Below are 115,343 nucleotides of genomic sequence, written 5' to 3'. Positions count from 1 at the left end.
TGGGGTCGATGCCGTTAAGATCGGGATGCTTCATTCGCCCGAAGTTATTGTGCAGGTGGCTAAAACGTTAACCGAATTCGGGGTAACGACTATCGTGCTTGATCCAGTTATGGTGGCCAAAAGCGGGGATAAACTCTTGCAGGACGAAGCTATCGACGCACTCAAGTCCTATTTACTACCTCTGTCCTCCGTCATTACACCTAACCTACCCGAGGCAAGTGTATTGCTGGGTCGATCTGTTGAAACACTGGCCGATATGGAACCAGCAGCGGAAGAGTTAGCCAAACTGTGCCCAGGGGCCATTCTGATAAAAGGTGGTCATTTAACGACGGATGAAAGTACAGACCTACTCTATGTTTCTGCCAGCGAGTCTCACTTATTTCCGACGATCCGAATACAAACCGGTAACTCGCACGGAACGGGTTGTACGTTATCGTCGGCTATTGCCTGTGGACTCGCCAAAGGTTTATCAGTTTTTGACGCCGTGTCCTCAGCTAAAGCGTACCTGACCGGGGCGCTTCAGGCGGGGGCACTCTACAAGCTAGGGCATGGTCATGGCCCGGTCCATCATTTTTTCAATGTTTGGCAATAAGTTCTTTATGAAATTCACTGAGCAACTCTGGCAAGACATCAGTCCAGTCTATTCCTCCATCCTGACGCATGGTTTTGTTGATGAACTAACAACGGGCAATCTTCCAACGGCTACGTTCCAGTACTACATTCAGCAAGATGCGTTATATCTGGCCGATTTCAGCCGCGCCCTGAATCAGTTGGCAGCACGGGCCACCAATCCCAACGACATGCTGCAATTCACGCAGTTTGCGCAGAACGCCATCCTTGTTGAACGAGCTTTGCACCAAACCTATTTTTCGCTCTATAACATCCAGCCCGAAACGGCTAAAATGCCCGCCTGCTTTGCATATACGAACTATCTGCTCGCCACAACTTCGCTCCAATCAGTGGCTATAGGATCAGCGGCTGTTTTGCCCTGCTTCTGGATTTACCGACAAGTGGGCAAGTACATTTATGAGCGAGCCATTCAGGAAAACCCTTATCGCACCTGGATCGACACCTACGCAGGCGATGCGTTCGATCAGTCTGTCAATCAGATGCTTGCATTAACGGATGCCTATGCCGAAACTGCCGGACCACTTGAGTTGGACCAAATGCAGGAAGCTTTCCGTATATCAAGCCGACTGGAATGGTATTTCTGGAACGATGCCTATACGCAAAATCGCTGGCTTGTGTAAGTAATCTGGCACGTTCAAAGCTGGCCGACCAAAAAATGGCTCATTTACGCAACTGGCTATCTAGTGATATGGGCGATTGACTGACGACTTCCACATCAGCAAAAGAAGCATGTTGGGGGTGCAATAACAGATTGTAAGATATCTCTAAGATGACCGACGGCACCGCTATAGCCAAGCAAAAAGGCGCTTGCAACCAGTCGGTTAGTATCGTTTGGGTTTCGCCTAAGGTGCCCCTCTTCCAATAAGCGGGTAGCTTTGTAGGATCAAGCCAAAAGATGTTATCGGCTTTGTCAGGTAAACGCAGGGTAGTTAACCACAGTTGAGGGAGTTCAGCTAAGGTTAAGGGAGGCAGATGAACCAACGTTTCCAGCAAGGCCAGTTCTGGTGTACGACTGGAGTAAAGGATACCAATACCTTTTGGATTCCAACGGCCACCATGTCGGTGGCTTCCTACCACGGATAAAGGCTCCCGATGATAGGGCTCTTTATGGATACGATATACGTCCATTCACTTACCCGGCTATACCCCATTCAATGCGGCCCAATACATCTTCAGCCAGTGAGAAACCCGATACCGTATCCAATACAGCTAAGGGTGATTGGGCTACTACGGAGAGTTCATCATTCAACAAAGTAGGGGTCGTTGCTTTAGAAACTGGCTGAACTGGTTGAGTAAAGCTACCCATATCTCGAAGAGAGCCAGGGGTGATTTCCTGAAGGCTTAGGTCCGTCTCTGGCCGGTAAGCCAATTCAGCCAGTGGCGTGCGTAGCCAACGTGCCAACAGCTCAACTCGCCCGTCAAAAACGGCAAGCCCTCGTTGAACGAGTCGCTCCAGCAACAGCAGTCGTTCGCTAGCGGCCAGACTCAATCGTGCCGCGTTGGCTTTCCCATGCAGTCCCCTGATGGACATATTCAGGATACGGGCCATTTCTTTATCGGTGAGACCTACCAAGCGAGCGACTTCATCGACGCGTCGGCGCAAAACCCCTTGTCGGGCTTGACTGATAATGCTAGTAACTGGCAGAACCGCTTGCATAAGCTAGGCATGAATGTACAGTGCAAAATTACAAACTATAAATGGCAAATTTGCACTAAAAGTTTCTCCTCCTGTGCACAAACTAAACATAGTAAGCTATCTGTTTCAATCATCTTCTTTTTACCGTTACAATGTGGGTGTTTGACTACCTAGCGGAAAGCCAGCACAACATAGATTCAGTAGCAAGAGCAAAAGCTATACAGGGAAGGGACTAGTTTTACTACGTTAAAACCGAAGCAGCAGATCGGCATGGTTATGCATCTGGGCATAGCCAAAGCCGTAGTACATCGCTTCCAGCGTTTGCCCATAAATGTGGGGCACTCCAGCCGTATCCCATAAAATCTCAACAGGGGCTGACTTCCCCGCTATTAAACGCTGACGCGTAGTGGGCTGAGCGTTGGTCGTCAACGTCAATAGGAAAAGACAAACAGGTAGTAGCTTCATAAGCAAGTGAACGAATTAGGTAAAGGAAAGTACGATGCAGGGTGTCAGGACGACACACGAAAGATCGAGCCTGTTATTCGCTTTTTAGATAGTGAATCGGATTGGTACGGACGGCTTTTAGGGCCTGTCGAGAGATGGTCAGAGCAGTTATCAGCCCAGTTATCAGGAGCGTTCCTCCTACTAACCAGCCGTTTACCGAAATTCGGTGCGTGTACTGCTGCAACCAACCCGATAATATCCATCCCCCTAACGGTGCCGCCACTAAAAAGCCCAGACCGAGTAGTTTGCCAAATTCCCGGCCAAGCAACCAGAGCAGTTGTTCCGTTCGGGCACCCAATACCCGACGAACCCCAATCTCTTTGGCTTTGGTCTCACTCAGGAACGTAACCAGCCCGTATAGCCCCAGGCAACTCAATCCGATGGCCACCAGCGCAAATGCCTGAGCCAGCCCTGCCACCAATCGCTCTAGTTCGTCAAAGCTTTTCATGATATCCGGTAACGGCTCGGCGCGGTAAACCTCATCGGACAACAGTTCATCCCAAACATGCTGAATGGCCTGACGAGTCTGGGGTAAATTCGTCGGGGTCAGGCGTAACATGGCCATTCGGCTGTGCGGACGATCATGAACCAACGTTACCGGCAAAATGGGCTGGTGTAGGTCCCCACTTCGAAAATCCCGCACAACACCAACAATAACCCGGTCGGCATCTTTTACCCGAATGGGTTTACCGACTACGGCGGATGGGGCGGAGATACCCAGTTGTTTCACCAGCGTTTCATTGACCAGCACTTCGCGACCGGTCGTATCGGTGGATCGAATGTTCCGGCCCGCCACCAGCGATATGTCGAAAACAGAAAGGTAGTGTTCATCAGCCGCCCGCAGCCGGGTATCAAAAGGTTCTGGCTCGTTCATTTTATGGTAACTGAACGGACTTGGCCGGTTGTAGGGAGACGCGGGTGGGTCACTTCCAAAGGCCACCTGCTCAACACCCGGCACCTGCATCCACCGCTCACGCAATGTAGCCAGGGGTACGGCATCCCGTTGCAGCAGGAAAACAACCAGTGTCGATTCGTGGCGAAAACCCCACTCGGCTCGCTGCATGTGATGAAGCTGAGTCGTGATCACCAAGACACTCAGAATAAACAACTGCATCAGTACGAACTGGCCCAGAATAAGTCCCTGTCGCACAGTTAGCCCGCCAATGAGTCGCGTTGTGGGTTTATTCGCGAGTGCTGTTGCAGGCTTGAAACGCGCCAGCACAAACGCAGGATATAAACCCGAGAGGACAATAACGCCAATGATCAAGCTGAGAAACCAACCCACCGCCCGGGGTTGAACCACATCCCGAATGGACAGATCCGGACGTAGCATGTCAACCTGAGCCGCCAGCGTTCGGTTAACTAGCGGTAAACTCAACTGAGTCAGCACTACCGCAACGAGCAAGGCCAGTAGTACCACCAAGGTTGTTTCCAGCATAAACTGGCCAATTAACTGGCCCCGCGTACTACCCATCACTTTGCGCACACCAACTTCTTTGGCCCGTTTAATTGCCTGGGCCGTTGCCAGATTAATAAAGTTGACGCAGCCCGCCATGACCAGCAACACGCCTACCGCAATCAGGGCATAGAGAATTGGCCGCGGGGCCATACCGCTTCGCTGGTGATTGAGTTCGGCCAGGGGCAAGACATGGTACTCAAACTGAGCGGCTTGCCGGGAAGGTAGATACTTACGCCGAATTGCGGGTAAGCTTTGGCCCAGCAGGTCAGGGTCGACGCCTTCCCGCAGCCGCACAAAGCACATGGCCTGGAGCCCCTGCCAGTCAGCTAGCGCCGTTGGCCCTTCCAGTACGGGAATTGTCGCATAGGACACGAAGGCATCGTACCGAAGCTGCGTATTGGCCGGTGGATCTTTAACAATACCCGTAACTGTCAGGTCGGTTCGGTTATCTAAGCGCAGCGTCTTACCCAGGGCAGCTGCCGTATCGAAATACTTGTGGGCGTAGCGCTCGCTTAACACAATTGTGTTGGGAACCGCGAGGGCCGTCTTGGGGTTGCCACTCACCCACTCCACCCCAAACAGGTCGAAGTATTGGGGTTCGGTATAGCAGACGGTACGGGCTTCGGCAAACTTTTTTATCCAGCCACCTTTCCCGTTCGAGACACTCAGGGTACGCCCAAAAAAGGTTTCCAGCCGAACAGCATTCTCCACAAACGCATAGTCGCGCCGGAGTACTTCAGCTAATGGCCGCGGTGCCGCATCGGTCGGCATTGTTGTTTCATGCTTGACGTCAGTTACTAGCCAGTAAGTCCGATCCAGGTGTGGATGGTACCGGTCAAAGCTAAACATGTAATTGACAACCAAAAAGAGGATCAAACCACTTGCGAACCCGACCGATAGTCCTAATAGGCTTATGAGGTTGACAGACCAATTTTGCCACAAGTGGCGCCGGGCCACGCTGAGGTAGTGACTAACCATCAGGAAGAGGATTTAGATTGGAATAGGAAGCCTATCCGGTTAGCAGGAAAGCCGGATTTAAACCATCTGTGGGCGCTTTGGGCTACGAAACCTTCGAACCAGCCACCACTGAACAACGAGTATACCCATTAATCCAGCTGCCCCCCAGGCGGTTTGGAACGCATCAATTGGCACGGCCAGGGGTCTACTGACCACGACTAGAAACCCCATCAGGATCAGGAAAGTAAACACACTGGAGAGTAGCATATACTGAAAGGGTTTGGTTTCCGGACGCCGTTTGTACCGTCGTTTAGTCCGGGAAGACGTGGGCAAAGCTGGCGAAGGCCGATTGCTGAACTCCTGAAGATAGAGTTGTTTCAACTGATCTAATGCTTGTGGATTAGCCTGCTGCAAAACCTGATCAAAAGCGTCAGAAAAAGCCTGCCCCTGGTCCATACGTTGCTCAATCAGAGAGGCAATATGGTCTACCAATTCGGCATGTAATGCCTGATGTGGCTTGTTTTTCTGGATTTGCTGCTCCAGGCGGTTGAGTTGGGTAGGAGATAATTTGTTCATAAACGTGTGAAAGGGCAAAGGAGTAAACAGGAGGCAGTCATAATTTATTGTCCGAAAGCAACATCCGGTGAAGGCCTGATGATCAGCCGCATCAGTTGAATAAAGCGATCAAACTCACCAGCTTTCCGAACTGCCGTTTCACTACCTGTTGGGGTAAGCAGGTAATATTTACGCAGGCGCCCATCAACCTCCTGGCTTTGTGTAATCAGTAAGCCTTCATCTTCGAGTTTGTGGAGCAACGGATAGAGCGCCCCAAAGGTGAGGGTTAGTTCACCACCCGTGCGTTGGTCAACGGCCTGGGTAATTTCGTATCCGTACATTCGCCCCTGTTGAGCCAGCAATTGAAGAACAATCGTCTTCAGTGTGCCTCGTAAGAATTCCTGGTTGGCTGAATCCATTGATCTAGTTAACGGTTAATTTTCAAACAAAAATATATAAGAAAATTATATATACAAGAAAAGTCAAAAATTTCTATACCAGCTACCAGTTGAATAGAAAGCCTTTTACTTGTGCCTGCACTGGCTGGTCTGTAACAAGCAAGCAATAGCTTCCCGGTTCTTCCCGATAAACCACTGATAAGTCAATTGACTCCACCTAGATTCATGTACCGGAAATCCAATGGAAGCCAGTCATGGCAAAAACCAGTGGATAAGTGTCTACAGCAGACAACCTATCAGAATAATTAAAATAAATCTGTGAATCGACTAAGGGATAAACTGAATTTTGCGGACTTAGTAGTAAACACGTTCTGTTTGCCTACGAATGGCCGAAAATCTACCCAACAACCCTACGCCTACCAATCCCTTCCGGAAACCGGATGCTGAACCGATTGTGGTGGATGCCGAATTTCTGATCCGGCAAACGTTCGCGGAGGACGCCCGACGGGGCTATGAATTACTGTTTCGGCGCTATTATCGGACGCTGTGCAGCCAGGCCGTACGTTTTGTGCATTCGCGGACAGTAGCTGAGGACCTGGTTAGTGATGTATTTTTCAGCTTCTGGAAAAATCAGGTGCACCAACAGATTACCAGCTCGTATCAGGCCTATCTATACATGGCCGTACGGAAGCGTGCTTATACGCATATGCGGCTGGAGTTCCAGCAGAACCCATCACCGTTGCAGGCCGAAACAGAACCCATTGAGTTCGACGGTTCGCCAGATCCCGAGCAATTACTTCAGTATACAGAGCTCTATCAGCGGATTGAAGAAACCGTACGCACCCTCCCACCCCAATGCCAGCGGGTGTTTGTGATGAGTCGGTTTGAAGGCAAAAAGCACCGCGAAATTGCCGACGAACTCCAGATCTCCCCAAAAACAATTGAAGCTCATTTAAGTCGGGCGCTCACGCAGCTACGTCAGACGCTTCGAATGGGCTTATTTTTCTGGCTAGCCCTACTTGTTTTTACCAATCCCACTACTCAACCGATCCTCCCAGCATCGGCGAAAACTTCTGCTGCCGAATGAACCAGACCATTACAAAAGGAACCCTGTTCGAGCACTTTGCGGGTCGCTCAACAGCACTGCAACGAGCCATGATTGCCAATTGGCTACAGCAACCGGCTAACCAGTTGCAGTACGTAGCCTGGCTCGATGAATGGGAACGCCAGCACCTTCAGTACGTTGCAGATGATGAAAAAGGCCTCCAAACCGTCCTGAACCGGATTGAGGTCTGGGAACAACAGCAATCTCCACTGGCAGTCGTTCCTGACACGCGTGTACGTCCTTTACCCATTAGCCCGCGCTGGCTAGTTGCGGCCAGTCTTGCGCTGTGTCTGTTAGCCGGACTATATGCCGGTCGGCAACAGCTATTGTACAAAACGCAGGAAACAGCCTACGGTGAAACGCGTCAACTGACGCTGCCCGATGGCTCGCAGGTAACCCTCAATGCACACTCAACGCTTCGGATTCCACGTTTCGGTTTTGGAGCTAAAACACGGGCGGTCTGGTTAACGGGCGAAGCTGCTTTTTCCATCCAGCACACACCCTCCCATCAGCGGTTTGTTGTTCACACCAATCGGGGGGTAGACGTGGTTGTCTTAGGCACCGAATTTAACGTATATGATCGACCGGGGGGCACCAAAGTCGTGCTGAGTAAAGGGGCCATCCAGCTAACGTACGCCAGCCCTACCAAGCCTGTCCGCCAGCTTCGACTGAAACCCGGCGATGCGGTTAGTGTAGATTCATCCGGACAGCTTACGCAAAGTCACACCACACAGCCCGCCATCAGTACAGCCTGGCGCGATCATCGGTTTGTGTTTAAAAGCACGACCGTTCGCGAAATCGCGGAGCTTCTCCGGGACACCTACAACCTGCGTGTCATCCTGAAAAACAAGGAGTTAGGCAACCGTACCGTTACGGGCTCCTTCCAGGCCAACAATGCCGATGAATTCCTGCAGGTGGTGGCCGAGTTACTGGAAATCAACTACAAACAGAAAGACAACACCGTCACTTTTTTCGAATAACCCCTGACTTTCCTACCCTTACCGCAGCTACTTTATGTGTTCACGTTTTACCCCAACTGCGTTGCCCATTCTGCTCGCTGGAACGTTACTCAGCGGTTTCCAGCCTGCCAGCAGCCAAACCATTGCCATGGCACGGCAACAACGTACCAGTGTTGTTGCGCCGGTCGTGGTTACGCACCGACTGGCCGATGTACTGAACGATCTGAAAGTCCGCTACCAGACCGACATTCTGTTTGAAGACCGAACGGTTGCCAATCTGACCGTTCCGGCCGATGCACTGGCCGGAAGCTCGTCGCTGGAGAATGCGTTGAGTCGACTGCTCAAGCCGTTCAACCTGCGTTACAAGCAGGTTAAACCAGGCACCTGGGTTGTGTTAACCCGGAAGCCAACCCCATCAAGCCGCGATGCTCAGCCTCCGGTAAACCCGGCCTCTGAATCAAGTTCGCCGGAAACGAATCAGCTGAATACGGGCCTGTTATCTACAACAACGTCGGTAGCGCCAGCGCCCGAAGATATTCCGGTTAGTGGCACGGTGCGAGCCGCCGACAATGGCCGTACTGGCTCCTCCGGTCCGCTACCGGGCGTGAGTGTGGTGGTGAAAGGGACCAACCGGGGAACCACTACCGATGCCAACGGTCGGTATCAGATCAACATCCCGGAACCGGCTACCGGCCCCACATCACTGACGCTGGTTTTTTCGTACGTGGGTTATGTAGCCCAGGAGGTGGTCGTCAATAAGCAATCGGAGATCAACGTCCAGCTTCAGGAGGATAATCAGTCGCTGAACGAGGTGGTGGTTGTGGGGTACGGTAGCGTCCGTAAAAGTGATCTGACCGGTTCGGTAACGTCGCTCAAAGCGCAGGATTTAACCCGAGGGACCAATATCAACCTACAGCAAACATTAACGGGTAGATCGCCGGGTGTGCAGATTTACCAGAAAAGCGGTGAACCTGGTGCCACCATGAGCGTTCAGATTCGGGGAATTACGTCCATAACCGGTAACAATGACCCGCTGTACGTGGTTGATGGGTTACCCGTAAACGATGGTACAGCTATTGGCTCCGCCAGCGCAGGCGGCACAACCAGTAACCCCAATAATAGAACGCCACTGAATAGCCTGAACCCGGCTGATATTGAGTCGATTGAGATTTTAAAAGATGCATCGGCTTCCGCCATTTATGGATCGCGCGGGGCTAATGGGGTCGTAATTATTACAACCAAAAAAGGAAAAGATGGCAAGCTAAAGGTGGAATACAATGGCACCTACGGCGTTCAGAAAGTAGCCCACACCCAGCGGTTCATGACGGGGGATGAGTACACCAATGTGATCAATTCCATCATTGATCTGGGCAAGTTAACTACCCCCAAAGTAACCGGCCCCAACGCCAACACCGACTGGCAGCAACTGTTGTTCGAGAATGCCCCCATCCAGTCGCACGATCTTTCGTTCAGTGGAGCTGGGGGAAACACCCGCTACTACATATCCGCCGGGTATTTTAATCAGGATGGTATCATGCTCAAATCGGGTACCCGTCGGTACAACGCCCGCGTCAACCTGGAAAATGGTGTTGCCAACAAATACAATGTGGGTATCAGTCTGACTACGTCCTACACACGGGATTACTACAACGCTACAGGTTTGGGCCTGAATGATAACGCCAGCGCCCTGTATATGGCGCAGAACTACGATCCGACTGCCCCACCCTATAATGCCGACGGCTCGTACTATCGCTCCCCCCTGATGGCCCCGATGGATAATCCGCTTGCCGTTATCAATGGGCAGTACGGCATGGGCGATACCTACCGCACCTTCGGGAACATGTACGCCGAGTACTTCCTGATGCCATCCCTGTCGGCCAAGGTTCGGGTGGGAGTCGATTTAAACGATAACCAGCGTTATTTCTGGATCGACCCAACCACCTTAACGGGTTTATCCTATAACGGTTATGCCGATGTGCGCGACGGGAAACGGGGCTATTATCTGGCCGAGGGTACGCTGAACTTTAACAAAACGATCAACGATCACCGGATTTCGGCGGTTGTAGGCTCAACTTACGAACGCTATACATCCAGCGCTTTAATTGCCAGTTCCCGCTCCTTTGCCCTGTCGGACCTCACTTTCGATGCGCTGGGTACCGGCGATAATACCTTGAATGGCGTTGGCAGCGGTCGTCAGGAAAACAAGCTGGTCTCCTTTCTGGGCCGGGTGAACTATGCGTTCAAAGGAAAATACCTGCTTACGGGCGCTTTACGGGCCGATGGGTCTGCGCGGTTCGGGCCAAACAAACGATTCGGTTATTTCCCCTCAGCAGCGCTGGCCTGGCGGATTCATGACGAAGATTTTCTAAAATCCAGCCGATCAGTAAGTGAATTAAAACTGCGGGCCAGCTACGGCGTAACGGGTAACCAGCCAACAACTAACTACCTCTATTTTTCCACCTACTCCGCCGGACGTAATGCCGTTTTCAATGAGAGCAAAGTAAGCTCGCTGCAACCTACCCGCAGTGCCAACCCCGATCTACAATGGGAGTCAGCGGTACAGGCGGATCTGGGGATCGACTTTGGTTTCTTTAGCGGTCGATTAACGGGTAGCGCGGATTATTACAATCGTAAAACCTCCAACCTGTTGTACGACATCCCGCAGCCGTCCAGCACGGGTTTTGGCAGTCGCACCGAGAACGTGGGCAGCATGCGCAATACGGGTTTCGAATTTTCGCTGAAGGGCATTGTTCTGGATAAGAAAGATTTCCGAATCGACGCCGGGTTCAACATCACAACCCTTAAGAACCGGGTGCTGAGTCTGGGCAATGTAACCCAGTCCATCGGCTCGGGTCCGGGGAGTATTGGCCAGGTAAGTATTCTTAAAACCGGCGAGTCCATCGGCTCCTTCTACGGTTACATCGTTGACGGCGTTTGGCAAACGGGCGACGATTTCGGGAAGGCCCAAACCGGTGTTCGACCCGGCGACCTGAAATACCGGGATCTGGATGGCAACAACATCATCAATGCCAGCGACCGCGTTATTCTTGGTAAATCGCTGCCCGACTTTTACTACGGTTTCAACACCAATGTCTCGTTTAAAGGGCTTGCTCTGGACGTGTTCTTTGAAGGATCGCAGGGGGCAAAAATGCTGAACAGCAGCCTGGTCGATGCCTATTACCCTGTTGATTATCGGCGTAATAAACTGGCCACTCCCTACCTGAATCGCTGGACGCCCAACAACCCAACCAACGACTATCCGTCTTTTCTGCCGAATGATGTGCAGGGTCAACGGCAGATTACCAACAAAACGGTTGAAGATGCCTCGTACCTGCGTCTTCAGGCTATCCGATTGTCGTACAAGCTGCCCGTGCCCAAAAATCGCTACATCAGTTCGGCTTCGGTGTTCGTCAACGGCCAGAATCTGTACACGTTCACGAAGTATAGCGGCACCGATCCAGCCGCTAATGCCCTCGGCGACAATATTTTACGAATCGACTACAATACCTATCCGCTCACCCGAACCTTCACAACCGGCCTTAACCTCCAGTTCTGACTTTAGCTTGTATTTCACATGAAAAAGGCATTTATATATCTTTCCTTCAGCGGTTTTCTGCTGGCGCTTTCATCCTGCGAACAGGCACTGGAGGTAACGCCCAAGTCTGAATTTTCGCCCAGCAACGTATTGACGTCCGAAAGTGGGATTAAATCGCTGCTGTTCTCGTCCTACGCCCAGCAACAAACCCAGTCGAACTCGCGCTACGTGATCAATGACTCCGAAGTGTCCACCGACATGGGTTTCAATACGGGTGGTGCCGAAAATGGCCAGTTGATTACCCTCGTCAATTTCACCTGGGACCCGTCCATCGGCACATTCAACGACGATATGTGGACGCCCAATTACCGGACGATCCGTGATGCCAACGGCGTTATTGAGAACATCGCCAATGTTAACACCTCCGACGCCAACAAAAAGCTCTATAAAGCCGAAGCCCGCGTGTTACGAGCCCAGGCCTATGCACTTTTGTATAACTTTTTCGGACCCGTTCCACTCCGTACATCAACCACCCAGGCCGCGGATCTGGCACGGGCCACGGATGCCGAACTGAAGACGTTTATCGAAACAGAGATCACCCAATCGCTGGCTGATTTACCTGATCCGGGGAAAGAAGAAGCGTTTGGGCGCTTGAACAAGGGCAATGCAAACGGGATTCTGGCCAAGTTTTATTTGAATACGAAACAGTGGCAAAAAGCGGCCGATGCCGCCAAGGCCGTGATTGACCTTAACTATTATGCGCTGAACCCAAGTTTTGTGGACCTGTTTCGGGTAGAGAATGAAGGAGGAAATAACCGCGAAATGCTTCTGGTATTACAGTGCCGTACCGAAGACCCCTTTGGGAACTGGTATCAGGCTGGGGCGTTACCGCCTTCGTACAAAAGCAGTCCGCAGTTCCCGAACTACGTGTACAAGTCAACCATGTCTAATTTTGCAACCCAGTACCGGCTGCGCACGGCCTTTACCAGCACCTTTGCGCCAACCGACAAACGGCTGCAATTGATCTGCACCAGCTACGTGAACAGCAGCAACCAGACCGTCGATCTGTCGACCGGCGATAATGCCCGGAGCTTTAAATACTGGGACAACAATACCGTTGGCAACAACAGCGGCACCGACGTTCCGGTTATCCGCTATGCCGACATCCTGCTCACGCGCGCCGAGGCCTTAAACGAACTCAATGGGCCAACCGCCGAAGCGTTCGCACTGATCAATCAGGTTCGGACAAGAGCCGGAATTCCTACCCTTACCGACGCGGATGCCACCACCAAAGAGGCCTTTCGTACGGCTATTTTTAGAGAACGCGGCTGGGAATTTGTATCGGAAGGAAAGCGACGGGAAGACCTGATTCGGCAGGGCACCTTTATTTCACTGGCACAGGCCCGGGGCGTTACCAATGCGAAACCGGAACGGGTGTTATTCCCCATTCCCCAGTCAGAAATTGATGCTAATAAACTTTGCGTTCAAAATCCGGGGTATTGAGGATTTCCTGTTGCCTTGTCTGGTGAGTGATAGAAAGGCGACGGGATTCGCTTTAAGCTAATAAGCACGACTTCTCCGTTTATGAAACAACTAGCCGTATTGTTTTTTAGCCTTGTTTTTAGTCTAAACGCCACTGCGCAGCCGCTAAAACCCAGCAGCACTACCAAAACAAAGCCGAATATCATCCTGATCATGGCCGATGACATGGGCTATTCGGATTTGAGTTGTTATGGCTCCGAAATTCCGACACCTCATCTCGATAAGCTCGCCCGTCAGGGTGTCCGGTTTACGCAGTTTTATAACACCGCTCGCTGCTGCCCCACCCGAGCGTCGTTATTGACGGGGCTGTTTCAGCACCAGGCGGGCATTGGCCACATGACTAAAGAACCAGCCAATCGGGTCGATTATGACTACGGGGTTTATGGCTATCGGGGCGAAATTAACCGCAACTGTGTAACGCTGGCCGAAGTGCTGAAAACCGCCGGTTACCACACCTACATGGCAGGTAAATGGCATTTGGGTCATGCCACGCCGGATGTTCGGCCGCGCCAGCGTGGGTTCGACCGGTTCTATGGATTACTGGCGGGTGCCAGTAGTTATTTCGATCCCATCCAGCCACGCGGCATCTGGCTCGATAACGAACCCGTTGACCGCGTGCCCCAGCCTTTTTATACCACGGATGCGTTCACCGATCAGGCCCTAGCGTTTCTGAAAGACCAGAAAGATCAGCAGCCATTTTTTCTGTATCTGGCCTTTACATCTCCCCACTGGCCCCTGCATGCGTTGCAAAAAGACATCGATCAGTTCAAGGGAAAATACCGGCAGGGTTGGGACGCTCTTCGGGAGCAACGGTACCGAAAGCAGGTGAAGGAGGGCATTGCATCAGAAACGTGGGGACTGTCGGCTCGGCCCGATATTTACCCCGCCTGGGCAGCTCAGGATACAGCCAAACAGCGGGAAATGGATTACCGCATGGCCGTGTATGCGGCTCAGATCAACCGAATGGACCAGAACATTGGCAAGCTGGTCGATTACCTGACCAAAGCGGGCAAATTGGATAATACGCTGCTCGTGTTCCTGTCAGACAACGGGGCCTGTCAGGAAGGGGGTATTTTGGGCGGTGGGGATATGCAGGACATCAATGATCCGGCTAAGTCCGGTGCCATCTCCTATGGGGGTGCCTGGGCCAATGCATCCAATACACCCTTCAAGGGGTTCAAGCATGTGTCTTATGAAGGCGGTATTGCCACGCCATTGATTGTGCATTATCCGGCCGGTATAACCAGTCAGAAAGGCAAGATTTCGACCATGCCCGGCTACTTGATCGACATTATGCCTACGTTTCTCGAAGCCAGTGGTGCCCGCTATCCAACGGAGGCTAAGGGAGCAAAAATTCATCCCATTGAAGGGAAAAGCCTGCTGCCGATAGTGACGCGGGGAGCCCGCCAGCCGCATGAATACATGTACTGGGAACACGAAAATATGCGGGCGATTCGCTTTGGCAACTGGAAAGCCGTTGGTGTGATTGGCGCCCCCTGGGAACTCTATGATCTGGCAATCGACCGCTCCGAACAACATAATCTGGCTGACACGCACCCTGACCTCATTAAAAAACTGGACCAGCAGTGGACCCGGTGGGCCAATACCCATTATGTCTTTCCCAAAGGCACTATGAAACAGGATTTCTCGAAAGAGTGGAATTTTTTTAAAACGACTGAATAACCCCCAATTGATACCTGAATGTTTATGAATCGACTACTCGTAATCGCCCTGTTGCTACTCTCTGCCTCAGGATTGAACGCCCAAAGCACAATCTGGTCTACCGAAAAGGCCAATGCCTGGTATAAAAAACAGGGTTGGGTGAGGGGCTCTAATTTCCAACCCAGCACGGCCATCAACCAGCTCGAAATGTTTCAGGCCGCTACGTTTGATCCAAAAACTATTGACAAGGAGCTAGGTTGGGCCGAAGGGCTAGGGCTGAACGCCATGCGGGTTTATCTGCACCATATGGCCTGGACAACCGATAAAGCGGGGTTCAAAAATCGTCTGGGACAGTACCTCCAGATTGCCAATAAACACGGTATCAAAACCATACTCGTATTTTTTGACGATTGCTGGAATGACGAATACCATCCCGGCAAGCAGCCTGCCCCCAAACCCGGCATTCATAACAGCGGCTGGGTGCGTGACCCCGGCACCATGATCCTGACTCACCCCGACAGTCTGAAGGTGCTGGAAAGCTACGTAAAGGACGTGATGACCACCTTTAAAAACGATGATCGAATCCTACTCTGGGACCTCTATAACGAGCCGGGTAACAATCAGTACTTCGACAAGAGTTTACCGCTGTTGAAGTCCGTATTTGGCTGGGCCAGGGCCGTTAACCCATCGCAACCGATCAGCGCGGGCGTTTGGAACTGGGACGACAAATTTACGGAGCTAAACAAGTTTCAGGAAGAAAACTCGGACGTGATCACCTACCACAATTACCGATACATTGATAATCACCAGCAGCGCATCAAGTCCTTACGCAAATACAACCGGCCCCTCATCTGTACGGAATACATGGCCCGCAGAAACGGTAGCCTCTTCCAGACCATTATGCCCATGTTGAAGCAGGAAAATGTTGGCGCCATCAACTGGGGATTTGTATCGGGCAAAACGAATACGATTTATGCCTGGGGAACACCTATGCCGGATGGCAAAGAACCAGAATTGTGGTTCCACGACATCTACAGAACAGACGGAACGCCCTTCAGTGAAGACGAGATCAGCAAGATTAAGGCATTAACGGGTAAAAAATAAGGAAAAATGGATTGAACACAAAGCCACGGAGAATACAGAGAAGATTAACTATTGAGCTTCCATTAATTTTTCTCCGTGTTCTCTGTGCCTCTGTATTTAATCCATTTTAATAAGTGGAATTTATGAAAAAGGTCTTGTTCGTTGGGTTATTGCCGGTAATGGCCGTCTTATCCATCCTGCTTTTGGGTGGTTTTGAGAAGAAACAAACTGACACAGTACAGCCCAAAGCAGCTCAAAAACCCAACATCATTGTGATCATGGCCGATGATATGGGCTTCTCGGATTTAGGCTGCTACGGTGGCGAAATTCACACACCCAATATCGACTTTCTGGCCGCTAACGGCATTCGCTATACGCAGTTTTACAACACTTCCCGCTGCTGTCCTACGCGGGCATCGTTGCTCACGGGCCTTTATAACCATCAGGCTGGTATTGGCAAGATGACCGATGCGGAAGATGAACCGGGCTACCAGGGGCACATGACCGAAAACACCGTTACGCTGGCCGAAGTACTCAAATCAGCAGGCTACCAAACGGCTATGACCGGTAAGTGGCACGTATCGAACACCAACGTACAAAAAAGCCCCCAGGAGCAACTCGACTGGCTGAATCATAAAAAAGACTACGGCGATTTTGCCCCCATCGACCAATACCCAACCAGCCGGGGCTTCGATAGGTATTTCGGTAACATCTGGGGAGTAGTCGATTTCTTCGATCCCTTTAGCCTTGTCAGCGGAACAAAGCCCATCAGGGAGGTTCCCAAAAACTATTACCATACCGACGCCATCAGCGATACGACCGTAGCCTACATTAAATCCTTTGCAAAAAGATCATCGCCATTTTTTATCTACGTCGCTGAAACCGCCCCGCACTGGCCGCTGATGGCGCTACCCGAAGACATCGCCAGGTACAAGGATACCTATAAATCGGGCTGGGATGCTATACGGAAAGCCCGGTACGAGAAAATGAGCAAACTAGGCCTGATTGACCCAGCTAAAACCAAACTATCTAAACGCTGGCAGGATGATCAGTCGTGGGAAAGCAACCCAGACAAGGAGTGGGATGCTCAGGCAATGGCTGTTCATGCCGCCATGATCGACCGGATGGATCAGGGCATTGGTCGCATGATCAACGCCCTTCGCGAAACGGGCCAACTGGATAATACCCTGATCCTGTTTTTGTCGGATAACGGAGCGAGCCCTGAGAACTGCGCGGCCTATGGCCCCGGTTTCGACCGGCCCAACGAAACCCGCGATGGCCGTAAAATCGTGTACGACCTAAAAAAGCAGATACTGCCCGGTGCCGAAACTTCCTATGCGTCGATTGGTCAACGCTGGGCTAATGTAGCGAATACACCCTACCAATTCTGGAAAGCGGAATCCTATGAAGGGGGTGTCCATACCCCGCTGGTGGCTTTCTGGCCTAAAGGTATCACCGCAAAAAAGGGCTCCTACAGTGCGCAGGTAGGCCACGTGATGGATTTCATGAGCACCTTTACTGAGCTTACTGGTGCTACCTATCCCAAAACGTACAAAGGCCACACCATCACCCCCACAACGGGAGTAAGTCTCATGCCTTCCTTTGCGGGAAAGGTTTCGTCGGGTCACGAGACCTTGTTCAACGAGCATTTTGGTGCCCGTTACGCCCGCCAGGGCAACTGGAAACTGGTTTCGGCTAGCCGCGATACCACCTGGAGCCTGTTTAATCTGGCAACCGATAAATCCGAAACCCAGGACGTAGCGGCTCAATATCCTGATAAAGTTCAGCAATTGGCCAGCTTATGGCGACAGTGGGCTAACTCGCACGAGGTGTTTCCGAAACCGGGCCGGAAAAAGTAAGCCAGGCCATTCAATAAGGAAAGAGCAAATTCATGATTTCGTAAAAGAGAGTTGATTGAACAAAACGTTAGGGGTTGAGTAAGGATGTATCAAATAAACTCAACCGTTATGGATAGTATCAATCAACAGCAGCCCGAAAAGAATCACGAAGATTTGGCAGGTGCCGAAGCTGGCAAAAAAATCAGCGAACTGGTTAGTAAAGGCAGCACCTGTTATTTCTGCACAACGATTACGACCGGAGAGCCGCTACGCACAAGGCCGATGTCGGTACAAAAGGTAGATGACGATGGCAACTTCTGGTTTTTAAGTGCTAACGACAGCCATAAAAATGCAGAAATTCAGACCGACGATCATGTTCAACTCCTGTTCCAGGGCTCGGATTATTCCGATTTTCTAAGTGTATACGGCGTAGCTACGCTATCTACAGACAAGCAACTCATTAAGGAACTTTGGGAACCGATCTTAAAAACGTGGTTTACGGAGGGCGTCGATGATCCGCGTATTACGGCGATAAAAGTGGATACGCAGGAAGGCTATTACTGGGATAATAAACACGGCAATGCCGTGGCGTTTGTTAAGACGATTGCGGGTGCGATTCTGGGCAAAACGCTGGACGACTCGATCGAAGGAAAGCTAAGCGTATAATAATTGTTCATGGGCACGAGCAATTGGTTCGTGCCCATGAACATCAGGCCTACTAGTCCAGCTTATTCACCCGCTTCAGGTTATCGTCGGGCACCCGATCAACGAGGAAGTTGATGGGGTCGATACCGGCTTCAAAGGGTTCTTCCTTCACCACAAAGGTGTATTTCCCCACTTTCTGCTTCATACGCTCACGACGAACAGCTAAGAGCTTACCCTGCTTTTTACCTTCGGCTGGTTTGCCATATACCCCAACGTCGATCAGATCGTTGAGCGTCGTGGGTGTTTCGCGGCCCAGCGAATCGGCGTAGAACTTCTCGGCCTGCACGTCAATCGTTACCTCATACTGACCGTCCGGGCGCTTTTTAGACGAAGCGGCTGTAGCCCGGTTGTTGAACACGGTGATGCGCTCAAACTGATCAGTAATCACTGATTGCAGGGAATCAGGGGTTTGTTGTCGGAACAGGTCCACCAGAGTATAGGAAACCGGGTAAGGTGGTTGCCGGTAAGCATATTGATCAATCAGTGTATGAAGTGCCTTATTCACGGCGCTTTCGCCAATCAATTCTTTCAGGTAATACATCACCGCGCTCCCCTTGTTGTAATGAATATAGCCCTGATTTTCGACTCGTTCCAAGGGCACTTCCTTGAGTGATTCCGTTCCTCGGGCGGAGAGATAGCGATCCATTTCGTATTTCAGGAACCGCTTCATCCGGCCTTTATCGTAGGCTTTTTCCATGACCATCAGCGCCGAATACTGAGCCTGCGTTTCCGAAAGCAGTGTAGCACCCTGCATATAAGCCCCAATAACCTGGTGCGCCCACCACTGGTGCCCCATCTCATGGGCAACCACATACTTCACCATGTCGATGTCTTCTTCGGGATCAATTCGGGAAATGAAGCCAATGCTTTCTGAGTACGGCATGGTACCGGGGAACGCCTGCGCAAAGCTGGCATAGCGCGGGAACTCGATGATCCGCGCCTGCTTATGACGGTACGGTCCAAAATGTTCAGTATAGTACGCCAGCGAACCCTTGATCGACTCCAGCATGTCCCGAACGTTGTAGGGGTGCTTTTTATCGTAATATACTTCAACGTCAATGCCGTTCCATTTCTCGCGAGCTACCTCATAACGGGCAGAAATAAACGAATAGAAGTTAAGCGAGGGATGATCGAGTTTGTAGTGGAAATAGCGCCGGGGTTGCCCATCGGAACCGGTCTGTCGCCATTCTTTCAACAAGGAACCCGGTGCCACAGCGATCTGGTTAGGTGAGGTACTGATGGTTGTTTCGACCATCACCCAATCGGAGTTGTTACTGATGTAATGATCCATACAATCGCCGGTGCAGTTGCGCTCCAGCTTTGGCATGCGGGCTTTTTCGGGCAGGCCGTATTTCTTGCGGTCGTTTTTGTCGGAAATTTCGCCCTGCTCCTGATAGCCGATCTGCGGGGCAATATCGAAATTATCGAAAAACGAACCATTCTGGCTGATCTGCTTCGTGAACTGCACCTCATTCTCGAAACCGGGCGTTCGCTTCCGGGTCGTAAAACGAAGGTGCAGCGAATCGCCGGGAGCCAGGGCGGGACTAAGTTTGTAAATACGATAGTTCAACAGCGAATCGTCCAGTACCTGTTTTGCCCGCTCCAGATCAATCCTGTACTCCAGCCGGTTAGCAAACACCATATGCACCGAATCAATAGGTGCCGTACTCCGATTCACCAGCACATAATCGCCATTTACGACCAGATTTCGCTCTTCGGGATAGACGTCGATGGTGTACTTTACATTCGCGATCCGGGGTTGTGGACGATGTTCGTATCGTTTGTATTTCTGTTCGTAAGCGACCTGTTGCTTTTCGCGCACTTTGCCTGTAACATAGTGGTTCAGGATATTCGTGTTATAAAAAATGAAGCCCCCCACCAGCAATAGTGCTACGGCCAGCCCGCCAAACACCAGCCGATTCGTGCCATTCAGCGCCTGCCTTGCCGACCGCAATCGGCTTTTCCACGACATATCCTTGCCCCGCGCCCAGAACAGAATAGCGACCATTGCCAGCACGGCGGCCCACAGCGACCAATATACCCGGAACCAGGCAAACGATTTAACATACGGCCCCCAGCCATTCATGTCGGAATATTGGTAATTGGGCGAGGCATTGTATTGAATCAGATTGCTCTGCACATCCAGCGGGGTCCAGACATAGGCGTTGGCAATGAGCAAGGCGATGACAATAAAAAACGCGACGTACTTATTGTTCACCAGCGTATGCGTCAGCATCGACAGCATGATGATTGGAGCATACCGCAACAGGTCGATCAGCAGAAACTCAACCGCATACTGACCCAACTCTACATTCGGGTAACTCATCAGGAGTTGTGCGGTTACCCCGGCAAGGATGCACAGCACCTGAATAATGGCCACAATGCCCATCATAGCCAGAAACTTCCCTACAAACACCGACCAATTACGGTGCGGCATGGTATCGTAAATTTGGTCGAGGTCGGCGTCACGCTCCTTCCAGATAATGGCACCGGAGTAGAAAATGATGATAGCAAACAGAAACAAGGAGATTGTACCCCGAATAAGCTGAATGACCTGATAGGTAACGGGATACGAACTCAGGCCATAAAATTTCCCGGCATATTGCAGTGAGAAACCCATGTTGAGCAGCCCCGCGAATAGAATCACAATAAACGCCGTGCCTTTCACCGTTCCCAGGAAATCGGTTCGGAATACGCGCGTCATTTGTACCCACTGCGCCGACCAACCGTAGCTCAGGGTTACGCGCGGCAGCGATTGCAACGGGCCAAAAACTACTTTCCCGGCCGCAGCGGCATCCTCTACCAGTTGTTCGCGCCGTTTTTTACGAACTTTCTTTATTTTCTCTTCAAACGAAAACCGGACGTACGTAATGACCAGCAACACCATCCCAACACCTATCCAGATAACTCTGTTGATGAGTTCCTGCACGTCACCCAGGCCCACCGAGCGTGTATTTTTGTCGCTGACGGTCCAGTATTTCGTAATGAGCTGGAATGGGCCGTAACCGAGGGCATCGAAATAGACTGCGAGGTGTTCGTTCTCCACGTCGCCCAGAAATGTACCCGCAATCAGTTGCGCTACCAGCAGCACAATAGCCCCGATAAAAGCCGTAATCGAGGAGCGCGTCAGAGCCGCCAGCATGAAAATAAACGCTCCGGCCAGAAAGGTATTGGGAATGGCAAAAATCAGGAAGCTGTTCAGGTGCGCTGACCACACAATCGGACCATACCGTTCCGCATCTGTAGCACCCGTTACCTGGCCCACCCAGGTCCCGAAAATAATCCCGATCGAGATACCCAGAAACGGAATGAGTGAGACCAGGAACGAGCCAAAAAATCGCCCGGCCAGGTAATCGACTTTGCGGATAGGCGACGAGAAGACTATCTGGCTGGTTTTGTACGTGAAGTCGCGGACGGCGGCACTCTGCACAAAAGCCGTGGTCATGAGCAGGGCAAAAACGCACCAGATACCATACTGGTTCTGAACAACATAGGGCGCGTTTTTATAAATATTCCCAAATGTTCCGCCAATGGTCAGGTCATCGGAAGCCCCTGCCCAGGTAAACATCAGCACATTGACAAGCAGGAAAACATACACCATTGGCTGCCGAAGCCAATAGCGGATTTCAAACGTAAATATGTGTAGAAACATGGTGGTTAGCTGAGTTGGAGTGTATCGGCCTGAATGGTTGAAAAGAAGACGTCTTCCAGATCAGGCTGGGCAGGTATAAACCCTTCGCCCGGCGTGGACTCGCTGTAGATGTGTATTAGTGGCTTACCGGCTACCAGTTTACTGGAAATAACGTTGTAGTTCTGCTGGTAGGTTAGCAAGTCACTTTTAGCAATCGACTTCTCCCAGATCTTACCGGTCAACCCCGCCACCGAATCCGTTGGCGAACCACTATACAACACGCGGCCCTGATGAATAATGGCCATGTTATTACAGAGCTCCATCACGTCCTGCACAATGTGCGTCGACAGGATCACAATCACATTCTCACCAATTTCCGACAGCAGATTATAAAAGCGGTTGCGTTCGCCGGGGTCCAGGCCCGCCGTTGGTTCATCAACAATAATCAGTTTGGGGTTCCCTATGAGTGCCTGCGCAATACCAAAGCGTTGCTTCATCCCACCCGAATAGCTGCTAACGGCTTTTTTACGATGCTCGTACAGGTTCACCCGGTGTAATAAGGCCTCCACCAGCTCTTTTCGCTCTTTTCCATTGGTAATGCCTTTCAAGACGATGAAGTGATCCAGCAGGTCAGTAGCTGCCACTTTAGGATACACCCCAAACTCCTGCGGCAAATAACCCAGCACCCGCCGAACAGCGTCCTTCTGATTCAGAATATCGAGAGTATCCAGCATTGCCGTGCCCGTGTCAGCGTCCTGCAAGGTAGCGAGTGTCCGCATCAGCGTCGATTTACCGGCTCCATTCTGCCCCAGCAGGCCGTACATGCCCATTGGAATCGTGAGTGATACATCATCTAATGCCTTGACGCCATTAGGATAGGTCTTGGATAAGTGCTGGATAATCAGTTGCATAGCGAAGGGAGTTAACGAGTTTAACCAAATATAAGAACCGGTCTGTAAACCGATGCCTTTTTAGGTTAAATGGTTGTAAACTCATCCAACTGGTTTCGAGGCACGCTATTAAGCCGTATTCGTACAGTTTTCAGTTGAACCCCTTGACCCGTAAATCTTCATCCCGAACGTTGCCGAGAGCCCAACTTTTAGTTACTAAAAAATAAATAAGTTATGTAATTTCTATTTTAGAGGGACAGCCTATAGGCATCAAATCATATCCTACTTGCCTGTATAAGTGTGTAGACTGCTTTCTATGACTACCTCTTATGAATGGCACTTGTATACACCATTAGGGTAAAAAACTTACTATAACACTACTTTTTTTATTATCTTTCAACAGAAATACGCGTTATAGACCCAGTCAGGTCAAGTAATAAAGCATGGGTTAACGCCCATCACATTATTTAATTTTAATCTAATCATCTGTTGTCTATTTTTGCCTGTTTTCTCCTTCCCATCTTTACCAATGGCTACAACAATAACGGAGTTACTAAAAAAGAACAAAGCCCAGTTACTTGACAACTGGCTTCAGAAACAATTAGTGAGTGAAAGTCTTCGGGACGATTTGATGACGAATGACGAATTGCGGGCGCAATCGGAGGAGTTGATCAGTGCACTGGCCAAGGCCATTACAGATGAAAATATAACCCAGGTCGATTCGACAGATTTCGATGAAGTGTTCGAAATTCTGTCGGCCGTTTCAATGTCACGCGCCAGACAGGGGTTTTCTCCCCGCGAAACAGGTCTGTATATCTTCGGTTTAAAAGAGGCCATTATCGACTTGCTCCAGCAGCATATACCCGATAATCCGATGCAGCTATTTACCGAGAGCCAGAAACTAAACAGGCTTCTGGATAATTTCGGCGTCATTACGTTCGAGACGTTTATTAAAGGCCGTGAGGAAGTTATTTTCCGACAGACCGAAGAAATCAGTGATATCTCTACGCCAGTTATTCAGATATGGGAAGGCATTCTGGCACTCCCCATTATTGGCACGCTAGACAGTTCCCGCACACAGGTTGTGATGGAAAACCTGCTGCAGAAGATTGTGGATACCGGGAGTAGTATTGCCATTCTCGATATATCTGGTGTACCCGCCGTCGATTCGCTGGTAGCGCAGCATTTGATCAAGACAGTTAGTGCCACGCGTTTAATGGGAGCCGATTGTATCATCAGTGGCATCCGGCCCGAGATCGCACAAACGGTGGTTCACCTGGGTATCGACCTATCCAACATCATTACCAAAGCGTCGTTGGCCAGCGCCCTCAAGCATGCCTTTAGCATGCACCGGCTGCTGGTTAAGCGGGCAGATACGGATAAGTCTATACGTTAACGCGCGCTACCTATGGAAAAAATACCTATCCTCCGAATGGGTCCCTTTCTGCTGGTCACCATTCAGGTTGATTTATACGACCGGCTGGCGTTAAACCTGGAGACTGATTTGATCGGTATGGTCCACAAAACAGGAGCACGGGGTGTACTGATCGATATTTCGGCCGTATCAATTGTCGACTCGTTCATGGGTCGGATTCTGGGCAATATTGCCAGTATGACTCGGGTGCTGGATGCCGAAACCGTTGTGGTTGGTATGCAGCCAGCCGTGGCTATTACCCTGATCGAATTAGGATTATCACTCAGTGGCGTGTATACCGCACTCGACGTAGAACGAGGGATGAGTCTGTTGCAAACAAAGCTTGGCCCAACTGACGAACTAGCGGATGACGACGATGCTGACGATACTGAATAAAGACAGTATGGCCATTACCCGGGAGCAGGATGTTGTTCCGTGTCGTAATCGCGTAAAAGAAGTAGCCGTAAAAATTGGAATGGGCCTTGTTAACCAAACGAAGCTCATTACAGCCGCCAGTGAGTTAGCCCGAAACATGCTTCGTTACGCCAATGGTGGCGAGGTACTGATTGAAGTGGTTAGCAAAGGGCGCGAGTCGGGCGTACGATTGACCTTCACAGATAAGGGACCCGGTATTGCTGACATTAGCCTGGCCATGCAGGATGGCTATTCTACCGGAAAAAGCCTGGGTTTAGGGTTACCCGGTACCAAACGGCTGGTGAACGAGTTTGACCTTAAAAGTACGCTTGGACAGGGAACAACAATTACCATTTTAAAATGGAAGAATGGATAACTCCGCATACGTACGATTTCAGGCCCCCGACCGGAGTTATTTAGCTCTATTAAAAAAAGGAATCAATCAAATTGCAATACAGGCTGGTTTTCAGCACCAGCGACTTAGTGAAATAGACTTAATTGTGGCCGAAATGGCGTCAAACCTGATCAAACATGGTGGAGGGGGTGATCTGTTTGTGCAACATTTTCAATCCACTACGCAGTCGGGTATTGAACTCATCAGCATAGATAACGGTCCTGGTATGGCCGACGCCACCAAAATGGTCAGGGATGGCGTATCTACCACCAGCACGCTGGGTCATGGATTAGGGTCTATTAATCGCCTGGCCGATCAGGTGCAGATTTATTCAATGAAAGGCTGGGGCACGATCCTTCTGGCTCGTATTTTCCTGAACCCGACTAATGCGCCTATTCCTGAACGGGCTTCCGGGTTTGATTTTCGCTCGTTGCTGGTTGCCAAACCGGGTGAGACGTTGTGTGGCGATGGCTGTTATTTAAAAATGACGCCCAGCCACATCAAGTTGTTTCTGGGCGACGGCTTAGGCCATGGTCCTGAAGCCTATGCGGCCGTACAAACCGCTATTACGGCCTTCCGCCATTGTCCAGATCACCGCCCAGTCGATATTATACGGTATATGCACCGTTCAGTAACTAAAACCCGCGGATTGGTTGGTTCTGTTGTTGTTTACGATGTAGCTAGCCAGCGATGGAATTGGTGTGGTGTCGGCAATATTTCAACCCGGCTCAGTGGGGCAATGGCCTCCAAAAATTTTCTGTCTTATAACGGAATTATTGGTATGAATTTGCCGGCTACCATGAACGACCACACCCTGCCTTTTGAACGGGGTCAGTTGTTAATTATGTGTTCGGATGGGTTGCAATCGCGCTGGGACCACACCCGGTATCCGTTCATTCATCGGTATGATTTAACGATCCTGGCTGCCGCTTTATATAAAGATTATTCCCGACAAACGGACGACACCTCCGTCTTTGTTGGGCGTGCTCATGGAGATCATGGAGGAATTAGTTAGGATTTCGCTCGATAATGAGATGGACCTGATTCTGGCCCACAAACGGGCCATGAAACTGGTGGAACTGGTTGGTTTATCTCTAGCGGCTCAAACTACGTTTGCTACGGCCGTCTCGGAGGTTGCCCGCTATGCCATTGAGCAGGGTACGGGTCCTCTGTTAACCCTATGTACCGACCGATCGCGTGGTCATCAGTACTTAGTGGCCATTATTGAGGACAAGAATCTTCCTGTAGCCAATCCGCTCAACCAGAGCCTGTTATATGCTCAGCGATTGGTGGAGAAGATGGAAATAACCAATACAGGCAAAGGGGGTAAAATCATACTATACTACAGCCTGCCAACGTCACGGAAATTAAGCGGAGAGCAAATTGACCAGTGGCGCGCTCAATTTGATGCCAATCAACCGCTATCCGCTTATGATGAGATTAAGCGAAAAAATGAGCAGTTACAGGAGTTGGCTTTACGCCTACAGGCAAGTGAGCAGCATTACCAGCGGGTAACCAACTCGTTGCCACTACTCATTTTTACGGCTAATCAGGCAGGCCAGTTGCTCTACGCCAATACCTGGCTGACCGACCTTACCGGGCATTCGCTCCAATCCATCAATCAGACCAAATGGGCTAAAATTATTCATCCAGACGACTATGATGACTTCTGGGCATTATGGGCTAAGCAGGCGGCCAACTATTTGCCATTTCAGTATGAATGTAGGCTGCGAGATGCCACGACTCAATCATACCTGTGGCATCTTTTTACAGCCCAGCCCGTAAAAAGTGAGGCCGATAAAGTAGCGGCCTGGACGGGCTTTGTGGTCAATATAGACGCACAGAAGCTTGTGGAGCAAACCATTCGGCACAATGAGGAGTTGGCCCAGGCAAAAGCAAAATTGGAGCAATCGCAACATGAATTAGAATCGACCGTTCGCGAATTGAACCGGAGCAATGAAGACCTAAGCCAGTTTGCCTACATTGCCAGTCATGATTTGCAGGAGCCGCTACGCAAAATTCAGCAGTTTGGCGATCTCCTCCAGAGCCGTGACAGTGATTTATCGGGCGAATCTCGAACCTATTTAAGCCGAATGCAATCGGCCGCCAGCCGTATGTCGGTGCTGATCAAAGATTTATTGAGTTTCTCCCGCCTTTCTACCCGTCGTGAAACGCCTACGTTTGTAACCCTTACAAGTCTGGTGAACAATTGCCTGGAGAACTTATCCTTTGTTATCGAAGAAACACAAGCCCAAATCCAAGTGCATACCCTGCCCACCATTGAGGGAGAAGCGTCACAGCTTGGTCAATTATTTCAAAACTTACTGAGCAATGCCCTAAAGTTCCACCGAGCGGGTATTCCTCCTCACATCTATATTAAGTCAGAGGAAATAACAGCTGATCAGTTGCCACACACGGTAAAACCAGCCCGACAATCGGCGGTCTATCATAAAATTGAAATCAGCGATAATGGAATTGGTTTCGATGAAAAATACCTGGACCGCATTTTTCAGGTTTTCCAGCGATTGCATGGCAAAAATGAGTTTGCAGGAACAGGAGTTGGCCTAGCCATTTGCCAAAAAGTAGCCACGAACCACGGAGGAGCGATTACAGCCATCAGCCAACTCGGCGAAGGAGCCACCTTTCAGGTTTATTTGCCCGTAGCCAGTACTATTAACTAAGGGACTCAGGCAGTATGGCTATCATCAGCCCAGCGTAAACTGGGTCGATGCCCGTTCCGTATTCTCACTTCTGCTTCGTTAAGGCGTATAGCCCTTTATCACCATACTGGCTAACGTCTTTCAGCTTTGTTTCGTAGTCACGGGTCTTTTCGGCGTCCCCTTTTTGGGTGTATAGGTTCACTAACCCATAATAAACATAACCACTCTTCGGAAAGCGCTTTAATAAGCTCTGATACGTATCGGCAGCCTTATCCCAGTTACCAGCTTTCTCATAGGTCCGCGCCAGACTTATCGCTACCGGTCGTGAATAAAGCGGAGGCTCTCCATAGCCTAATTCCAGTTCCTGTTTCTGAGCTTTCTCCAAAAATGGTATCGCCTGATTATATTTTCCCTGATCACGTTTAATACAGCCTTGTAATTCCAGCGATGCCGTGTTCAACGCATTTTGGTAGAATTTATTGAGCGTACTGTCCTTCCCACTCTGATGCTCATTCCGCCATAAAAATGCATCCAGACTGTTCGAATAGGCAATCGCATCCGGGAGCTTGTTCTTGGCCAGTGCATCCATGCCTTTCACAAAAAATAATAGCCCGTTTTTATAATCCATATTCGCAATACTGTACACCGTGTCTTTGTCCTGCACCATTTCTAACTGCGCAGCCGCCCGATCCCAATAGCCAAACGCCATCTCCATTTTGGCGGGTGCCAGAATTCCCTGACTAAAAAATGTGCCATCATAAATCTTTTTACGGCTTTTGGATATGGGCATATTTTTTAGTTTCTCGGCATAATACAGCCCCTCCTTGTGCCGACCATCGTGCGCACAGTTCGCAATCAGGTAATTGATATTGTGGATGTAATTCCAGTTATCGACCTCTTGAATACCTTCCCTTTTCATATAGGCCGAGTCTGTTTTTACAGCGGCTACGAAGGTATCGTGCGCTTTTTTGTAATCGCCAACCCGGTTGTAAATATGGCCCGGCATGTGCACAATATGCCCTGAGGTGGGCGCGAGCGATGTTAGTATGTCGGCACTTTTGAGCGCCTGCTCAGGGCAACAATGCTCCATCAGGTGAATCCAGTAATGATGGAACGCATGATTTTGAGGCTCCGTTCGCTGCACATCCCGCAACAGAAATTCGCTGTAGAGCTGCCCTTCGTTGGGCTTTAACTCTGTATCGAAACCACTCATCTTAGCCAGGGCCAGAAACAGTTTGGCATCAATATCATCGGGAAATTTATGGACGATCAACTCATATTTTTTGATGATTTCCGGGTAGGCTTTTTCCTTAAGCGAATCGCCTAAAATGGCCATTTCGGCGTACAGTTTCTCGTGTTCTGTTGCCTTCTTTACCAGTGTTTTTAGCTTTTTGGCCGCTATCTTTTTGTTGGCGGCATAGATACTATCCTCGTCCGCGCCCGCCGTTTGCAGCAATCCCCAATACGGCATAATAGCGGTTGAGTCCTGGTGAATGGCTTCTTTAAACGCCCGGTAAGCCTCCAGATCCCAGAAATCGTGCAGCAAGGAAAGTCCCTGATTGAAGTATTGCTGGGCTTTTTCGGACTTGGTTTCAATCGTCAGTTTCGATTGCCCAACGCCGGTCATCAGCTTAGGGGGTGGCAGGTTATGAATGTACACATTCTGCGCCCTCGACGCCTGCATATGGGCGAGGTGATTATGATTCGTTTTGGTGTCATCCACGTGATGATCATGCTGGGCATAACTCACAATGGATGTAAATAAACAGAAGAGGAAGGATAGATTCTTCATGTTGGTCTCGGTTTGGTGTAGATCAACTCACTTTTTCGCCATCGCTTTAAACGTTCCCTCCGGAACAACGATATGGAGAACGGTCGGTTTATCGCTGTCCATCTCGAAGCGAAAGCTATAGCCTGTTGCATTTTTGATTCTGAACTCAGGCAATTTGGTTGAATAGAGTTCCCCTTCGGGACGGCCCGGAGCGAAAATTTTCAATACCCCATTGCTGACGAACGTTTTCAGGGTCATGCCCACCCCTGCTATTTCAAATTCTCCCGCATATTTCTGCAACTCGTCGGCGGTGAGTTTGAGGGCTTTCTGTCCTTGTAGTTCGTCTAGTTTCCCCCTCGTTTCTGGATTCTCTTTCAGGGACAAGGCTTTGGTAAAATTAGCGATGGCATTGGCGGTGTCTTTTTTCGCAAGGAAGAAATCGCCGTACGAGTCATAGACATTGTAGCTACCGGGGTAGTTAGCCACATTGAGCTTAAAAAATCGTTCAGCTTTTTTAAAATTCTTATTCGCCAAAGCCCCGTAGCCATGACCATTAATCAAACTTTCAACGGGGCTTACCTTATAACCCAGTTGCTTTGATACGTTGGCAAAATGCCGTTCGTATTTATCGGCCAACGCTGTGGTTGTATCAGTGTAGTCTTTTTGAGTCAGCTTTAAGTTGTAGTAATTGAAAATAAAATGGAGGGCATCGTATTCGGTAATGAGTGGAACCGAGCCGTGGGAATCATCGCCATAGTAGTTACTTTGATAACGTAAGCCGTTCTGTTTGCTGGCTTTTACGTGTTTGTCCAGGTCAAAAATAGACCGGATATGCCGGGTCGCTGCGCTTGTATCTTTTTGCAGTTTTAACAGCGTCATGCCTTCATTCATGGTATTGGCAATACCCAGAAACAAAGAAACTCCTTCGTATTTTTTAGTAGTTAAGGCTTTCTTCGTATCGGCTAAAAACCGTTGTTTATCATACCACATGCTCGGATCAATAGCCACATAGGCATTAAATAAACCAGTGTGCCTGGTTAAGGCCTGCATGACCAACAAACCGCCAAATGAATGTCCAATGAGCATTTTATACGGTTGGGTTGGATACAGGGAATCAATGTGCGGCATCAATTCTTTCTCGATAAACGAAAGGAATTTTTCGCCCCCGCCCGAGTTTTTCGAAAAATCACGATCCATAAACGGTGGGTCACTCTCCACGTGGGTTGGCGTTAAATCCCGCGTTCGGTCGGTGTTGGGAATTGCCACTACAATCATTTCGGGGCAGATCACATTGCCATTTACAGAACTCAATTGTTCGATCATGCCCACCACCGACGAAAAATGGGCATCGCCATCTAACAAATAAACAACTGGATACCGTTGTTTGGCATAAAAACCAGCAGGACCGCTATCTGGAACATGGACCCATATTTTTCGTTTCTCATTCAGTAGTTTCGACTGGATGCTGTCAATCTCCCCAATCACAATCTTGTTGTTTATTTGTGCAGGGGCCACAAAGGCAAAGGCCGAAAAAAGAGTGAGCAGGAGAAATTTCTTCATATAGTTTTGGCTTTAGGAAAAGGACGTACTATTGCTATAACAAACTCATAGCCAGCAGTTTTTTTTGATATAAAAATAAAGAAATCTTTCAACGTTCCTACAGATTTACTGGTCTAAATATTGCTGTAATACCGACCGTCCCGGTCGGGCGAGAAACCAGTTAATCCGCGCCCGACCGGGACGGTCGGTACTACAAAAAATGCCTGACTAAATAGCCAGGCACCTTCCCCAATTTGCGTTACCGTTAGGCTATTGAAGAAAGCCAATATTTGTAACCAGATAGTTGTACGATTTCGTAGACATTAGGGCAGCATTGAACAGGTTAAACTGTTTCTCTTCAGTTATATAGCCATCCGGGTTGATCGTATAGGAATAGTAGTAGGTCAATGGGGCCTGATTGCCATAGTAGTTTTTCTGCGTAATGAGTTTCACCAGGTGTTTGCTGGGTTTACCGAAAATTTTCAGGTAGGAATCGGGCAGAGAAGTCCACTCGGAGTTGAGTTGATTCCGATCCGCTAGAATCGGGTCGCCAACGGGCTGATCATAGGCGAAGGTGATGTCTTTTAAGGAATTCCCATCGATTCCGGTTGAGCTTGCCTTACTCATATCACCGTCGGCATTGAAGGTGTAGGTTGTTTTCACGCCATTGTTTTTGCTCGTTCGTGTTTTCAACTGACCCAGAGCATTGTATTGATAAACCCAGCCTTGCTCAAGTTCAACGGTGCCGAAGCTGTAAAAGACGAATGTTTTCTCCTTTGATTCAAGGCATCGCCCGTTGGCATCCAGGAGGTAATTTTCTTCCAGCACCACCGTGTTCCCCGAATAGGCGGTTGTTTTGATGGACTGAGCCCCGTAGGCGTAAATCACCGAACTGTAGGGATAGGAAATTGGCCCTGGGCCGTAAGCTGCTTTTTGCAACCGACCATCCCCCATATACGTCAAGGTAACCTGTCCGTGTTTGATCAGTGTGTACTTCTTGGGGACACCCACCACAATGAGATCATTGACGGCCTCGGCCGATGTAGCGACCGGCTTTTCAGGAGCCACCAAACTATTCTCCTGACAGGCGCTCAAGGATACGGCTAAACCAACGACTGCAATCAGTCTTTTATACAAAGTGTTCATTAGTAATTTGTTGTTAGGGATTTGCTTTCCGATGCAAAGGTGACAGTAAGACCAACGGCTCTCAACGCTCAACTGGCAGTGAGCTGCTTTGACTAAACAACAAGCGAAACAAGACCGACAACAGGTTAAAACAAGTCGGGATAAAACTCGTTTCTCACAAACAAAAATAGGTAGAAACACGCCCTGCATGCAGAAATGGCGTATTTCTACCTGTTTTTGTTTGTGAAATGGTGTCGGTTTTGAGAAACCTCCCTATGTCAGCTATAAGTAGCTGACACCACACTCTAACTCACTAGACCACTATCACAGCTACTTCTTCTGTTGCGACAGAAACGTAATAAGTGACGCAAATTCTTCGTAGGACAAGGCGTTGGCTAGACCATCGGGCATCATGGATGTTTCCATTTCCTTGCGGGAAAGAATGTCGCTGGCTTTAATCGTGAACACTTCGCCCGTAATCGTTCGCAGAACGACCCTGTTAGCCGATTCTTCGGTAATGAACCCCGTATAGCTCTTATTGCCTTTGGCTGTGATGAGTACGGTAGCAAACCCCTGCGAGATGGACGCATTGGGTTTGAGAATTGACTCGGCAATCTGCTCCCGATTCATGATCGAACCAATCTGTCCCATAAACGGCCCTTTCATGGTTTCGCCTTTTGTGATGCTGTGGCAGGCAATACAGCCTTGCTGGGTAAAGAGGGCTTTCCCTTTTACAGCATCACCGGGTAGCTTCGCCATGGCCAGCATGATGTCTTCGATAGACGATTTTCCGATCTGACCCTTCTGATTTCTGATTTTCTCCAGGTCCACTTTGGCTTCTTCCTTAACGGCAACAACTTCTTCAGCGCCAAATTCAGGGATATCCATCCGGTGGCGGCTGTTCAGGTCGATGAAGAACTGTTTTCCGGTCGCATCGGCCTTCGCCCATTCTGTCTTCAGTAGTTTTTCAATAGCGGGCGATGACTCCCATACGATTCCTTTGTAATACGGGCCATGCGTATCAGGGCGGGTACCCCACCACCAGGACCCATCATAGTCGGCTTCTTTTTTGTAAAGTCGTGCCAGGGTAGTCAGAATCTGCTTTTTCAGGGCTTCGTCCTGGGTACGCTGGTAGGCTGAGAGCAAGCCATCTACGGCTTTCGGGTCGTGCATGTAGCGCAGTGCCCAAAGTGCAAGCGTAGAGTTACCCGTTCCTATAGCGCCCAGGCAGGCATCTACGGCGTGCAGACTCACTAAGGTTCGCACAGCAATATGCGCCGGAACAAGGGCCGAATTGGGCGTTGCGTGAGGACCTTCGGTACCTTTAGCCGGTGCCACAAACGAAGATGGAACTGCAACCTGCAACAAAGCCGGAGCCGCTTCTACTTTACCAAGTCGTCCCAGACCAATCATAGCCGCCAGCCGAACCCGATCAGACGGGTCTTTCAGTGCCTGCATAAATGGTTCGATGGGTACTGAAGTTAGGCGCGTTTTTCGGTCGCTGAGCGCCCGTAAGGCGTACTCCCTAAACTCAGGCTCTGCGGTCAGGTTGACCAGATTAGCCGTTCCCGCTTCGCCTGCCGCTTGAGCATAGGTGTACATACCCGCTATACGTACGTATAGCGGCAAACCCTTGTCGGCGGTGATTTTCCAGGCGGCTTTGGCTACCTTATCGGCGGGGCGGGTGAGCAATTCCTGCTGGGCATACAGGCGGGCCGCAGCACTTCCGGATTTAAGAACCCCAATCAGTTGCTTTACAGAGGCCTTTTCGAGCGACTTAAACGCTTTATAGGTCCACTCTGCCGGTACAGCCCGCATTACATATCCTTTAGCTGGATTGCCTGAATACCCGGCCCCATCCCAGGCCGCCAGATACATCCTGCCCGATGCATCTACATCCACATCGGTGATCTGGGGCAGCTTGATAAACTCTTCTTCTTTCTGGGTATAACTAGGGCCATCGGGTGTAACACGGTGAATATACAACTGACTCCGTCCCCAGTCGGCCATCATAGGTACGTGGTTGTACTTGTCTGGCCAGGTGGCATCGTCCATGAACAACGAACCCGTACCGGAGCCCCCGCCCACATCGACCAGAGCCGGAATAATTTCATCCGTAAACTGTTTGAACAGAACGGGATAGCCATACTCGCCCGATTGAATCTGATGGCTGAATCGAATGTTCCAGCCCCCTCCGTCATTGGTGTTATCCCGCGTAAAAATGTTCATGTAGGGATCAATGGCCACATCGTAGATATTGCGCATGCCATGGGAGTAAATTTCCATTTCGGTGCCATCGGGCCGTACCCGAACAATACCACCGCCCAGCATCGTTAGTTTTTTTCCGCTTCGATCTACGGCATCATGGAAACCAAAATCACCCACGGCAATGTAGATCCAGCCGTCGATTCCCATTCGGATACCATTGGTTGCATGATCAGTACCCCGGCTCTGTAGAAAGTTAGGATTGCTTAGATGTTGAATGAGTGGCCTGGACGGTCCATCAGCAACTCCGTCCTTATTGGCATCAGTAAACACCACCAGATCCATATTGCTGGCTTTTCCGGTTTCTTTCGAAAAGGTCGTATGCAGTACAAAAACCTGGTCCCGGAGCGCGATAATACCGCGTGGATTATCGACCATGGCAAATTTGGTGTGCTGGTCTACTTTCCCGTCATTATCCTGATCAATGAGTTTAATGATGTATCCCTTGCCGGGCGTTTTACCCAGCGACCCGATCATGTCCACTCCCACGAACACTTCGCCGGTTGGAGCAACGGCCAGGCAAGCTGGACTCGGTGTCAGATCCGGACCTGCAAAATTAGTCAGTCGAATATCGGCAGGTCCATCGGCCAGCAACGCAGGTCGGTGGCTCGTTTGGGGTTCTGAACTGCCCAATTTTCCAATAAAGCCAATCAGGGCCAGCGCAACATAAATCAAACTCAGTGAAATTCTCAGCATCGGTACTATTTGTTTGATGAAGAAAGCAGCGTTGCCGGATAATTTAACTAGTTGTTCGCAGTTAGGGGGTGTAATTGATAGATACAATCACACCTATAGCTACTAAAAACAGCTCTAAGAATCCATCCTCAACCATATAAGAATTCAGTAGTCAAACTACTTGTTTCATGGCATTTTCTAAACTGTTCGCTAGTTATCAATCGGATCGAGTTAAGCGGCCAGAGGTAGACCATCCAGCCGATTTATATTTGTAGAACCATAACAACTTACCTGAAACTTCTCCATGAATCGCCTATCCGACCAGGTGCTAATCTCCCTGTATGTAACGACAAAAAATGACCTCTGCTTTGCTCAGCTCTACACGCGGCACCGCTATCGAGTCTATCAACGTTGCCTGTTTTTCTGCGAAGATCCAGATGAAGCCAATGATTTTACCCAGGAGGTTTTTATCCGGCTTACTAGTAAGCTGGCGGGTTTCAAGGGCGAGTCCGGTTTTACAGCCTGGCTACAGGTCGTAACCACGAATTACTGCATTGATCAGGTGCGCAAACGGCAACAATATCAATTGAAATACCAGCAGTACCTCAATGAAAACTATCTATCAAACCAGAATTTCGACGATTCTGACGAAAAACCGTTCCGTATTCTAGAGCAAACCATGCAGGAATTGAGCGATTACCAGCGCGATCTGCTTCGAATGAAATATCAGGAAGGGGTAGAAATCAAGACCATAGCCCGGCAACAAAAAGCAACGCTCAGCGCGGTGAAGATGCGTATCAAGCGGGCCCGGGAGCAGGCGAAGTCCCGATATATCAACCTCTACGCGGAGGCCGAATAAACGCTTCAGTTCATATTCCACCTACCCATCGGACAGCTCAACCGGTACAGATTTGCCGAATCCTTCCCGTAAAGCCACTCGGGCTGCGTGGTAGCCGCACATGCCATGCACACCCCCGCCGGGTGGGGTGGCCGAGGAACAAATAAAAACGCCGGGTACCGATGTCTGGTAAGGTGTTAGCCCAATGGTTGGCCGGGTGTACAACTGGCCAATGTCGATGATACCGCCATTGATGTCGCCACCAACATAATTGGGATTCCAGGCTTCTACCTGCGCCGTGTTCATGGTGTGACGGGCCAGAATCCGGTCGCGGAAGCCGGGGGCAAACCGCTCAACCTGTTTCTCAATCGCGTCGGTACGATCTAGTGTTGAGCCGTTTGGCACGTGGCAATAGGCCCAGGCCGTGTGCTTTCCCGCTGGTGCGCGGGTAGGATCAAATAAGCTTTGTTGGGCCAGTAAGATGTAGGGGCGGTCGGGGTGCTGACCGTCGTAGGTTCGTTGTTCCGCTTCAACGATCTCTTCGAGCGTGCCACCGAGGTGAATGGTTCCGGCTCGCTGGCAGTCAGGATTTGTGAAGGGAATTGGGCCATCCAGTGCCCAGTCAATCTTGAAAATGCCCGGTCCGTAGCGGTAGTGCTCCAGTTGTTTCCGATACATCTGATTCGCCAGCCCGCTCGAAAACCGGTCGCCAACAATCGTTAGTAATTGCTTCGGAGTCAGGTCGAACAGTACGACGCGTGATTTGGGCAACTCATTCAGGGAGCGAACAGGTCGGTCAACCTCAATTTCGCCACCCAGGCTTTTAAAATAGGAAGCCAACGCATTGGCAATGGACTGTGAACCGCCTTTGGGCATCGGCCAGCCGCGCAGATGCCCGGCCGTCATCAGCACCAGCGCAATGGCCGAGGTGGTCAGGTTTGTGAGCGGCTGAATGGCATGAGCGGCCATGCCTGCCCACAGCCCTCTGGCTTCGGTCGTTTTAAATCGGTTAGCCACCACAGTGGATGGAAGCAGAGCATCCAGACCGAACTGCGCCAGATCGAGCGGGTGTTTAGGAAAGCGTAACGGTCCTAGCACATCGGCCGCCATGGTAGGCCAGTGCTTCACAACAGAATCGAACAGTTTATGGTAGGCTGGTCCATCAACCCCAAGCGTCCGGGCTGTTTCTTCCACTGAGCCAACAAGCGTGGCTGCTTTCCCTCCATCAAAAGGGTGCGCGGCAGAAATGGGTGGGTAGATAAACTCCAGACCGTGTTCGGTAAGAGGCAAACTCTGAAACAGCGGAGAGCCAGCCGCCAACGGGTGAATGGCCGACCCAATATCGTGTATGAAACCGGGTAAGGTCAGTTCCGCGGAACGTGTGCCTCCGCCAATGGTCGATTTGGCTTCCAGCACTACCACCGACAGGCCCGCCCGCGCCAGCACGATAGCCGCACTCAGGCCATTCGGCCCGGAACCCACAACGACGGCATCATACGCTTGCCCACCTCCTGAATTTACCATTGGTATGCTATTGCCCGTTTCCGGTTGTCGATCAATTCAGCGAGATACGCTATATCTTGGAGATATAGCGTATCTCGCTGAATTGATCGACAACCGGACTAAGCTTTATTGATTTATTGAGTCTCCCTGGTACCAAAGATACCGAAAGCTGAGTTACTACACGTTCCCTGTCATCAACGGGAAACCCGTAACAACTGTTATGGATAGCAAACCAGATAGCTTATTCGTACGTACCCGCCTTCAACGTACTTTCTGAAAGGGCGTATTTTCGGTTTGCCCGGTCCAGCACGACGTAAATCGAGTCTTTGTTTTCGTTGATACCAGTCAGAATCACCCGCTTTCCATCGGTAGTCTGGTAGTGGAGAATCATTCGGTTGCGTTTAACCGGCTTCGACTCCGCTTCAATCCCTTTGGTACGTCGGGTCGAGCGGGCGATGGCTGCAATTTTCAGATCTTCGGAACCTATGTTGGCCAGCGCGTCTTTCGGTATCCAATTGTCTGGCACACTCGGTTTCTCAGACGTAGTGCTCTCCCCTCTCTCTCGGCGTCGCCCCCCCGATTGGTTGTTCCGATTACCGCCCAGATCACCGTTATTGGCCAGAAACTCCCGGTTCTCCTGGTTTCGAGCCCCCCGGTTTTTATCTTGCAAATACAGCACATGATTTTTGGGATCGGCTTCATAATAGAACACCCGTTGGCCACCTGCTACACCCGTTAGTTCGAACGTCCGGTTAATATCACGCATTGGCGCACCACCCCCATTCGAGAGATCCAGTTCAACGGGTTTGGCCGTCTTGAAGGTTAAGGTGGTCCATTTTTCGAAGGTTGCTTCCTGCCAGCGTACCGAATCCACCGGAGAATAAGGAAGTGGTTTTCCATTGAGTCTGAACTCCGTGACAGTATAATTCCCCCGCAATTCCTTAATACCCTTCTGTGCAGGTTGCTTGTACGGATCGTACACGAAGTTGACGTATTGCAGCCAGTAGAGCAGCACCAGGAAGATGCCGATAGTGGCCGTTTTCAGGCCTATACGCACGTATTGCTGCCAGCCCATTAGTGCAGGATAAAAATAATTGGGGATAGTTGGCCGCTCCCGAATCAGGAGATTATAGATGTCCTTAACGTAATAAATCAGCAAAAAGCCCGATAGTAATACGAAGTAGGAGCTGTAGCCATGTACCCCGCCGTCGTAAGCCAGATTGACATAAACGATGTCGGCCAGAGCACCAAACAACAGTACTGATCCCCAGAACGTTGTGGCTCTAAAAAACAGTAAAGCCCCGGCCAATACCTCAACCACCCCGGTAAAGACCTCATACCAGGGAGCAATTCCGATGGAGAGCCAATAGATTTTCTGAGCTGTCAGATCACCAAAATTCGTATTCAGTACACCCAGCGACGGATAAGGCAACTGCGTGGGCATCAGCTTCGTAAACCCAAACCCGATAATGCCAATACCCGCCCGGTAGCGTACAATTACCCGTAGCCAGTAGTACAGCCAGTTGTACTCACGCGCTTCTTTCCGGCGGAAGCGGGCAATACCTGTCCAGATCAGCCCAACGACCGTAGCGAACAGCAGGGTGATGATCCAGGTTGCGTAGCCGTTCAGCGTACTGCCAAACAGTTTGTTACCAAAAAGCGTCAGTCCAGACCCGAAACGGGCCACATCATATAAATCGCGGTAGTGCAGATGCAGCCAGTCTAAGGCAATAACTTCCTTATACCAGTCCACGTTGTTGGGTAGCGACATACTGATAAAAAACACAAACGCGATTCGGAACAAAATCTTCTGGCCTTCCGTCCAGGGATAGCGTTGTTCAGTAGCAGGCACCGGAGCCGTCACAGCCGATTGTTTGCCAGATGGTTGTGTGTCCAGCAGTTCTTCGGGCGATATCAGGCCTAAATCCGCCCGTTCGGGAGAAATGTTTGGGATTGCCATTGGGTAGAGGAGGTTAGAGTTTAAGGGCACCCCGGCGACCCGCTTTGGCAGCTTCGTCGATGAGGTACTTTTTGTTGACTTTATCCAGTACAGCATACACGGAATCCTGCGTACCAGCTACGCCCGGCGCGGCAACACCCGACAGAATAATCTGCCCGTCACCCACCTGCGTATATGCCAGTTTCAGGGTTTCGGCAGCCTCGTTCGGATTCGCGTTTTTAAGCGTCAGAAGTCGGTTGGTCGAGTCGACGGTATAACGGTAGTAGTGCCGCCCCTGTGAGCCAGCTAGTTCGTAATCACGCTCGCTATCCGCGCCCGCCAGTTGTTCAACATTCGTCGTCACCAGCCTGACCGGTTGATTGGATTTTATACTGATGGTATTCCAGGCCTCAAAAACCACGTCCTGCCAGCGTGTGGGGTCGGTTTTGGAATATGGAAGGGTTTTGCCCCCTATTCTGAATTCACTAACGTTATAGAGTCCGGCCACGCCCGGCAATCCTGGTGTTTGAGGGAAGCGAACCGGGCCTTTTCGGTAGGCGGCATAGGTGCTATATCCATACAGAACCACAGCAAAAAACACAAATGCGATTTTAAACGTCCACCGACCGTACCGCTGCCACTGTTCCGAAAAAATGGGCTGGAACCGATTTGGTGTCGTAGGTAATTCGAGCGACAACAGTCTGAAGAGTCGGATGGCATCAAAGGCAAACAACACCAGTGCAAACGTGATGAGTAAGCCACTATACACGTACTCTCCGCCCTCGTATGCCAGATTCGAGAAAAACACATTCCCCAGAAACGGCAGGATGATCAGCGTGCCAATAGTTGCTGTTTTACGATGCAGAAGCAATAGCCCGCCCAACAGTTCAACCCCACCCAGAAACGACTGATACGACGGAACAATACCCAGTGTGAGTGAAAACAATTTCCAGGCTGAGTGATCGCCGTAGGCTGTATTCAAATTGCTGATTGAAGGCAGTGGGGCCTGCAACGGAAAGAGTTTAATAAACCCATAGGCAATCAGGCCAATAGCCAGTCGGTACCGAAGTGCCACGCGTAGCCAGTAATACAGGCTATCATAGTTCGTAGATGGGTTTGCCCGAAGGGACCATACAATCGTGCCAACAAGGGCGACAAGTGCCACCACCAACCAGTTCAGGAAACTATCCTGAGGACCGAAAAAATGCGGTGCATAACGCGACAGATTGAACACATACCGTGAATATCCGCCTTCCGTAGCTACCAGATTCCGAACGAATTGCCCATCGAGCGGCAGAAGCTGAACAGCAAAATACAGGAAAACAAACCGAAATAAAGTCTTTTCGTAGGGTTGCCAGTCGGCAACCTGGCTCACCACTTTAGCCTCACTACGGAGCCGGGGTGCATCTAAAACAGCCATAATTTTAGGGGATGGTTATTCATGGTCATTGATTGTCATTATGTTGTCATTTATCGTCATTAGCTGGCAACCAATGACTATAGAATGACAATGAGTTAATAGCCAGGATTTTGCTCAAGTACAGGGTCCGACAGCAGTTGCTGCACCGGAATCGGCAGTAGGTACCGTTTAGGGTCGGTCACGTTCAGTACGTCTTTTGCCCGGTCAGTCCGGACGAGGTCGAACCAGCGGTGGGGTTCCAGCGCAAACTCGACCCGCCGTTCATTTTCGATGGCCAGTAAAATATCCTCTTTTGTCGTGACAGTGCTGGCAGTGAGTCCGGCCCGGTCACGTACGGCGTTCAGATCGACAAGGGCATCGGACAGCCTGGCCAGTTGCGCACGGGCTTCGGCCCGAATCAGATAGGCTTCAGCAATGCGGAAGATGTAGGATGGATCGGAAGCCGGATTGCGGTAATAGAGGTTTCCGTACCAGCGATTCTGGTTGTCTTTCGCTATGAGCGTACTGCGTGTACCTCCAACAGCCGGATTGTTCAATAAGGCAACCAGCGCATCGTTCGGTGCCCATTGGCGGGTACCGCCGTTCGTCTGCGACTGCCACTGGTTCCGGTGTCCATTGACTTCGGTGGTACCATTGTAGAAAATCTCAAATACCGATTCTGGCGTACCCCGTGCATCACTGGCAAAAAACGCGCTATAAGGCTTCAGAAGCTTGTAATTCGTGGCATCGCTGATCAGCCGGGTCGCATAATCCTCCGCTTTGGCGTAGTCCTTTTGGTAGAGATAATAGCGGGCTTTCAGGGCAAACACAGTCCGTTGGGTTACCCGATAACGATCAACGGTAGTGGGCAGAAGTGGTTCAGCCGCTTCGAGATCGCGCAAAACCTGGGCATAGGTATCGGCCTGACTACTGCGTTTGATGCCCACATTATCCGTTGGCTTAACGGTTGGATTGGTAATCAGCGGCACCCCACCGAAGGTCCGGGCCAGATCGAAATACGCCAATGCCCGAATGGCGTAAGCTTCGCCCAGATACTGATTTTTCAGGGCCGTGGTCAAAGCCGGATCAGTAACTGCCGGTACCTTCGCCAGCACATTATTGGCTCGGTTTATCGTCCGATAAATCGCAACCCAGACGCTGGCAATCGTCGAGTTGTCGGCGTTCACTTTGTGATTAATAAACTCCTGCACCTGCGACTGTGAGCCCGTCCACTGCACGTTATCGCCCGACAGGTAGCCTACAGATTGAAAACTGGTTCCGTAGTAGTCGCTACTGGCCAGCGCACTGTACACCCCTCGAAGGGCCGTCAGGGCAGAGTTCTGGTCGGCAATAGTTTCCGTATCGGAGATGGATTCCAGCGGTTTCACATCCAGAAACTGCTGGCACCCGCTGACTCCCAGGATCAGGAGCAGCGAAAAAATGGTTTTTATACGATTCATATTTTTTGAGGTTATTAGACCTGTGGTGGTGATGATGGCGTGAACGTCTACGTTCGTGCCGACTATTCCCTGGCCGCTGGCCGATCGACTTGACGTGGTGTCGGGTTCTCAAACCCGACACAGCGAGGTTTCTCAAAACCGAGTGTATTTTCTAATTGTAAGGAGGTTTTGAGAAACCTCACGAGTCAAGTTTAGAACCTGACACCACCTTAAAACTCTGCTTTGATTACAATGTCAAACTTATTCCACCCTGAAGACCAACGGGTTGCGGGGGGGTACCCAGGTCGATACCCTGTGAATTAGGGTCGCTGCTGGCGCTCGACTCGGGGTCAAGACCGGTGTATTTGGTTAGCAGCCAGAGGTTGGTGCCCACTGCATATACCCGAAGTCCCTGAATACCCACTTTACTCGTTACGGATTTGGGCAGCGTGTAACCGATCGTGATCGACTTCAGGCGCACAAACGAGCCATCTTCCAGCCAGCGACTCCCCCCATCGCGATAGTTGTTGACATTGATCCCGTCGGGACGCGGTACATCGGTAATATCGCCCGGCTTCTGCCAGCGGGCCAGGTTCGAGGCAAAAATGATTCGAGCCGCATCACGGGCGCCACCGCCTTCACCAAAGAATTTGTTGTGGTTGTAAATCTTATTGCCGTACTGGTAGGCGAAAAACAGATTCACATCGAAGCCCCGATATGTCAGGGTGTTGGTCAGGCCACCGAAGAATTTAGGCCAGATGCTGCCGACCAATTGCCGATCGGCCACGGTAATCTGCCCATCTTTATTGACATCTTCATACACAACATTCCCGGTCTGCGGATCGACATAAAGCTGCTTGTATACCCAGAATGAATAGAGCGGTGTGCCCTGTTGTTGCAGAATCAGGTCGCGGCTACCGTAGCGCAGGGGTGTCGCCAGTTTTTCAATGCGATTGACGTTCTGAGCGATATTAAAACTGGTGCTCCAGGTTAATCCACCCCGCTGAATATTCACCGTGTTGATTCCAAATTCGAAGCCTTTGTTACTGATCTCGGCGGCATTGCTCCAGTAATTATTGAAGCCAGTCGTACCGGGCAGTGCCAACTGTAGAAGTCCATTGGAGGTGTATTTGCTATAAACGTTGGCCTCGAAACTGATCCGGTCGTTCAACAGCGATACGTCCACGCCCAGGTTAACCTGCCGGGTGCGCTCCCACTGTAGATCCGGATTGCCCAGTTGCTGGGGCGAAATGCCCGGATTCCCCTGATAGCCGGTGCCGCCCATCCACAGCCCCTGAGCCGCAAAGTTGCCGATGCCGTTCTGGTTCCCCGTAATGCCCCAACTCGCCCGTAGTTTCAGGTCGCTGATAATCGTATTGTTCCGCAGAAAATCCTCCTGTTTGATCCGCCAGGCGGCACCCACTGATGGGAAATAGCCCCATTTCCGGGAAGAGCCAAAGCGCGACGATCCATCGGCCCGGACACTGGCATCAATGAGGTATTTACCCGCAAAGTTGTAATCGACCTTGCCAAAGAACGAAGCCAGCGTACTCTTCGACCAGTTTTGCGAACTGGCCGTTGTCGACGCCGACGAAATCTGGGTGAACGAGTTATTCGGGAAGCCACGGCCCTCGGCATAGGTCCGGGTCAGGTTATCACTTTGCAGCGTATTGCCTACCAACACCCCGAAGGAGTGGCTCGACCCGATCCGTTTCCGATAGGTCAGCGTTTGCTCATTCAGCCAGGTTGTGTACTGACTCACACTCGACGTAGCAAAGCCATTTGGGCTACCCGAAATGAGCAGGGAATTCCAGTACTCTGATTCGTTGTAGTTGTTGTAATCAATCCCGAAACTAGTCCGGAATTTCAGGCCTGGCAGCAGTTGCGCATCGGCGTACAAATTACCAATATAACGCAGGCTGGTTGTATTTACAGCGTAGTTATTGAGCAGCAGCGTTAGGTTATCGAAGCCAGCCCGGCCCACCAGCACACCCTGTTCATTAACCGGCGACAAGTACGTAGGCGTATGCAAAGCCGCCTGTAGCAAGCCTCCGGCAGGGCCATCCCCTGCCCGAGCCTGATTCCGGTACGTTCGGGTAAAGGTGTTGCTCACGCCTACCTGAATGTTGTCATTTACCTGCTGATCGAGGTTGACCTTAAAGCTGGCCCGGTTAAACGTAACCGGCTTAATAATAGCTTCCTGTGTATTGTAGCCACCGCCAATGTAGTATTTGGTTGTTTGCGTGCCGCCCGTCAGCGACAGATCATAATTACGAAGCTGGGCCGTGCGAAACAGTTCACTCAACCGATCATAGGTTTGCTGCTCTTCGGGCAAGCCACGCCCTCCTTCCGCAACAGGGCGGAAAGGCCGATTTTCGAAGGTGCGTTTCAAGGTCGGGTCATCTTTACCCGTGTTGATCCACCATTCATTAACCAGGGTAGCGTGCTCAGGGCCAGTGGTCAGGTCCCACAGTTTAGCCGCTTTGGCAGCCCCAGCCGAAGCATTGACATTGATGGTCGGTTTTTGCCCGAAATTGCCGCGTTTGGTGGTAATCAGCACCACCCCATTCGCTCCGCGTGAGCCGTACAAGGCCGTTGCCTCGGCATCTTTCAGTACGTCGATGCGTTCGATGTCGGATGGATTGATGTCGGCAATGGGCGACGTTGCCTTGCCACCCGTACCGATGGTTTGCAGGCTGTTGTTGTTGATAAATACCCCATCGACTACGTAGAGCGGATCGTTGCTCGCGTTGATAGAGGTGGCACCCCGTACTCGGATATTCACCCGCTCGCCCGGCACGCCCGTTGCGCTGGATATCTGAACACCAGGCACTTTACCCTGCAACTGTGCATCGACACTACCTACCGGAATTACTTTGGTGTCGCTGGGATCAATTTTATTCAGCGAGCCAATCAGGTTCTTGCGTTCGATGGTACCGTAGCCTACAACAGCCACTTCGGACAGTTGCTTAGCATCGGCAGCCAGATCAATATTGATCGTGCTACCCTCCACAACGACTTCTTTGGATTGGTAACCGATGAAACTCACAACGACTGTAAAGGGGAGTTTCTGACCGGTTTTCAGGACAAATCGACCTTTCGTATCGGCCGTTCCGCCATTGGTGGTGCCTTTAATCAGCACCGTAGCGCCTATGAGTGGCTCTTTGGTACGCTGGTCGGTTATCCGGCCATTGATGGTGGCATTAATGGTTGGAGCAATAGGCTGTGCCTGTACGACAACAGAAATTAGTAGGCTTAATCCCCACAGGAGCCAAGCCAGTGCGCCGGAGCGATGGCCCGATAGAGCTTTTTTCATTACTTTGCAATGGTTACGTGAGAAATGAGACAGGCCAGCGGGTGTTGGTAGCACTCAAAGGCCCTGGAAATTGCTTCGGCGAATTCTGTCTTGTTGTAACTGGCCGGGACGGTTGGCGCCGTTCCGGTTTTTTTATGCGCCGATGCATTTACGGCTACTGCCGTTGGTAAGCAGGTTTGTTAGCAAATCATAGGCATGCCTGGTTAGTTGAAAATTTGTCAGAGTATTAAATCAGATCGGCCTGAACACTAACCATTCCCTGCACCGATCGTAAGCGGTCCTGTATGGTCGTAAACCACTTCTGCTGGCGCACCCGGATAATGAGCCATCCACGTGCCTGCACTCCATCTGCTTCAAAATCCAGGCGCGCTATCTGACAGGCATCGTCCTGCGGGATGGCATTGGTAATGTCGCTCACAAAATTCACCCGGTCGAACCCAGCGACCCGGTAACTTATCTGGTGCCAGTTAAGCGCATTGATAGTATCACTCATGGGTTTCGGTAGTCAATGAATTTTTCATAAAACATATAATCCACATACTAAGTAGAATAATAAATAGAACCGTTACGTTGATGTACTAGGTTATAGAGCATATACGATTAGAATTCGTTCTGGCCAGGTAAACCAGTGTGGCAGAGCACTACAGATTACTTAAGCGAATGCTTGCCGAAGTCTATCAGCCACAACAGCGCATATAAAGTAGTGTGAGCCTGCTCAAAGAAAAATCGGAGGTAACAGTCGCCCTAAAATGGTCGATTACGTTCATAACTTTTTAACCTGATAACTGGAACCTTTTTATAAGTCCTGTAGATTGATGGGCAAAGGTGAATAGGTATTTTTCTTTTTCCAAGTATTTTTACAAAAATCTGATAAACAGCATATTACCTAATAGTCTATCGAGATATACGGTTATAGACTACTATTCCTACAGAATAGCATTTATTCAATCTAAGCTGTAGTTTTATCCCGAAATTGGGCAACACAATCCGTAATTACCTGACACCATGATTTCCAAAAAAGCGAAATACGCCATTAAAGCCCTCAAGGTACTAGCCGAAGAATTCGGGAATGGTCCCATGCTCATTGCCACGATTTCGGCTCAGGAGAACATTCCGAAAAAGTTTCTGGAGAGTATCCTGCTCGAACTTCGCAATCACGGCCTGTTGCAAAGTCAGAAAGGGAAAGGGGGCGGCTATAGCTTACGACTCGAACCGGAACGCATCAATCTGGCTCAGGTAATCCGGGTAATCGATGGTCCCATTGCTCCTACTCCCTGCGTATCCCTCAACTTCTACGTTCGTTGCGACGACTGTGAGGATGAAGAGACCTGCTCAATCCGACCCATCATGCTACGAGTACGTGACGCCAATCTATCCGTTTACGAGAAGACAACCCTCCGCTCACTCATTGAGGGAGCCGTTCCGGTTGGGTTAGGGTAACCCATGGCCTATGTCCTGAATCGTACAGGATTTGTCCGTTTCTGGACAATCGCCAATAACTCTACTTCACAAAAAACCATCCCTATACGGCCTAAACGGCCTTTCCCTGAGTTGGCAACCTATTTGCTATACAAACGAGTAGCATATAGGTAAGCACATAATCTACTCCAGCCATGAAGGGAACTCAGTTAGGAGAATTTGAAGAGTTGGTACTACTAACCATCGCGCTGCTCTACGACGACGCTTATAGCGCGGCTGTTGTGGACGAACTCAGCCAGCGACTCGAACGCTCTATGAGTCTGGGAGCCGTTCATCGAACCATGCAACGACTCGAAGAAAAAGGGCTCGTGAATTCCCGATTTGGGGAAGCTACCGCCGAACGTGGAGGTCGGCGGAAACGCCTGTTTACCGTAACGGCATCTGGAGAGCAGGTCTTGCTGGAAGCCCGTAAAATCCGCAACGAACTCTGGGCCGCTATTCCTAAAGCTGCTTTTGGAGGAGGGGTTGTATGAGTCAGCAACAAATACCGAACCACGCGCCCCGCTGGGCACAGCGCCTGCTGGAACGAATCACGGCCCCGCACCTGCGCGAAGAGATTCAGGGTGATATGGATGAGCTGTTCCATAAACGAGGTCAGCGCCACGGCTACGCCAAAGCACGGTTGTTATACGTGGTGGATCTGATCCTGCTACTCCACCCCCGGCTCTGGCGACGAGAACCCACGCCTACCTTCAAGCCCCGGTATACGAAATACAATGACGTTTCTCAACCCTTATTCTTCCATCCTGCTATGATCCGTTCATATTTAACAGTCGCCTTTCGGAATCTGGTCAAAAACAAGTCGTATTCGGCCATCAATATTGGCGGATTGGCTGTAGGTATGGCAGTGGCCATGCTGATTGGCATCTGGATACATGATGAATTATCGGCCAACAAGCATCATAAAAACTACGAAACCCTCTACCAGGTAGAAATGAACCAAACCTTCGATGGTGTTAGAGGTACGCAGGATGCAATACCATTTCCACTGGGCGACGAATTAAAGGCCAAATACCCGGACTTTAAAGCAACAGCGATGTGCGATTGGAGCGCCAACCGTTCGTTGGTGGTGGGTAATCAGAAATTTCTGAAAGATGGCCATTACATTGGTCAGGATGCCATTGATATGTTTTCGTTGCAGATATTGGATGGGGATAAAAATCCACTGAAAGAACCTTATTCCATTGTACTGACAGACGAAACAGCCAAGGCGCTTTTTGGTCAGCAAAACCCCATTGGCAAAACCGTGCGAATGGATAATACCTCGGATTTAAAGGTAACAGCGGTGGTGGCCAAACAGCCAAAAAATGCCAGTTTGCAATTTGATTATTTAATTCCGTGGCACTTGCAGGCAGCACGTCATACTGATGATATAAAACGGCAGGCAGTCAACTGGGCCGACAATTCATATCAGGTATTTGTCCAGCTCAAAGACGGTGTAACCCCCGAGAAAACCAACGCCAAAATCAAAGACATCGTACTAAGCCATCTAAATGATGAGCTTACTCGAAAGAGTACAAAGCCCGAAGTATTTCTGCATCCCATGTCAAAATGGCGGCTCTATTCGGAGTTTACCGAAGGGAAAAACACGGGAGGTTTTATTAAATACGTGCGGCTGTTTGGCATTTTCGGCTTGTTTATTCTGGTGATTGCCTGCATCAATTTCATGAACCTCAGCACGGCCCGTTCTGAGAAGCGGGCTAAAGAAGTGGGGGTTCGGAAAGCCGTTGGCTCGGGCCGTGAGCAGCTCATCGGGCAATTTTTGAGCGAATCTCTTTTGATCGCCTTCATGGCTTTTGTTTTGGCCCTGGGGTTGGTAGTTGTTGTACTGCCTTACTTTAATACACTTACTGAAAAGCAATTACTACTTCAACTAGACAATCCCATTTTCTGGGGAATTATGCTGGTTTTCACGGCATTTACAGGCTTACTAGCAGGCAGTTATCCTGCGCTTTATTTGTCCTCGTTCAATCCCGTCAGGATTCTCAAAGGGGGCGTTCATGTGGGTCAACGTGCTTCTTTGCCCCGTAAGATCCTGGTGGTGGTTCAATTCACCTTTTCCATTGTGCTGATGATTGGCACTATTATCATTTATCAGCAGATCCAGCACGGCAAAAACCGGCCGATTGGCTTTACGAATAGGGGGCTTATTTCAGTCAATGCGTCAAAAGATTTAGCTGATCATTTCGAAGCCCTTCAGGCCGAATTGCTGGGCTCAGGCATGGTGTTGTCTATTTGTAAAACAAATTCGCCACCGTCTCAAGTTTGGGCCAGCAATAATGGCTGGGAATGGAAAGGTTCAACGCCCAACGATAAATCCGTAGGGTTCAAAACGATTGCCACGAGTTATGATTACGCTAAAACAATAGGCATTACACTCAAGGAGGGACGGGATTTTTCCAGAGACTTTAGTACCGATTCATCGGGAGTACTTCTGAATGAAGCGGCCGTTAAACGAATGGGGTTGAAACACCCCATTGGCGAACTCCTAAAATGGAATGGTAGCGACCGAAAAGTAGTTGGCGTCATACCCGATATGATGATAGAATCGCCCTATCAGGCAGTTTCGCCATTGACAGTCATTTTTGACAAATATTGGGTAGGTTCTATTTGTGTACGAATCAATCCACACGTAGCTGCTTCGGAAGCGATCCAAAAAATCCAGCCGATTTTCGAAAAGTACAATCCAGGCTTCCCCTTCGATTATAAATTTGCCGACACCGAATACACCAAAAAATTCAGCTATGAAGAACTCATTGGCAACCTGTCGGCCATTGTTTCTTTGCTGGCCATCTTTATTTCGTGCCTGGGCTTATTTGGTCTGGCCTCCTTTATGGCGGAACAACGTACTAAAGAAATTGGTATCCGTAAAGTGTTGGGTGCCAGCATTGCCAATGTGTGGGGACTACTGTCCAAAGACTTCATTCTGTTAGTCATTATTTCGTGTTTAGTGGCTTCACCTATTGCCTGGTATGCCATGAGTCAATGGCTGGAAAGCTACACCTACAAAATAAATATTGAGGTCGGCGTATTTTTAGTAGTACTCATTATGGCGCTGGCCATCACCTTACTAACAATCAGCTACCAGGCCATCAAAGCCGCCTTGTTGAACCCCGTCAAAAGCTTGAAAAGCGAATAAACGATTTAAACACAGAGGAAGCACGGAGAACACAGAGATGTTGCTATTTCTCTGTGTTCTCCGTGCTTCCTCTGTGTTTAAATAAAAGCTGTCCTGAATCGTACAAAACCTGTCCGTTTATGGACAGCCATTGTCTTATCTCTCCTGACGAAAACCCCCACTACGCGCTCTAAATGGCTTTTTATCAAGCTGGCAATTTATTTGCTATGCAAGCGAGTAGCATACACATGGGACCTTATTTTTTCCCCACTATGATCCGCAATTATTTAAAAATCGCCTTCCGGAATCTGGTCAAAAACAAGTCGTATTCGGCCATCAATATTGGTGGACTAGCTGTAGGTATGGCAGTGGCCATGCTGATTGGCATCTGGATCGACGATGAAGTTTCGGCTAACAAACACCACAAAAACTACCCGACCCTTTACCAGGTCAAAATGCACCAAACCTTCGACGGGCACCGGGGCACACAAGATGCGTTACCCTTCCCGATGGGTGACGAACTACGATCCAAATACCCGGACTTCAAGGCCGTAGCGATGTGCGATTGGGGAAGCAATCGGTCGCTGGTGTTTGGGAATCAAAAATTCCTGAAAGATGGGCATTTCATTGGTGAGGACGCCATCGATATGTTTTCGCTGAACGTCCTGAATGGGGATAAAAACCCTTTAAAGGAACCCTATTCCATTGTGCTTACAGATGAAACGGCAAAAGCTATTTTCGGCAACCAGGACCCTATTGGTAAGATCCTGAAAATGGATAATACAGTGGATTTGAAGGTAACGGCTGTGGTGGCCAAACAACCCAAAAATGCCACCCTCCAATTTGATTATTTGCTCCCCTGGAACTTGCAGGAGGCTATGTATGACTGGATCAAGAAATTCCACAAACCGAATTGGGGCAATAACTCCTGGGCAACGTATGTACAGCTCAAAGAGGGTATCGATCCCGCACAAACCAACGCCAAAATAAAAGATGTGGTCTTATCCCATTTGTCCAATGACGTCAATACGGTAAAACTTGTCAAGCCCGAGGTGTTTATCCACCCCATGGAAAAATGGCGGCTTTACTCCGACTTCACGGAAGGGAAAAACACGGGTGGGTTCATCAAATACGTGCGATTGTTCGGCATTTTCGGCTTGTTTATTTTAGTGATTGCCTGCATCAACTTCATGAACCTGAGCACCGCCCGATCCGAAAAACGAGCCAAAGAAGTGGGGGTTCGCAAAGCCGTGGGCTCGGCTCGCGAGCAGCTCATCGGCCAGTTTCTGAGTGAGTCCATTCTGATTGCCGCTATGGCCCTGGTGCTGGCCCTGGTCATCGTGTTGGTTTCGCTGCCTTACTTCAATACACTCACCGAGAAGCTAATGAGTGTCCAGTTCGGCAATCCCGTTTTCTGGGGCATCACTCTGCTGTTCACCCTGTTCACTGGATTACTGGCGGGCAGTTATCCCGCGCTGTATCTGTCGTCGTTCAACCCGGTGAAGATTCTTAAAGGGGGCGTTCATGTGGGCAAAAGCGCGTCGTTGCCCCGTAAGATCCTGGTCGTGGTTCAATTCACCTTTTCCATTGTGTTGATGATTGGCACCATTATCATTTATCAGCAGATCCAGCATGGTAAAAACCGACCAATTGGCTTTAATAATAGTGGGCTTATTTCGGTCAATTCGTCCAAAGATCTAATTGACCATTTTGACGCCCTTCGTAATGAACTGCTGGCCTCCGGCGTGGTGACGTCTATTTGTAAGTCCAACTCGCCACCTACCCAAATCTGGAGTAACAACAATGGCTGGGAATGGAAAGGCTCAACTCCTGATGAGAAGTCCGTCATTTTCAGCACCATCGCCACCAATTTCGATTACATTAAAACAATCGGGATTAAACTGAAAGAAGGCCGGGATTTTTCGAGGGATTTTACGACCGATTCGTCGGGTGTAATTTTAAATGAAGCGGCCGTTAAACGCATGCGCCTGAAGAATCCAGTTGGCGAAATACTTAAATGGAATGGTAAAGACCGGAAGGTGGTGGGTGTCATTCCCGATATCATGATGCAATCACCCTACCAGGCTATTTCGCCCTTGACCATTGTGTTTGAAAAAGATTGGGTAAGTGTTGTTTGTGTACGCATAAACCCGAACGTAGCAGCTTCGGTAGCGATTAAAAAAATTGCACCCATTTTCGATAAGTACAACCCAGGGTTTCCCTTCGATTATAAGTTTTCCGATACGGAGTACGCCAAAAAATTCAGCTACGAAGAGCTGATTGGCAACTTGTCGGCCATTGTTTCCCTGCTGGCTATCTTCATTTCGTGCCTGGGCTTATTTGGTTTGGCCTCCTTCATGGCCGAGCAACGTACCAAAGAAATTGGTATTCGTAAAGTGTTGGGTGCCAGCATAGCCAATGTGTGGGGGCTGCTTTCGAAAGACTTCGTGCTACTCGTTATTATTTCCTGTTTAGTGGCTTCGCCCATTGCCTGGTATGCCATGAGTCGATGGCTGGACGATTACACTTACAAAATCAATATTGGCGTTGGCGTCTTCCTGATCGTGCTTATTGTGGCCCTGGCCATCACCTTATTGACAATTAGTTACCAGGCCATCAAAGCGGCTTTATTAAACCCCGTAAAAAGCCTGAGAAGCGAGTAATTTTTTAACCACAGAGGCACAGAGGACACAGAGATTTATCCACATGGTATATCTCTGTGTTCTCTGTGGTTAAAAGTTTGTTTCTTTTACTTTCATCCGCATATTCTTCCCGCCATTTCTAAGCCTCATCGGTATAAATGGCGCGATTGTCTGCTTTCGTTTGGGTTATCCGACGCTCCACTGCAACTTTAGTGGATTCCTATTCTGATTGACCATGTCCAAGCGGTTAACTTCCAGACAAAAATGGCAACTGGCCATCCGACTGCTGCTACTTTACTCTCCGTTACTACTGTATGTCAATTTACCCGAATCGGTTCGCAATCCGGCCAAACTACTGGAGATATCGCCGTTTATACTGGTCTTTGTCCTGATCGCCCTGGGCTTATATTTTGTCTGGATTACTGCTACCGACTGGATTCAGAATCAATTATTTCGCTGGTTTGGTGAGGATTTCCTACTGGATTTCAATTGGCTGGCTCTGGTGCTGACTATGCTCATTTCACTTGGGCTGGCCCTACTTTATACCAAGGTTTTTCAATTGATCATCATGGGGCTGTTTACGCTGATTATGCAGAGTGGGCTGTTACCTCCTCCTAAACAACACGACCTCCCCTTTACCCCCGATGTATTCGCCTACTTGCAACGGGTAAACAACGTTTTTAATCTGGTCATTATCCTGTCGGCGTTCTATCTAACAATTATTTCCCGCTCGTATCAGCAGCTAAAAGATGTGCAGTTCCGGGCCGAACGATTAGAAAAAGAAGCGGCTGTCAGCCAGTTTGAAGCCCTTAAAAATCAACTGAGCCCCCATTTTTTATTCAACAGCCTGAGTATTCTCACCTCCATGGTTCACGAAGATGCGGACCTTTCGGAGCAGTATGTGAAGCAGCTCGCTAAAGTGTATCGGTACATTCTGGAGCAGCGGGATCAGGCAAGTGTACCGCTTAAAACAGAGCTGGATTTTATTCAATCCTACACCTTTCTGCTTCAGATTCGCTTCGAGAATAAGTTTGAGGTCGTACTGAATGTGCCGCCCGATGTGCAGCAACAGTATCGCATTGCCCCATTATCGCTGCAACTGCTGGTAGAAAACGCAGTCAAGCACAACCGCATGTCGGTACGGGAACCTCTGCGCGTGCAAATTTATGTGCAGGATGAGTACCTGTGGATCGTGAACCCACTCCAAACCCGCGACCAGCCCGACGAATCGACCGGAATTGGGCTCAGTAACATTGCAAATCGCTATAAACTGCTCACCACCCGACCGGTATGGTATGGCGAGCAGGCTGGCAATTTTCTGGTAAAACTCCCCCTATTAGCATGAACGTCGTTCTGATTGAAGATGAAGATCGCACCGCCCGCCAACTTGAGCGGCTGTTGAAAAAGTATGATCCAACGATCCATATTCTGGCACAGCTCCCCTCGGTCAGCGAAACAGTGGCCTGGTTTCGTAGCAATCCCTTACCGGATCTGGCCTTTATGGATATTCACCTGGAAGATGGGCTGGTGTTTAAAGTATTTGAACAACAGCAGCTCACCCTACCCATTATTTTCACGACGGCTTATGACGAGTACATGTTAAAAGCGTTCAAGGTCAATAGCATCGACTATTTGCTTAAACCCGTTGACTACGATGAACTGGCGGCTGCCCTGGATAAATTCAAATCGATTCGCAACCAGCCAGCAACGCCCGATCTTAGTACGATTCTCCAGCTTTTACAGAAGCCCCAAACCGCTAGTTATCGAGAGCGATTTATGATTAGCCTGGGCACCAAAATCCACAGCGTAGAAGTGGCCGACATTGCCTATTTCTATACCGAAGAAAAAGCGACGTTTCTGGTCAACAGGGTCGGCCAGTTCATGCCCCTCGAATACAGCCTTGACCAATTAATGGGGTTGCTGAATCCAGCAAATTTTTTCCGGATAAACCGGCAGTTTCTGGTGGCCCGATCGGCCATTCAGGCCATTCACACGTACTCAGCGGGGAAGCTTAAACTGAATTTACTACCCACCCCGCGTGAAGAAATATTCGTCAGCCTGAGCCGTTTATCGGAGTTTAAAGACTGGCTGGGCCGTTAACTCGTCTTTGGTATCGGTAGGCCATTACCGTAAAGAAGATATCTGACAACTGCTTGATTACTTAAAACGTTAAAAAACCATAGCGTATCAGTTTCTGAAATCTGATACGCTATGGCAACGAAAAGATTAATTTTCCGGGTACCTATCTGTTTATGTGGTCATGCGCTACGCATGTTGCCGGTCGTGTTTCCCTTCCCGGATTTCTTCAATCATCTTCCGATTGAAAGCGGGAATATCGTCGGGTTTACGGCTGGTTACCAGGCCCTGATCGGTTACGACTTCTTCATCGACCCAGTTTGCTCCGGCATTTTTAAGATCGGTCTGGATAGATGGATATGATGTTAGTTTACGTCCCTTAACCACACCGGCTTCGATCAACATAATTGGGGCATGGCAAATGGCCGCTACTGGCTTTTTAGACTCGAAGAAGTGTCGAACAAATTGTACCGCTTTAGGATCAGTACGCAGTTTATCCGGGTTCATAACCCCACCCGGCAATAACAGTGCATCGTACTGATTTGGATCGGCTCCGGCAATAGGTAAGTCAACCGGAAAGGTATCGCCCCATTCGGTTTCATCCCATCCTTTCACGTCGCCCCCTTTTGGTGCAATCAGGTGCGTGGTAGCCCCGGCATCCTGTAACGCTTTACGAGGTTCAGTCATTTCGACCTGTTCAAATCCATCGGTTAGCAGAATCGCCACCTTCTTTCCTGTCAATTGTTGCTGCGTTTCCATAGTACGTTGAGAAATTGATTACCCTAGTATAACTATGGAAAAAGAAGAAGGTTGGCATAAATTTAAAACACAGAGTTCATGGAGTAAAAACGAAGATTCACCAAGAGATGTTAATTTTCTCTGTGTATCTCCGTTTTCACTCCGTCAACTCTGTGTTTCAGTCGTTAACCTTACTTTATTTTTCTAATCACTATAGGTATACAAACGCTGGGGGGACAAGCACAGGTGGTTGCTGTTAATTGTACCGTCACATCAGTATAACAACCCGAACTGCTAAACACCCGAACCGTATAGTCTTGAGTCGTTACCGGGTTTGTGAGGTTACTCACGATTACTCCATTGGCTGGAATAGCCTGCGCTGGTCCTGACAAAGAAGCGGCTTCAGTAAACGTATTACCCGCCGAGAACTGATAGGTGTTACCAGACGCAAATCCACTTAGTACGAGTTGGCCATTAGCTTGTGGGACATTACCTAGACAGCTAACTGGCACGGCATTGGCCTGAAAGCTGGGTTTAATACAGCAATTGGAAGGCTGAACCGTCACTTGCTGCTCCGCATAACAATCCGGCGCTGCGGGGTTGAATACCCGAACCGTAAAGGTTTTAGGCAGTACAGCATCATCCAGACCGCTAATAATTACCTGCGACGAGGTCCCTAACAGAGTAGGTGTAGCAGGCATTTTGGTACCGGCCGAGAAATCCGTTCCTTCTACATACTGATAGAAACTACCAGCCGTATAATTCGATAAGGTGACACTCCCCTTCACCAACACGCCGGTTCCGTTGGTACTACAAACGGGCGACGTTGCGACTGAAACAAAATTAGCATAGGCCGTGAATGAAACGCTAACGGGCTTAATGGTAGAGCAGAAACCATCCGCTGAAATCGACTTAATGTAATAGGTAGTTGGAAGAGAAACCGGGTTGGCAACTGGAATGGTAGCGGCAGCATCTGCATAATAACCAACACTAGCTCCTGTAGTCCCAACAATCGCATTGGCCAGATCAAACGTAGCCGTTCCATCAAACGTCTGGCAGGTCGTATTCAGGTCATTAACGGTCAGTACCGGACTTTGTGGGGTTACCTGAACGGTCATCTCATTGCCAAAACTACAGCCTGCATTCGCGTCGAAATAGGTCAGCTTATACACGGTTGACGAAGTAGGGCAAACGCTGGGCTGCGACGAAGACAGGTTTGAAATCTGGGCTACTTTAGTAGCGTCGTAGGGTATAGTGCTCCAGCTATAACTAATTCCTGCCTGTACAGGCTTGCCAATCTGGACACAACTACCCAGGCAAATGGCTTTGTCATCGCCCGCCAGGTTTGTGTGTTGTTTACCAATCTTCACATTTACCGAAGCTACGGATACGCAGCCGCTACCATACGTTACGGTTGCAATGTACGTATACGTTCCGGCAACAGCCGCCGTAATATCCAGTATAGGCTGGCTAACCGATGTTGAACTTAAATAGGCCGTCGCACTGCTTGGGCTGGCTGTCCAGACAACCGTACTTCCCGCAGGTGGGTTGTTGAGTGGCAGGGCCGTTGAAGCGCCATCCCCTTCGCAGAAATTAAGTGATGCAGGCAGGCTGGCAACATAAGCCGCTGGAGGAACTGGAAAAACAAACTGTTTTACACAACCCGTTGCATGAGTGGCCGTTAGCGTATATGAAGTTGGAACATCGGGGTAAACCTGTAAAGTCGAGAGGTTATCCGACGACGAAACAACGCCCGTAAACGGACTCCATGAATAGCTCCAGCCACCATCGGGCGAGTTATTGACGCCAATCGTAACCGGGCCATTACAGGGAGGATCAATCGGATTATTACCCAAGTTGACCGTGGGATCAGTTGCCGTATTAACATTAATTGTAGCCGTAGCCGAACAGGAACCCTGCCCAACGGTCAGGTTGTAAGGGCCGGTTGACGACACGCTGATCTGGGCCGTTGTTTCTCCAGTCGACCATAGATAGGTTAAGTTTGGATCGGGTACTGGCCCGATGGTTACGGAACCACCTCCCCCAGCGCACAAGCTTCCCGGCGCGTGAATGTTCAGGGCTGGAGACGTAAAGGACGTGTATTGAACCGTATCGGCATATGAACAGTTTGCCGCCGTATTTCCATTCGTGGCATTCCGAATGAAAAGTACCGGACTATCCGTATTGGGCGGAATCGAAACCGTTGATGTGGCGCTGGCTGGAGAACCAAAAACAACCCCAGGAGTTGGCGAAGACCAGGCATAGGTATAACCTGCTTTAGCAGCTGAGCCCACCGTAAAGCTCCCCCCCGATGTTAAGCAATAGGTACCATCAAGTCCCGCATTATTATCTACCGGTGTCACCTGTATTTTCACGGTGTCCTGAACAGAGCAGCCTGTTGCCTCATCCGTCACCTTGACATAGAGTGTTTTATCGGTGAGTAAGGCCACCGTGGTTGGATTAGCAATTGTTGAATCCGAAACCAGCGTTCCTGCTGTCCAGTTATACCGATAGCCGGGAATTTCATTCTGCTGAATCTGTACGGTTCCTCCCTTACAGGCTGCCACCGGCGATGAATAATTGGCAACTGGCAATGACGATTGACCAGGAAATACTTTTACGAGAATCTGGCAGGTGTCTGGTATGCCTGGCAAGGTAAGCGACAGCGTATAGGTTACAGCCACCAGGCCAGATGGATTTGCAATCACCCTGGCCGGATGAGGAACACCCGCAACTAAAGGTAGTCCAGTAGCAGGGTCTGATAGCCCGGTAACCGGCGACCAGGTATAGGTACCATTACTGGCCGCGCTGATTGGCCCAATCGTATTGGTCGAGCCACCACATTGCCCCTGGGATCCTCCCTGTTGATCTAGTCTACAGAAATCAGTACCGCCAACTCCGCAACCTACGATATACCTGATTTCGGCGGTATCAACCCGTGCACAAGCCGGATTTGTAGCATTCTGGCTGGTTCGAATGTATAAGATCGTGTAGGGACCATCGGCCAATCCACCATTTGGAATGGTTGTACCAGGCATGTGCATAGATACCTGTGCAGCAGTTGTACTACTCAGGAACGTAATAGCCTGAGCGGGTGAGGGAACACCCTGCGTAGCTGACACACTTGTAATAACCGCCTGCCAACTGTAACTGATACCGGTTTCCGACGGGGTACCGAAACTAGCCGTTGCCAAAAATCCGGATGTAGGACAAAAGACGTAGGGTTGCTTTTGGTTAAAAGCATTGTTGGGGGTTTTGTAAACCGTAACCTGTTGGGTGGCCGTTTGTACACAGCCCGATGTACCGTTTGACGCGATTACGGTAAACGCAATTGTATTTATGCCCTGAGGTGCGTAGGTAGCCGTGAATACGGGACGTATCGCGGTAGGCTCACCAATGCCGAGACCCGGCACCCACCCATAACTAACGCCTGCCTGTTCTGTAAGCCCCTGCCCCAGCCGAACCGTGTCGCCCTGGCATAACGTTAAGCTAGGCAAAGCAGGCAAAGGCGTAATACTCTGATTCATAACCGTTACCGTATCAACCCGACACCCATTAAAATCCAGATAATAATCCTGTGATGCTCCCGCTGGCGGTAGAGTCGAAACGGTCGGATTTACACCGTTGGGGTTGTCTAAGCCTAGTGTTGGTGTCCAGCTGTATGTGTTCGTTGATACATTGGCGTAGGCCGGTGGTAAGGAAACAGGTCCAAGTTTCACCGTCGGATTACCGCACGTAAACACGGTTCGGGAAGGGAGTGATACATCGAAATAAACAGTTTTCAGGGTATCGTAACTGGTACATCCCCGGCTATCTGTCACACTCAGCAGAAAGTTACCCTGCTCCGTCGTCGTTAGCGAAATAGGCATTGCCGCCGTAGCGACCGTACCCGAAAGCACAGGAGCACCACCCGCCAGCAAACCAAGTGTATAGACATAGGCTCCCTGATCGCCATCAGCACCGGTTGTAATGGCAGCAGTTACGGTAAGCGTCGATTCGTTGCAAAAACCGTAGGGTTTACTTGCCAGATCTGTTGAATGAGCTTTATTAGCCGATACCGTGTATTCAATGCTATTACTGTAGTTCGTCACATCACAGCCCGCGACGGGCGAACAGCTTGCATCAAAAGGCGTCAACTGAACGGCCCTCCGGAAAAAAGTTGATCCCCCACCCGATAAGGAAGCCGGTGTATAGTCTTTCGAGTTTGCGCCGGGAATATTGGTCCATGGGCCAGCCGCAGAAGCACTGCTTTGCCATTGGTAATACAGAGAAACAGGGGCAGGATTCGCATCGAAGCCTCCTCTTACGAACGGAGTTGTATACGTTGGTTTAGACCCTGTTATGGGAAACAAGCCAGCTCCCTCACAGTACGAAGTAATCGTTGCGGCAATCGTATTCGTGTTGTCTACATACTTCGCATAGGTAAACGCGGTCAGATAAACGGTGGTGGCCTGCGGATTGGCAACCAGATTATAACCACTCAGGCTGGAGGTTCCATTGTCGGCCAGGCCAGTTGGTGTCACCGGATACAAGGTATGCGAACCAGCCGTAGCTAGGATCGTTGCCCGGCAGCCTTTTAGCTCAACATCGTAAGCACCAGTGGTACTCCCATTCTCCCCAGTATTTAAGTAGGTTGCATAAAGGACTTTATCAAAATCACAGTCAATAACCTGGTACATGGCATTGCCAGCACCAAAAATGGAGTATAATGCGCCCGGCGTTGGGCTGACACTGGAGGCCGCATTGGCTTTTCCACTGATATGCACCCGCCCCTGAGCATCAAGTTCCATATCCGACGCTTCCACACTTCCGTTACCAACCACTACGCTCCGAATAACCGAGGTTAGGGTCGGGTTAAATTCCGTCAGGGTAAGCTGGCCCGGCGTCCATGCCCTATTGGGAGATGAACCGACCGTTACGAATTCTGAGGGAGTCGTAATAACTCCCATTACCACCAGATTCCCGTTAGGCCGTTTGCGAATGCCCTGAATCTGGGTACCGGGTAAGGCCGTTGATTGCAATAGTTGTCCCGAAGCCCCATAATGCGCGATATATCCCACCTGATTGGTAAGTGAAACGTTCGAATAAGCAGCTCCCGGCGTTATGGGCAATATTGCCCCGTTGCCATTGCGGTAGGTGGCGTAAAAACTACCGTCACTATCAGGTGTAATATCAGTAGCGTATTGAACAGGTACAGAAGCGCTTGTCGAATAATAAGACGCGTAACGGAGTGTGCCATCAGCGTTAAAAATGGCCATATATGGATCATCATCGCCACCTTTCGGAACCGACTGATAAGCACCAGGGGTAGTCGGTAAAACGCCGGATCCGCTGTTTTGCAACATTAGAATCATGGAGCCATCAGCCGTGACAATCAGATTCTGAAAATAGGGCGCTTCGTTCCAAAGGCGCACACGTACATTGGAAGAGCCGCCAACCGCACCCAGATATGTACCATAAGTAATGGTCTTTCCGTCGGGCGATAGCTTCATTAACACGGCCAAATTTCCACCCGCCGTATTAGGCCGACTCGTTTGAAAACCGTTTGGTGTAATAAGGGCAGAAGCAGGTGCCCCTCCATTTGTTACGCACAGGAGGACTAGTTCACCTGATGGAGAAAACTCAAAGGCCAGGGGGGTGAAACTACTATTCTCTCCATTAAAAATCCGTACCCATTCGAGGGTATTTCCATCGGGCGAATACTTTGACAAAACGGCGTTATAGCCATCACCCGGCCCAGATAAAGGAGGACCAAACTCTTTGATATCGGCTACAGAATAGCCCGAAGCGTTGTTCCGTCCCTCTGTTAATACATAAATAGACCCACCTGGCCCAATTTTTTGGATAGTTCCCTGATTGGAAGATTTATTAGAAATAGCCGTACTCCATTGAAGTGATTGAGCTTGTGTTACGCTACAAAAAAGGCAGAGCAGGCCAAAAATGCAGATTGATACAACTCGAATGCCCAACTGAACAAACTGGGTTGGCGCATGTTCCCAAAAAGCATCTTTGTTATTTTTCTTATTGTAATGAAGTTGGTGGAACCTAGAATCAGTAAAGTTGAACATAGAGAGGTGTAGTCAATATATAGATGTAAAATCACCAAATGGAGATAGCCTTTGTACTCCTCAAATGGATACAAAGGCTGTGCCAAATGGACAATTGACCATATGGGCGCATTATTAATCTATACCTCTATGCCTATTGGGTTATCCTGATTTCTAATCCGTATACTTAGTGTTTTAACTTTCCACTCCTATTCACTCCAATTGTAGAGTTACAAATAGCGTACCAATTATAAAACTACGTCACAGAAAACTGTAAAGGAAAGCCAGTAAAGCGGCTAAACACCGTTACTTGAGGTACTTTACGCTACTAATTTGTCACAAAATAGACATAGTGGACTACTTGTAGCAATGTAAAATTGGAAGTAGATTGAGTTTGTATTGCCCTGTCAGCAGAAAACTTGTCTTACAATGAGTTAGGGCAACATCAGGCTATTCGTTAACTTTGGATACTGTGGATCCGACACAGTAAACCAAACGACAATCTGACATGAAAAAGCGTTTCACATTACCCATCCTCTTGCTGGTTCTTCTGGCTAGTCTAAGTCGCGCTCAGACGGCGTCAACACCCAAATTAGTAGGGCCCGAGAAAGGCGCATTGATTATTGTTGGGGGTGGTAGCATGGGGCCAGACCTCTGGAACCGCTTCGTTGATCTGGCAGGCGGTCCCGCCGTAGCGGACATCGTCATTATTCCAACCGCAGGTGAAGATTCGTCGGCCAACACGGCCCCCCGCGAGAAAGAAAAGCTACTCAGTCTGGGCGTAAAAAACATCACCATAATGCACACCCGCGATCCGAAAGTAGCTAACCAGGAATCATTTGTTGCGCCCCTGAAGAAAGCTACCGGAATCTGGTTTGTGGGCGGACGGCACTGGCGGCTGGCCGATTCGTATCTGAATACACTGGCCCATAAAGAATTTAACGCCGTACTGAGCCGAGGTGGTGTCATTGGCGGTACATCGGCGGGCGCTACAATTCAGGGATCATTTATGGTGCGGGGGGATACCAAAGGCAATTCCATTATGGTGGGCGATCACACCCAGGGGCTAGACTTCTTTCACAACGTCGCCATCGACCAGCATTTTTTGCGCCGGAACCGTCAGTTCGATTTAATTGAGGTCATTAAAGCTCGCCCTGAACTACTTGGCATAGCTATTGATGAGGGCACGGCCATTGTGGTTCAGCAAAATACCTTCGAGGTAATTGGCAGCTCCTACATAGCCATCTATGAAGCCAATCAGATTGCCAATAGCACGAAATATCCATCCGGGCAAAACAGCACCGGCGGCCCCTTCTATTTCCTGAGCAAGGGCCAGAAGTTTGATTTACAGACCCGGAAAGTTATGGATACCCGCCCGCAACGGCCAAACGAGCCAGCGAAGTAAATAGAACGCAGATGACGCGGATTAAACTGATTTTCGCGGATATAAATCCATTTAAATCAGTTTAATCCGCGTCATCTGCGTTCTACAATTTATACCAACACCGCTTTGAGAATCTGGTCCATGATCAGCCGTCCATCCGTATTGCCCAGCGCTGGATCAGCGGCTCGTTCGGGGTGCGGCATCATACCAAACACGTTTTTGCCCAGGTTAGTCACCCCTGCAATATTTTCCAGGCTACCGTTTGGATTGGCGGCATCCGTGATGGCACCCGTTTCGTCGCAGTAACGGAACAGTACCTGACCGTTATCGTTAAGGGATTTCAGCGTATCGGCATCCGCAAAATAACGACCCTCTCCATGCGCCATCGGAATCTTGTAAGCCGGACGAGGGTTCGGCCCTCCGACAAGGCCCGCCGTTAACAAGGCATCGGACGATTGGGGAGTCAGATAAATATTTTTGCAGACGTATTGCTGGTTGGCATTGCGGAGTAATACACCCGGTACTAAGCGGGCTTCGGCCAGCACCTGAAAGCCGTTGCAGATACCCATCAGGTAACCACCTCGATTGGCGTGGGCAATGACCTCGTTCATAATCGGCGAAAACCGGGCTACAGCTCCCGTACGAAGATAGTCGCCATACGAAAATCCACCAGGTAGGATAATAAAATCACAACCTTGCAGATCATGGTCTTTGTGCCAGAGTTTAACAACTTCCTGGTCCATCAGTTCCAGCGTATCCACTGCATCCTGATCGCAGTTAGAACCGGGGAAAACAACAACACCAAATTTCATAAGATTAAAAGAGCGAAAGAGTGAAAGAGTGAATGAATGTTTAGCGCTCCAGCCTTTCGCTCTTTCGCTCATTCACCCTTTCACTCTTTAGATACACAAAGATACTGACTTTACTTTACTTCAACGGACTTTCCGGTGCTGGAAACGGCTTTACCTTTCTCAAATGCCAGATCAATTCGACCCAGATTAATACCCGCAAAACCGACCTGGTTGATCCATACAGGCTGGCCATCGAGGTTATTGACAGCTACCGGCGCATCAAGAAATGTATGTGTATGCCCACCGATAATGAGATCAATATTCCTGGTTTTTGCCGCCAGTACATTGTCGGATACTGTTGGCTCGTTGGTATACTTAAAGCCCAGGTGCGACAGGCAAATGACATAGTCACACTTTTTGTCTGTGCGCAACTGAGCGGCCACGTCAGTCCCAATTTCTACGGGATCAAGGTACTTCGTTTCCTTATAAGCCTCTTTCGGAATCAGCCCAGCCGGTTGAATACCCAACCCGAAAACCCCCACCCGAACACCATCTTTTTCAAAGAGTTTGTAGGGCATGGTTTTTCCGTCCATTACGGTGTTCTTAAAATCATAATTGGCGATCAGAACCGGAAAACTGGCCTTACCAAATTGGGTTACCATATTGTCGATGCCACCGTCGAAATCGTGGTTACCAATGGTTCCGGCATCGTAGCCCAGACGATTCATCGCCAGAATTTCAGGTTCGCCTTTGTATAAATTAAAGTAGGGTGTTCCCTGAAAAATATCGCCCGCATCGAACAGCAGTACATTGGCCTGCTCCTGCCGGATTTTTCGGATCAATGTGGCTCTACGGGCTACGCCACCTTTACCCGCATTACGACTACCATCCATTGGGAACGGGTCCAGTCGGCTGTGTACATCGTTGGTATGCAGAATAGTCAGCGATGTAGTTTTAGCGAGACCGATATGAGCCACCCCAAGTCCGGTCTGGACTGGCCGGGCAAATAGCTCTGGGGCAACCGAGCCAATCACGGCAGTTGTGCCGAGTAGCTTTAGAAACTGGCGTCTATTCGATGCTAACGCGTCCATCAGAAACAGGATTAATAGGTTGACCGGTTTTACCCTGCTGTCGGAAATAATCGATTAGGGCATCCCGCATGAGATAGTTGATATTTTCGCTCTTAATGGGATTTTTCAGGAATCCGGCATCATCGCCCCCATTTGCTACGTAATCGCTCAGGACAACGGTATAGGTTTCGTTCGGCTGGAGAGTCCGTCCATTTGTGAACGTAACGGACTGCACTTGTTTATCGTGAATTTTAGCCCGAATTCCGCCCACTACCAGCCCACTACCCCGTACAAAATGATTGAGCAGTTGCTGGAGCATATCCCCTTTAACGGTTAGCACAATCAGTTGGTTATCGAAAGGCATCACCTCAAAAACAGATCCGATCGTGATGTTGCCTTCGGGCAAATTACTCCGGATACCACCATAATTCAGGTGTGAGCAGTCGATGGGTTTGCCATATTTCTGGATAGCCTGCTTCAGCAAGGCGTCGGTGAGCAGGTCGTTAAGTGGCGCATCAGGAAGGCCTTTCTCGATACGTCCGGTTGAGCGAGCCAGCACCTCATTCATCGTCTGGTCCATCTTCTGCCGATAGGGTTGCAGAAAGTTGGCAAGGCTGGTATCGGAGGAAGCAGCCAGCGAATCGACCCCAATCCGATTGGCGGTTCGCTGGGTAAGGTGGTAGCCGGAGTTACAGGCCGGCAAACCAGCCAACGCCAACAGCAGGAGGTATTTTTTCATACGTATCCGCAAGTTCGGAAACTCTTTGCAATCCTGCGTTAACAAATCGTTAGAAAGCACCATACAAGATTCTAATGAACTGATAATTTGGCAGTTAATCCACGTATCCAAACCGCTAAAAATAAAAGCACCTACCGTTTAATAAAAGATTCCTCTATCTCTGTTTCCAAATCGCATACCTTTTGCGACTAATAAACCGTACCTCTTCCGGGGTTTATTAATCGGAATTCTGCACACCACTTAACGATAGCTTGTCATGGTATTTGAAGCCCTGGAACTTATCCGTTCTGAGTTAGAGGCCTATCTTAAGCCGCTCGTAGACCCAATAACTGTTAAGTTGGGAAACATAGCTACCGTAGCAGGTACACAGGCTAACTCCATCCTGATTACGCTGGTCAATATAGAAGAAGAGGCTACGCTTAAAAATTCCAGCTCTTACCAACGAAATGCCGCCGGTGGATTCGACATCCAGAACCCGCCTGTTTTTTTGAATCTATACGTACTGATCAGCGCGAATCATATCAATATTGACGATTACGAAAGCGCACTGAAAATGCTCTCCTGGATAATCCAGTGTTTCCAGAAGAAAAATCAGTATACCCTTGCCAATACACCTGCCGCTACGGCACTGAACGATGCAGGGCCGGGGGCCTCGCCAATTGATCCAAGAGTGATGCTGCTGTGTATCGTTGCTGATTTTTACAGCCTGTCGTTCGAGAGACTCAATCAACTCTGGGGAACGCTGGGAGGCAAACAAGTACCAGCCGTCATGTATAAAATACGGGTTGTTGAGGAGCAGGCTGGTGGGCAGCTTGGCGCAGGGCCAGCTATTCAGGGAATTGAAGGGCGTGTGAAACGGACGACTAGTACCCCTAATTAACGACACTAGCTATGGCACTAAGTCAACCTGAAGTCATTGGTATCAGCTACCAGATCCTTTTCAGGATACGGGTACTTCACCGCTATTTTCTGAATTATAGCACAACTGAGTTCGACGCAGCCGGATCAAACGGTTTAAAGAAAAAAATTGAGTTGGTTCGGAATACGTATACGGTTGATCAGTACTGGGATATTATACCCGATTCCGATACGAGTCAGACCTTGCGCGATTTGCAAATGCTGGTAAAAAAACAACCCGATGGATTTGTTATAATGGCTACCACCAAAGGTAACGGTAGCCTCACGCCTTTCTCGCCCCTGTCCGACAAACTGAAGCTGGTCTTTGCCGTTTATCCCACCGATCCATTTTTTATGCTCTACACCGACATAGCTATGAATGTGATGGATGAACTGAAGAAAACGAATCGTGTCTTTCGCCTAAAAAACCAGAATTCAACCAACGACCCGACAAAAAACCAACTCAACGCCAACGAAACCATTCGCTTGGAGGATATAGAAGATCGGCCGGAGCAACCACCATCGGTCACTCGATTGCAACCTCCGGTGGGATTCATCGAGATCGAACATGATCCACCCAACCGAACATTGCTCGATGGCGGCAACAATATTCAGCCAACACTTACCTACACAGTCACCTTACGCAACCGCACTACGCACTGGCGCTACAAAATCAACGATCTCGGCCAGTTTAAGCTTGTTCAGCATGGCCTGATCGATGTCATCTCTGATACCGTCAAGCTCCCAAACCCTACTCCGGCGACCACCGCCGTTGGCAATGATGGCCTGTTTTATTCTACGATCTACTAAACCGCATCCAAATCTCCATTGCTCATGGCAAGCACACTCAATTTAGCGACGCTCAAAACGCCGGGCGTGTACATCGACGAAGTGTCGTTGTTTCCGCCTTCGGTGGCCCAGGTCGAAACGGCCATCCCAGCCTTTATCGGCTATACACGAATAGCGCTTAAAGAGGGCAAAGATATTACTGGCCAACCCACTCGAATTAAATCGATGGTGGAGTACCGGAAATACTTTGGCACTGCCCCCGACCGTACCTTCGCTGTCCACCTCGATTCGCAGAACATGGTCGATCAGGTTACCATAGCGCCCGATCAGTTTCTATACGACAGTCTGACGATGTTTTTTGCCAATGGCGGAGAAAAATGCTATATCGTTTCGGTGGGTAACTATACGGTAGCGCCAACAGCAGCCCATTTTACGGATGCCCTGGATAGACTGAAAAAATACGACGAGCCAACCCTCATTGTCATGCCGGATGCCTTGCGAATTTCCAATGATGGCCAGCTTGCAGCCGTCCAGCAGGCAGCTCTAACTCATTGCGGAGACATGCAGGATCGATTTGCCATTCTGGATGTAAAAGTTAAGGACATCACCAATCCAGACGTAGATGACACCGACATTACCAGGTTCCGGGGGGCAGTCGGAACATTTCTCAAATACGGAGCGGCTTATTATCCGTACCTTAAAACAGCCCTGCCAGTCACAGTTAGTTTCTCTAGCCTGACCATCCGCAAAGGCGTTGCTGCAGCACCAATATCGTTCGACAGTCTGCTTGATCCTGGTACCGCTAAAACATTGGCCCAGGCCACAATTAGTCTGGTAACGGATGTGAAGAAAATAAAGGACAGCCTGCTACCCGATAGCACCGCCTATTACGCCATACTGACAAAAGGAGATAAAATAAAGGCCATTAAAGATGCCATTAAAGCCTTTGCTGAAGCCCCCGATGCAACATTCAAAAACGCAGATGCACTGGCAGCGTTCAAACTGTACATCGATGAAGCTACGCCTACGGCCAATGGACAAAAATTAATAGACTTAAAAGGTACGGCAAATGCACTGGTGGCAACGGGGGCAGGCCAATCAGCCATGATCGATATCGACAAAACGTTTGAGCAGGTAGTCACGTATGTCTCCGGCTTTTTAACGGATATTGATGCTCGGCTAACGGCTAAAGAAGCGGATATGAAATCCCAGATTCCGCTATACTCCGCCATTGTGTCGGCCGCCGAAGCCCAGAATATCATTTTGCCACCCAGTGGTGCCGTGGCTGGCGTTTACGCTAGCGTCGACGAAACCCGGGGTGTCTGGAAAGCGCCCGCGAATGTCAGCATAACGAATGTAGTTGGTCCAACAGTGCTGATTACCGATGATGATCAGGAAGGTCTGAACGTAGACTCCGATGCAGGCAAGTCGATCAATGCCATCCGGTTTTTCACCAACAAGGGCACACTCATCTGGGGAGCACGTACCCTGGCGGGTAACGACAATGAGTGGCGATACGTATCGGTTCGCCGTTTTTTCATCATGGTCGAAGAATCGGTCAAGAAAGCCTCCATCCCCTTTGTATTCGAACCGAATGATGCCAATACCTGGATAAAGGTACGAGCCATGATCGAAAATTTCCTGACGTTGCAATGGCGGGCAGGCGCCCTGGCTGGTATTAAGGCAGAACATGCGTTTTATGTTCGGGTTGGGTTGGGGCAGACCATGACTGCTCAGGATATATTAAATGGATTTTTGATCGTCGAAACTGGGCTGGCCGCCGTTCGTCCGGCCGAATTTATTGTGCATCGCTTTGCTCACAAAATGCAGGAATCTTAACTCATAACCGATCATGGCAGCAGTTTATGCATTACCCAAATTTCATTTTCAGGTTGAGTGGGGCGGAGCCCGCATTGGCTTTTCTGAAGTAACCGGCCTGAACCTAGAGACCGATGTGATTGAATATCGCGACGGTGCTTCGCCCGAGTTTCATAAAATCAAAATGCCCGGTCTACAGAAATTCTCCAACATCACTCTAAAACGGGGGACGTTCAAAGCCGACAACGATTTCTTCAATTGGTGGAACACTGTAGCCCTGAATACCATCCAGCGTCGCGATCTGACCATCAGTTTGCTCAATGAAGCACACCAGCCGGTGGTGGTCTGGAAAATCAAACAAGCCTGGCCATCGAAAGTAATGTCGGGCGATTTAAAAGCCGATGCCAGCGAAGTGCTGATCGAGAGCATCGAACTGGTACATGAGGGGCTAACTATTCAAAATGAATAAGCTATGGCGGGGTTGTTGTATCCACCGGTCGGATTTCATTTCCTGGTAGCCTTTGAATTGTTCCCGCAAACAATTCAGGATGGCCGGTTCCAGGAAATTTCGGGGCTAAACGTGGAGATGCAGATGGAAAGCATCCGAGAAGGAGGAGAAAATCGATTCGAGCATCAGTTGCCAGTTCGTACCAAATACAGCGATCTCGTGCTGAAGCGAGGATTGTTTGTTGGATCGGGCGTATACCAGTGGGCCAAAAACGCGTTCGAAGATTTTCAGTTTCAACCCGTTAACCTGCTGATCTCGCTGCTCAACGAACAACATGCTCCACTGATGTCGTGGCATGTGGTGCATGCGTTACCAAAGAAGTGGGACATTTCTGCTTTCAACGCCGAACAGAACACCATTGCTATCGAGACCCTGACGCTGACGTACCGGTATTACACCACGATCCGAATCTGAGCCATGCCCATTGTTATTCGAGAACTAGTTATTACGGCTACAGTCGACACGAATACTACTCCGTCGGCTACCTCAACGGCCCCACCGGCCGCCGATGCGCAAAAGCAATTGATTCAGGCGTGTGTTGAGCAGGTACTGGCCGTATTGCGCGAGAAAAACGAACGATAAAATGGTATTTTACCGCCTGGACTATGCTGGGAGAATTAGCCAAAATGAAACTAACCGGCTACCAAGATGTCGGTTTCACCAAACGAACCGGCGATGAATACACGGCTCTGGTCAACCCGGAAACCTATACCCTGAACTACGAAATTCAGAGCAATCAGGAGCAGGCCAGTGGGACCAGCGCAAACCAGCCGACGTTCAATCGAATAAGCCCTCGTAAGCTGGATTTCGAGTTCCTGTTCGATTCGACCGGTGCATTGACTCAGGACGTTATTGTCAACCCATTCGCAGCGGCAGCCAATCAAGGGGTTTGGGAGCAGGTAGAGCAGTTAAAAAAAACGGTCTTCAACTTCATTGGTCAAACGCACCAGCCGCCTTACGTAGAGCTGGCCTGGGGGAAACTGATTTTTAAGTGTAAGGCCGAAAAAATTAGTATTACCTACAAACTCTTCAAACCCGACGGCACGCCCATCCGGGCCGTCGCTAAAGTTAGCTTTACAGAAGTCATACCCGATGATACCAGGGTTCGCAAAGAAAAGACAGAATCACCGGATTTAACGCACGTACGCACAGTGCAGGAGGGCGACACGCTCCCGATGATGTGCTACCGGATCTACGGCGATTCTGCACTTTACTGGGAAGTCGCCCATGCAAATAAACTCCTGAATTTCAGAAAATTAACTACTGGACAACGCTTGTTTTTTCCACCGATTGACAAAGAAAGTAAACTGTAGTACCCATGCCTGATAATCCCCGCACCCTCGAAACACCCGCACCCCGCGATCTGCCCACCTACACTATTTTTGTAGAGGGTACAGCGCTGGAAAAATCGTATCAGGTGCTCATTGTACGGGTGCAGAAAGAGGTTAATCGGGTACCAACAGCCTACATTACGCTGAAAGACGGCGAACCCGCTCCGGGCGGCAGCAGCTCCGGGCGTGGAGCTGCTGCCGCTAAGCCCCAGAACTTTGCCATCAGTAACGGGGCTCAGTTCATCCCTGGCAACAAGCTGGAGATCAAAGCAGGCTATCATGGCAAGGAGAAGACCATCTTCAACGGTATTGTTGTCCGGCACGGTATTGAAGCCCGGACTTCGGGAGGAAGCCGACTGAACTTACTCTGTAAAGATGCCTATGTAAAAACGACTATTGTTCCTCGACGCCGGTATTTCACCGACAAAAAGGATTCTGATATTGCGGAGGAAATTGTGCAGACCTACCCCGGTTTGCAAATTGATGCCGACACCACTACCGCAACCCATAAAGAGCTGATTCAATACGATGCAACGGACTGGGATTACCTGGTCATGCGGGCCGAAACAAACGGTATGCTTTGCCTGGCAGATGATGGCACCTTAAAAATTACCAAACCCGATTTCACGCAGAAACCAATTGTGGCCCTGCAATACGGGGCAACTATGCTGGATTTTGAAGCCGAAATGGATGCCCGTAATCAGTTTAGCGCCGTAAAGACAACCACCTGGAATTATACGGACCAGGAACTTACCGAAGCCGAAGCCAATGAACCCACCGTTGGCGCTCAGGGAAATTTATCGGGACCGGACATTGCTAAAGCGCTGGACGCGGAACTAACCCTTCAGCACGGAGGGAAACTAAAAACGGAGGAGTTGCAGACTTGGGCTGATGCGGCTTTGCTGAAGCGCCGAATGGCGAAAATTCAGGGTCGGGTTCGTCTATTTGGAACTGCTGACATCAAGCCAGGGACAGTCATTAATTTAGGTGGACTGGGGGAGCGTTTTAATGGCGATGCCTTCGTAACGGGCGTTAGTCATCGGCTCGAAGACGGTGGCTGGCAAAGCGATATTCAGTTTGGCCTGAATCCACGCTGGTTTGTAACCGAAGTGGATGTTCGGCAACCGCCCGCCAGCGGGGTAGTTCCGGCCATCAGCGGCTTACAAATCGGGGTCGTTACCGGGTTGGAAGGTGACGAAACGAGTGAAGAACGGATTCTGGTTCGGCTACCAGTCATCGATCCGGCAGCCGAAGGCACTCGCGCCCGTATCGTGAGTCTGGACGCAGGTGATGAACGGGGCTTCTTTTTCCGCCCTCAAATTGGTGATGAAGTGGTCGTTGGTTTTCTGAACAATGACCCGCGCGATGCCATCGTCCTGGGCTCGTTGCATGGCAGCCAGAAAAAACTCCCCGACCCATTCGTCACGAAAGATGATAACCACCTAAAGGGGTATGTTTCGCGCAGTAAAATGAAACTGATTTTCGATGATGAGAAGACCATTCTGACCATTAAAACACCCGCTGGTAATCAGTTGCTCCTGGATGAGGATGCGAAAAACATAACCCTAAAGGATCAGCACGGCAACAAGCTGGTTATGAATGATCAGGGTATTCAGATCGAAAGCAGTAAAGATATTACTCTGAAAGCAGCCAGCGGCAATGTAAATGTGGAAGGCCTTGGGGTAGAACTGAAAGCAAATGCTCAGTTCAAAGCCAGTGGATCGGCCGGGGTCGATATAAGCAGTGCCGCACGGACAGTCGTGAAGGGGTCAATAGTTCAGATCAATTAAGGAACGGGTCAACGTCTAGGTAATGATAGCTGAAAACAATTTTTTAGGGCGCGGCTGGAGCTTTCCACCAACATTCAACCAGGTGGCTGCTCCGGCAGGCATAGAGATGACGGCTGGACTGGCTGATATTGAGCGTAGTCTGCATATTCTGCTGACTACGCAACCTGGTGAACGGCTCATGATACCTGATTTTGGCTGCGACATGCAGGACAGTATGTTCGAGCCGATTAGCACGGCTTTACAAACACGGGTAAAAGATCGGGTTGAAACAGCCATCCTGCTGTACGAACCTCGCATCGATCCGATAGATGTAACGGTTGAGGAATCGCCAGAGCAGCAGGGGCTCTTGCTGATCACGGTAAACTACGTGGTCCGTAGTACTAATACCCGATACAATTTCGTGTACCCATTTTATACAAATGAAGGAACTGAGATTCGAAATCCCACTGATGCCTTAAGCCAGTAGTTGTTTATCTAATCTTCTCAAATCCATGCCGCAACCCTGCCCCGATAAAAATCCTCTCCAACGCGATGGACTCAGCCAGCCGCAACGCAGGCTATTAGCCCTGCAACCAGAGAGTATCCTTCTGGATGAGCGCAGGCCGGAAGATCTGCTGCAATTCTTGGCTCTATATGCAAAAAAGGCCAGGATTCGCTTTTTCGACCAGTTGAACACGCCCGATAAGGGTGAAGCCTGGAGCTCGCTAATGGACTACGCGCGCTACTTTAAACTGGAAGACCTTGGCGACTGGAACGATCCCCAATCTTCTTCCCGAAGTGATATTGAACCACATTTCGCGCTAGTACTCAGCTTTCTGCATCTATTTCAGCAGCTACAGAATCAACAGAATACCCTAACAAAAAAACACCTCGATTTTTATTACCACAACGTCCTGCAACTGACTAATCGGGCACCCGCTCCCGACCATGTTCATGTGCTGTTCGAATTAGCGAAAAATGCAGCCGACCAGATAGTTGCCAAAGAAACCGAACTCGACGCCGGAAAAGACCCGCAGAAAAGACCATTGACCTACAAGACAGCCAACAATCTGACGGTCAATCGGGCAAAAATCAACTACCTGCGAACAGTTTATAGACTAACTGACCCAGTAACAAACAAGTCAGCCGTATATTATGCACCGGTGGCTAACACTTGGGATGGTGTAGCGGAACCGCTCCCTCCCGATAACCCAACCTGGAGTGCATTCGGTCGAAGCGTTCGTTCAGAGATCAACTGTGGGGAGAGTATCACCTCGGGCGTTAGTCTCCCCACAGCGCAGCTGGGTTTTGGGCTAGCCTCTCCCGTGCTATTATTAGCCGAAGGCGAACGAACCATTACCGTCACGATCAACACCAACGTATCGCCGGTGGGGGTACATGGGCTTATGCTACGCGTGCAACTCAGTGGAGCCAAAACATGGCTTGACGCTAAGACAACAACGGCAGTTGTCAGTGGTAATACAGTTACCCTAGCCATTACTCTACATAAGGATAGTAAAGAAGCCGTAGTGGCTTACGATGCGACAAAACTCGATGGCGGCTATGCAACCAACGCCCCTATGCTGCGCTGTTGGCTAACCAAAACAGAGGATTATGCCGCCTGGAAAGCCCTGGATGTAAGATCAATTCGAATCGATGTTACGGTTACGGGCTTAAAAAAGACGCTGATTCTGGAAAACGACCTCGGCCAGGTTAGTCCGGAAAAACCATTCATGCCGTTTGGATCATCGCCTGTGACTGGGTCAACACTGTATGTAGGTAGTGAAGAAGCCGTTGCCAAAACACTTACGTCCGTAGCCGTACATTTCAACGAGTGGATTGGTTTACCTGAGAACTGGCAGACGCATTACGAGGCTTATGCATCATCCTATGCCGATCGGAATACGTTTAAGGCAAAGCAGGAAATTCTGAATGGAAATCTGAAAACATCGCCCGTTGCCACCCTCGACTTATTTCCACCTATTGCCGCACCGCCTTCTTCAACAAACTTTGTTTTTCTCTCGCTGGACTATTTGCCAATCAGAACCTTCGAGTCCGTCTATGCCGGCCCAACCCTGTACGTGCGGCAAGGTCTGGAAATGACGAAGGTATACGATAGCACCTACACGCCCCCCAAACCCGAGGCCAGTACGAAAAGTGTCAGCGACAGCCTGCTAAAAATTACACTCAACAAGGATTTTGGGGCCAGCAGTTATCCAAAGCTACTGACGCAGGGGGTAATCGATCAGTCGAAAGAGGATCCTGGCCCCCAGAAGATTCCGAACTCACCTTACCTACCCATTTTAAACGAGTTTACGCTGGATTATCAGGCAACAACAGACACTATTTCGTTGGCTCCCGCCGATATTAATTCGTTCGCCAATCGCTCATTGCAATTGTTTCATTTGGGCGCATTTGGGCAGGCTGAAGAAAATGGGTTTCTGAAACAGGCACAGTCTTTTCTAGGGAGCACGGATAAAAACGCCTGGCTGGTTCCTCAATACAACCCAAACGGGACTTTTTTCATGGGTCTGAAGGAGGTTGGTCCACTCGAAGCCGTGGCTATTTTGGTTCAGGTAGACGAAGGGAGCGCCAATCCCGACCGAATAGCTGCCAACGTAGCCTGGAGTGTGCTGGTTGAAAATCAATGGCGCCCGCTTTTGGCCGAAGACATTCTATCGGATACAACCAATAACCTACTGACCTCTGGCATCATCAAATTTTATCTGCCTAAAGAAACATCGATCAACAATACGATTCTGGAGGCAGGCTTCGTCTGGTTACGGGCTGAACTAAAACAGGCCGATGGCACCCCCGCTCCTATCGATAGCGTTTGCAACTTTGTGGCGCTTCACCCTCAGGCTGTACTGGCTGATTTCATTGATCAACGCAATGATCCCGTTCATTACAACCTTCCCTTGCCTGCCGAAACCATTCAGAAATCGCGGCAGAGTCTGGCTTCGGTGAAAAGCATTAAACAGCCCTACGCATCGTTTGGGGGCAAGCCGAAAGAGTCCGACGAGGCTTTCTATAGTCGGGTAAGTGAGCGGTTACGGCACAAACAACGTGCCGTCAGCATCTGGGATTATGAACACCTGGTTTTGCAAACCTTTCCAACCATTTACAAAGCTAAATGCCTGAATCATACAAAGTTAATCCTAGCCAACCAAACTCTAAAAGAACTATCGCCGGGCTATGTAACGGTCGTGGTCGTGCCCGATCTACGTAATTTAAAAGACGTGAATCGTTTTGCGCCCAAGGTCGACCTGAATACCCTCGATCAGGTTACCCGTTTTCTGCAACGCCGGGCGGGCAGGCAGGTTGTTATTCAGGCTGTAAATCCGAATTACGAACGAATCAAGCTCGATTTTAACGTTTCGTTTCAGAAGGGTTACGAAGCTGCAGTCTATAAAAAAGTGCTTCAGCAGGATTTATTTGCCTACCTAACCCCCTGGGCATTCGATGTAAAATCGGATATACCCTTTGGCGGAACCTTATCCAAAAGCACCCTGATCAACTTCATGGAGCGACTGAGCTATGTCAATTTTGTGACCGAAGTAAAGATGATGCAATACGTTGGTGGGATCACAACGGGCGAAGACAAAGAGGTTGTAACGGCCTCCGACGCCCGCGCCGTGCTAACCTCCTGCACAAAACACGAAATACGGGATTTTGATGGGTGTTAACGCGACGGGAACCACAATGGCAAACGCTTCTATTACCATATCGACTAAACCGCCAGAGCAAACAGCTTCCAATTTCGCAGCCCTGCGCGAGGTGGGAATCGCTTATATCGAGAAATATGCTCACTCCCTCTGGACGGACTACAATACCCACGACCCTGGTATTACGCTACTGGAGCATCTATGCTATGCTATCACGGATCTAAGCCTGCGAACATCGCTGGACATGAGTGATTTGCTAACATCGTCATTCGGCAATGAAGCCGCCATGCAGAAGAGTTTCCTGACGGCGGGGAAAGTACTGCCTACCTGCCCCGTTTCGGAACTGGACTACCGGAAGTTATTTATTGACATCAATGGCGTTCGAAACGCATGGCTCGAACCTGCGAATCAGTCGGTTTTTGTCAATTGCCGGGAAAGCGATACTGCCAGACGGCTGAGTTATACAGCGCCCCAGCCGCTCCCTGCCAATTTTTTATCCTTCGAGTTAAAGGGGCTTTATACCATATTGGTTGATTACGATCAGGCTTATATCAATCAGTCTATAAAAGACAAAGGGGGCGACTCATTAACCCAGGCACAACAGGAAGCAATCCAGATACAGCTCCATAATTCCATTAAACAGCAACTGCGCGAAGCCTACGAAGCCAACCGAAACCTGTGCGAAGATATCGTTGACGTTACCGAAGTTCCCATTCAGTATGTGATGTTCTGCGCCGACATCGGCCTGCAAAACGACGCAAAGGTGAGTGATGTGTATGCCCAGATTCTGTTTCAGGTGCAGCAATACCTGACGCCCTTAGTAAAGCGCTACTCGCTCCCAGAAATGCTGGCCCATACCGACACGGACAAGAACCCGCTCACTATCGATCAGATTTTTGAAGGCCCATTGTTAACGAATGGCTTCATTATTGATGATGAGTTGGAAGCCGCAGCCCTACGGGAAGTAGTTTATACATCGGATCTTATTAATATTATTATGGGCATTGAGGGTGTCAAGGATGTTAAAAAAGTATTGTTGAACACCTTTGAACCAGCAGCACCCAATACACCCTGTAGTCAACAAATACCCAAACCCAATGGCGAGCAACGCTGGTGTCTGCACATCAACCATGGGCATCAACCTCAGCTCTGTGCCGAAAATGTGGCCCTGGCCTTTTATAAGGACATTATCCCCGTTGGCAACCTGAGCGATAAAACAAAGGCTCTGGCAAAATTTGCGGAACTCCTGGCGCAGGCGCACTCCGATAATCAAAAGCAGGTAGACGACCTGCCCGTGCCAGTCGGCACTGTGTATGATCTGAACGATTATCGATCGGTGGCTAATGATCTTCCATTCAATTATGGCGTTGGTCGGTTTGGGTTACCGGCTTCAGCCACAAATGAACGAAAAGCACAGGCTAAGCAACTGAAAGGCTATCTGCTGTTCTTTGACCAGTTACTGGCCAATTATCTGGCGCAATTAGCGAACCTGAAATCACTTTTCAGTGCAGAGATCACTCCTGCTGGGCCCGATTTACTGGCAAATCCGCCATTCGCACAAACCTACTTCGGTCAGGTAGTTACGGATATGCCAGGTGTTAAGGACTTATACGATAGCTATCCTGACCTGTCTACAACAATACTGCCGGGTGTGCTGGCTGAATTGGAAGGCTATGCTGAAAATCCCGTGCGAAAAAACCGTTTCCTGGATCACCAGCTGGCCCGTTTTGCTGAAAATTTCAGTGATTATGCACTCCTGATGCACTCTCTTTTTGGGGAACGGGGGAACGAAGAAATGTTGGAAGATAAGGCTAGTTTCCTCCGTGAATACGGGCAAATATGCCGTTCAAAAGCCTATAACTACTGCCAACCCGCCTGGCAAACAGACAACGTAGCGGGTATTACGCGTCGTCTGGCTCGGTTAACGGGCATCCGCGATACCAATTACCAGGCACACGATGCATCGGCGGTAAGGGTAATGAGCACGTTCCCTTCCGATGAAGGAACAGCTCCTCAATTTAAATTTCACCTCCACGAACTACAAGCCAGTACCCATCGACGAATTTACCTGACCTCAACGCACACGTATGCCAGTCAGATGGAGGCTGAGGATGCCATGCAACGAGCGTTTCTGACCGTTCCATCAACAGATCGGTTTACCATTCACGCCGTGCAGGGCGGTTTTACCTACGTTTTGAAGGACAAAAACAACCGAACGATTGCGCGTTGCCCACGAACGTTTCCAACGTATGAAGAAGCAGATGCCGATGTTGAAGAAGCTATTGAAACATTGATTTACAGCGGAGAGGCTCTGTTTCTGGTCGAGCATATGCTGCTCCGACCCAACGAAGGAGAACAGTGGATGTCGGTTTGCGTGGAACCTGATTGCGAGCATTGCGAACCGCTCGATCCCTACAGCTACCGGGTGAGTGTGATCCTTCCCGGCTATACGACCCGATTCCGCAACGTTGATTACCGACGCTACCTCGAAAACATTATTCGATCCGAACTTCCGGCGCATGTACTGGCGCGAATCTGCTGGGTAAGCCAGGAACAACTGGCCGATTTTGAGAAGAAATACAAGCAATGGCTAAAAGCGCGGGCAGGCATCTGTACCAAACCACGAACAGCCATCTATGCCACCGCCCTAAAGGAACTTATAGATAAACTGGAAGATGATGATTTCCATACCATCTATGAGACGGGGGTCCTGCATGATTGCGACAACGAAGACGAAGAAAGCCCGATTATCCTCAACCGCACGGCATTGGGAACTCTAAAGCCGACCGAACCTGACGACCACCCAAATCCCTAACGCCATGGCTAATCCATATTTTGATGAAGTATATCCTGTAACTGGAAATCAACACTTCGACTTCAGCAATTACGGGCTCACCATTTTCCGGCCAGATTCCATCCTGACCGCAGATCAGTTGAACCTACTGTTTGGTTTTCTGCTCAATCAGGAGCAGCTTACCCGAACCCGGCTCATTGGGGTAGGGATTGTATGCGGACTCAAACCCGTGCTGAACGCCAATAACACCATTACGATATCGGCAGGCTGTGGAGTGCCTTCAGAAGGTGATTTACTGAGCCTGGATGCCGATACAACTTATGATCGTTTCGCCGATTACACCTTTGCCGATCATCCATACAAGCCCTTTACCGATATAAACGGGCTCAAACTCTGGGAACTACTCCCGCAGGCGTTTAAGCAGGAAGCCAGCAGCACGCGGGTTCTGAAAACGCTCGACCAGTTTTCGGCAACGACAGCCCAGGTACTGGCCAACATGGTGGTAATGGTGTATCTGGAGAGCGATGTTAAATCGGCTGATAAATGCACTGGTGTTGCCTGCGATGCCAAAGGAAAAGCATTCCAGAATCAGCTACGTATCCTGCTCGTTCGAAAAGCTGATGCGAATGCCTTAATTTCAACTAGCCTTCGTCAGGCAGCGGCCGCCAGTACTCGATTACCGGTTCTGACTATGGCGCGGGTGCGGCTCGATGATCGTCCTTATGATCAGTCCCTACAACGGTTTCGGCAGTTCCTGCTCAGTAAAGCCGGGTTGTTGAGTGCAAACCTGCGTGATGCCTACGAACTGATCAAGGACGTCGATGCGACTAGTCTCACTGCTATGACGGTGCCGACCAACGCCCTACAGAGCATGGTGCGTACGATTAGTCAAAATTTTAATAGCCAGTATGTATATGACTGGTTGAAAGATCTGCACGATGCGTATAACGAGTTTCGGGAAGCCACCTGCCAATGGTTAGTGCAGTGTATGCCTCCCGCTGATGCATTTCCGAAACACCTGCTGGTAGGGGAGCTCGTTTCTGATCCTGGCCTTTGCCGACCCGACTTCCGGCATGCCTGGGTGAAATCGCCAGCAGTAGCATCGGCTACCGACGCCCGCCAGAAAGCCATTTGGTTTTATCAGCGGATTCTAAAACTCATTGATCTATTCGAGGTTCCAGCCACTCAGTTCGATACATTTACCATTAAAGGCCGAGGCACCGTATCAACCCTTTCTTCCCTAAAAATCACCCCCGATCGCTATCGAAAATTAAGCATCGATCAGCGGTCCATGCCCTTTTATTATAAACCAGAAATGAGGAATTTCTGGAGTCACGAACTCGCAAAGTACTGTCGTACAGCCTATATTCACTCCTATCATCCATCTCCATTGGCTCCTGCGGAGGTTAAACGGCCATTCGACTATCAGATCGAAACCTATCCATTTTACCGGATTGAAGGTTTTCTGGGAGCGGGAATTCTAACCACGCTGAGCGAAATTCTGGCACAGCAACGAACCTACAATTTGGCCTTCGACGTGTTGGCACTTCGGGCCGACACCGATCAACTACTCATTACTCAGGGACAGTCGTTCGACTTTGCCGATCTGGCTGTTGATTTCGATGATATCATGAGTCAGATTCATTGTCACGAAGCAGAGCTTAACGGAAAAATAAATCCCCTAAAGGTCGTTCTGCCAATGACTCCAGTGGTATTTGTGAGGGTATTAGCGGCTTATGCAGGTGAAGTAAAAAAACTTGGCGCTCAGTTACCGGCCAACTGTATATTGGCCAAACTTCCACTTTTGCAGAAACTGAAGGATACCTACGAAAAGCGTAAAGCCGATTTTGAAGCGAATCTGACATTTGGGCCGTTTCTACTAAATCACCAGGGACTGGAACACGGTGCAGGTGTCCCGCCAGGGGGTACGTTTGTACTGGTGTACAAAGATCCAGTTGCGTTGCCGAAGGCCGGTCTGCAAAAAAAGGGGGGAGAGTCTATTGTCATTGCCGACTTTTACCTTCCTTATCGATGCTGCGGATCAGGCAATGGTATTCAGTTTATGCTACCAGAACCTCCACCAACCCTGGAGATGCAGGAAACGTTCTGCCTTAACGCAACGAAGGGAAAAATCGACGTTTCGCCGGATACAGGTTCGTTCGATAGTCCGCTGGTAACGAAAGAAGGTCGTACATTTTTCTTTAACCCAACTCAGGTTGGTACCCATACATTGACCTACACCGTTCCGGGGCGGCCACCGGTTTTGATAGATGTACAAGTCGTTCCGCTACCGGCCGCATCGTTTAACGTAGAGCAGGTTAATGAAACACGCAAAGCGACATTTAGGTATACCTACACTGATGCAAAGCAACTCACGCTAGATTTTGGGGATGGATCACCCATACTGACCATTCCAGTCAACGGCAACGGAAATGCGCAGGAAATACACTCATTCCCGGTCGATGAAGATAGCGCTGGCGATTTTCTGGTGAAATTAACCGCTACGAATGGCAGTTGTGACCAGACAGAGCCATTCTCGCAGGAAATTAGTTTTACACCCCTCGAACCTATTGCATTCCCAGGTGCATCCGTTGTTTGTTTCAGTAAAGTGAAGACTAGAATAACGGCTACTCCTGAAGGAGGGAAATTCAGTTCCAAGACGATAGCGATCAAAGCCGATACAGGTGAATATACACCAATTGTTGCCGGAGCCCATGTCATCACATACACCCTTGAGAATCGGGCACCAAAATCGATGCCTCTATTTATTCTGCCGGCAACATTTAAGGTTGAAAATGTAATACCGCAAAAAACAGCTGATGCGCTGGTGCTTACACCAATACCAGAAATCAAGTATATCTGGAAATTAAACGGCCAGGCCATTAACCCAGAACAGATAAAAGATGAAAGCCCCACAGTACAACGCTACACGTTTAAGCTGGATGGTCGCCAGGAAAACTCCAATCTGGAGCTAACCTTCCAGTACAACAACAAACCTATCTGCAACGCAATCACAGAGAAAGTTCTCTAACCATCAGCCCGATGACCAACAGCCAGCCACATATCATCCAGCGTCAAACCGTTCGGCTTCACCTCCGCGAACAGTCGGATAGCTGGTCTATGCAGGAACGGATCGGGCAGGCGCTTCAGCAAAGCCGTTTACTGACTTCGCTGGATAAGGTGTTATCTGATTTCTGTTTGGCAGATGAATGGATTGAACTGGAACGGCTGGATGTGGATCTGGGTGCAATAGCACCAGATGATCTTGAGGAAGAAATAACCCGTCGATTACCCGACCTACTTCGTCGGCAACTGATCGACGCGATTCCGGAGAAGCGTTATCAGCCAGAAACCTCCGTCAGAAACGTTTACGAGGCCGTTTTTGAATCCTTTATCTATTTCCTGGAACATGGTCTACTTCCCCCCTCTCAACTCTGGCCCGAATCCAGGCAGGCGTTTGACACACAGATACAGCACATCTTAACCCGAGTAACACACACCCAGCAAGCAACGCTGAAAGCTATTTTAACAAAATCTGACGCTCGATCCAGACTGTTACGTGAGTTCTCGGAAGCGCTGCTTACGGTGGTGATCAACGCCCTGGGTACACATCCTGAATCGGCGGGATCAGGGTTGCTACGACACGTGGAAACCTGGCGAGATCAATTAACGCCGGGCCAGTATACACTAATACTTAACCTGCTGATCAAAAGCGTAGTACAGGAATCTGAAGCAGTGCTCCAAACGATCAGAAATTACTGGGCAGCTATTAACCCTGCTGAATTTACAACTAGTTCGTCACTCGAATCAGTACTTTTTATCAACGCAGAAAAGAGTAATTTAAAGTCGGTTAAAACGGCTGACATTGTCTCGAATCATCAACCAAAAGTACAGCCTGAAGCCGATTCAGCGTTACCTTCCGACTCGGTGTTCTACGTTCGAAATGCAGGTGTTGTTCTGCTTCATGATCCATTTCTACCTGCTTGTTTTGACGCATGTGGATGGGTGAAAAAGGGGGTATTTATTGACGATATCTGTCGGGAAAAAGCGCTGTTGATGATTCATTTTCTGGCAACGGGTGAGCTATCGGCTGCTGAATATGACTTATTGCTGCCCAAAGTGCTTTGCAACCTACCCTGGAACTGGCCCATTACGGGTCAACACAGACTCACAGACGAAGAACAGCTAGAAGGAACGGAGTTGCTCACCGAGGTGATTCGGCGGTGGGAAGCCTTGAAAAACACCTCGCCAGATGGCCTGCGCGTAGGTTTTCTGCAACGGGAAGGCAAACTGGAGCTTTTGTCAGGCAACCAGTGGCAATTAACGGTTGAGGTGAAAGCGCAGGATTATCTGTTGAATAAACTAACGCATAACGTTGACATAAATGGTAAAAAAGAAAAAGTAGGTTGGCGAATTAGTCCCGTGATTTTGCCCTGGTTGAAAAAATGGATAGTCGTTAACTGGCAATACCCGTCAATGTCGTGAACGTGTCACATCAATATCAACCGCTTATTCAGTCGAAACCGGCCACCACGTCGTCGACTCAGCACACTGCTGCCCACACCCACTCGACCCAACCGTTTTTTGCCAAACAGGGTGCACCAACATTAGGTCAGCCCCATACGTCGCCATTTTTTAAACCGTTTGTCCAAACCAAACTAAGCGTCGGTCAGGCAAATGACCGTTTCGAGCGGGAAGCCGATAGTACGGCCGACCACGTGATGCGCATGCCTGCTCCCGCCGTTCATTCGGGTTCGTTTTCCCCGACAACAGGGTTGCTTCAGCCGAAAATCGACGAAAAAGAGAAGAAAGATATTGGCCGTAAGGAAGACAGTATAGGCCCTCCAATTATTCGGCTGAAAACGGAGGACGACGATCGAAAAAAACTTCGCAAAAAAGGCGAAACCAGTGCTTCTCCTATAACCAGTCACTTTGAGTCACAGCTTTCAGCTAGTCAGTCGGGCGGACAACCGCTGAGTGCTGATACCCGGCAGTTTATGGAACCCCGTTTTGGCGCTGATTTCTCATCGGTTCGGGTTCATACCGACGCGCCAGCCGTACAGATGAGCCAGAACATTGGTGCACAAGCTTTTGCCTATCAGAATCATGTTTATTTCAACGAAGGCAAATACAGTCCAGGCTCCAGTTCCGGGCAGCATCTGCTGGCCCACGAACTAACTCACGTTGTGCAACAAGGGGGAGCCATCCAGCGAAAACCTACCGTTTCAACAGCTACACCTTCTGTACAACGCCTGTTCGGAATCGATGTGGCCGGAACCATTGATGGCTGGCTGGCTAATTTGCCCGGCTGGCGACTGATGACAGTATTGATTGGTTACAATCCGGTTCTCCAACGAGAAGTCCCTCGCACCACCGTGAATCTGATCGAAGGTTTTCTAACGCTGGGTGGACCTCTGGGCGTTCTGCTCTTTAATAAGCTTCGTTCCGAAGGGGTAATCGACCGGGCAGCCGCCTGGATTGATACGCAGATAGCCTCACTGGGAATTTCTTTTTCCTATATCCGGGGCCTGTTCAGTCAGGCCTGGGATGAAATGGGCATCACACTCGGTATCAATGGCAATCTGGATATAATTCGCCGAATATTTGGTCCGCCATTCAGTCGAATACTGGCGTTTGTCGGGCGGGTAGTCAGCCAGGTCGTTGCCTTTATCAAAGAAACGATTATTCGGCCATTGAGTAATCGAGCGCGTCAATTGCGAGGATTCCCGCTGCTAACAGTCATCATCGGAAAAGATCCATTTACCGATGAGGTGGTGGAACGCAGTCCAGCTAATCTGGTACGCGGTTTTATGAGCCTGATGGAAAACGGCGAAGAACGATTCCAGCAAATGCAGCAGTCGGGTGCTTTGCAACGAGCCTTCAACTGGTTTAACCAGGAAACCACCCGGCGGAACCTCACTTGGGAGCGCATTAAGGGGATGTTTACAGCCGTCTGGAACGCGCTCACGCCCGAAGCCATACTCCATCCGCTGGAAACCATCGGTCAGATTGTCGGGCTGTTCTTGGGATTAGCTGCCGACATCGTTGGCTTTGCCGGTGCTGCGCTGATGCAGATGCTCGAGTTTATTTTCGAAGCGGTTATGGGAGCGGGCGGAGCCAGGGTATTGGCCGTTCTGAAACGGGCGCAGGCTACCTTCCGCATTATTATCAACGATCCGGTACGGTTCGTTGGTAATCTGGTGCGCGCTGGTGTCCAGGGCTTCCGGCAGTTTATGCAGAATGCGCTCTCTCATTTGCAGCGTGGCTTAGTGAGCTGGCTACTGGGTGCCCTGGAAGGAGCTGGACTCCAGTTACCTCAGACATTCAATTTGCAGGGTATTCTCTCGTTGGTATTACAGATTCTGGGGCTTACCTATCAAACTATTCGGGCCAAACTGGTTCGGGCTACGAGTGAGCAATTCGTGAACCGGCTGGAGCAAGTGTTTGATTTTCTGCGGATTCTCATCACGCAGGGCCCAGCAGCTGCCTGGCAAAAAATACTGGAATATCTTGGCAATCTGCGTGATATGGTGCTCGACGGCGTTATCGCCTGGGTTCGACAGACAATTATCGGTCAGGCAATTATCCGGATTGCCAGTATGTTAAATCCGGCAGGGGCTGTTATTCAGGCCATCATAGCTACCTATAATACGGTGATGTTCTTCATTGAACGAATCAACCAGATTGCCGCAGTGGTTGAATCGTATGTCGATTCAATTGCAGCCATCGCTGCCGGGAACATCGCTGCGGCCGCCAATCGGGTTGAGGAAACCATGGGCCGTATGGTACCCGTTATCATTAGTTTTCTGGCCCGTTTGCTGGGTTTGGGTGGTATTTCCGATACCATTCGGAATACCATAGCTCGTATTCGCCAGCCGGTTGATCGGGCAATGGACCGGGTCGTTGATTGGGTGGTAGCGCAGGGAAGACGGATAGTGGGGACTGTAGTAGGAGCAGGACAACGCGTGGCCGGAGCTGTATTAGGTTGGCTGGGTGTACGCAAGCCCTATACAGATGCTACTAACCAAACCCATACCCTTTATTTTGAAGGACGTGACCAGAATGCTGAACTGATTGTAGCCTCGCGTCCGCGTCCGGTACTGGACTTCCTGAACGAAGTGGTCACCGCCGATTCATCAAAACGCCCGATTGCCGAGCAGGCCCGCGAAAAAATACGGAATGTAAATCGAATTAAGCGGGATACAACCTTAACAGATGTCCAGAAACAAACACAAGTTGATGCTGAATTAACCGCCCTAGGGGCAATTCTACACGGGCTGACCGATAGTTCTGATTTCTTCGCCCCACCCCTACCGAACCGAAGGAACCTCCCACCTGGTTTCGACGTGCGTAATGACTTATACATTAATGGTAGTGGATTCGGCAGCGCTCGAACCAGCGTGGCTACGCAGGGAAAAGCGGCCATCATTAATAGCCTCAAAGTAGTGCGGGACAATGGCTCCGAAGCTATTTGGCAACGTCTGGTGCGCGATGGGCAGGTAATGGAAGTATCAGGAGAAAAAGCTCGATATCGGGCAATGACCGATGCTCAAATTGCCACTGATATTAATGGGCGAGCCTATGATGTGGATCATACTGAGCCACTGGCCAAACATTGGAAAGATACTGGTTTCAACGCCGATGATGGAGCGCGGCAACGTACGGCAGGGAATTCGTCAAATTTGAAACTAATGCTTGCCTACTATAACAGACAGGCAGGTGCAGATGGCCATCATTATGCCGACAAGTTTTATGTCGGGCCCAATTTTACCAGTCAATACAACAACAGTGGTGTAGGCGCGAAGAAACTAAAAGGGCAGCTTTTTGCCGGAACAACGACCTAGCATAAGGTATGAAAAAAGACGCTATTTTACACTATCAATCGGCGTCACGCACACCGGTCAACGCACTTGCCCTGACTACCAAAGGGCAATGGCTGGCGATGGCGCAGGATTATCGGAAAGAAGGAAACCCTACCCTAACGATCTTTTCACAGAAAACTCCCGATAAACCGCAGTGGATAGTAACGGAGGAGCAGAAAGCGAATAGCGTCCCGGCTGTTTACATATCAGGAACCAGTCAATTGATTTATCTGGTAAATGCCCCCGATACTTCCTGGCAGCTCGTCGTTAGCTCAATTGAACATCCGTCGCAACAGCTGGCAGCCCAATTGCCTGTTTCGCAGAAAATACCATTTTTGTTTATAGACAATAATCAAATCTGGGTGATCGTATCGAACGAGGTTATGGCTTACAACATAGCAACTTTACAACTTACTACTACATATTCATTTTCAGTAGCTTCTGGTTTAACGGTTACCGATGGTAGGCAGCTATGGAGCGCGGATAAAGACGGCCTACAGGTAGCGCTCCTTACCAATGGTAAATTTACACCTGTTGCATCTGGGTTAGTTCTGAGTCAGCTCCGCGTATCGGCAAGCTTTATTTGGGGTGTTGGTGAGTTTGGCCAGGGCCTGTTTGGATGGCAGAAAACGGGCCAACCGCTGCCTACCAGTAACGTGGTCAATAATCCTGAAGCTACTGTTACCACCTTTGCCGTCAGTCCCGATGAGCGCAGGATTGCATTTGGAAATGCATCCGGTTACGTCACGGTAGTGGAGCGTAAGACGGGCAAACAACACTGGGGCCGTCGGTTGCACAAAGGTCACGTATCCGCTATTACATTTAGTGCCGATGGAAATTGGCTAGCCACTGGTGGTAGTGCGGGCGATGCAACGATAATTCAACTAGATCATGACTAAACTGATTGTGCCACATATGACAACCATGCCAGAGCAGTCCGATCCACTCCATCTTGGTATTGGCTTTCTGCGGGCGTTTGTTCGCTGGCGACTATGTCGACATAAGGGTTCGATCGAAACCCGACCGGTACTTCCCGATCTTCAGCGGGAAGTACCAACTGTATTATCGCAGCTTATTGCAGCAGCACAGCTTGATGAAGCAGAATTGATTATTCTGCTCCTTACGCTTATTCCTCACCTGCAACCTGGTTTTTTCGACGCTATCATTCGTGAGCACCTGCCCGATGGTGGGGAGTTTCCGGAGTTTGGTGGGGTGCGTGGCACTAGTCACCGGGGACTGCTGCCCACTGGCGAAACCGCTCTGTTCATTCTGGCCGGTAACGATCTTGAAAAACGATTGATGCTGTATGATCTGTTCAGTTCCGATCATTTTTTTGCCCGCGAACGGATTCTGTATCTCGAAGACGTAAAACCCGGCGAACCACGCCTGAGTGGTCGGCTTATTCTCGACCCCGATTATGTGGAGTTGTTTACCACCGGACGTGTGTCTGCCCCAGCCATGAGCATGCGCTTTCCCGCGCAACGAATCAGCACCGATATGGAATGGAATGACCTGGTATTACCCACACCGATCTTCACCCAAATTCGCGATATCGAACACTGGATTCATCATTACGACACATTACGCACAGAGTGGCAGATGAGCCATCGGCTGAAACCCGGTTATCGCGTGCTCTTTTACGGCCCACCCGGCACGGGCAAAACGCTGACGGCCACTTTACTAGGCAAATACACCAATCGGGATGTCTATCGGGTAGATCTGTCGCTGGTAGTTTCCAAATACATCGGCGAAACGGAGAAGAATCTGGCCAATCTTTTCGATAAAGCCCACGCTAAAAACTGGATTCTATTCTTCGATGAAGCCGATGCTCTCTTTGGCAAACGAACTGAGACCCGCGATGCCCACGACCGCTATGCGAATCAGGAAGTGGCATTTTTATTACAGAAGATTGAAGAGTTCGATGGGCTGGTTATTCTGGCTTCTAACCTAAAAAATAATATCGACCCGGCGTTTGCCCGGCGGTTTCAGGCCATGATTCATTTCCCGCTGCCCAATGCAACCGAACGCCTGGTGCTCTGGCAAAAAAGCATACCAAGCGCTGTTAGATTAGACCCGGAACTTCCTGTCGAGCATCTGTCAGGACGGTATGAACTTTCGGGTGCTGCTATTTTGAATATTGTTCAATTTTGCTCCTTGCGGGCTTTGAGTCGGCAGGAGGACATATTGACTGCGACTGATGTTATTGAAGGAATCCGGCTGGAATTTCAAAAGGAAGGGAAGCTGGTCTAGCTCTTCCAGCAGCATGAAATTAAAGCATCTTACCCGGTAAAGAAATCAATGTGTGCTCCGGTTTGTAATGCACTTTACGCGTCCGGCCAAAGCCGCCCAGGCCAATTTGTAGATTGAAGAGGCCACCCGAAAAGGGTTTCGCATCCAGGATAGGGCTGTAGGATAGTTTTGTCCGCACAAACCAGAAGCTATTTTCTGATAGATCAGGTTTTCGGGTATTATCGCCCAGTTTAATATCGAATACAAGCCCGAGTATGGGTGAATGTGTCAGTAAAGACAGGCCTTTGTAGCGTTCATCCTTCCGATCGCGGGGCGACATATCGAACAGCAGGTAGCCAACGTAGGGAATTACACGGCTTCGTGGTCCATCGTAGACAACCCGGCCCAACCCCAGCTCGAACAACATAGGGCTTATGGGCATGTCCTTTTCCCACTTTTGATTATTATGCCAAAACTCCTCCCGAATCGTACCGTTATAGAGGGTTGGATGCAACATCAGCATCGTTCGCTGAAAGGCAATATCAATGCCGAATACAACGCCTGCCGATGGATTCAACGTTTGCCCAAGTGCCCCCGTTGGCAAAATACCTCCCCCACCGAAAAATACGCCATAGCCAATTTTCGATGCACTGAAGGTAGTTACTAAATCAGGTGTATCATACAGGCGAATGGCAATCTGTTTTTCCCATTTTTGCAGAGCCTCTAAGTCATCGCCCCCGCCCGTTTCGGACCGAAACCGATTGACCTCCGCCCCCAACTCAGAGTTGGTCAGGTATTCAATCTGCCGGGCTTGCTGCTTAAATCGGCGGTCGGCCCCAAGAGCAATTAATTTGGCCTGCATTAGGCGGGTATGCACCTCTACCAGATCAAATAATATTTGATTATAGGCCAGTGTTCGCTCATTCCGGGCAGTTTCCGACACCCACGACAGGTTACGAAACATCAGACAAAACGACTCAATTGCGGGCTGGCTCCAGATAGAGGTTGGGCGGACTTCGTAGCCTATTTGATAATAAAATTCGGAGCCGCCTAAACCGGGTTGGGTAGGCGAATGGAAATCGGCCAATTGCAAACGTCTAGTCGCGCTCCAGTGCAGCGTGTCGATAGTTACCTGCGCTGAACCGAGCAGGGGAGACAGTAACAATAGCAGGAGCAGGCGTTTCATAGGCGTACGTGCAAATGAAGCATAAAGGTATTAATAAGTGCCTTATAACAAGTCACTTAGTATTAATTCAAAACCAGGTAGAACAATCTCTCCATCTAGTATATCCGTAAAATTCACTACTTCAGGATCACGTTTAGGTCGATAAATGGTTGTTTGTTGACTAAACGGATCAATTACCCAACCCAATCGAACACCATTCTGAAGTTATTTTTCCATTTTAGCGGGTAGGGTGTACTTTTCACTTACGTCTGACATAAGCTCAATGACAAAGTCAGGGCAAACCTAAGCAAAATTATCTTTCTCAATTTCAGAAAGAGCGTTCCATCGCTCATTACTCACCCAAGCGACATAAGGTACTCGTACTGAGGTATCAGGCAAGGTAAAACCACCATTTGACTCTGTAACAATACCTGCTTTATGTTGACGGTTCCACAGATACACTTCTGCCGCAAGATCAAGATTTCTAATACTGGTTCGGCTTCCGGTAGGCATTTCAATGTAAATTTGTCCGTTCTCATCGCGTTCTAACCTCAAATCAGGATTTGCCTGACAGAAAGCGTAAAATTCATTGTCAGTCAGGCGGTCATCCCGGCGGATTGTGGGATTTAGCGGGAATATCATGGTCGAGCGTCGTTTCCTTGTGTCAATACTAACAAATTTAATGCAAAAAAGCGCGGCCTCGTTTCCGAAGCCGCGCGTAGTGATGTTTGCTATAAGATAGTTGATGTAGGATATACCATACATCTTACATCCTATATTCTTTTAGTACCGATACATTTCTGACTTGAACGGACCTGACATGGGTACACCAATATAGTCGGCCTGCTCCTGCGCGAGTGGCTCCAGTTTAGCACCCACGTGAGCCAGGTGTAAGGCAGCTACTTTCTCATCAAGAATTTTTGGCAATACGTATACTTTATTCTCGTATTTATCCGAGTTAGCCCACAGCTCCAATTGCGCCAGTGTCTGGTTCGAGAACGAGCACGACATCACAAACGAAGGGTGGCCCATTGCACAGCCCAGATTCACCAACCGGCCTTCGGCCAGTACGATGATTTCTTTGCCATCGACTTCGTACATATCAACCTGTGGCTTGATCTGGCTCTTCGAGTGACCGTAGTTTTCATTCAACCAAGCCATATCAATTTCGTTGTCGAAGTGGCCAATGTTACACACAATGGCTTTGTCGCGCATGGCTTTGAAATGTCGGTCTTTAATAATCCGAACGTTACCAGTAGCCGTTACAAAAATCTGCGCCCGGGGAACTGCTTCATCCATCGGAATTACTTCAAAGCCATCCATAGCAGCCTGTAGCGCACAGATTGGGTCAATTTCCGTTACCAGAACCCGGCAACCTGCACCCCGTAGTGACTCAGCCGAACCCTTACCTACATCGCCATAACCAGCCACAACAGCCACTTTACCAGCCAGCATCAAATCGGTAGCCCGACGGATCGCATCAACCAGTGACTCACGGCAACCGTATTTGTTATCAAATTTCGATTTCGTAACGGAATCATTTACGTTAATAGCCGGCAGGTGCAGCGTCCCATTTTTCATCCGCTCGTATAGGCGGTGAACACCCGTTGTCGTTTCTTCCGACAGGCCTTTGATGTTCTGAATCAGCTCAGGATATACATCGAACACCATGTTGGTCAGGTCACCACCATCGTCAAGAATCATGTTGAGTGGCTGACGATCTTCGCCGAAGAACAATGTTTGCTCGATGCACCAGTTGAATTCTTCTTCGTTCATTCCTTTCCAGGCATACACTGGAATCCCGGCAGCCGCAATGGCAGCAGCAGCATGGTCCTGTGTCGAAAAAATGTTACAGGACGACCAGGTTACATCGGCACCCAGTTCCACCAGGGTTTCGATAAGAACGGCGGTCTGGATAGTCATGTGGAGGCATCCGGCAATCCGGGCACCTTTGAGTGGCTGCGATGGGCCATATTCAGCACGAAGGGCCATCAGGCCGGGCATTTCGGCTTCGGCAAGTTTGATTTCCTTGCGGCCCCACTCGGCCAGCGCGATGTCCTTAACCTTGTAAGGAACGTAGGTTGATGTTTCCATATGGATTTTTAGCCGTGCGGGCGGCCCTGTTACGAAGGAATGGATATTAGTGATATCAGTATTACTTCGCGGCTTTTGGTTTCTTAGTAAAGTGCAAAAATAAGTAGTAGACAGCAGAATCCCTACTTGAAATCAAACAGTTTAGCTTTTGGCGAACACAGCAACTTTCCCTGATTACAAAACCAGGAATTTACCAAGTCGGCGGTCTGTACATTTAGTTAATGGTATCACTTAACGGTAACTTGAAGCCGAGCCACTTTCCCATCCATCGTTGTTATAAGTACCTCCCGGTTTCCCAATGGGAAAATACGGTTCACCATGGCATTAGAAAGTTTATGCGCCCAGTTTACCCGGCGGGTCTGGCGGTCAACCGCATACAGTACCCCATCGTCTGTAGGAATAAAAATAATCCCATCCCGTTCGATGATAGGAGATGGACTGATTTCATAACCGTAGTTGCAGTTGACAAACCAGGCTGGTTGGGGACTGTCTGACCGGGTCGATAAGGCCCAGAGCGTATCGGTCATGCACTTCACATAAACCAGCGATCCATCTTCGGAGAGTCCACTGGCCTCAAATCCTTTATGCTGATTCGTTTTCCAGATTTCCCGGCCATTGGTAGCATCAAGTGCGGTAACGGTCCGATCAGGTGTCTGTAGGAAAATCCGATCGTTCGTTAACAGGGGAATGCCAGCAGCTGGTGAGAAGTTTCGGCTTTTCCCATTGGTCCAGGTCCAGGCTGGCTGCCCTGTTTTCTTGTCAAGCGCGTAGAACGTTGACCCCCAGGAGCCGAAATAAATTTTCTGTTTATCGGCAATAGGAACAGATTCAACAAAGCCATGTACATCGCCAAACGTCCACTGCTCCGATCCGTCTTTCAGCGACAAGGCTCTGAACTTACCTTCAGAACTACCCATGTATACAACATTCCCATCAATGAGCGGGCAGGCAACAATGGGTTTGCCCGTTTCAACCTTCCAGTTAAGTTTCCCATTTCGCTTATCGAGGCAATAGATAGTGCCATCGGTAGAGGCAACAACCAGTCGGTTTTTCAGTATGGCGGGCGTCGAATAAATCTTGCCTTCTGTTGCTAATCGCCATTTTACAGAGCCATCGGTTAACGACAGCGCCACCAGTTGACCTCTGGTATTGGGGTAAAAACAAGTCGTTTTATCGGCAATGATACCCGCGCCTATATCACTGCTATCCTGCTTTTCCCAGACGGCTTGTACGTTTGCATACCGCTCATTAAGCTGGTACGATGGCCGCGGATAGTGTTTTGAGTCCTGACTGAATCGGTGGTTCTGGAGTAAGACCGTTCGCCAGGGGGCTTCGGTTCGTCCTTCTACAGGGCCAACGGTTGGTGTCCGAACGGAAAAGGCCATTGTGTCATTCCGAATCGTGACCAGATTGTACCCGCCAACTGCATCTTTTGCCCGTAAGTTTGAGCGGCCCATGGTAGCCGGAATACCCTCGGCATCCATCGCCTGATTGGCATGACCATGGCCGCACAGCGTGGCCTGTATGTTCGTCTTTTTCAGGTCGTCAATGAGAAGGTACCAGTTAGCGAGGGCATCATCGAGCGGGTAATGGTTCATGAAAATCACCGGTCGGTCGGAGCCTTTCAGTTTTTCAACTTCAGACCGGAGCCACAGCACATCTTCCCGGGCAACCAGCCCCGGCGACATCCGCATATTAGGGCCACTGCCACAACCAATGAAACGATAGTTGCCAAAATCGAAGGCAAACCGTTCACTCCCAAACACCTTCCGAAAACTGTTACAGCCATTCTCCGACCACTTTGTATCGTGATTTCCCGGAAAAATGTACCATTTCTTCGTCAGGCCATCCAGAATTCGTTTAGCTGTGTTGAGCTCCTGTTCAGTACCAAAATCAGTAACATCCCCGGTGACAACGACAAAATCAATACCGGGTAGTGCGTTTATATCATTGACCGTTCGTTGCAGGTCTTCGGCGGCCGTTTCGGGAGCACCAACGTGTGTATCGGTCACGAATGCGAACCGAATGGATTGGGCCACACTGCGGCTATCGATAAGAAAGAATAAAGCCAGAAAAAATAGTTGTTTCATGAATGCTGAGTTCGTGGTTGTAGAAGCTGCCGTTACTTCAGGGCAACTATCGCTTCAATTTCAATCAATACATCCTTGTCGTATAAGCCCTGTACCCCTACATACGTACTCGCAGGCGGATTTGGCGAATCCACCGCACTGGCGGACCGGCCAGCGCTGGTAAAATACTGGCTTCGTATATCCCGTACAATACCGATCTTCTCGGCATCTGTGTTGACAACATAGGTCGTTGTTTTAATGACATCGGCAAAGGTAGCACCTACAGCTTCCAGTGCTATTTTGAGGTTTTCGAGTACTTGCTTTGTTTGTCCCCGAAAATCGCCTTTGTTTATGATTTCGCCTTTGGCATTCGCTGACACTTGCCCCGATATATAGGCAATTCGACTCCCCTGTGCGACCACGATTTGGGTGTAATTTTTAGAAGTAGGCAGGCCGGGCGGGTTACTATACTGGAGCTGTTGAGCAACTGCCGCTTGGGTACCTAGCAGCACACTTAAGAGGAGAATAAATTGGCGGACGGAGTTCATGAGGCTTCTTTTTTATGGCAAAGCTATCCAATGAGCCCGGAACGTCCTTGTATTGATGATCAGAAATAATTGAACGGTAGCTTGACTCGACTAAACGTTTTCCATAACTATGTAAGTTCTTACGTAACCCCTTACATAGTATGGATTTTATGGCCGAAATGGCCGAGTTAGCGCTTGCCAGCCGACTCAGGCGATTAAGTGATGTGTATTGGCAGGGTGTAACCGCAACCTACCGGCAGTCGGGTCTGGATTTCGATGTACGATGGGCCACCATTTTTGTGCTCATTGCCCGGCAAGGACCCGTGGCTGTTATGGAGATCGCCGAGCGACTAGGCATAACGCACCCTGCTGTGATTCAGGTAATTAACGAACTGGAAAAGAATAATCTGATTACCTCCGCCAAGTCGGAGCAGGATGGGCGAAAACGCTTGCTGACACTGAGCGAAACCGGTCAGGAGATGCTTCCAAAACTCCAGCCTTTGTGGGATGCCTTTATTGCGGTCAATCAGGAAATGCTGGGCAAACAGGCGCACAACCTGCTAACCTCACTTCAGGAAATGGAAACACAACTGGCCGAACGCACCTTCTTCGACCGTATTCAGGATCAATTAAACCGAACCAAAACTAACTACTGTTAAGACGATGAACGACGTTTACATCATTCCTTACTCACCAGAGTATCAGCCTGATTTCAAACGCCTGAATATTGACTGGATTTCCCGCTACTTTACGGTTGAACCGCACGACCTGGAGCAACTAGATCAGCCTGAAACGTATATCCTGCCAAACAATGGCCAAATCCTTCTGGCTCGGATTGGCGATAAAATCGTTGGTTGCGTAGCCATGGTCAACACCGGAATACCGGACCAGGAAGAGACCAGCTTCGAATTAGCAAAAATGGCGGTTTCGCCAGATACACAAGGCAAGGGAATTGGTAAAAAGCTATGTGTAGCCGCCATTGACTACGCCCGGCAACTAGGGGTTAAAACCGTCTGGCTCGAATCAAATCGAATCTTAACTCCTGCCCTGACCATGTACGCCAGCGTAGGCTTCCGGGAAGTGCCCAGCGTGCCCACCCCCTACAGCCGGGCTGATATTCGAATGGAGATGATGTTATAAATGGTATTAACCACAGAGAACACAGAGTTTTTAGGCACTATTTTTTCTCTGTGTTTTCTGTGCCTCTGTGGTTAAACCTTATTTCTTCGCGGTTTCTTTCGGCCAGACATACTCGAAGTTCTTATTGATCGGAGCTTCAAAGTAGTTGACATTCAGGTAATCTAAACGCTTTTTGTGTACTTCCAGACGCTGCTTGAAATCGTCAATGTTCTTACCCTCGGCGGGTGTCCAGGCCGTTTCGGCAACGGCAATCAGGCGTGGGTAGGTCATATACTCAACGTATTGTGTCGTTGGCAGATATTCCGACCAAATGTTAGCCTGCACACCTAGTACGTGCTTTGCCTGTTCGGTAGTCAGACTATCCGACACCGATGGGTTAAAACTATACACTTTTTCGAGGGGCAAAAAACCGCCAATTGCGACTGGTTGAGGCTGCGTTTTCGGATCGACCTGGTAGTAATCGAGGTAGCAGTAAGTGGTTGGACTCATCACAACATCATGATTCTGACGAGCAGCAGCAATGCCTCCCTTTATACCTCGCCAGCTCATTACCGTAGCATTTGGCGATAGTCCCCCCTCCAGAATTTCGTCCCAGCCAATGATCCGGCGGCCTTTGGACGTAACAAATTTATCGATGCGACGGATAAAATAGCTTTGCAGTTCGTGTTCATCTTTCAGTCCTTCTTTCTTCATCAATTCCTGACAGAACCGGCTCTGTTTCCATTCCGTTTTCGGGCATTCATCACCACCAATGTGGATGTATTGACTCGGAAACAAATCCATTACTTCGGTAAGCACATTTTCCAGAAACGTAAACGTTTCCTCGCGCGGAAAAAGCACTTGATCATGGACACCCCAGGTGCTGCTTACGGGTAGCATACGGTCGATGTTACCACCTAGTTCGGGGTAGGCAGCCAGCACCGCAACGGAGTGACCAGGCATTTCAATTTCGGGAATAACCGTTATAAAACGCGCCTGCGCATATTTAACCACGTCCCGTATGTCGTCCTGCGTATAGAAACCACCGTAAGGCTTGTTGTCGTATTTATGATCCCGGTAATGGCCCACCATGGTTGCTGGTCGGATAGAAGCCACTTCTGTCAATTTAGGGTATTTTTTGATTTCGATCCGCCAGCCCTGGTCCTCCGTTAAATGCCAGTGAAATGTATTCATTTTGTGCAGAGCCAGTAGGTCGATGTATTTTTTTATAAATGGTACTGGGTAGAAATAACGACCGACGTCGAGCATTGAGCCCCGATAGCCATATCGTGGCTGGTCTTCGATCATGCAGGCAGGTATTGACCAGGTCACTCCACCTACTTTTGTGGGGCTGAACACAGCCGCTGGCATCAGTTGCATGAGCGATTGGACACCATAGAAAAAACCCTGAGGTTGCTCAGCGGATATAACAATTTGTTTCGGCGAAACAGTAAGCGTGTATCCCTCAGCCCCTAACTTCGATCCTTGAGCAGTTACAAAAGCAATTCCTTTTGCTACTTTACCAACCGTAACCGTTGGGGTTGTGCCTGTAGATTTTGCCAATTGATCGGCCAGCATCTGCGCAATTCGGCGAACCTCCGCATGAGTTGACTGTACCGTAATAATCGGTTTTGCCGGCAGGATATAGCTCCCACTATTCGTTTCCAATCGGGTGGGTTTGGGCATAATGGCATACGTAGCCGTTTGCGCATATAATCCCCCTGCCGAAACCAATAGAGTAATCAGGCAGACTAGTCGTTTTTTCATAGAGGAATAGGGCTTGTTAGAGACTGGCGGATGGATTTACTTCAAATAAGGACGCAACACCGTAGCCCATCGCTGATAGCCTTCGGGCAGCATGTGCAAGCTGTCGGGCTTAAATAGTTCGGGGACAGGCTGTCCGGCTTTTGTAAGCATCACAGGCCGAATATCCACGAATTGAGTATTCTTTCGTTTCGCCAGATACTGTTTAATGAGGTCATTAGCGATATCGTTTTCGGGGAAAAACTTCCGACGCGAGGGGCTGGGCTTGATCGAGATAAAGGTAAATAACACATTGGGCAATTTCTGGCGAACATGCACAAACAAAGCTACAAAACGGTCAAAGGTCTGTTGCCCGGTTTGGTTACCGGAAGCAATGTCATTTTCGCCCGCGTACAGAACGATTTGCTTTGGGTGATACGGAACAATAACCCGATCCGCATAGCGTACTACATCACTTAGCTGAGATCCACCAAATCCCCGCTGGAGTATAGTATGTTTAGGAAAATAATCGGTTAAATTATCCCACAACCGAATGGATGAACTGCCCGTAAACACAATCGGATTTCGGGGTGGTGGCGAGGTTTTATCCGCTTTTTCAAACGCAAGGATTTCATTTTCGAAGGGCGCATTTTGTGCTATCGAGTAGAATGGGATCAAGAGTAAAAAAAAGAATCTCATCATTGAGCCAGCAAAATTTACAAGGTTATGCAATCCAGAATCTAAATGTATCAACGAGTACCCAGGCTTTACCAACTTTTTCTAACATAATCAACTCTCCTCGTCCACAAGTACCACCACAGTAAAAACTACCGAAAAAAAGAGCTTTCGTTTTATCCGTACTATATGCAATCCTCGACACTCCAAAAATATAATGAGGCAATGAGTCAGTAGCTGGTTCTATATCAGGGTGCAGCTTTCGAAATTGAGAGAGTAACTGTAGAGGATAGCGAACCTTTAATTTCGATGGTAGTAAAAAGGCTTGCCGTTGGTGGACAGATTGCTTAACGTTTTCAAATAGCGAGGCCCAGGCAGAGTCTCGTGCCTTATTGCACCTTATAGTATCATTTAAATACTTACAGCGGTCACCTAAATTGCTGGTTACCCATGACCAAGTTGTTTTGGAGTGAATATTAACTGCCGTACTCGTGGTTGAGTCAGTCAGGATAATTGGCGTTACCGATGGAACATGTTTGTAAAACGAGAACCCGTTCAGATAACTTGAATATACTCCATAATCATCATCTGTAAGAAGAGCCGATTCATTTACCGGTTTACAGAATACCATACCCAGGCACAAGCAAATTAGGAGTTTATTAAGGTACATCATCTACGAACAAGCAGGGTTTTCTTGCCAATAGATTCAGGAAAGCGCAATTTCCATACCCTACTTGTCAAATAAAAGGCACGACCGTCTCTAAACTCATGTCTCGCGAGCCCTTTACCAATACGTTCGTGCCAGGCTTAGAATTATCCATCAGCCAGTTAGGCAAAGGGAAATTCCCATCACGCAGTTCAGGCTACGCCGAACGATTCACAATAATGCCACAACCCATGAAGTGTGCTATTGCTTACTCCTTCAGTTCTATCATATCAGCTATGAATAAAAACTGTTTCCCCATTACCCACCACACAAAAGGCATAGCAAGATATAATTTCACCAGAAAGGGATGAACTGGTATTCATCAAAAGTGACATCTACACGTAAAAGGTATTCATTCATAGGTGGGTGCTGGTCGCTACACACTAACGGCTACGGACAACCTTGGATGTTCAGCAACTGAGAATATTGTCATTACTAGACTTGTTGTAACGGTGTAAATTTGCTTTATGAATCTCTCAATTACGGCAATGTATTTATAGGTAAGTTTGTTAAATATGAAACCTTCTTTTACCTGGATTACCTACCCTAACTTATCCGTTTGTCCTCCCAAAGACGAATGCCATTATTTTTAAAACCATGCCAAAGGTTAATCTATCACTCCCATTAATTTCCTTTTTCATTAGTGTATTTGCTTTGTGCACTAACCTATCACTTGCCTCGCATGTGGTGGGAGGTAATTTAGAGATGATCAATCTTGGCAAAGTACCCGGTCGCTATAAGATTGCGCTGAACATGTATTTTGACGAGATAAACCAGGATGTAGGGGGAGCACCTTCTGCAGATGCCTTATTGTTTGTCTATCAGAAATCAGACAATAAAAAGATATCCAGTTTTTATATACCTGGAATTTCCCGGCAATCTGTCAATTATACAAACCAAACCTGTGCCACCTTACGGCAAATCAAGACATCCCTTTATCGGTATGAGGGGGTTGTCAATTGGAATCCAGCAGATTATAATGACCCTGGCGGCTATTATATGACCTGGCAGTATTGCTGTAGGAATGGCGATATTGATAATATTAAGAACCCAATTCTAGCAGGTCAGACCTTTTATTTAGAATTTCCGGCCTTATCCCAAAATGGAAAAGTTGTCTTTAATTCATCTCCTGTTTTCGATCAGGTCGATGGCGAATATCTGTGCATCAATGATCCTTTCCGGTTTTCCTTCGATGCGAAAGATGCGGATGGCGATGAGCTACAGTATTACCTGGAAACCCCATTTGACCGCTTAGATCCTAACCTGGGTGTGGGAAGTAAAAATGGACTAACGATTCAATGGCTTTCGGGGTTTAGCGCTGATAAAGCTATTCCAGGAACTCCTCCGTTGACCATTAACGGCCAAACTGGTGAGTTAACCGTAACCCCTACTCAATTAGGTCTGTTTGTATTTACAGTAGTAGTAGAAGAATATAGAAATGGGCAGAAGATAGGGCTTGTCCGTCGCGACTATCAGTTATTTGTCGTGGACTGCCCGCCCACCTCTCCTCCCGATCCAATAATAACCCTAAATAACCAACCTACTACGGCAATTCAAGTCTGCGAAGGTAAGAGCGTAGACCTGAAGGCCACATTCAATGCCAACTGGGATTATCAATGGAAAAAAGATGGGAATTCTATTCCCGGAGCTACGTCTCCTACCCTGACTACAACCGAAGGTGGCACGTATCAGCTTATTACTTCATTAAAAGCTCAATGTTCCAAGTCACGCCGTTCTGGCGAGGTAAAAATAACTGTGACAAAATCACGCTTTAAACTAAAATCTACAGATCCCCTCCACATTTGTGGGCCATCGGGCTCAGTACGACTGGAGGCATTGTCGGGGAGTGGACTGACTTACCAGTGGTATTTCGATGGAAAGCTGTTACCTGAGACGACTCTTGCTTTTGTAGCTACTCAGCCTGGCTCCTATTGGGCTGTTGTTCGCGATTATATCCAGGGATGTACTTCTTTTTCGGACACACTCCAACTGACCAGAGCTGTTTTGCCTGTTGCATCAATAACCCCACAACGATCAACAACGACAATCTGTAACAGCGACTCACTCGTACTAGCCACACCTAATCAAGTCAATTATCGCTATCAATGGTCATTGAATGGTGCACGCTTACCCGGAGTTACTACGAATCTGCTTGCTGCTCGTCAGGCGGGGCAGTATACAGTTACCGTTACTGATACAACAACTTGCCAACAGGTAAGTTTACCTTTTGTGTTATCGGTCGTACCTGGCATAACGGTTACACTGGACTCTATTCCCAGGCAATGCGGGCTTAGCCAGACTAGCATCACGCTTAAGGGTAGTCCATCCGGTGGTTTTTTTGCTGGGCCAGGCGTATCAGGTGATAAATTTGAGCCAACCAAAGCTGGTGAAGGCCATCACACACTCACTTATACACTAAAAAGTGATTTATCCTGCCAGCAAGGTTCTGCTCAACGAATTGCTGTAGTGTCCGCCCCCTCTGTTGTTATTTCTCCTGCTCGATCAGTAACAGAAATTTGTGCTGGTGATTCACTACTGCTAACGGCCCAAAAACCACGTACTGCCTCTGCTTATTCATACAAATGGCTACTTGATAATAAACCTTTAGCAGGAAAAGAAAGTATAACGGCAAAACAGGCCGGTATATATCAGGTAAGTGTACTAGATACTGAAGGTTGCCCGGCACAATCACAAACCTACTCCTTAACCATTACGCCAACGATCCAAGTGCGGTTGGATTCAGTACCTGCCTTCTGCGGCATAGACCATCCACCAATTACACTTCAAGGTTATCCTGCTAATGGAGTCTTTAGCGGTCCTGGCGTTACGAGTAATCAATATGATCCTCGTATAGCAGGCATTGGTAATCATCTACTAACGTATACGGTTAGTAGTTCTTTTGCCTGTCAGAATGGTTCGGCTCAACGATTGGGCGTTATTAAAGCACTACCCGCAGTTGATGTAGGACCGGATATAGAAATCTGGCGAGGGGCGTCAGTTCAACTTCATAGCGGCACAAAAGGAGACTATCAATACCAATGGACGCCACCCACGGGCTTAAACAACCCAACTAGTTCAGACCCTGTGGGTACACCCGAACAAACAACTAGCTACACACTAATGGCTACGGACAACCTTGGCTGTTCAGCGTCTGACAATATTGTCATTACTGTTTACGAACGTATCTGGATTCCGGATGCTTTTTCTCCAAATGGCGATGGCCTGAATGACAGTTGGGAGCTGCGTGGCATCGACAGTTATCCACTTGCTGAAATCACAATTTTTAATCGGTGGGGAGAAGTTGTATTTTTCTCAAAACAGTACAAGCAACCTTTCGATGGGAAATTTCAAAATTCACCTTTACCAACTGGAGTTTACGTCTATCAAATCAAACCTTCACCAGCACAAACTAGCCTACAGGGCAGTTTACTTATTTTAAGATAAAACCAGACTTTATACTACAGATACCCCACGTCCTACACAATAAATGAATGCGGACGTGCTCCTATTTATATAGAAATAAGCGGCTTAGTCATTATATTAATTGATAGCCTACATAGTAAATACCATGTTTTACGTAAGCTTAAGATAGCCAAGAAGCTGTTGTCAAAAAAAACACACCAGCGTATCTTTGTATCTTTTTTACTCTTACATAATCCATGCTGTTTACCAGCCCCCAATTTATTCTTCTGGCTCTGATAACATTTGGGCTGTACTATTTTCCTGTTCTTCGACGATGGCAGGTACTAATTCTGATTATAGCCAGTTTAACGTTCTATGGGTATAATCAGCTTAATCTGCTATGGTTGCTATTGCTATCTGTGACCATTAATATCATATCCAGCTACTACGTCGTCTATGGCCCACCTGGCTCCCAAAAGCGATTCGCAACGGGCGGAGTCGTTGCGAATTTGGCCATTTTGTGTTTCTTCAAATATAGTCCATTACTCGCTCACAGTTTTCTACCGGCCAATTCGGACGTGGAGGTCTGGCTCGTCACTTTACCCCTTCCAATCGGAATTTCGTTCTTTACCTTTCAGGGTATTAGTCTGGTTGTCGACACCTACCGCAACCGCCATGTAGCCAGCTACCGATCATTAATCGCCCGAAATATTCTTAAACATGCCGAAACAGTCTTATTTTTCAAGGCTTTTTTTCCGCAACTCGTGTCAGGGCCAATTGTAAAAGCACATGATTTCCTGCCCCAGATCAAGACCAAATACCTCCATGAAGTTCGATGGGAGTATTGCTTTCGATCGTTGGTATTGGGCTATTTCCTAAAAATGGTGATTGCCGACAATCTGAAAGATCACACATTTACGATTGCCTACCCTTATTTTGAAAATATGTCGTCGCTGACATTGGTCACCTTACTCTTTGGGTATTCAATCCAGATTTTTGCTGATTTTGCCGGTTATTCGCTTATTGCGCTGGGTCTTGCGGGCTTGTTTGGGTATCAATTTCCAATCAATTTTAATTTCCCCTACATCTCCAGTTCGTTTTCCGACTTTTGGCGACGCTGGCATATTTCTTTATCAAGTTTTCTGCGCGAATACCTCTACATTCCTCTAGGTGGTAATCGCCATGGCGCAACCCGAACTTATGTGAACCTGCTCCTTACAATGGTGCTGGGTGGTTTATGGCACGGAGCCGCCTGGAGCTACGCCATTTGGGGACTGGCACATGGGCTCGCACTGGCTACCGAGCGATTTCTGACTGATAAAGGCCGGTTGATTCCCAAATCAGCACTAGCCAAGCTCGTGAAAGGTGTATGGGTCTTTGTATTTGTTACCCTGGCCTGGCTGCTCTTTAAGCTACCTAACTTCAGTCATGTGGTAGCTTACCTTCAGGCCATTCTCCTAAATACCCACAAGCCAACGAATCCAATATCGATTATGCTTATACTGGTTTATGCATTGCCCGTAATTGCCTACCATCTATATTATCTGTTTGGTAATTACCTTCCAAGTATTCGCATGAATTGGTCTCGCGGGGAATTTATTAGCTACGGACTGATGCTGTTCATGATTATAACAAATAGCGGATCTGGAGGGACATTCATTTACTTTCAATTCTGATGATCAAAAAATCCCTACTATCTACACTATTGTTATTACTAGTCTACACCCTGCTGATTAGTAGTTTTGGCAATCGTTTTACGCTTATCGGACAGACCACTGCACAGGAGAATATAGTGAAGGTCGAAGATTATCTGTATCAGATCGATAGCCCTCATGATACCATTTTAGTAGGCTCATCAATGAGTGAACGGCTTATAACAGATAGATTGCCAGGGCGGTGCTACAACTTAGCCATGTCAGGTTTGTCATCGCTCGATGGATTACACATTATTCAAAAAGGGGAACATTGGCCCCGGCTGGTTTACGTAGAATTGAATACGCTGGCAAGAGGCTATAGGTTTGGTTTACTTAACCAATTTGACGAGCCGGGCTGGCAATTTCTTACTACGTACTTTCCGTTTCTTCGCCAGAAATATCAGCCTGTAGCCGTAGTCAAGTCAATTCTCTATGATCAACACCCCGAATCTACCAGTGGACTTGGTACACCTGTCGACACGGCGTTTTATGAAAAAGCCGTTCAGGAACAATTAGTAGCCCTGGAGCGAATCCCGTCAGACTCAGCCCTAAAAGCGAACGTAGAGCTTGCTTACCAATACATTGAACCATTACGACATCATGGTGCCAAGATAATCTTCTTCGAAATGCCTACGGATCCCCGCATCCAAAATCATATACTTACCTCAACGATACGCCAGTATTTACACAATCGGTTTGGGGACAGCCCCTATGCTAAGATTGACTTACCAACTGGCCTATATCAGACCAATGATGGCGTCCACCTAACTCAACCCGAAATTATTCGGTATACGGCCTACCTATCTCAGCATGTCAATCACCTAGAAGGAGCGGCTACCTTGTCTCATCACATAGCGCCTATATCCTCTCCCTTTACCCCGCATAAGGATAGTGGACAAATGGGTACGGAGATAGCTAGATAATAGAGTCAAATAAAAGGCACGACGGTCTCTAAACTCATGCCCCGGGAGCCTTTCACCAATACGTGCGTATCGCTCATAGGATTGTCCATGAGCCAGTTGTGTAACGAAAATTTATCAGGAAAATAGTAGGCTTTCGGCAGATAGCCCAGGGCGTAGTGCATGTCTTTGCCAGCCAGAATGACCAGGTCAAACTGGCTGTCGGCAATGAGTTTCCCCAGTGCCGCATGTTCCGCTTCAGTTTCGTCGCCGAGTTCGTACATATCACCTAAAATCACCACTTTGCGTTTGGCCGGCGTAGCGGCAAACTGGCGAATGGCCGCCGACATTGAACTGGGGTTGGCATTATACGCATCGAGCAACACCGTATTGGTGCCTTTGGTAATGACCTGCGAGCGGTTATTGGTTGGATTGTAATCCGCAATAGCGCGATTGGCCTCTTCGGGCGATATACCGAAATAATCGCCGATTGCCAGTGCCGCCATCATGTTCTCGAAATTATATCGCCCCGGCAGATGGGTTGTTATTTCCTGACCGTTTGAATCACGGTAAACAACAACGGGCGACTCCTGCACTAATTCAATCGGCTCGTTGGGTGAATCCACAGCGGGATAGAAGATAGCTTCGGCAAAGACAGCCTCCGGACGGTGATGTTTCAGTCGTTCGCGGTACATGGCGGTCAGGGTTTTATCGCGCGAATTGATAAAGACCGTTTGACCGTTCTGAATCAGGTAATCATACAATTCGCCTTTGCCTTTTCGAACACCCTCAATTCCCCCGAAACCTTCCAGATGCGCTTTGCCAACATTGGTAATCAAACCGTGCGTAGGTTGGGCAATGGAACAAAGGAGTTCAATTTCCTTCTGATGGTTCGCACCCATCTCAACAACCGCCATTTCATACTGCTCAGTAATAGCGAGCAAGGTTAGTGGCACACCAATATGATTATTCAGATTGCCGATAGTGGCATAGGTTTGGTATTTTTTCGACAATACAGCCGCCATTAACTCTTTTGTAGTCGTCTTGCCATTGGAGCCGGTTAGACCAATAACTGGAAAGCCAAATGTTTTACGGTGGTGGCGAGCCAGGTCCTGCAAGGCTGTTAACCCGTCAGTAACGAGCAAACAGCGTTCCTGATCGCGGGCGGCAACGGCGGGGTCATCAACCAGTGCATAGCGGGCACCCGCTGCCAGAGCCTGCCCGGCAAATTGATTCCCATCAAACTTATCCCCTTTGAGGGCAACAAACAGGCAATCGGGGGTAATTCGGCGTGTATCGGTCGAAACACCCGTGCATTCCTGAAATTTATGGTATAGTTGTTCGATGGTATTCATCACATTCGGAACAGTTTCTTCGTTTTCAATGAAAGATTTAAACACAAGGGACGCGAAGGGCGCAACTAAAATTTTACTTTGCGGCCTTCGCGTAACCTTCACGCTCTTTGCGTTTAAAATCGCCCAAAATTAGATGAAAAAGCTGTTTACGCTTTGTTTTTTGCTCAGCCCATTGCTCAACTATGGGCAATCTGCCGGAGCCATTGCCTTTCGGTACGATCAAAGTCCAACAATTAGTGTAAGTAACAAAGTATTAATAAACCCCTGGGCGGGTGGGTTAAACACAACCCAGTACTCGACCATTCGTTTAAATGACGATGCCCGGGACGACCTCGTGGTGTTTGACCGATCCACAAACAAGGTCAGTACATTCCTGGCAATTGACAACCCAACCGGCAGCGGAATCGCCTGGAAATATGCCCCAGAATACGAAACGGCGTTCCCCAGGATCCTGTACAGTTGGTTATTGCTGGTCGATTATGATCTCGACGGCAGAAAAGATCTGTTTACCTACGGAGCTGGGAATGTCCGGGTGTTTCACAATGAATCGCAGAATGGGCAGGTTGTGTTCAAAGTAGCCGCCGATCCGTTGATGACGCTAGGCCTGAGCGGAAGCCGAATTCAATTGTACGTTGGCGGCACCGATATCCCCGCCATTACCGACTATGACGATGATGGCGATGTGGATATTATCACCTTCGATGCAGACGGTAACATATTAGCCTACCAGCAAAACATGAGTTTTGAACGGACAGGCCTAAAAGGTGGCCTGGACTTTCAACGCACCGGTGATTTATGCTGGGGCCACTTTCGGAAGGAGTTCTGTAATGATTTTACCTTTGGCTTTACGTGCGATGGATCGGGACGGGTAGCTGCCAGTCCCGTTAAACCGAGCGGGGCACGGCCCATGCATACGGGTAACACACTCACGGTGGTCGATACGGATGGCGATGGGAATAAAGATCTGTTGTTCGGTTTTGTAAGTTGCGAAAACATAGCCCGGCTGCGTAATGCAGGCCCCAACAGCGACAAAGCGAATTTCACGAGTTATGACAGCCTGTTTCCTGCCAGCACGCCGATTCTGTTTCCGGCTTTCCCTGCTACTTTTTTCGAGGATGTAGATGGCGATGGTCAGAAGGACTTACTGGCATCGCCCAATGTGAATGCAAACGACAATTATGCCTTCGATTTTCGGGCATCGGGCTGGTTCTATAAAAACACGGGAACAAGCCAAAAACCGAACTTCCAGTTAGTTCAGAAAGATTTCCTGCAAAGTGATATGCTTGATCTGGGTGAGCGAGCTGCTCCAGCGCTGGCGGATCTGGATGGCGATGGTGATATGGACATGCTCGTTGGGTATGGCGGAACTGGCCTGGGCTCCGCTTACCGAGCTGGCATCTGGCAATTCGAGAATAAGGGTACGACCCAGAATCCAGCGTTTGTGCTTGTTACAACGGATTATCTGGGCATTGCCAAATCACTTGCGCTGATTAATACCGTTCCTTCATTTGTTGATGTTGATGCCAATGGCAGTATGGATCTTGTTTTAACGGGAACATCTGCGCAGGCGGTTGAAATTCGGGTATTGATCAACTCGGCTGCTAAAGGTGCGCCAGCCCAATATAACCTTAGCAGTGCTATACGATGGCCTACACCGGATCTGATGGCCCCGCTTGATCTACTCACCGTAACGGATGTTGATCGGGATGGTAAGCCGGACCTTTTGATTGGCCGGTATAACTATGGTACAATTCTTTACTACCGAAATGCCGGAACAGCAACCAGCCCCAGCTTTCAGCTGCAAAACCAGACGTTCGGGGGTATTACTACCGACGATTATATTTACGCAAAGGCCCGTTCTATTGTGGTAGCCGACTTAAACGGCGATCAGAAAAATGAACTGGTCCTGGCGGCTGCGAATGGTACCGTTCGGGTTTATCAATTCCCCGACCCGGTCAACCAATCCCTTACACTGATCGACTCCTTGTCTTCCATCGGCTTACCGGGTATGGGCCTTGTTGCCGCTGCCGCCGACCTGGATGGTGATCAGCTGCCTGATCTGATGCTGGGTAGTATTGCGGGTGGACTTCGCTACCTAAAAAATACGTCCAAGAAAGTAGTGGTTACCGATGTACCCGAAGAACCAACGGGTCCCTGGGCGTTTCCAAATCCAACCGATCGCTACCTGACTGTACGCCCGCCCTTCACAGGTCGCGTAGAAGTACTTTCCTTATCAGGTCAAAGCATGCTGCCAACCCAACCCGTTTCGGCTGATACCGATACCATTCTTGATCTCGGTGGTCTACCCGATGGCACGTATCTGTTGCGACTCATGGCCGATAATCATGCGGCACAGATACAGAAAGTGGTTGTCTGGAAATAACAACCGCGATACAACCCTTAAAAAACGGAAGCTGTGCCAGTGTACACTGGCACAGCTCTTACCATGAAATACACTAAAGTTATAAATAAAAAAAGGCGCATTAACTAACCCGTTTGATGAAGAAGGGCACACACTAAGTCATGGGCAACCGCAATTAGTCTGAAACATATTCTCACAGCAACCCAGCCCATACGTGATGTGAACCTTGTACGACTGTGGCCTACCGAGTTTGAATAAGCCTGATTGCCCATTCAGTGGAACTATTGTTGGTCAAACGCAACACGCCACTCACATTATAGATGTTGGTAGCGCAACTACGTTGGCGGAGGATGGCCACAGCACTCAGCAATCCGATCAGAGCCAGTTCGATACTGAGCACCGACAGCCAAACTTTGCCCGAAGTAACATGCTTACCAAATGCACAAGTACTTAAAATTGTTCTTTAGGATTCTATTTAATTGTTTAAGATATTATTTTTTGCCCGATTATTGACAGTTTCCATAAATACGCTTCTCTCGTCATTCAAGGCGTACTAGATGAGTAGCTGGTTCAGCTTTGTAAAGCATTCCTTACCCAATAACTTTTTTTGTCACTCTATAGAGAGATATTGATGCCGCTTTGACGGTATAGGATTGCATTTTGTTGTGCAGGATTCTACTTGTCGCATTGTTCTTGTTTGCTTTCATTTAACAAAGCCACAAGAACTTATGCAATGGACCCTTTATATACCACTACTAGTCGGATTTCCCTTAAGTTGCAGAGCTAAATTAAATACCCCACCGACTATCAGCACAGCTCTTCAAGAAGCTGCCAATGTACTATGGTATACCGGTATGGCTTCAACCCACAACAGGGGCGTATTCATATGCCAGTCAGAATTAGGTGGACCGGATAACAGGGTATGTATACAGACCGTAGACAAGGCCAATGCCCTTAAAGCCAATAGCCCACCTTTTTATAAAACCCAGATCGAAGCCAGAACAACACTTCACCAATTCCCAATCAACGTCGCGGTTTTGATGCTACTCTACGAGAAGCAAATTTCACAAACGTTTATATATATACGTTATAGGAAATTTGTGCAAGTAAATGAACCGTTGCATTTCTGGCTCAACAGCCTCGATGCGCCCCTGGCTACTTCTCTGGCAAATACATACCTCTAGGCCATACAGGCTTATTGCCCCCTTTATTCTCGCCATACAGGGTAGATATGGTAGCCTACAAGCGATCTCTCCTGCGAATTGACACCTTATTCCAACTAACGCAGATCCCAAAACAATCATGAAACAAGTACCAGGTTCTTAAAAACCGCACACGTATGAAGTAATCTATACCTGCTTAACTAGGAGGCATAGACTCATTTTTCTATAATGTCACGACGACAGCCGTAGCGGTGCTACTGCTGTGAAGCTACTATGTCAACGTAGTAACTGTCTGGCATTCTAACTAGGATACATATGAGTAATTAACCCGAGTCCATACCTCAGTACGATTGGTTATGCGGCTTTTGGCTTTCGACTACTTGCTATGTAATAAACAAACTACGTGCCAAAAAATGATTTCAGTTAAATTATTACTATTATGAACGTACTTTTTACCCATAATAGCCCACATTTTATGTGGAGATACGACAGGCATATAGCCTGTAAAGTAAGTGCCCCCAATAATTTCAGCTATCAACTAATTATTAGGGTGATTTTCTTGCTTTTGTGTAGCAATCTTGCACAGGCACAAGTGGTAAATGGTCGCACTTGTGGCGAAATTTATTGTGATAATGGCGTACAATATACCTGGCATTGTGAAAGCGGTACAGCCTGGGGTGTACAAACAGGTAACAATAGTTCCTGTCAAACGGGTGGATGTACCTCGGCCGGTGGCCGCGCCTGTGGCGAAATCTATTGTGATAATGGTGTACAGTACACCTGGACCTGTGCCTCAGACTGCTCGTCGGGCTGGGGTGTACAGACGGGCAACAATAGTTCCTGTCAGTCGTTTTGCGTGGCCGGAACCTGGGATGGTAGTTCCTACATTTGTAATGGCACCAGTAAATACAGAAGAGTCTGCGATGGGTCGGGTGGGTATACGCAGGGAGCGTTACTCGAAGCCAATAGTACAGATTGTGGCTATATTCCCACTACTTGCCCGCAGGGTGGTAGCTATACAATTGCCAGGTGCCCTGCCGAATCTGTAACACTGGATGCCACCACAGCAGGGGCTACAGGGTATAGCTGGACAAACGGCGGCACGGGCCCAACTACCACGTGGAACTCAATGGGCGGTGTGAATTGTAATATCACCTTTGGTAATGGATGTCAGTCCATTACCAAATTGTTTACCTTCAGTCAGAAAACGGATTGTCCAAATAACTGCGTAACCGGTACTACTACCGAATTGACGATTTGTGCTGGACAAAGTATTCAATTGAGCTCGCCTATCTCCGGCGCAGGTTTCATGTATGGATGGAATGGCAATGAGCCGAGTGCAGGTCAGGGGTCTACCTTTACGGCCACAGGGCCTGGAACCTACAGTGTATTGGTCTGGTATTCGACAGATTGCCCAGATGCTTATTATCAGTGGAATGTGAGAGCGTGTACGACAAGCTGTACACTCTCGGCTAACGCATCGAGCGTAAATGTTTGCCCTGGCGAAACTGTCAATCTGAGTTATTCCGTAAATGGTACGCCACCGTCGGGATCAATTTTCACGTGGTCAGGCTCAGGAGTTAATGGTTCAAGTGTAACGATTCCGAGTACTGCCGCTGGTCAGCAGCTCGCTTACACTGTTTCGGGAGGAGGGTGTACTCAGGGGACAGTAACTGTGAACGTGAGGTCCAACTGTACAACGCCCTGTACCAATCCAAGCCTGGCGACGAATGCACCGGTTTGTTCAGCCAATGGCCAGACTTACTCGGTAAACGTTACCACCAACGGAACTATCACCTCAACGGCGGGAACCGTCAATGGCAGCACCATCAGTAATATTCCGGTGGGTACCAACATCACTATTACCGCCAGTCTGAATGGCTGTATCACTACAACTAATGTTACTTCGCCGAACTGTTCAGCGCCATGTACCAATCCAAGCCTGACACCAGGTTCGCCCGTTTGCTCGGCCAATGGCCAGACTTATAGCGTGAACGTTACCACCAACGGAACTATCACCTCAACGGCAGGAATCGTCAATGGCAGCACCATCAGCAATATTCCGGTGGGTACCAACATCACCCTAACCGCCAGTCTGAATGGCTGCACCTCTACCGCCACGGTTACCTCGCCCAATTGTACCGTGCCCGTCTTTGACCTGGCCCTGAAGAAAACGCTGGCCAGCGGCCAAAGCTCGACGGTAGTGGCAGGTAGCAATGTGACCTTCACCGTCACGGTCTATAACCAGGGCAACGTGGATGCCACCAACGTGCAGCTGAGTGATTACATCCCCGCGGGATTAACCCTCAACGATGCCAACTGGACCGCCAACGCCGGCAAAGCCTCCCTCAACACCCCCATCGCCACGCTGGCAGCGGGGGCTTCCACCACCCGCAACATCGTCTTCACGGTGGGATCGGGCGTGACGGGGGTGCTCACCAACACCGCCGAGATCAGCTCGGCAACGGGTGGAACGGATGTGGACTCCACTCCAGACAACGATCCGACCAACGATGGAACAGCTCAGAATGATGTGACAACGGGTAACCACAAGACCAACCCCAATGACGACGAGGACGATGCTGACCCCGAACCTATCACCGTCACCCCGGCCTGCACACCACCCACACCAACGGGAACTGCAGCCAGTCGTTGTGGCATAGGCACGGTGACCCTAACGGCAACGGGTTGCGATGCGACTTACCCAGCCATCTGGTTCAGCGATGCGGCTCTGACCGCCCAGGTCGGAACCGGCAACAGCTTTACCACCCCAGCCATCACCGCCACCACCACCTATTATGTGGCCTGCGTGAAAGATGCTGCCTGCAAAAGTGCAGCCCTCAGTGTGGTAGCTACCATCAACCCTGCCCCAACGCTCACCGTCAGCAATGTGGTCTGTGCCGCCAACCTGCTCACCTACTCACTCAGCTTTGCCAGCACCGGTACCATTACATCCACCGCTGGTACGGTCAGTGGGAATACCATCACGGGCATCACCGCCGGCACCAGCATCACTCTGACAGCCACCCTCAACGGCTGTACCACGGTGCTACCCGTCACGGCACCTAACTGCGCCTGTCCAACAGTCAACCCACCCACGGGCAGCAGTGCCAGCATCTGTGCGGGCACAACGCTTCCAGCCCTGACCGTCACCGTAGGCGCAGGCTTACAGGCCAACTGGTACAGTGCAGCCACGGGGGGCACTCTGCTGCAGGCCAACAGCCTGAGCTACACCCCAACGGCGGCAGGTACCTTCTATGTGGAAGCGATCAATGCGGCTACCAACTGTAAATCAGCCACTCGGACACCTATTGTACTGACCATAAAGCCCAGCCCAGGCCTGACACCGGGTTCGCCCGTTTGTTCGGCCAATGGCCAGACTTACTCCGTGAGCGTTACCACCAATGGAACCCTCACCTCAACGGCGGGAACCGTCAATGGCAATACCATCAGCAACATTCCGGTGGGTACCAACATCACCCTAACCGCCAGTCTGAACGGCTGCACCTCTACCGCCACGGTTACCTCGCCCAACTGTACGGTGCCGGTATTTGACTTAGCCCTGGTCAAGAAGTTAGCCACGGGCCAGGCTGGTACGGTTACGCCGGGCAGCAGTGTGACCTTCACCATCACCGTCTACAACCAGGGGAATGTGAACGCCACCAACGTGCAGCTGAGTGATTACATCCCAGCGGGGCTGACCCTCAACGATGCCAACTGGACCGCCAACGCCGGCAAAGCCTCCCTCAACACCCCCATCGCCAGTCTGGCAGCAGGGCAGAGTGTAACCCGCAACATCGTCTTCACGGTGGGATCGGGCGTGACAGGGGTGCTCACCAACACCGCCGAGATCAGCTCGGCAACGGGTGGAACGGATGTGGACTCCACTCCAGACAACGATCCGACCAACGATGGAACAGCTCAGAATGATGTGACAACGGGTAACCACAAGACCAACCCCAATGATGATGAGGATGATTCAGACCCTGAGCCAATTACGGTCACCCCATATTGCGCTATAAGTTTGACCACCAATAGCTTGCCTGTCGGCACTGTCGGACAAGCTTACAGCGCGAACCTGACGGTTTCAGGCGGAACGGCTCCCTACAGCTTCTTGCTGGCCGGGGGAACGCTGCCTACGGGTCTGACACTCAGTAGCACGGGCCTCATCAGTGGTATACCCACGGCCACGGGCACTTTCTCAACCACTATCCGCATCACCGATAGTCAGAGCTGCTCGGTGACCGTACCCCTGGCCGTGCTCAATATCCAGTTGGCACCAACCTGTTCGCTAACCGTTACGGCAACGCCGGGCTCGTGCCAGTCTGCCACCAACACTTACAGTGTCAGTGGCATACTGAGTTTGACCAACAACACCAACGGGGGTACGATTCTACTGAGTGATGGGACTCAACTCATCTCCCTGAGTGTAGCCAGTGGTGTAAGCTCGGTGCCTTACTCGTTAACCGGGTTGATTTCGGATGGGTTGGTTCACACCCTGACGGCCACCCTGAGTGGGTGCGGTACAGCCAGTGTAAGTTACACCGCTCCGCAAAGCTGCACGGCTGCTTGCCAACCACCAATTCATGTGTGCAAAGGTTCCGGCTATGGGTTTGAAATCAGCGCAACGTCGGGTCTGGGAACTTACCAATGGTATCGGAATGGCAGTGCCATTTCAGGTGCAACCGGTAGCTCCTTCACCGCAACCCAGGCCGGTAGCTACTCGGTAGTGGTCAATGGCAACGTGGTGGGTCAGTGCCCCGATGGTTCCTGCTGCCCGGTGGTGATCGTGGAAGATGAGGTACCCCTCTATCAGGCCAACGTCCAAACAGCCACCTGTCGCA

Annotated in this window: 76 protein-coding genes and 1 pseudogene (1 of these 77 running past the window's edge); 46 read left to right on the top strand and 31 right to left on the bottom strand. The window is 49.3% G+C overall.

The features are described from left to right. Both thiD and tenA read left to right on the top strand, forming a co-directional pair. Positions 1 to 592 carry the 3' portion of a bifunctional hydroxymethylpyrimidine kinase/phosphomethylpyrimidine kinase gene (thiD, locus tag ACYVGO_RS14310; RefSeq protein ID WP_460969852.1) on the top strand. Its footprint begins 215 nt before the window's first position, so 592 of the gene's 807 nt are visible here — the last part of the coding sequence; its start codon lies beyond the left edge, outside the window; its stop codon occupies positions 590 to 592. A gap of 7 nt (positions 593 to 599) precedes the next feature. Next, positions 600 to 1,250, top strand: coding sequence for a thiaminase II (tenA, locus tag ACYVGO_RS14305; protein WP_460969851.1), 651 nt, complete (start codon positions 600 to 602; stop codon positions 1,248 to 1,250). 40 nt (positions 1,251 to 1,290) lie between these two features. On the opposite strand, the gene ACYVGO_RS14300 is transcribed toward tenA, so the two are convergent. From ACYVGO_RS14300 to ACYVGO_RS14275, 6 genes are all read right to left on the bottom strand, one after another. Beyond that, positions 1,291 to 1,758 (bottom strand): RES family NAD+ phosphorylase, encoded by a 468-nt coding sequence (locus tag ACYVGO_RS14300; RefSeq protein WP_460969850.1) that lies wholly within the window; start codon positions 1,756 to 1,758, stop codon positions 1,291 to 1,293. A gap of 4 nt (positions 1,759 to 1,762) precedes the next feature. Beyond that, positions 1,763 to 2,287 carry an antitoxin Xre-like helix-turn-helix domain-containing protein gene (locus tag ACYVGO_RS14295; RefSeq protein ID WP_460969849.1) on the bottom strand — a complete coding sequence of 175 codons (525 nt, stop codon included), beginning with the start codon at positions 2,285 to 2,287 and terminating at the stop codon, positions 1,763 to 1,765. 225 nt (positions 2,288 to 2,512) lie between these two features. Further along, positions 2,513 to 2,731, bottom strand: a complete 219-nt coding sequence (locus tag ACYVGO_RS14290; RefSeq protein WP_460969848.1) for a penicillin acylase family protein — start codon at positions 2,729 to 2,731, stop codon at positions 2,513 to 2,515. Positions 2,732 to 2,804: 73 nt separating this feature from the next. Continuing rightward, positions 2,805 to 5,207, bottom strand: coding sequence for an ABC transporter permease (locus ACYVGO_RS14285; RefSeq protein ID WP_460969847.1), 2,403 nt, complete (start codon positions 5,205 to 5,207; stop codon positions 2,805 to 2,807). Positions 5,208 to 5,264: 57 nt separating this feature from the next. Next, positions 5,265 to 5,762 carry a hypothetical protein gene (locus tag ACYVGO_RS14280; RefSeq protein ID WP_460969846.1) on the bottom strand — a complete coding sequence of 166 codons (498 nt, stop codon included), beginning with the start codon at positions 5,760 to 5,762 and terminating at the stop codon, positions 5,265 to 5,267. A gap of 44 nt (positions 5,763 to 5,806) precedes the next feature. Continuing rightward, entirely contained in the window at positions 5,807 to 6,160 is a 354-nt protein-coding gene (locus ACYVGO_RS14275; protein ID WP_142775085.1) for a PadR family transcriptional regulator, read from the bottom strand. A gap of 364 nt (positions 6,161 to 6,524) precedes the next feature. Between ACYVGO_RS14275 and ACYVGO_RS14270 the strand changes: the two genes are divergently transcribed. The 8 genes from ACYVGO_RS14270 (at position 6,525) to ACYVGO_RS14235 (ending at position 18,529) form a co-directional block, all read left to right on the top strand. After that, positions 6,525 to 7,226 carry an RNA polymerase sigma-70 factor gene (locus ACYVGO_RS14270; RefSeq protein WP_142775086.1) on the top strand — a complete coding sequence of 234 codons (702 nt, stop codon included), beginning with the start codon at positions 6,525 to 6,527 and terminating at the stop codon, positions 7,224 to 7,226. Continuing rightward, positions 7,223 to 8,224: a FecR family protein gene (locus ACYVGO_RS14265; protein WP_460969845.1), complete on the top strand. Its 1,002-nt coding sequence runs from the start codon at positions 7,223 to 7,225 to the stop codon at positions 8,222 to 8,224. Before ACYVGO_RS14270 ends, ACYVGO_RS14265 begins: the two co-directional genes overlap by 4 nt. Positions 8,225 to 8,258: 34 nt before the next feature. Beyond that, positions 8,259 to 11,759, top strand: a complete 3,501-nt coding sequence (locus ACYVGO_RS14260; protein WP_460969844.1) for a SusC/RagA family TonB-linked outer membrane protein — start codon at positions 8,259 to 8,261, stop codon at positions 11,757 to 11,759. Between the two features lie 18 nt (positions 11,760 to 11,777). After that, positions 11,778 to 13,241 (top strand): RagB/SusD family nutrient uptake outer membrane protein, encoded by a 1,464-nt coding sequence (locus ACYVGO_RS14255; RefSeq protein ID WP_460969843.1) that lies wholly within the window; start codon positions 11,778 to 11,780, stop codon positions 13,239 to 13,241. Positions 13,242 to 13,322: 81 nt separating this feature from the next. Then, positions 13,323 to 14,963, top strand: a complete 1,641-nt coding sequence (locus ACYVGO_RS14250; RefSeq protein WP_460969842.1) for an arylsulfatase — start codon at positions 13,323 to 13,325, stop codon at positions 14,961 to 14,963. Positions 14,964 to 14,987: 24 nt separating this feature from the next. Next, positions 14,988 to 16,046, top strand: a complete 1,059-nt coding sequence (locus tag ACYVGO_RS14245) for a glycoside hydrolase family 2 TIM barrel-domain containing protein (protein ID WP_460969841.1) — start codon at positions 14,988 to 14,990, stop codon at positions 16,044 to 16,046. Positions 16,047 to 16,168: 122 nt separating this feature from the next. Then, entirely contained in the window at positions 16,169 to 17,884 is a 1,716-nt protein-coding gene (locus tag ACYVGO_RS14240) for an arylsulfatase (protein ID WP_460969840.1), read from the top strand. Between the two features lie 108 nt (positions 17,885 to 17,992). Continuing rightward, complete coding sequence (locus ACYVGO_RS14235; protein ID WP_460969839.1) at positions 17,993 to 18,529, top strand: pyridoxamine 5'-phosphate oxidase family protein; 537 nt, start codon at positions 17,993 to 17,995, stop codon at positions 18,527 to 18,529. A 52-nt stretch (positions 18,530 to 18,581) separates the two neighbouring features. Here ACYVGO_RS14235 and ACYVGO_RS14230 read toward each other — a convergent pair whose 3' ends face one another. Both ACYVGO_RS14230 and ACYVGO_RS14225 read right to left on the bottom strand, forming a co-directional pair. Continuing rightward, entirely contained in the window at positions 18,582 to 22,220 is a 3,639-nt protein-coding gene (locus tag ACYVGO_RS14230) for an ABC transporter permease/M1 family aminopeptidase (protein ID WP_460969838.1), read from the bottom strand. A 5-nt stretch (positions 22,221 to 22,225) separates the two neighbouring features. Continuing rightward, positions 22,226 to 23,110, bottom strand: a complete 885-nt coding sequence (locus tag ACYVGO_RS14225) for an ABC transporter ATP-binding protein (protein WP_460969837.1) — start codon at positions 23,108 to 23,110, stop codon at positions 22,226 to 22,228. A 508-nt stretch (positions 23,111 to 23,618) separates the two neighbouring features. Here ACYVGO_RS14225 and ACYVGO_RS14220 point away from each other — a divergent pair. Genes ACYVGO_RS14220 through ACYVGO_RS14200 form a run of 5 tightly spaced genes read left to right on the top strand, consistent with a single transcriptional unit; the run spans position 23,619 to position 27,992 of the window. Next, on the top strand, positions 23,619 to 24,485 hold the full coding sequence (locus tag ACYVGO_RS14220) for an STAS domain-containing protein (protein ID WP_142775094.1): 867 nt from the start codon (positions 23,619 to 23,621) through the stop codon (positions 24,483 to 24,485). A gap of 12 nt (positions 24,486 to 24,497) precedes the next feature. Next, positions 24,498 to 24,899, top strand: coding sequence for an STAS domain-containing protein (locus ACYVGO_RS14215; RefSeq protein WP_142775095.1), 402 nt, complete (start codon positions 24,498 to 24,500; stop codon positions 24,897 to 24,899). Continuing rightward, positions 24,880 to 25,293, top strand: coding sequence for an anti-sigma regulatory factor (locus ACYVGO_RS14210; RefSeq protein WP_142775096.1), 414 nt, complete (start codon positions 24,880 to 24,882; stop codon positions 25,291 to 25,293). The genes ACYVGO_RS14215 and ACYVGO_RS14210 overlap by 20 nt, the downstream gene beginning before the upstream one ends. Beyond that, the gene (locus ACYVGO_RS14205) at positions 25,286 to 26,326 is read left to right on the top strand and encodes an ATP-binding SpoIIE family protein phosphatase (RefSeq protein ID WP_142775097.1); all 1,041 of its coding nucleotides are present in this window, start codon (positions 25,286 to 25,288) and stop codon (positions 26,324 to 26,326) included. Before ACYVGO_RS14210 ends, ACYVGO_RS14205 begins: the two co-directional genes overlap by 8 nt. Then, positions 26,310 to 27,992 carry a sensor histidine kinase gene (locus ACYVGO_RS14200; RefSeq protein ID WP_460969836.1) on the top strand — a complete coding sequence of 561 codons (1,683 nt, stop codon included), beginning with the start codon at positions 26,310 to 26,312 and terminating at the stop codon, positions 27,990 to 27,992. Before ACYVGO_RS14205 ends, ACYVGO_RS14200 begins: the two co-directional genes overlap by 17 nt. 64 nt (positions 27,993 to 28,056) lie before the next feature. Here the strand turns inward: ACYVGO_RS14200 and ACYVGO_RS14195 are convergent, their stop codons facing one another. The 4 genes from ACYVGO_RS14195 to ACYVGO_RS14180 all read right to left on the bottom strand — a co-directional run bounded on the left by ACYVGO_RS14195 (position 28,057) and on the right by ACYVGO_RS14180 (position 35,367). Continuing rightward, positions 28,057 to 29,763 carry a tetratricopeptide repeat protein gene (locus ACYVGO_RS14195; RefSeq protein ID WP_460969835.1) on the bottom strand — a complete coding sequence of 569 codons (1,707 nt, stop codon included), beginning with the start codon at positions 29,761 to 29,763 and terminating at the stop codon, positions 28,057 to 28,059. 27 nt (positions 29,764 to 29,790) lie between these two features. Further along, positions 29,791 to 31,302, bottom strand: coding sequence for an alpha/beta hydrolase-fold protein (locus ACYVGO_RS14190; RefSeq protein WP_460969833.1), 1,512 nt, complete (start codon positions 31,300 to 31,302; stop codon positions 29,791 to 29,793). A gap of 249 nt (positions 31,303 to 31,551) precedes the next feature. Then, positions 31,552 to 32,427, bottom strand: coding sequence for a hypothetical protein (locus ACYVGO_RS14185; RefSeq protein WP_460969832.1), 876 nt, complete (start codon positions 32,425 to 32,427; stop codon positions 31,552 to 31,554). A gap of 309 nt (positions 32,428 to 32,736) precedes the next feature. Next, complete coding sequence (locus ACYVGO_RS14180) at positions 32,737 to 35,367, bottom strand: DUF7133 domain-containing protein (protein WP_460969831.1); 2,631 nt, start codon at positions 35,365 to 35,367, stop codon at positions 32,737 to 32,739. Between the two features lie 283 nt (positions 35,368 to 35,650). Between ACYVGO_RS14180 and ACYVGO_RS14175 the strand changes: the two genes are divergently transcribed. Next, complete coding sequence (locus ACYVGO_RS14175; protein ID WP_460969829.1) at positions 35,651 to 36,205, top strand: RNA polymerase sigma factor; 555 nt, start codon at positions 35,651 to 35,653, stop codon at positions 36,203 to 36,205. 21 nt (positions 36,206 to 36,226) lie between these two features. On the opposite strand, the gene ACYVGO_RS14170 is transcribed toward ACYVGO_RS14175, so the two are convergent. The 6 genes from ACYVGO_RS14170 to ACYVGO_RS14145 all read right to left on the bottom strand — a co-directional run bounded on the left by ACYVGO_RS14170 (position 36,227) and on the right by ACYVGO_RS14145 (position 46,273). Beyond that, entirely contained in the window at positions 36,227 to 37,708 is a 1,482-nt protein-coding gene (locus ACYVGO_RS14170; protein WP_142775104.1) for a phytoene desaturase family protein, read from the bottom strand. Between the two features lie 220 nt (positions 37,709 to 37,928). Continuing rightward, entirely contained in the window at positions 37,929 to 39,647 is a 1,719-nt protein-coding gene (locus ACYVGO_RS14165; protein WP_460969827.1) for a hypothetical protein, read from the bottom strand. A gap of 13 nt (positions 39,648 to 39,660) precedes the next feature. Continuing rightward, entirely contained in the window at positions 39,661 to 41,046 is a 1,386-nt protein-coding gene (locus tag ACYVGO_RS14160; RefSeq protein ID WP_460969826.1) for a DoxX family protein, read from the bottom strand. Positions 41,047 to 41,141: 95 nt separating this feature from the next. Next, a complete protein-coding gene (locus ACYVGO_RS14155; protein ID WP_460969825.1) occupies positions 41,142 to 42,485 on the bottom strand; it encodes a RagB/SusD family nutrient uptake outer membrane protein in 1,344 nt (447 codons plus the stop codon). Positions 42,486 to 42,711: 226 nt separating this feature from the next. Then, entirely contained in the window at positions 42,712 to 45,780 is a 3,069-nt protein-coding gene (locus ACYVGO_RS14150; protein ID WP_460969824.1) for a SusC/RagA family TonB-linked outer membrane protein, read from the bottom strand. 226 nt (positions 45,781 to 46,006) lie between these two features. Then, complete coding sequence (locus tag ACYVGO_RS14145; protein ID WP_460969823.1) at positions 46,007 to 46,273, bottom strand: hypothetical protein; 267 nt, start codon at positions 46,271 to 46,273, stop codon at positions 46,007 to 46,009. A 512-nt stretch (positions 46,274 to 46,785) separates the two neighbouring features. Here ACYVGO_RS14145 and ACYVGO_RS14140 point away from each other — a divergent pair. From ACYVGO_RS14140 to ACYVGO_RS14115, 6 genes are all read left to right on the top strand, one after another. After that, positions 46,786 to 47,220, top strand: coding sequence for an RrF2 family transcriptional regulator (locus ACYVGO_RS14140; RefSeq protein ID WP_460969822.1), 435 nt, complete (start codon positions 46,786 to 46,788; stop codon positions 47,218 to 47,220). A 173-nt stretch (positions 47,221 to 47,393) separates the two neighbouring features. Beyond that, positions 47,394 to 47,732, top strand: a complete 339-nt coding sequence (locus ACYVGO_RS14135) for a PadR family transcriptional regulator (RefSeq protein ID WP_142775110.1) — start codon at positions 47,394 to 47,396, stop codon at positions 47,730 to 47,732. Next, on the top strand, positions 47,729 to 50,398 hold the full coding sequence (locus tag ACYVGO_RS14130; RefSeq protein ID WP_460969821.1) for an ABC transporter permease: 2,670 nt from the start codon (positions 47,729 to 47,731) through the stop codon (positions 50,396 to 50,398). Before ACYVGO_RS14135 ends, ACYVGO_RS14130 begins: the two co-directional genes overlap by 4 nt. A 251-nt stretch (positions 50,399 to 50,649) precedes the next feature. Continuing rightward, entirely contained in the window at positions 50,650 to 53,040 is a 2,391-nt protein-coding gene (locus ACYVGO_RS14125; protein WP_460969820.1) for an ABC transporter permease, read from the top strand. Between the two features lie 214 nt (positions 53,041 to 53,254). After that, a complete protein-coding gene (locus ACYVGO_RS14120; RefSeq protein ID WP_142775111.1) occupies positions 53,255 to 54,364 on the top strand; it encodes a sensor histidine kinase in 1,110 nt (369 codons plus the stop codon). Continuing rightward, entirely contained in the window at positions 54,361 to 55,119 is a 759-nt protein-coding gene (locus tag ACYVGO_RS14115) for a LytR/AlgR family response regulator transcription factor (protein WP_460969819.1), read from the top strand. The genes ACYVGO_RS14120 and ACYVGO_RS14115 overlap by 4 nt, the downstream gene beginning before the upstream one ends. A 165-nt stretch (positions 55,120 to 55,284) precedes the next feature. On the opposite strand, the gene ACYVGO_RS14110 is transcribed toward ACYVGO_RS14115, so the two are convergent. Then, entirely contained in the window at positions 55,285 to 55,854 is a 570-nt protein-coding gene (locus ACYVGO_RS14110) for a type 1 glutamine amidotransferase domain-containing protein (RefSeq protein WP_142775113.1), read from the bottom strand. A 170-nt stretch (positions 55,855 to 56,024) separates the two neighbouring features. After that, positions 56,025 to 61,901, bottom strand: a complete 5,877-nt coding sequence (locus ACYVGO_RS14105; protein WP_460969818.1) for a hypothetical protein — start codon at positions 61,899 to 61,901, stop codon at positions 56,025 to 56,027. A gap of 487 nt (positions 61,902 to 62,388) precedes the next feature. Between ACYVGO_RS14105 and ACYVGO_RS14100 the strand changes: the two genes are divergently transcribed. Continuing rightward, on the top strand, positions 62,389 to 63,285 hold the full coding sequence (locus ACYVGO_RS14100) for a cyanophycinase (RefSeq protein ID WP_460969817.1): 897 nt from the start codon (positions 62,389 to 62,391) through the stop codon (positions 63,283 to 63,285). Between the two features lie 89 nt (positions 63,286 to 63,374). On the opposite strand, the gene purQ is transcribed toward ACYVGO_RS14100, so the two are convergent. The 3 genes from purQ to ACYVGO_RS14085 form a co-directional block, all read right to left on the bottom strand. Further along, positions 63,375 to 64,076 (bottom strand): phosphoribosylformylglycinamidine synthase subunit PurQ, encoded by a 702-nt coding sequence (gene purQ, locus ACYVGO_RS14095; protein ID WP_142775116.1) that lies wholly within the window; start codon positions 64,074 to 64,076, stop codon positions 63,375 to 63,377. 110 nt (positions 64,077 to 64,186) lie between these two features. Further along, entirely contained in the window at positions 64,187 to 65,146 is a 960-nt protein-coding gene (locus ACYVGO_RS14090; RefSeq protein ID WP_460969816.1) for a bifunctional metallophosphatase/5'-nucleotidase, read from the bottom strand. Beyond that, positions 65,124 to 65,864 carry a 5'-nucleotidase C-terminal domain-containing protein gene (locus tag ACYVGO_RS14085; protein ID WP_460969815.1) on the bottom strand — a complete coding sequence of 247 codons (741 nt, stop codon included), beginning with the start codon at positions 65,862 to 65,864 and terminating at the stop codon, positions 65,124 to 65,126. The genes ACYVGO_RS14090 and ACYVGO_RS14085 overlap by 23 nt, the downstream gene beginning before the upstream one ends. 256 nt (positions 65,865 to 66,120) lie before the next feature. Between ACYVGO_RS14085 and ACYVGO_RS14080 the strand changes: the two genes are divergently transcribed. The 16 genes from ACYVGO_RS14080 to ACYVGO_RS14005 are packed head-to-tail and all read left to right on the top strand — an operon-like array spanning position 66,121 to position 89,547. Continuing rightward, positions 66,121 to 66,744: a Pvc16 family protein gene (locus ACYVGO_RS14080; protein WP_460969814.1), complete on the top strand. Its 624-nt coding sequence runs from the start codon at positions 66,121 to 66,123 to the stop codon at positions 66,742 to 66,744. Between the two features lie 11 nt (positions 66,745 to 66,755). Then, positions 66,756 to 67,571 carry a hypothetical protein gene (locus ACYVGO_RS14075; protein WP_460969813.1) on the top strand — a complete coding sequence of 272 codons (816 nt, stop codon included), beginning with the start codon at positions 66,756 to 66,758 and terminating at the stop codon, positions 67,569 to 67,571. A 24-nt stretch (positions 67,572 to 67,595) separates the two neighbouring features. Further along, positions 67,596 to 69,389, top strand: coding sequence for a phage tail sheath family protein (locus ACYVGO_RS14070; RefSeq protein WP_460969811.1), 1,794 nt, complete (start codon positions 67,596 to 67,598; stop codon positions 69,387 to 69,389). Positions 69,390 to 69,402: 13 nt separating this feature from the next. After that, positions 69,403 to 69,837 (top strand): phage tail protein, encoded by a 435-nt coding sequence (locus ACYVGO_RS14065; protein WP_142775122.1) that lies wholly within the window; start codon positions 69,403 to 69,405, stop codon positions 69,835 to 69,837. 3 nt (positions 69,838 to 69,840) lie between these two features. Beyond that, positions 69,841 to 70,290, top strand: a complete 450-nt coding sequence (locus ACYVGO_RS14060; RefSeq protein ID WP_142775123.1) for a phage tail protein — start codon at positions 69,841 to 69,843, stop codon at positions 70,288 to 70,290. Positions 70,291 to 70,293: 3 nt separating this feature from the next. Continuing rightward, the gene (locus ACYVGO_RS14055; protein WP_168207874.1) at positions 70,294 to 70,458 is read left to right on the top strand and encodes a DUF5908 family protein; all 165 of its coding nucleotides are present in this window, start codon (positions 70,294 to 70,296) and stop codon (positions 70,456 to 70,458) included. Between the two features lie 23 nt (positions 70,459 to 70,481). Then, entirely contained in the window at positions 70,482 to 71,189 is a 708-nt protein-coding gene (locus ACYVGO_RS14050) for a CIS tube protein (RefSeq protein WP_460969810.1), read from the top strand. 5 nt (positions 71,190 to 71,194) lie between these two features. Further along, complete coding sequence (gene vgrG / locus ACYVGO_RS14045; RefSeq protein ID WP_460969809.1) at positions 71,195 to 72,997, top strand: type VI secretion system tip protein VgrG; 1,803 nt, start codon at positions 71,195 to 71,197, stop codon at positions 72,995 to 72,997. A 22-nt stretch (positions 72,998 to 73,019) separates the two neighbouring features. Continuing rightward, positions 73,020 to 73,463: a GPW/gp25 family protein gene (locus tag ACYVGO_RS14040; protein ID WP_142775126.1), complete on the top strand. Its 444-nt coding sequence runs from the start codon at positions 73,020 to 73,022 to the stop codon at positions 73,461 to 73,463. 25 nt (positions 73,464 to 73,488) lie between these two features. Continuing rightward, entirely contained in the window at positions 73,489 to 76,662 is a 3,174-nt protein-coding gene (locus ACYVGO_RS14035; protein ID WP_460969808.1) for a baseplate J/gp47 family protein, read from the top strand. Between the two features lie 16 nt (positions 76,663 to 76,678). Beyond that, entirely contained in the window at positions 76,679 to 79,456 is a 2,778-nt protein-coding gene (locus ACYVGO_RS14030) for a hypothetical protein (protein WP_460969807.1), read from the top strand. Positions 79,457 to 79,460: 4 nt separating this feature from the next. Then, positions 79,461 to 82,466 carry a hypothetical protein gene (locus tag ACYVGO_RS14025; protein ID WP_460969806.1) on the top strand — a complete coding sequence of 1,002 codons (3,006 nt, stop codon included), beginning with the start codon at positions 79,461 to 79,463 and terminating at the stop codon, positions 82,464 to 82,466. A gap of 11 nt (positions 82,467 to 82,477) precedes the next feature. Then, on the top strand, positions 82,478 to 83,920 hold the full coding sequence (locus ACYVGO_RS14020) for a contractile injection system tape measure protein (protein ID WP_460969805.1): 1,443 nt from the start codon (positions 82,478 to 82,480) through the stop codon (positions 83,918 to 83,920). Then, positions 83,917 to 87,279 (top strand): eCIS core domain-containing protein, encoded by a 3,363-nt coding sequence (locus tag ACYVGO_RS14015; protein WP_460969804.1) that lies wholly within the window; start codon positions 83,917 to 83,919, stop codon positions 87,277 to 87,279. Before ACYVGO_RS14020 ends, ACYVGO_RS14015 begins: the two co-directional genes overlap by 4 nt. Positions 87,280 to 87,287: 8 nt before the next feature. After that, on the top strand, positions 87,288 to 88,196 hold the full coding sequence (locus ACYVGO_RS14010; RefSeq protein ID WP_460969803.1) for a WD40 repeat domain-containing protein: 909 nt from the start codon (positions 87,288 to 87,290) through the stop codon (positions 88,194 to 88,196). Beyond that, positions 88,189 to 89,547, top strand: a complete 1,359-nt coding sequence (locus ACYVGO_RS14005; RefSeq protein ID WP_460969802.1) for an ATP-binding protein — start codon at positions 88,189 to 88,191, stop codon at positions 89,545 to 89,547. Before ACYVGO_RS14010 ends, ACYVGO_RS14005 begins: the two co-directional genes overlap by 8 nt. A gap of 19 nt (positions 89,548 to 89,566) precedes the next feature. Here ACYVGO_RS14005 and ACYVGO_RS14000 read toward each other — a convergent pair whose 3' ends face one another. The 5 genes and pseudogenes from ACYVGO_RS14000 to ACYVGO_RS13980 form a co-directional block, all read right to left on the bottom strand. After that, positions 89,567 to 90,712: a hypothetical protein gene (locus ACYVGO_RS14000; RefSeq protein WP_460969801.1), complete on the bottom strand. Its 1,146-nt coding sequence runs from the start codon at positions 90,710 to 90,712 to the stop codon at positions 89,567 to 89,569. A gap of 42 nt (positions 90,713 to 90,754) precedes the next feature. Beyond that, positions 90,755 to 91,333: pseudogene (locus tag ACYVGO_RS13995) on the bottom strand (Uma2 family endonuclease). Between the two features lie 141 nt (positions 91,334 to 91,474). Further along, positions 91,475 to 92,785 (bottom strand): adenosylhomocysteinase, encoded by a 1,311-nt coding sequence (gene ahcY, locus ACYVGO_RS13990; protein ID WP_142775136.1) that lies wholly within the window; start codon positions 92,783 to 92,785, stop codon positions 91,475 to 91,477. A 227-nt stretch (positions 92,786 to 93,012) separates the two neighbouring features. After that, complete coding sequence (locus ACYVGO_RS13985) at positions 93,013 to 94,875, bottom strand: outer membrane protein assembly factor BamB family protein (protein WP_460969800.1); 1,863 nt, start codon at positions 94,873 to 94,875, stop codon at positions 93,013 to 93,015. Between the two features lie 32 nt (positions 94,876 to 94,907). Beyond that, positions 94,908 to 95,402 carry a RidA family protein gene (locus ACYVGO_RS13980; protein WP_460969799.1) on the bottom strand — a complete coding sequence of 165 codons (495 nt, stop codon included), beginning with the start codon at positions 95,400 to 95,402 and terminating at the stop codon, positions 94,908 to 94,910. A gap of 140 nt (positions 95,403 to 95,542) precedes the next feature. Between ACYVGO_RS13980 and ACYVGO_RS13975 the strand changes: the two genes are divergently transcribed. Together ACYVGO_RS13975 and ACYVGO_RS13970 are read left to right on the top strand one after the other, a co-directional pair. After that, positions 95,543 to 96,040, top strand: coding sequence for a MarR family winged helix-turn-helix transcriptional regulator (locus ACYVGO_RS13975; protein ID WP_460969798.1), 498 nt, complete (start codon positions 95,543 to 95,545; stop codon positions 96,038 to 96,040). A gap of 4 nt (positions 96,041 to 96,044) precedes the next feature. Then, positions 96,045 to 96,521: a GNAT family N-acetyltransferase gene (locus ACYVGO_RS13970; protein WP_460969797.1), complete on the top strand. Its 477-nt coding sequence runs from the start codon at positions 96,045 to 96,047 to the stop codon at positions 96,519 to 96,521. Positions 96,522 to 96,599: 78 nt separating this feature from the next. Here the strand turns inward: ACYVGO_RS13970 and ACYVGO_RS13965 are convergent, their stop codons facing one another. After that, the gene (locus ACYVGO_RS13965) at positions 96,600 to 98,267 is read right to left on the bottom strand and encodes a beta-N-acetylhexosaminidase (protein ID WP_460969796.1); all 1,668 of its coding nucleotides are present in this window, start codon (positions 98,265 to 98,267) and stop codon (positions 96,600 to 96,602) included. A 36-nt stretch (positions 98,268 to 98,303) separates the two neighbouring features. After that, positions 98,304 to 98,921, bottom strand: a complete 618-nt coding sequence (locus ACYVGO_RS13960) for a GDSL-type esterase/lipase family protein (RefSeq protein WP_460969795.1) — start codon at positions 98,919 to 98,921, stop codon at positions 98,304 to 98,306. Between the two features lie 1,300 nt (positions 98,922 to 100,221). Between ACYVGO_RS13960 and ACYVGO_RS13955 the strand changes: the two genes are divergently transcribed. The 3 genes from ACYVGO_RS13955 (at position 100,222) to ACYVGO_RS13945 (ending at position 105,643) form a co-directional block, all read left to right on the top strand. Next, positions 100,222 to 103,068 carry a gliding motility-associated C-terminal domain-containing protein gene (locus ACYVGO_RS13955; RefSeq protein ID WP_460969793.1) on the top strand — a complete coding sequence of 949 codons (2,847 nt, stop codon included), beginning with the start codon at positions 100,222 to 100,224 and terminating at the stop codon, positions 103,066 to 103,068. A gap of 215 nt (positions 103,069 to 103,283) precedes the next feature. After that, positions 103,284 to 104,702, top strand: coding sequence for an MBOAT family O-acyltransferase (locus ACYVGO_RS13950; protein WP_460969792.1), 1,419 nt, complete (start codon positions 103,284 to 103,286; stop codon positions 104,700 to 104,702). Continuing rightward, entirely contained in the window at positions 104,702 to 105,643 is a 942-nt protein-coding gene (locus tag ACYVGO_RS13945; protein WP_460969790.1) for a hypothetical protein, read from the top strand. The genes ACYVGO_RS13950 and ACYVGO_RS13945 overlap by 1 nt, the downstream gene beginning before the upstream one ends. A 5-nt stretch (positions 105,644 to 105,648) precedes the next feature. Here the strand turns inward: ACYVGO_RS13945 and ACYVGO_RS13940 are convergent, their stop codons facing one another. Then, positions 105,649 to 106,974 carry a UDP-N-acetylmuramoyl-tripeptide--D-alanyl-D-alanine ligase gene (locus tag ACYVGO_RS13940; RefSeq protein WP_460970084.1) on the bottom strand — a complete coding sequence of 442 codons (1,326 nt, stop codon included), beginning with the start codon at positions 106,972 to 106,974 and terminating at the stop codon, positions 105,649 to 105,651. Between the two features lie 133 nt (positions 106,975 to 107,107). On the opposite strand from ACYVGO_RS13940, the gene ACYVGO_RS13935 reads away from it, so the two are divergent. Then, the gene (locus ACYVGO_RS13935; RefSeq protein WP_460969789.1) at positions 107,108 to 109,357 is read left to right on the top strand and encodes an FG-GAP-like repeat-containing protein; all 2,250 of its coding nucleotides are present in this window, start codon (positions 107,108 to 107,110) and stop codon (positions 109,355 to 109,357) included. 1,581 nt (positions 109,358 to 110,938) lie between these two features. Then, a partial coding sequence (locus ACYVGO_RS13930) for an Ig-like domain-containing protein (RefSeq protein WP_460969788.1) occupies positions 110,939 to 115,343 on the top strand: 4,405 nt, incomplete at its 3' end.

The organism is Spirosoma migulaei, assembly GCF_054776855.1.
The sequence above is the reverse complement of the archived record's forward strand: the minus strand, read 5'-3'. Positions and strand labels throughout refer to the sequence as shown.

Bases quoted from the DNA above. Each gene is read 5' to 3' on its own strand.
- tenA (WP_460969851.1), top strand. From the start codon at position 600: ATGAAATTCACTGAGCAACTCTGGCAAGACATCAGTCCAGTCTATTCC.
- ACYVGO_RS14285 (WP_460969847.1), bottom strand. From the start codon at position 5,207: ATGGTTAGTCACTACCTCAGCGTGGCCCGGCGCCACTTGTGGCAAAAT.
- ACYVGO_RS13935 (WP_460969789.1), top strand. From the start codon at position 107,108: ATGAAAAAGCTGTTTACGCTTTGTTTTTTGCTCAGCCCATTGCTCAAC.
- ACYVGO_RS14235 (WP_460969839.1), top strand. From the start codon at position 17,993: ATGGATAGTATCAATCAACAGCAGCCCGAAAAGAATCACGAAGATTTG.
- ACYVGO_RS14180 (WP_460969831.1), bottom strand. From the start codon at position 35,367: ATGCTGAGAATTTCACTGAGTTTGATTTATGTTGCGCTGGCCCTGATT.
- ACYVGO_RS14130 (WP_460969821.1), top strand. From the start codon at position 47,729: ATGAGTCAGCAACAAATACCGAACCACGCGCCCCGCTGGGCACAGCGC.
- ACYVGO_RS13955 (WP_460969793.1), top strand. From the start codon at position 100,222: ATGCCAAAGGTTAATCTATCACTCCCATTAATTTCCTTTTTCATTAGT.
- ACYVGO_RS14270 (WP_142775086.1), top strand. From the start codon at position 6,525: ATGGCCGAAAATCTACCCAACAACCCTACGCCTACCAATCCCTTCCGG.
- ACYVGO_RS14070 (WP_460969811.1), top strand. From the start codon at position 67,596: ATGGCAAGCACACTCAATTTAGCGACGCTCAAAACGCCGGGCGTGTAC.
- ACYVGO_RS14210 (WP_142775096.1), top strand. From the start codon at position 24,880: ATGCTGACGATACTGAATAAAGACAGTATGGCCATTACCCGGGAGCAG.
- ACYVGO_RS13965 (WP_460969796.1), bottom strand. From the start codon at position 98,267: ATGAAAAAACGACTAGTCTGCCTGATTACTCTATTGGTTTCGGCAGGG.
- ACYVGO_RS14040 (WP_142775126.1), top strand. From the start codon at position 73,020: ATGATAGCTGAAAACAATTTTTTAGGGCGCGGCTGGAGCTTTCCACCA.
- ACYVGO_RS14205 (WP_142775097.1), top strand. From the start codon at position 25,286: ATGGATAACTCCGCATACGTACGATTTCAGGCCCCCGACCGGAGTTAT.
- ACYVGO_RS14265 (WP_460969845.1), top strand. From the start codon at position 7,223: ATGAACCAGACCATTACAAAAGGAACCCTGTTCGAGCACTTTGCGGGT.
- ACYVGO_RS14220 (WP_142775094.1), top strand. From the start codon at position 23,619: ATGGCTACAACAATAACGGAGTTACTAAAAAAGAACAAAGCCCAGTTA.
- ahcY (WP_142775136.1), bottom strand. From the start codon at position 92,785: ATGGAAACATCAACCTACGTTCCTTACAAGGTTAAGGACATCGCGCTG.
- ACYVGO_RS14035 (WP_460969808.1), top strand. From the start codon at position 73,489: ATGCCGCAACCCTGCCCCGATAAAAATCCTCTCCAACGCGATGGACTC.
- ACYVGO_RS13985 (WP_460969800.1), bottom strand. From the start codon at position 94,875: ATGAAACAACTATTTTTTCTGGCTTTATTCTTTCTTATCGATAGCCGC.
- ACYVGO_RS14065 (WP_142775122.1), top strand. From the start codon at position 69,403: ATGGCAGCAGTTTATGCATTACCCAAATTTCATTTTCAGGTTGAGTGG.
- ACYVGO_RS13980 (WP_460969799.1), bottom strand. From the start codon at position 95,402: ATGAACTCCGTCCGCCAATTTATTCTCCTCTTAAGTGTGCTGCTAGGT.
- ACYVGO_RS14215 (WP_142775095.1), top strand. From the start codon at position 24,498: ATGGAAAAAATACCTATCCTCCGAATGGGTCCCTTTCTGCTGGTCACC.
- ACYVGO_RS14005 (WP_460969802.1), top strand. From the start codon at position 88,189: ATGACTAAACTGATTGTGCCACATATGACAACCATGCCAGAGCAGTCC.
- ACYVGO_RS13970 (WP_460969797.1), top strand. From the start codon at position 96,045: ATGAACGACGTTTACATCATTCCTTACTCACCAGAGTATCAGCCTGAT.
- ACYVGO_RS14240 (WP_460969840.1), top strand. From the start codon at position 16,169: ATGAAAAAGGTCTTGTTCGTTGGGTTATTGCCGGTAATGGCCGTCTTA.
- ACYVGO_RS14280 (WP_460969846.1), bottom strand. From the start codon at position 5,762: ATGAACAAATTATCTCCTACCCAACTCAACCGCCTGGAGCAGCAAATC.
- ACYVGO_RS14160 (WP_460969826.1), bottom strand. From the start codon at position 41,046: ATGGCTGTTTTAGATGCACCCCGGCTCCGTAGTGAGGCTAAAGTGGTG.
- ACYVGO_RS14080 (WP_460969814.1), top strand. From the start codon at position 66,121: ATGGTATTTGAAGCCCTGGAACTTATCCGTTCTGAGTTAGAGGCCTAT.
- ACYVGO_RS13945 (WP_460969790.1), top strand. From the start codon at position 104,702: ATGATCAAAAAATCCCTACTATCTACACTATTGTTATTACTAGTCTAC.
- ACYVGO_RS14105 (WP_460969818.1), bottom strand. From the start codon at position 61,901: ATGTTCAACTTTACTGATTCTAGGTTCCACCAACTTCATTACAATAAG.
- ACYVGO_RS14110 (WP_142775113.1), bottom strand. From the start codon at position 55,854: ATGGAAACGCAGCAACAATTGACAGGAAAGAAGGTGGCGATTCTGCTA.
- ACYVGO_RS14230 (WP_460969838.1), bottom strand. From the start codon at position 22,220: ATGTTTCTACACATATTTACGTTTGAAATCCGCTATTGGCTTCGGCAG.
- ACYVGO_RS14000 (WP_460969801.1), bottom strand. From the start codon at position 90,712: ATGAAACGCCTGCTCCTGCTATTGTTACTGTCTCCCCTGCTCGGTTCA.
- ACYVGO_RS14250 (WP_460969842.1), top strand. From the start codon at position 13,323: ATGAAACAACTAGCCGTATTGTTTTTTAGCCTTGTTTTTAGTCTAAAC.
- ACYVGO_RS14125 (WP_460969820.1), top strand. From the start codon at position 50,650: ATGATCCGCAATTATTTAAAAATCGCCTTCCGGAATCTGGTCAAAAAC.
- ACYVGO_RS14275 (WP_142775085.1), bottom strand. From the start codon at position 6,160: ATGGATTCAGCCAACCAGGAATTCTTACGAGGCACACTGAAGACGATT.
- ACYVGO_RS14020 (WP_460969805.1), top strand. From the start codon at position 82,478: ATGACCAACAGCCAGCCACATATCATCCAGCGTCAAACCGTTCGGCTT.
- ACYVGO_RS14165 (WP_460969827.1), bottom strand. From the start codon at position 39,647: ATGGCAATCCCAAACATTTCTCCCGAACGGGCGGATTTAGGCCTGATA.
- ACYVGO_RS14260 (WP_460969844.1), top strand. From the start codon at position 8,259: ATGTGTTCACGTTTTACCCCAACTGCGTTGCCCATTCTGCTCGCTGGA.
- ACYVGO_RS14055 (WP_168207874.1), top strand. From the start codon at position 70,294: ATGCCCATTGTTATTCGAGAACTAGTTATTACGGCTACAGTCGACACG.
- ACYVGO_RS14010 (WP_460969803.1), top strand. From the start codon at position 87,288: ATGAAAAAAGACGCTATTTTACACTATCAATCGGCGTCACGCACACCG.
- ACYVGO_RS13975 (WP_460969798.1), top strand. From the start codon at position 95,543: ATGGATTTTATGGCCGAAATGGCCGAGTTAGCGCTTGCCAGCCGACTC.
- ACYVGO_RS14195 (WP_460969835.1), bottom strand. From the start codon at position 29,763: ATGAAGAATCTATCCTTCCTCTTCTGTTTATTTACATCCATTGTGAGT.
- ACYVGO_RS14100 (WP_460969817.1), top strand. From the start codon at position 62,389: ATGAAAAAGCGTTTCACATTACCCATCCTCTTGCTGGTTCTTCTGGCT.
- ACYVGO_RS14175 (WP_460969829.1), top strand. From the start codon at position 35,651: ATGAATCGCCTATCCGACCAGGTGCTAATCTCCCTGTATGTAACGACA.
- ACYVGO_RS14120 (WP_142775111.1), top strand. From the start codon at position 53,255: ATGTCCAAGCGGTTAACTTCCAGACAAAAATGGCAACTGGCCATCCGA.
- ACYVGO_RS14075 (WP_460969813.1), top strand. From the start codon at position 66,756: ATGGCACTAAGTCAACCTGAAGTCATTGGTATCAGCTACCAGATCCTT.
- ACYVGO_RS14225 (WP_460969837.1), bottom strand. From the start codon at position 23,110: ATGCAACTGATTATCCAGCACTTATCCAAGACCTATCCTAATGGCGTC.
- ACYVGO_RS14085 (WP_460969815.1), bottom strand. From the start codon at position 65,864: ATGAAAAAATACCTCCTGCTGTTGGCGTTGGCTGGTTTGCCGGCCTGT.
- ACYVGO_RS14135 (WP_142775110.1), top strand. From the start codon at position 47,394: ATGAAGGGAACTCAGTTAGGAGAATTTGAAGAGTTGGTACTACTAACC.
- ACYVGO_RS14295 (WP_460969849.1), bottom strand. From the start codon at position 2,287: ATGCAAGCGGTTCTGCCAGTTACTAGCATTATCAGTCAAGCCCGACAA.
- ACYVGO_RS14150 (WP_460969824.1), bottom strand. From the start codon at position 45,780: ATGAAAAAAGCTCTATCGGGCCATCGCTCCGGCGCACTGGCTTGGCTC.
- ACYVGO_RS14030 (WP_460969807.1), top strand. From the start codon at position 76,679: ATGGCAAACGCTTCTATTACCATATCGACTAAACCGCCAGAGCAAACA.
- ACYVGO_RS14140 (WP_460969822.1), top strand. From the start codon at position 46,786: ATGATTTCCAAAAAAGCGAAATACGCCATTAAAGCCCTCAAGGTACTA.
- ACYVGO_RS14145 (WP_460969823.1), bottom strand. From the start codon at position 46,273: ATGAGTGATACTATCAATGCGCTTAACTGGCACCAGATAAGTTACCGG.
- ACYVGO_RS14025 (WP_460969806.1), top strand. From the start codon at position 79,461: ATGGCTAATCCATATTTTGATGAAGTATATCCTGTAACTGGAAATCAA.
- ACYVGO_RS14170 (WP_142775104.1), bottom strand. From the start codon at position 37,708: ATGGTAAATTCAGGAGGTGGGCAAGCGTATGATGCCGTCGTTGTGGGT.
- ACYVGO_RS14060 (WP_142775123.1), top strand. From the start codon at position 69,841: ATGGCGGGGTTGTTGTATCCACCGGTCGGATTTCATTTCCTGGTAGCC.
- purQ (WP_142775116.1), bottom strand. From the start codon at position 64,076: ATGAAATTTGGTGTTGTTGTTTTCCCCGGTTCTAACTGCGATCAGGAT.
- ACYVGO_RS14245 (WP_460969841.1), top strand. From the start codon at position 14,988: ATGAATCGACTACTCGTAATCGCCCTGTTGCTACTCTCTGCCTCAGGA.
- ACYVGO_RS14050 (WP_460969810.1), top strand. From the start codon at position 70,482: ATGCTGGGAGAATTAGCCAAAATGAAACTAACCGGCTACCAAGATGTC.
- ACYVGO_RS14290 (WP_460969848.1), bottom strand. From the start codon at position 2,731: ATGAAGCTACTACCTGTTTGTCTTTTCCTATTGACGTTGACGACCAAC.
- ACYVGO_RS14300 (WP_460969850.1), bottom strand. From the start codon at position 1,758: ATGGACGTATATCGTATCCATAAAGAGCCCTATCATCGGGAGCCTTTA.
- ACYVGO_RS14255 (WP_460969843.1), top strand. From the start codon at position 11,778: ATGAAAAAGGCATTTATATATCTTTCCTTCAGCGGTTTTCTGCTGGCG.
- ACYVGO_RS14155 (WP_460969825.1), bottom strand. From the start codon at position 42,485: ATGAATCGTATAAAAACCATTTTTTCGCTGCTCCTGATCCTGGGAGTC.
- ACYVGO_RS14115 (WP_460969819.1), top strand. From the start codon at position 54,361: ATGAACGTCGTTCTGATTGAAGATGAAGATCGCACCGCCCGCCAACTT.
- ACYVGO_RS14200 (WP_460969836.1), top strand. From the start codon at position 26,310: ATGGAGGAATTAGTTAGGATTTCGCTCGATAATGAGATGGACCTGATT.
- ACYVGO_RS14190 (WP_460969833.1), bottom strand. From the start codon at position 31,302: ATGAAGAAATTTCTCCTGCTCACTCTTTTTTCGGCCTTTGCCTTTGTG.
- ACYVGO_RS13940 (WP_460970084.1), bottom strand. From the start codon at position 106,974: ATGAATACCATCGAACAACTATACCATAAATTTCAGGAATGCACGGGT.
- ACYVGO_RS14185 (WP_460969832.1), bottom strand. From the start codon at position 32,427: ATGAACACTTTGTATAAAAGACTGATTGCAGTCGTTGGTTTAGCCGTA.
- ACYVGO_RS13950 (WP_460969792.1), top strand. From the start codon at position 103,284: ATGCTGTTTACCAGCCCCCAATTTATTCTTCTGGCTCTGATAACATTT.
- vgrG (WP_460969809.1), top strand. From the start codon at position 71,195: ATGCCTGATAATCCCCGCACCCTCGAAACACCCGCACCCCGCGATCTG.
- ACYVGO_RS14090 (WP_460969816.1), bottom strand. From the start codon at position 65,146: ATGGACGCGTTAGCATCGAATAGACGCCAGTTTCTAAAGCTACTCGGC.